At 68.9% G+C, this 85,121-nt stretch carries 80 protein-coding genes, 1 pseudogene and 1 riboswitch; of the genes and pseudogenes, 39 read left to right on the top strand and 42 right to left on the bottom strand.

Going from position 1 to position 85,121, the window contains the following annotated elements:
* The first annotated feature begins 75 nt into the window (after window positions 1-75).
* On the top strand, window positions 76-642 hold the full coding sequence (locus tag BMY69_RS03160) for an REP-associated tyrosine transposase (RefSeq protein ID WP_343124091.1): 567 nt from the start codon (window positions 76-78) through the stop codon (window positions 640-642).
* A 247-nt stretch (window positions 643-889) separates the two neighbouring features.
* On the opposite strand, the gene cyoE is transcribed toward BMY69_RS03160, so the two are convergent.
* The 4 genes from cyoE to BMY69_RS03140 are packed head-to-tail and all read right to left on the bottom strand — an operon-like array spanning window position 890 to window position 4,245.
* A complete protein-coding gene (gene cyoE / locus BMY69_RS03155; RefSeq protein WP_090175304.1) occupies window positions 890-1,807 on the bottom strand; it encodes a heme o synthase in 918 nt (305 codons plus the stop codon).
* Entirely contained in the window at window positions 1,804-2,952 is a 1,149-nt protein-coding gene (locus tag BMY69_RS03150) for a COX15/CtaA family protein (RefSeq protein ID WP_090175303.1), read from the bottom strand. The genes cyoE and BMY69_RS03150 overlap by 4 nt, the downstream gene beginning before the upstream one ends.
* Window positions 2,952-3,518: a hypothetical protein gene (locus BMY69_RS03145; RefSeq protein WP_090175302.1), complete on the bottom strand. Its 567-nt coding sequence runs from the start codon at window positions 3,516-3,518 to the stop codon at window positions 2,952-2,954. Before BMY69_RS03145 ends, BMY69_RS03150 begins: the two co-directional genes overlap by 1 nt.
* A gap of 16 nt (window positions 3,519-3,534) precedes the next feature.
* A complete protein-coding gene (locus BMY69_RS03140) occupies window positions 3,535-4,245 on the bottom strand; it encodes an SURF1 family protein (protein WP_090175301.1) in 711 nt (236 codons plus the stop codon).
* 41 nt (window positions 4,246-4,286) lie between these two features.
* Here BMY69_RS03140 and BMY69_RS03135 point away from each other — a divergent pair, with 41 nt between their 5' ends.
* On the top strand, window positions 4,287-4,523 hold the full coding sequence (locus BMY69_RS03135) for a twin transmembrane helix small protein (RefSeq protein ID WP_175472844.1): 237 nt from the start codon (window positions 4,287-4,289) through the stop codon (window positions 4,521-4,523).
* 94 nt (window positions 4,524-4,617) lie between these two features.
* On the opposite strand, the gene BMY69_RS03130 is transcribed toward BMY69_RS03135, so the two are convergent.
* The 4 genes from BMY69_RS03130 to BMY69_RS03115 all read right to left on the bottom strand — a co-directional run bounded on the left by BMY69_RS03130 (window position 4,618) and on the right by BMY69_RS03115 (window position 8,719).
* A complete protein-coding gene (locus tag BMY69_RS03130; protein ID WP_090056125.1) occupies window positions 4,618-5,508 on the bottom strand; it encodes a cytochrome c oxidase subunit 3 in 891 nt (296 codons plus the stop codon).
* Window positions 5,509-5,672: 164 nt separating this feature from the next.
* Entirely contained in the window at window positions 5,673-7,286 is a 1,614-nt protein-coding gene (ctaD, locus tag BMY69_RS03125; RefSeq protein ID WP_090056123.1) for a cytochrome c oxidase subunit I, read from the bottom strand.
* A gap of 31 nt (window positions 7,287-7,317) precedes the next feature.
* Window positions 7,318-8,217 carry a cytochrome c oxidase subunit II gene (coxB, locus tag BMY69_RS03120; RefSeq protein WP_090056121.1) on the bottom strand — a complete coding sequence of 300 codons (900 nt, stop codon included), beginning with the start codon at window positions 8,215-8,217 and terminating at the stop codon, window positions 7,318-7,320.
* Between the two features lie 22 nt (window positions 8,218-8,239).
* On the bottom strand, window positions 8,240-8,719 hold the full coding sequence (locus BMY69_RS03115) for a DUF2244 domain-containing protein (RefSeq protein ID WP_177191056.1): 480 nt from the start codon (window positions 8,717-8,719) through the stop codon (window positions 8,240-8,242).
* A 324-nt stretch (window positions 8,720-9,043) separates the two neighbouring features.
* On the opposite strand from BMY69_RS03115, the gene putA reads away from it, so the two are divergent.
* From putA to BMY69_RS03095, 4 genes are all read left to right on the top strand, one after another.
* On the top strand, window positions 9,044-12,196 hold the full coding sequence (gene putA, locus BMY69_RS03110) for a bifunctional proline dehydrogenase/L-glutamate gamma-semialdehyde dehydrogenase PutA (RefSeq protein WP_255364444.1): 3,153 nt from the start codon (window positions 9,044-9,046) through the stop codon (window positions 12,194-12,196).
* Window positions 12,197-12,276: 80 nt separating this feature from the next.
* Window positions 12,277-12,789 (top strand): hypothetical protein, encoded by a 513-nt coding sequence (locus BMY69_RS03105; protein WP_090175299.1) that lies wholly within the window; start codon window positions 12,277-12,279, stop codon window positions 12,787-12,789.
* 127 nt (window positions 12,790-12,916) lie between these two features.
* The gene (locus BMY69_RS03100; protein WP_090175298.1) at window positions 12,917-13,492 is read left to right on the top strand and encodes a hypothetical protein; all 576 of its coding nucleotides are present in this window, start codon (window positions 12,917-12,919) and stop codon (window positions 13,490-13,492) included.
* 132 nt (window positions 13,493-13,624) lie between these two features.
* The gene (locus BMY69_RS03095) at window positions 13,625-14,584 is read left to right on the top strand and encodes a hypothetical protein (RefSeq protein ID WP_090175297.1); all 960 of its coding nucleotides are present in this window, start codon (window positions 13,625-13,627) and stop codon (window positions 14,582-14,584) included.
* A 46-nt stretch (window positions 14,585-14,630) separates the two neighbouring features.
* Here the strand turns inward: BMY69_RS03095 and dcp are convergent, their stop codons facing one another.
* The 3 genes from dcp to bioD are packed head-to-tail and all read right to left on the bottom strand — an operon-like array spanning window position 14,631 to window position 17,900.
* Window positions 14,631-16,814, bottom strand: a complete 2,184-nt coding sequence (gene dcp, locus BMY69_RS03090; protein WP_090175296.1) for a peptidyl-dipeptidase Dcp — start codon at window positions 16,812-16,814, stop codon at window positions 14,631-14,633.
* Window positions 16,815-16,856: 42 nt separating this feature from the next.
* Window positions 16,857-17,192, bottom strand: a complete 336-nt coding sequence (locus BMY69_RS03085; protein WP_090175295.1) for a hypothetical protein — start codon at window positions 17,190-17,192, stop codon at window positions 16,857-16,859.
* Between the two features lie 36 nt (window positions 17,193-17,228).
* Window positions 17,229-17,900: a dethiobiotin synthase gene (bioD, locus tag BMY69_RS03080; protein WP_090175294.1), complete on the bottom strand. Its 672-nt coding sequence runs from the start codon at window positions 17,898-17,900 to the stop codon at window positions 17,229-17,231.
* 73 nt (window positions 17,901-17,973) lie between these two features.
* Here bioD and BMY69_RS03075 point away from each other — a divergent pair, with 73 nt between their 5' ends.
* Window positions 17,974-18,465, top strand: a complete 492-nt coding sequence (locus BMY69_RS03075) for a GAF domain-containing protein (protein WP_090056104.1) — start codon at window positions 17,974-17,976, stop codon at window positions 18,463-18,465.
* Between the two features lie 98 nt (window positions 18,466-18,563).
* Here BMY69_RS03075 and yihA read toward each other — a convergent pair whose 3' ends face one another.
* Window positions 18,564-19,208: a ribosome biogenesis GTP-binding protein YihA/YsxC gene (yihA, locus tag BMY69_RS03070; protein ID WP_090056102.1), complete on the bottom strand. Its 645-nt coding sequence runs from the start codon at window positions 19,206-19,208 to the stop codon at window positions 18,564-18,566.
* A gap of 174 nt (window positions 19,209-19,382) precedes the next feature.
* On the opposite strand from yihA, the gene BMY69_RS03065 reads away from it, so the two are divergent.
* The 5 genes from BMY69_RS03065 (at window position 19,383) to BMY69_RS03045 (ending at window position 23,120) form a co-directional block, all read left to right on the top strand.
* On the top strand, window positions 19,383-20,192 hold the full coding sequence (locus BMY69_RS03065) for a c-type cytochrome (protein WP_090175293.1): 810 nt from the start codon (window positions 19,383-19,385) through the stop codon (window positions 20,190-20,192).
* 79 nt (window positions 20,193-20,271) lie between these two features.
* Window positions 20,272-21,153, top strand: a complete 882-nt coding sequence (locus BMY69_RS03060; protein ID WP_255364443.1) for a thiol:disulfide interchange protein DsbA/DsbL — start codon at window positions 20,272-20,274, stop codon at window positions 21,151-21,153.
* A 29-nt stretch (window positions 21,154-21,182) separates the two neighbouring features.
* Window positions 21,183-21,836 carry a thiol:disulfide interchange protein DsbA/DsbL gene (locus tag BMY69_RS03055; RefSeq protein WP_090175291.1) on the top strand — a complete coding sequence of 218 codons (654 nt, stop codon included), beginning with the start codon at window positions 21,183-21,185 and terminating at the stop codon, window positions 21,834-21,836.
* Between the two features lie 82 nt (window positions 21,837-21,918).
* Entirely contained in the window at window positions 21,919-22,734 is an 816-nt protein-coding gene (locus BMY69_RS03050) for an endonuclease/exonuclease/phosphatase family protein (protein ID WP_090056092.1), read from the top strand.
* 8 nt (window positions 22,735-22,742) lie between these two features.
* Window positions 22,743-23,120 (top strand): hypothetical protein, encoded by a 378-nt coding sequence (locus tag BMY69_RS03045; protein ID WP_090175290.1) that lies wholly within the window; start codon window positions 22,743-22,745, stop codon window positions 23,118-23,120.
* Between the two features lie 45 nt (window positions 23,121-23,165).
* Here BMY69_RS03045 and BMY69_RS03040 read toward each other — a convergent pair whose 3' ends face one another.
* A complete protein-coding gene (locus BMY69_RS03040; RefSeq protein WP_090175289.1) occupies window positions 23,166-24,806 on the bottom strand; it encodes a glycoside hydrolase family 17 protein in 1,641 nt (546 codons plus the stop codon).
* Window positions 24,807-24,952: 146 nt separating this feature from the next.
* Between BMY69_RS03040 and BMY69_RS03035 the strand changes: the two genes are divergently transcribed.
* From BMY69_RS03035 to BMY69_RS03025, 3 genes are all read left to right on the top strand, one after another.
* Window positions 24,953-27,058 carry a transglycosylase SLT domain-containing protein gene (locus BMY69_RS03035; RefSeq protein ID WP_343124088.1) on the top strand — a complete coding sequence of 702 codons (2,106 nt, stop codon included), beginning with the start codon at window positions 24,953-24,955 and terminating at the stop codon, window positions 27,056-27,058.
* Window positions 27,059-27,122: 64 nt separating this feature from the next.
* Window positions 27,123-28,061 (top strand): complex I NDUFA9 subunit family protein, encoded by a 939-nt coding sequence (locus tag BMY69_RS03030; RefSeq protein WP_090175287.1) that lies wholly within the window; start codon window positions 27,123-27,125, stop codon window positions 28,059-28,061.
* 8 nt (window positions 28,062-28,069) lie between these two features.
* Complete coding sequence (locus BMY69_RS03025; RefSeq protein WP_090175286.1) at window positions 28,070-29,296, top strand: multifunctional CCA addition/repair protein; 1,227 nt, start codon at window positions 28,070-28,072, stop codon at window positions 29,294-29,296.
* Here the strand turns inward: BMY69_RS03025 and BMY69_RS03020 are convergent.
* Together BMY69_RS03020 and BMY69_RS03015 are read right to left on the bottom strand one after the other, a co-directional pair.
* A complete protein-coding gene (locus BMY69_RS03020; RefSeq protein WP_090175285.1) occupies window positions 29,293-30,486 on the bottom strand; it encodes a class I SAM-dependent methyltransferase in 1,194 nt (397 codons plus the stop codon). The genes BMY69_RS03025 and BMY69_RS03020 overlap by 4 nt on opposite strands.
* A 59-nt stretch (window positions 30,487-30,545) precedes the next feature.
* A complete protein-coding gene (locus tag BMY69_RS03015) occupies window positions 30,546-32,654 on the bottom strand; it encodes a TonB-dependent receptor (RefSeq protein ID WP_090175284.1) in 2,109 nt (702 codons plus the stop codon).
* Window positions 32,655-33,766: 1,112 nt separating this feature from the next.
* Here BMY69_RS03015 and BMY69_RS19810 point away from each other — a divergent pair.
* A complete protein-coding gene (locus BMY69_RS19810; RefSeq protein ID WP_255364442.1) occupies window positions 33,767-34,705 on the top strand; it encodes a hypothetical protein in 939 nt (312 codons plus the stop codon).
* 141 nt (window positions 34,706-34,846) lie between these two features.
* Complete coding sequence (locus BMY69_RS03005) at window positions 34,847-35,584, top strand: pteridine reductase (protein ID WP_090175283.1); 738 nt, start codon at window positions 34,847-34,849, stop codon at window positions 35,582-35,584.
* On the opposite strand, the gene BMY69_RS03000 is transcribed toward BMY69_RS03005, so the two are convergent.
* From BMY69_RS03000 to tsaD, 5 genes are all read right to left on the bottom strand, one after another.
* A complete protein-coding gene (locus BMY69_RS03000) occupies window positions 35,585-36,439 on the bottom strand; it encodes a DUF6159 family protein (protein WP_090175282.1) in 855 nt (284 codons plus the stop codon). It lies immediately after the preceding gene.
* A 60-nt stretch (window positions 36,440-36,499) separates the two neighbouring features.
* Window positions 36,500-36,991, bottom strand: coding sequence for a 2-amino-4-hydroxy-6-hydroxymethyldihydropteridine diphosphokinase (gene folK / locus BMY69_RS02995; RefSeq protein WP_090056073.1), 492 nt, complete (start codon window positions 36,989-36,991; stop codon window positions 36,500-36,502).
* A gap of 1 nt (window position 36,992) precedes the next feature.
* Window positions 36,993-38,261 (bottom strand): mechanosensitive ion channel family protein, encoded by a 1,269-nt coding sequence (locus BMY69_RS02990; RefSeq protein WP_255364441.1) that lies wholly within the window; start codon window positions 38,259-38,261, stop codon window positions 36,993-36,995.
* Window positions 38,258-38,617: a dihydroneopterin aldolase gene (folB, locus tag BMY69_RS02985; RefSeq protein WP_090056070.1), complete on the bottom strand. Its 360-nt coding sequence runs from the start codon at window positions 38,615-38,617 to the stop codon at window positions 38,258-38,260. Before folB ends, BMY69_RS02990 begins: the two co-directional genes overlap by 4 nt.
* A gap of 156 nt (window positions 38,618-38,773) precedes the next feature.
* Entirely contained in the window at window positions 38,774-39,814 is a 1,041-nt protein-coding gene (gene tsaD / locus BMY69_RS02980) for a tRNA (adenosine(37)-N6)-threonylcarbamoyltransferase complex transferase subunit TsaD (protein ID WP_090175596.1), read from the bottom strand.
* 65 nt (window positions 39,815-39,879) lie between these two features.
* Between tsaD and rpsU the strand changes: the two genes are divergently transcribed.
* The 5 genes from rpsU (at window position 39,880) to BMY69_RS02955 (ending at window position 43,582) form a co-directional block, all read left to right on the top strand.
* Window positions 39,880-40,095, top strand: a complete 216-nt coding sequence (gene rpsU / locus BMY69_RS02975; protein WP_029213735.1) for a 30S ribosomal protein S21 — start codon at window positions 39,880-39,882, stop codon at window positions 40,093-40,095.
* A gap of 132 nt (window positions 40,096-40,227) precedes the next feature.
* Window positions 40,228-40,671, top strand: coding sequence for a GatB/YqeY domain-containing protein (locus tag BMY69_RS02970; protein WP_090175281.1), 444 nt, complete (start codon window positions 40,228-40,230; stop codon window positions 40,669-40,671).
* A 230-nt stretch (window positions 40,672-40,901) separates the two neighbouring features.
* A complete protein-coding gene (locus BMY69_RS02965; protein WP_090056066.1) occupies window positions 40,902-41,075 on the top strand; it encodes a DUF1328 domain-containing protein in 174 nt (57 codons plus the stop codon).
* A 52-nt stretch (window positions 41,076-41,127) separates the two neighbouring features.
* Window positions 41,128-42,873 (top strand): DNA primase, encoded by a 1,746-nt coding sequence (gene dnaG, locus BMY69_RS02960; protein WP_090175280.1) that lies wholly within the window; start codon window positions 41,128-41,130, stop codon window positions 42,871-42,873.
* 91 nt (window positions 42,874-42,964) lie between these two features.
* On the top strand, window positions 42,965-43,582 hold the full coding sequence (locus BMY69_RS02955; protein ID WP_090175279.1) for a DedA family protein: 618 nt from the start codon (window positions 42,965-42,967) through the stop codon (window positions 43,580-43,582).
* A gap of 118 nt (window positions 43,583-43,700) precedes the next feature.
* On the opposite strand, the gene BMY69_RS02950 is transcribed toward BMY69_RS02955, so the two are convergent.
* Window positions 43,701-44,576, bottom strand: a complete 876-nt coding sequence (locus BMY69_RS02950) for a LysR substrate-binding domain-containing protein (RefSeq protein ID WP_090056059.1) — start codon at window positions 44,574-44,576, stop codon at window positions 43,701-43,703.
* 104 nt (window positions 44,577-44,680) lie between these two features.
* Between BMY69_RS02950 and BMY69_RS02945 the strand changes: the two genes are divergently transcribed.
* From BMY69_RS02945 to dgoD, 8 genes are read left to right on the top strand one after another with little or no spacing between them, the layout of a single operon-like run.
* Complete coding sequence (locus tag BMY69_RS02945) at window positions 44,681-45,679, top strand: 2-dehydro-3-deoxygalactonokinase (protein WP_090175278.1); 999 nt, start codon at window positions 44,681-44,683, stop codon at window positions 45,677-45,679.
* A gap of 23 nt (window positions 45,680-45,702) precedes the next feature.
* Entirely contained in the window at window positions 45,703-46,692 is a 990-nt protein-coding gene (locus tag BMY69_RS02940) for an arabinose ABC transporter substrate-binding protein (RefSeq protein WP_090056055.1), read from the top strand.
* Window positions 46,693-46,694: 2 nt separating this feature from the next.
* Entirely contained in the window at window positions 46,695-48,221 is a 1,527-nt protein-coding gene (gene araG / locus BMY69_RS02935; RefSeq protein ID WP_090175277.1) for an L-arabinose ABC transporter ATP-binding protein AraG, read from the top strand.
* Between the two features lie 8 nt (window positions 48,222-48,229).
* Entirely contained in the window at window positions 48,230-49,231 is a 1,002-nt protein-coding gene (gene araH / locus BMY69_RS02930; RefSeq protein WP_090056051.1) for an L-arabinose ABC transporter permease AraH, read from the top strand.
* Entirely contained in the window at window positions 49,231-50,133 is a 903-nt protein-coding gene (locus BMY69_RS02925) for an SMP-30/gluconolactonase/LRE family protein (protein WP_090175276.1), read from the top strand. The genes araH and BMY69_RS02925 overlap by 1 nt, the downstream gene beginning before the upstream one ends.
* Window positions 50,130-50,939 (top strand): SDR family oxidoreductase, encoded by an 810-nt coding sequence (locus BMY69_RS02920; protein ID WP_254779300.1) that lies wholly within the window; start codon window positions 50,130-50,132, stop codon window positions 50,937-50,939. Before BMY69_RS02925 ends, BMY69_RS02920 begins: the two co-directional genes overlap by 4 nt.
* A gap of 5 nt (window positions 50,940-50,944) precedes the next feature.
* Window positions 50,945-51,556 (top strand): 2-dehydro-3-deoxy-6-phosphogalactonate aldolase, encoded by a 612-nt coding sequence (locus BMY69_RS02915; RefSeq protein WP_090175275.1) that lies wholly within the window; start codon window positions 50,945-50,947, stop codon window positions 51,554-51,556.
* A gap of 2 nt (window positions 51,557-51,558) precedes the next feature.
* Entirely contained in the window at window positions 51,559-52,710 is a 1,152-nt protein-coding gene (dgoD, locus tag BMY69_RS02910) for a galactonate dehydratase (RefSeq protein ID WP_090056044.1), read from the top strand.
* Between the two features lie 112 nt (window positions 52,711-52,822).
* Here the strand turns inward: dgoD and BMY69_RS02905 are convergent, their stop codons facing one another.
* Together BMY69_RS02905 and BMY69_RS02900 are read right to left on the bottom strand one after the other, a co-directional pair.
* Window positions 52,823-53,356 carry a pseudouridine synthase gene (locus BMY69_RS02905; protein ID WP_090175274.1) on the bottom strand — a complete coding sequence of 178 codons (534 nt, stop codon included), beginning with the start codon at window positions 53,354-53,356 and terminating at the stop codon, window positions 52,823-52,825.
* Window positions 53,357-54,199 (bottom strand): class I SAM-dependent methyltransferase, encoded by an 843-nt coding sequence (locus BMY69_RS02900; RefSeq protein WP_090175273.1) that lies wholly within the window; start codon window positions 54,197-54,199, stop codon window positions 53,357-53,359.
* Between the two features lie 237 nt (window positions 54,200-54,436).
* On the opposite strand from BMY69_RS02900, the gene BMY69_RS02895 reads away from it, so the two are divergent.
* Window positions 54,437-56,545 carry a TonB-dependent receptor family protein gene (locus BMY69_RS02895; RefSeq protein ID WP_090175272.1) on the top strand — a complete coding sequence of 703 codons (2,109 nt, stop codon included), beginning with the start codon at window positions 54,437-54,439 and terminating at the stop codon, window positions 56,543-56,545.
* A gap of 136 nt (window positions 56,546-56,681) precedes the next feature.
* Here BMY69_RS02895 and BMY69_RS02890 read toward each other — a convergent pair whose 3' ends face one another.
* Genes BMY69_RS02890 through BMY69_RS02870 form a run of 5 tightly spaced genes read right to left on the bottom strand, consistent with a single transcriptional unit; the run spans window position 56,682 to window position 60,715 of the window.
* Window positions 56,682-57,857, bottom strand: coding sequence for an ABC transporter permease (locus BMY69_RS02890; protein ID WP_090056034.1), 1,176 nt, complete (start codon window positions 57,855-57,857; stop codon window positions 56,682-56,684).
* A complete protein-coding gene (locus tag BMY69_RS02885) occupies window positions 57,854-58,588 on the bottom strand; it encodes an ABC transporter ATP-binding protein (protein WP_090175271.1) in 735 nt (244 codons plus the stop codon). Before BMY69_RS02885 ends, BMY69_RS02890 begins: the two co-directional genes overlap by 4 nt.
* Window positions 58,585-60,141: an alpha/beta fold hydrolase gene (locus BMY69_RS02880; protein WP_090175594.1), complete on the bottom strand. Its 1,557-nt coding sequence runs from the start codon at window positions 60,139-60,141 to the stop codon at window positions 58,585-58,587. Before BMY69_RS02880 ends, BMY69_RS02885 begins: the two co-directional genes overlap by 4 nt.
* Window positions 60,142-60,146: 5 nt before the next feature.
* Window positions 60,147-60,341: a helix-turn-helix transcriptional regulator gene (locus tag BMY69_RS02875; protein WP_090056024.1), complete on the bottom strand. Its 195-nt coding sequence runs from the start codon at window positions 60,339-60,341 to the stop codon at window positions 60,147-60,149.
* On the bottom strand, window positions 60,338-60,715 hold the full coding sequence (locus BMY69_RS02870) for a hypothetical protein (protein ID WP_255364440.1): 378 nt from the start codon (window positions 60,713-60,715) through the stop codon (window positions 60,338-60,340). Before BMY69_RS02870 ends, BMY69_RS02875 begins: the two co-directional genes overlap by 4 nt.
* 261 nt (window positions 60,716-60,976) lie before the next feature.
* Here BMY69_RS02870 and BMY69_RS02865 point away from each other — a divergent pair, with 261 nt between their 5' ends.
* The 4 genes from BMY69_RS02865 to BMY69_RS02850 are packed head-to-tail and all read left to right on the top strand — an operon-like array spanning window position 60,977 to window position 65,556.
* The gene (locus BMY69_RS02865; protein ID WP_090056021.1) at window positions 60,977-61,486 is read left to right on the top strand and encodes a Csu type fimbrial protein; all 510 of its coding nucleotides are present in this window, start codon (window positions 60,977-60,979) and stop codon (window positions 61,484-61,486) included.
* Window positions 61,487-61,539: 53 nt separating this feature from the next.
* Window positions 61,540-62,238 carry a fimbrial biogenesis chaperone gene (locus BMY69_RS02860; RefSeq protein WP_143070372.1) on the top strand — a complete coding sequence of 233 codons (699 nt, stop codon included), beginning with the start codon at window positions 61,540-61,542 and terminating at the stop codon, window positions 62,236-62,238.
* A gap of 1 nt (window position 62,239) precedes the next feature.
* Window positions 62,240-64,543 carry a fimbria/pilus outer membrane usher protein gene (locus BMY69_RS02855; RefSeq protein ID WP_177191055.1) on the top strand — a complete coding sequence of 768 codons (2,304 nt, stop codon included), beginning with the start codon at window positions 62,240-62,242 and terminating at the stop codon, window positions 64,541-64,543.
* Window positions 64,540-65,556 (top strand): Csu type fimbrial protein, encoded by a 1,017-nt coding sequence (locus BMY69_RS02850; RefSeq protein WP_090175267.1) that lies wholly within the window; start codon window positions 64,540-64,542, stop codon window positions 65,554-65,556. The genes BMY69_RS02855 and BMY69_RS02850 overlap by 4 nt, the downstream gene beginning before the upstream one ends.
* A gap of 11 nt (window positions 65,557-65,567) precedes the next feature.
* On the opposite strand, the gene BMY69_RS02845 is transcribed toward BMY69_RS02850, so the two are convergent.
* Window positions 65,568-67,760, bottom strand: coding sequence for an autotransporter outer membrane beta-barrel domain-containing protein (locus BMY69_RS02845; RefSeq protein ID WP_090175266.1), 2,193 nt, complete (start codon window positions 67,758-67,760; stop codon window positions 65,568-65,570).
* A 99-nt stretch (window positions 67,761-67,859) separates the two neighbouring features.
* Entirely contained in the window at window positions 67,860-68,915 is a 1,056-nt protein-coding gene (rsgA, locus tag BMY69_RS02840) for a ribosome small subunit-dependent GTPase A (RefSeq protein ID WP_090175265.1), read from the bottom strand.
* Between the two features lie 118 nt (window positions 68,916-69,033).
* Between rsgA and BMY69_RS02835 the strand changes: the two genes are divergently transcribed.
* The 4 genes from BMY69_RS02835 to grxD all read left to right on the top strand — a co-directional run bounded on the left by BMY69_RS02835 (window position 69,034) and on the right by grxD (window position 72,814).
* Window positions 69,034-70,278: an aminotransferase class I/II-fold pyridoxal phosphate-dependent enzyme gene (locus tag BMY69_RS02835; RefSeq protein WP_090175264.1), complete on the top strand. Its 1,245-nt coding sequence runs from the start codon at window positions 69,034-69,036 to the stop codon at window positions 70,276-70,278.
* A complete protein-coding gene (locus BMY69_RS02830; protein ID WP_090175263.1) occupies window positions 70,278-70,895 on the top strand; it encodes an SGNH/GDSL hydrolase family protein in 618 nt (205 codons plus the stop codon). The genes BMY69_RS02835 and BMY69_RS02830 overlap by 1 nt, the downstream gene beginning before the upstream one ends.
* Window positions 70,896-70,968: 73 nt before the next feature.
* On the top strand, window positions 70,969-71,835 hold the full coding sequence (locus BMY69_RS02825) for a UDP-2,3-diacylglucosamine diphosphatase (RefSeq protein WP_090056001.1): 867 nt from the start codon (window positions 70,969-70,971) through the stop codon (window positions 71,833-71,835).
* Between the two features lie 70 nt (window positions 71,836-71,905).
* Complete coding sequence (gene grxD, locus BMY69_RS02820; protein WP_090055998.1) at window positions 71,906-72,814, top strand: Grx4 family monothiol glutaredoxin; 909 nt, start codon at window positions 71,906-71,908, stop codon at window positions 72,812-72,814.
* Between the two features lie 51 nt (window positions 72,815-72,865).
* Here the strand turns inward: grxD and BMY69_RS02815 are convergent, their stop codons facing one another.
* The 12 genes and pseudogenes from BMY69_RS02815 to BMY69_RS02760 form a co-directional block, all read right to left on the bottom strand.
* Window positions 72,866-73,585 (bottom strand): adenosylcobinamide-GDP ribazoletransferase, encoded by a 720-nt coding sequence (locus tag BMY69_RS02815; RefSeq protein ID WP_090175592.1) that lies wholly within the window; start codon window positions 73,583-73,585, stop codon window positions 72,866-72,868.
* Entirely contained in the window at window positions 73,582-74,121 is a 540-nt protein-coding gene (locus tag BMY69_RS02810) for a histidine phosphatase family protein (protein ID WP_090175262.1), read from the bottom strand. Before BMY69_RS02810 ends, BMY69_RS02815 begins: the two co-directional genes overlap by 4 nt.
* Complete coding sequence (cobT, locus tag BMY69_RS02805) at window positions 74,118-75,161, bottom strand: nicotinate-nucleotide--dimethylbenzimidazole phosphoribosyltransferase (protein WP_218143111.1); 1,044 nt, start codon at window positions 75,159-75,161, stop codon at window positions 74,118-74,120. The genes BMY69_RS02810 and cobT overlap by 4 nt, the downstream gene beginning before the upstream one ends.
* Complete coding sequence (cobU, locus tag BMY69_RS02800) at window positions 75,158-75,682, bottom strand: bifunctional adenosylcobinamide kinase/adenosylcobinamide-phosphate guanylyltransferase (protein ID WP_090175590.1); 525 nt, start codon at window positions 75,680-75,682, stop codon at window positions 75,158-75,160. The genes cobT and cobU overlap by 4 nt, the downstream gene beginning before the upstream one ends.
* Window positions 75,676-77,139, bottom strand: coding sequence for a cobyric acid synthase (locus BMY69_RS02795; RefSeq protein WP_090175260.1), 1,464 nt, complete (start codon window positions 77,137-77,139; stop codon window positions 75,676-75,678). Before BMY69_RS02795 ends, cobU begins: the two co-directional genes overlap by 7 nt.
* Window positions 77,136-78,161, bottom strand: coding sequence for a threonine-phosphate decarboxylase CobD (gene cobD, locus BMY69_RS02790; RefSeq protein ID WP_090175259.1), 1,026 nt, complete (start codon window positions 78,159-78,161; stop codon window positions 77,136-77,138). The genes BMY69_RS02795 and cobD overlap by 4 nt, the downstream gene beginning before the upstream one ends.
* On the bottom strand, window positions 78,154-79,044 hold the full coding sequence (gene cbiB / locus BMY69_RS02785) for an adenosylcobinamide-phosphate synthase CbiB (RefSeq protein WP_090175588.1): 891 nt from the start codon (window positions 79,042-79,044) through the stop codon (window positions 78,154-78,156). Before cbiB ends, cobD begins: the two co-directional genes overlap by 8 nt.
* A gap of 14 nt (window positions 79,045-79,058) precedes the next feature.
* A complete protein-coding gene (locus BMY69_RS02780) occupies window positions 79,059-80,348 on the bottom strand; it encodes a cobyrinate a,c-diamide synthase (protein ID WP_255364439.1) in 1,290 nt (429 codons plus the stop codon).
* Window positions 80,345-80,947, bottom strand: a complete 603-nt coding sequence (gene cobO, locus BMY69_RS02775) for a cob(I)yrinic acid a,c-diamide adenosyltransferase (RefSeq protein ID WP_090175587.1) — start codon at window positions 80,945-80,947, stop codon at window positions 80,345-80,347. Before cobO ends, BMY69_RS02780 begins: the two co-directional genes overlap by 4 nt.
* Window positions 80,948-80,970: 23 nt before the next feature.
* Window positions 80,971-81,552, bottom strand: a complete 582-nt coding sequence (locus BMY69_RS02770; protein WP_090175257.1) for a hypothetical protein — start codon at window positions 81,550-81,552, stop codon at window positions 80,971-80,973.
* Window positions 81,553-81,573: 21 nt separating this feature from the next.
* Window positions 81,574-83,451: a TonB-dependent vitamin B12 receptor gene (gene btuB, locus BMY69_RS02765; RefSeq protein WP_255364438.1), complete on the bottom strand. Its 1,878-nt coding sequence runs from the start codon at window positions 83,449-83,451 to the stop codon at window positions 81,574-81,576.
* A gap of 113 nt (window positions 83,452-83,564) precedes the next feature.
* Window positions 83,565-83,802, bottom strand: a riboswitch (cobalamin riboswitch).
* Between the two features lie 11 nt (window positions 83,803-83,813).
* Window positions 83,814-84,902, bottom strand: a pseudogene (locus tag BMY69_RS02760) (acyltransferase); the annotation flags it as partial.
* Window positions 84,903-85,121: the final 219 nt, after the last annotated feature.

The raw sequence follows: 85,121 nt of genomic DNA, 5'->3' as shown, positions 1-85,121 counted from the left end.
TGGCGGGCGGGTGTGGGAGCGGACCTGGCCGCGACAGCCCTTGAGGCCGAACCTGCGAGCTGGCGCGCAAGCCTGATGACCGGGGCGAAAGGCCGTCGCGGCCGGGGCCGCCCCCACATGATGTTCCGGGCGCAGCCCACATCACAGCATCGGGAGTGGCCTGCACTCGATGCGAAGCACATTCGACATCCTGTCCCGATGCCGATACGACCGGGTACAGCCGTCCTCCGGCGAGGACGATCATCGATTCCAGGACATGCCTACCTCCTGACGACAGCGACCCGGGACAGGACTCCCCTATTCCAAGATACCGAGGTTGCGCGCGCCGTAAGTCGCGTCGTCCACGATCCGACGACCTGGTCCGACGCGACACTTCTTGCGTGGGTGCTCATGCCGGATCACTGGCACGGTCTCCTCGAGTTGGGCTGCACTTCGCTGCCCGAATGCATGTCCCGATTCAAAGCGTGTTCCGCGCGCGCGACGGGGCGGGGATCCATTTGGCAGAGCGGATATCACGACAGCGCGGTTCGCTCGGGCGCGTCTTTGATCGAAGCGGCACGGTACATCGTTGCGAATCCCGTCAGAGCCGGGCTGGTTAGAAGAGCACTGGACTACCCTTACTGGAATGCCGTCTGGCTGTGAGTGTGGGAGCGGCCCTGGCCGCGACAGCCTTTGAGGCCGAACCTGCGAGCTGGCGCGCGAGCCTGACGACCGGGGCGAAAGGCTGTCGCGGCCGGGGCCGCTCCCACAGTGGCGGTCGGGTGTGGGAGCGGACCTGGCCGCGACCGCTCTTGAGGCCGAACCTGCAAGCTGGCGCGCGAGCCTGGTGACCGGGGCGAAAAGCCGTCGCGGCCGGGGCCGCTCCCACACACAGCTGGATACGGGGGGATCAGGCCACCGGGTCGAAATGCAGGCCCGTCTGGATGACCGGGTCGACGAGCCAGTGGTCGGCGAGCAGGAAGGCGAACAGCACCATCAGGTAGACGATCGAGTAGTTGAACGTCTTCATCGCGAAGAGTTCGTCGGGCGGATTGAGCAGGCGGATCGCGTACCAGAGGAAGCCCGCGCCGAGCACCACCGCGCCGAACAGGTAGATCAGGCCGCTCATGCCCGTGAAGAACGGCAGCAGCGTCACGACGAAGAGCAGGATCGTATAGAACAGGATGTGCCAGCGGGTGTAGGTCACGCCATGCGTCACCGGAAGCATCGGCACCTGCGCGCGGGAATAGTCGTCGACTCGGAAGATCGCCAACGCCCAGAAGTGCGGCGGGGTCCACACGAAGATGATCAGCAGCAGCTGCAACGCGTACGGATGCAGCGAGTCGGTGACCGCGGTCCAGCCGAGCATCGGCGGCGCGGCGCCGGCGATGCCGCCGATCACGATGTTCTGTGGCGTCGCGCGCTTCAGGTACGCCGTGTAGATCACCGCGTAGCCGATGAGCGAGCAGAACGTCAGCACCGCAGTGAGCATGTTCACGAGGAACACGAGCACGAGCATCGACACGATGCCCAGCGACAGCGCGAAGACGAACACCTGCAGCGACGTCAGCTGGCCGGTCGCGAGCGGCCGGTGCGAGGTGCGCGCCATGACCTTGTCGATGCGCTGGTCGATCAGGTGGTTGAACGCGGCGGCGGACGCGGACGCGAGCCAGATGCCCAGCGTGCCGAAGACGACGGCGTGCCACGTCGGCAGGACGCGCTGGCCGTTCGGATCCACGGCGAGGAACATGCCGATGACGGCGCAGAAGACGAGCAGCGCGACGACGCGCGGCTTCGTCAGTTCGAGGTATTGACCGAGGACGCTCACGGGGACTCCGACGCGGGCAGGCGCTGCGTGTTCGCCAGGGCCGCCAGCAAGGTGAAGAGCAGGAGCGCGGCGACGCCATTGTGCGCCGTCGCGACGGGCAGCGGCAGGCCGAGGTGGACGTTGCCGATGCCGAGCAGCACCTGCGCCACGAGGACGACGGCGACCGCGATGCCGACCTTGCGCAACCCATGACGGGCGACGCGGTGCGAAAGCCACGCGAGGTAGCAGAACGTGACGAGCGCGCCGATGCGATGCGCGATCTGGATGGCGCTGCGTGCGGCCATGTCGAGCACGCCACCTTCGTAGTTCACACCGATGCCTCGCCAGAGCACGAACGCCTGCGGGAAATCGGTCTGCGGCCACCACTGGCCCAGGCACTTCGGAAAATCGGTGCCGCAGGCCAGCGCGGCGTAGTTCGAGCTGGTCCAGCCACCGAGCGCGATCTGGCAGACGAGCACCACGATGCCGATCGCCACCGGCGCCCGGAGCGCGGCGTAGCGGTCGTCGGGCGATCCGACGCGCCACCAGCGCAGCCCGGCCCAGGCGAGCAGCGCGAAGGTGGCGAGGCCGCCGAGGAGGTGACCCATGACGACGATCGGCTTCAGCAGCAGCGTCACCGTCCACATGCCGAGCATCGCCTGGAAGATGATCACGGCGAGCGCCGCGACGCCGACCTTCCATGCCCCAGGCCGGTCGAGCGTGGCGGCGGCGACCAGCGGCAGCGCGATCGCAAGTGCGGACAGGAACGACGAAACGACGTGTTCGCCACGCATGTACATCACGACACCCACCGCCGCGAAGATGGCGGCCACCACGACCGCGACCGTCGCGAAGCGACGTCGCCACGCGGCGATCACGGCGATGGCCAGCACCATCACGCCGAGGCTACCGGCGAGGAAACGATGCACCTGCTCACGCCACGCCTTGTGCGTTTCGTACGGGCGATCGGGAAACGCCTCGTTCGCGCGCGCGATGTCCTGCGCATGTCCGGGCCACGTGGCCTTGCCGTAGCAGGTCGGCCAGTCGGGGCACGAAAGACCGGCGTTGGACAGGCGCACGAAGGCGCCGAACATCACGACGCAGAACGCGAACAGCGCGGCAAGCAGCGCGAGGGTGCGCAGCGTCTTCACGGCACGGGGCGACATCAGCGGATCACCTTCTGCAGGTCCTTGCGCAGGCCGTTCGGATCGAAACCGGCCGGATACCAGGCGAGCGCCGTGGCGTTGGATTCGACGAGGACGGCGGCGACGCTGTCCGGCTCCGTAGGCCGGAACGCATCGAACGCGTTCGACGGATCGGTGCCGACGGCGTAATCGCGCATCACCGACGCGGCATCGGCGCCTGCCGGCGCGGTGCCGATGTACAGCAGGCGCAGCCGGTCGGCGTTGCGGTTGAGAACGATGCGCGCGTTGCGCATGAGCGCGAGCGTCTGGAGGCACTGCGCCGCGCAGCCAGGCCCGGGCAGCGCGACGAGCGTGAGGCGCGGCTCGCTGTCACGCCATGCCCAGGGCGCACCGCCGACGTCGACACGCACGTCGGCGAGGCTGCGCTGCGGCACGATCGGCTGCCCGTTGCCCTTGCCCTGCGGCTGCCAGCCGGACAGCGTGAGCAGGCCGGCGGCGACGATCGGCGCGAGGAACACGAGCATGATCAGCACCAGCTTCAGGCGGCCGGCACGTGCTTTTTCGGGAGAGGCGATCGGATCGGTCATGAGTCGTGAACGCGGCCTAGCGACGCTTGCGATGCAGGAGGACGAAGATCACCACCGCGGCCAGCGCGAAGGTGAACCATTGGAAGGCATAGGCGCGATGTCGCGCCGGTGGCATGAAGCCCGGCGTCCAGTCGCGCGCGTACAGCGTCGCCGGATCGGGATCGAGCAGCAGCACGCGAGGATACAGCGAGTGCCCGAGGTCCGCCCCGATCTCGCCAAGATCGACGTAGACCATGGTCTTCTCCGCGCCCGTCTGACCCGGCAGCGGATTGCCGCCCATGCGCATGCCGACGCCCGGCGTGGGCGCGTAGAGCCCGTGGACGTGCGTCGGCCCGGCGGGCAACGGCGGCAATTTCGGGTTGGCGCCCTGCTCCTTCGGCAGGAAGCCGAGATCGACGAGGAGGTACGGATCGCGCCCCTCGGGCGAGAACGGCGCATAGACGTGCACGCCTACCTGTCCTGCATGCGTCTGGTCGTCGAGCACGTAGTAATGGCCCGGCACGAACCTGCCGCGCACGTCGAGCCGCGGATAACGATCCTCCGGCGGAGCGTCCGCGATCATGCCGAATTCCTCGACGCCCGCCGCGGCGGATGCGGCGAAGCGCCGCAGGAGCTCGTCCTTTTCGCCGGCCCGATCGAGCTGCCACACGCCCAGGCGCACGAAAACGAGCACACCGGCCACCGTGAGTGCGACAGCGAACCACGTCGGACGGCGCAGAAAGGTCATGCAAGACCCCGCGTCGCCACCGCTATACTCGGATTGTCGCAATGGGGCGGAAGGGTCACGTGGAAACCATCTATAAATACGCGCTGGTGATCCTGCTGCTGGTGGTGCTGTTCAACCTCGGCCAGGCCCTGTTCTTCATGATGACCGACAAGGGCCAGAGCAAGCGCACCGTCTGGGCGCTCACCCGTCGCATCGGCCTGTCGTTGCTGCTCATCGCCATGGTGGCGCTGGGCATCTTCATGGGTTGGCTGCACCCCCACGGGGTCGGCCAATTCTAGCGCGCCCGGCCGGGGGGCCAAGGCGCGGTGCGGCATTTGGTGCCGGTGGGGTGCGGGGAAAATGAAAAAGCCGCCTTTCGGCGGCTTTTTTGGATCAGAGCACGTAGACGAAGAGGAATAGCGCCAGCCAGACCACGTCGACGAAGTGCCAGTACCACGCGACGGCCTCGAAGCCGAAGTGGTCGTCCTTCGAGAAGTGGCCCTTCGCGCAGCGCACCCAGATGATCGCCAGCATGATCGTGCCGAGCGTCACGTGCATGCCGTGGAAGCCGGTGAGCATGAAGAACGTGGCGCCGTAGACGCCGCTGCCGAGCGTGAGGTTGAAGTGCTCGTACGCTTCGGCGTACTCGTGCGCCTGGAACCACAGGAACAGGCAGCCCAGCAGCACGGTGGCGCCGAGGCCGACGAGCAGCGTCGTGCGGTGGCCGGCCTTCAGCGCGTGGTGCGCGATGGTGATCGTGACGCCGGACGAGAGCAGGATCAGCGTGTTCAGCAGCGGCAGGCCCCACGCCGGGATCGTCTGGAACGCGCCGCCGATCTTCTCGGGACCGCCGCCACCGGAAGCGCCCCACGCGGCGTTGTAGCCTTCCCAGATGAACTGGTGGGTCAGCACGCCGTGGCCTTCGCCGCCGAGCCAGGGCACCGCGAACAGGCGGGCGTAGAACAGCGCGCCGAAGAACGCGCCGAAGAACATGACCTCGGAGAAGATGAACCACATCATCCCCATGCGGAACGAGCGGTCGACCTGGCCGTTGTAGTTGCCGGCCAGCGATTCGTTGATCACCGAGCGGAACCAGCCGAAGAACATGCCCAGGATCATGGCGATGCCGACCCAGAACAGCGGCTTGCCGAACCCGGTCTGGCCCGGCTCGGCGTTCAGCCAGTGCGCGGCACCGAAGACGGTGACGAACATGGAGACGGCGGCCACGATCGGCCAGTAGCTCTTGCTCGGTACGAAGTAGACGTCGTGTTGCTGGTGACCCATGGTGGTTTCCCGTGGATGTCGCTTGGTTTAGCCGGTCAGACCTTCAGCATCTGCAGGATCGAGATGACGAATACCGCGACCGCGAAACCGCCCGCGATCAGCGCGGTGCGGCGGGCGCGCCGGCGGCGCGCCTCGATGTCGGTATCCGTCATGCCGTGCATCGATCAGTGTTCCGTGTTGCCGTGGGCGAGCTCGTCGTCGTGGATGACCGGCGGCACGTCGAAGGTGTGGAACGGGGCCGGCGACGGCACGGTCCACTCGAGGCCCTTCGCCCCTTCCCACGAACGGTCCGCGGCCTTCTTCTTCGAGAAGAACACGCAGTGGATCACGACGCCGAGGAAGATCAGCTGCGAGGCGCCGAACCAGAAGCCGCCTATCGAGCTGATCATGTTGAAGTTGGCGAACGCGACGTTGTAGTCGGGGATGCGGCGCGGCATGCCCGCCAGGCCCAGGAAGTGCTGCGGGAAGAACAGCACGTTGACCGAGATGACGCTCGACCAGAAATGGATCTTGCCCCACGTCTCGCTGTACATGTTGCCCGACCACTTCGGCAGCCAATAGTACGCGGCGGCCATGATCGAGAACGCGGCGCCGGTCACCAGCACGTAGTGGAAATGCGCCACCACGAAGTACGTGTCGTGGTACTGGAAGTCGGCCGGCGCGAGCGCGAGCATCAGGCCCGAGAAGCCGCCGATGGTGAAGAGGATCACGAAGGCGATCGAGAACAGCATCGGCGTCTCGAAGGTCATCGAGCCGCCCCACATCGTCGACACCCAGTTGAACACCTTCACGCCCGTCGGCACGGCGATGAGCATCGTCGCGTACATGAAGAAGATCTCGGCGCCCATCGGCAGGCCCACGGCGAACATGTGGTGCGCCCAGACGATGAACGAGAGGAAGGCGATCGAGGCGATGGCGAACACCATCGCGCGGTAGCCGAAGATCGGCTTGCGCGAGAACGTCGGGATGATCTCCGAGATGATCCCGAACGCCGGCAGGATCATGATGTAGACCTCGGGATGCCCGAAGAACCAGAAGATGTGCTGGAACAGCACCGGGTCGCCGCCGCCGGCGGCATTGAAGAAGTTGGTGTGGAAGTACTTGTCGGTCAGCAGCATCGTGACCGCGCCGGCGAGCACCGGCATCACCGCGATCAGCAGGAACGCCGTGATCAGCCAGCTCCACACGAACACCGGCATCTTCAGCAGGTCCATGCCCGGCGCGCGCATGTTGAGGATGGTGGCGATGATGTTGATCGCGCCCATGATCGAGCTGATGCCCATCAGGTGGACGGCGAAGATCGTGTACGCGATCGACTCACCCTGCAGCGAGAGCGGCGGGTACATCGTCCAGCCGCCGGCGGGACCGCCGCCCGGCATGAACAGCGTCGAGAGCAGCAGGATGAACGCGAACGGCATGATCCAGAACGACAGGTTGTTCATGCGCGGCAGCGCCATGTCCGGCGCGCCGACCATGAGCGGGATCATCCAGTTCGCGAGGCCGACGAACGACGGCATGATCGCGCCGAAGATCATCACCAGCGCGTGCATCGTCGTCATTTCGTTGAAGAAATACGGCTGCACGAGCTGCATGCCCGGCTTGAAGAGCTCCGCGCGGATGACCATCGCGAAGGCGCCGCCGATGAAGAACATCGTCAGCGAGAAGATCAGGTACAGCGTGCCGATGTCCTTGTGGTTCGTGGACATCACCCATCGCTGGAAGAACCCTTTCGGGGCCCCGTGGTGATCGTGGTGGTCGTGGGTGGCTGCGTGCGCCATGGCCTTGCACCTCTACCTTAACTTGATCGGATTAGCCCTGGGGGGCCTGGGCGGGGACGGTCTGGGCGGTCTGCGCGGCCTTCTGCACCTTGGCCTCGTCTTCCTGCGTCGCCAGCCACTGTTCGAATTCGGCGCGGGGCACGGCCTTGACCACGATCGGCATGAAGCCGTGGTCCTGGCCGCAGAGCTCGGCGCACTGGCCGCGGTAGACGCCGGGCTCCTTGATGTTCGTCCAGGCCGCGTTGGCGATGCCCGGGATCGCGTCCATCTTCCAGCCCAGCGCGGGCACCCACCAGGAGTGGATGACGTCGCCGCCGACGATCACGAAGCGGATCTTGGTGTTCGTGGGCAGCACGAGCGGCTTGTCCACGTCCAGCAGGTAGGTGTTGTAACCGTCGACCTTGATCTTGTCCGGGTCGAGGTTGGACTTCAGCTGGCGGGTGCGGTCGGAGGTTTCTTCGAGCTTCGAGATGAAGCCGACCTGGTCGACGCCCTTGCCCTTGTAATCGACGTAGTCGTAGCGCCACTTCCACTGGTAGCCGGTGACCTTGATGGTCATCTCGGAATTCGTGGTATCGGCGAACGAGGTCAGGCCACCGGTAGCGAGGTGGGCCAGGAAGATGAGGATGATGACGGGGATGACCGTCCACACCACTTCGAGCTTGGTGCTGTGCGACCACTTCTCGGCGACGGCGCCGCGCGATTTGCGGAAGCGGAACATGGCGATGAACATCGCGCCGAACACGACGATGCCGATCACGACGCAGACCCACAGGGCCACCATGTGCATGGCGTACGGCGACCACTCGGCGGCGCCCTTGGTCATGTTCAGCTGGTTCGGTTCGGGATTGGCCCACGCCGCCCCTCCGAACAGCGCGAGGGCGCCCGCCGCCCACGCCGATATCGATCGTCCGATGCCGCCAGATGTCATGTGTCTTGCACCTTTATTGAACCTACCTGCGCGACTGGCCAGCCTCGGACAGCAGCACCATGAGTTTCCTTGACACCTCGGCCCGTTCCTCTTCCCCAAGGAAGGCGCCGATTTCGAGCTCGTTGCCGTGCGACGTGAGCAACAGGCGCTGGCGCCCATCCCCCTGTTTCAGCCCGACCCGTACCCAATACGTCTGGAAACGGACCGTCCGGTGTCCCGGTATGGCGCGTACCTCCAGCGTATCCGGCCCGATCGCGATGCGTTCACCCTTGCCGCCGGCCCGCCAGGCCGCGCCAAGCGCGAACCCCACGGCGAAGGCTTCGAGCAGTGCGAAGACGGGGGCGAATACGTTCCCCTGCCATGCGCCGAGCGCGGCCGTCGCCAGGGCTATCGCCGCAAGGCCGATGATCGTCCGACGCAGACCGCGCTTGTCCAGCGCACGGTTGGGCCGGAGCCACAACACGCGCGGGTGACCCGCGACGGTCGGTCGAAGCACGAACATGGGAGCCTAAGCGTGCCTGGAACCTTCGGGATGATAGGGCGCTGGTCAAGATGCAGCAAGGTTGGAAGGTGGCGCGTTGTCGCAGGGGAGCTGGAAGTTGGGGGATGGGGGATGGGAAGTGGGGGCGCGACCCCGGCGATGGCCCGAGGGACCGGAAGCGTTGTGCTTGCCTCGACGCCAGCGCGGTGTCCCGGCGCACCTCATACGCATGCCGGCTGTGCCGCCCCCACTTCCCATCCCCCATCCCCGCTCCCGAGGCGCTCCACACACACCCCCACAACCTACCCTACAATGGGCGGTCTCCCCCGCCCCCACACGCCCCCAGTGAACCCCACCATTCTTCGTCCCGAACTTCCGACCGGCGTCGAGCCGGCGCGTGCGCGCATCACGGCCGCCTGGCTGCGCGACGAAACCGAGGCCGTGAACGACCTGCTGGCGCAGGCGACGCTGCCGCCGACCGAGCGCGAGCACGTGATCGACGTGGCCGCCGGCCTGGTGACGCGCGTGCGCGCGCGGGCCAAGGACCAGAGCGCCGTCGAATCGTTCATGCGCCAGTACGACCTCTCCTCGGAGGAAGGCGTGCTGCTGATGTGCGTGGCGGAGGCCCTGCTGCGCATTCCGGACAAGGCCACGGCCGACAAGCTGATCCGCGACAAGCTGGGCGACGCCGACTGGAAGAAGCACCTGGGCCAGAGCGAGTCGCTGTTCGTCAACGCGTCGACCTGGGGCCTGATGCTCACGGGTCACCTCGTGAACCTCGCCGAGGAGACGCGCCACGACTTCAGCTCCGCGCTGCGCCGCCTCGTCGGCCGCGCCGGCGAGCCGGTGGTGCGCCTCGCGGTGCGCCAGGCGATGCGCATCATGGGCCACCAGTTCGTGATGGGTCGCACGATCAAGGAGGCGCTCGATCGCTCCGCCGAGAAGGAGCACGCGGTCTATCGCTATTCGTACGACATGCTCGGCGAGTCCGCGCTGACCCAGGCGACCGCCGAGCGTTACCAGCAGGATTACCGCGACGCGATCAACGCGCTGGGCGCGCGCGGTCCGTTCCCGAACAACCTCGAAGCCCCGTCGATCTCGGTCAAGCTCTCGGCGCTGCATCCGCGCTACGAAGTGGCCAACCGCGCCCGCGCGCGCGCCGAGCTGGGCGCCAAGCTGCTGGAGCTCTCGCAGCTGGCGTACAAGAACGGCATCGCGCTGTCCGTCGACGCGGAGGAAACCGATCGCCTCGAGCTCTCGCTCGACATCATCGGCGACGTCTTCGAGCACCCGTCGCTCGAGGGCTGGAACGGCCTCGGCATCGTGATCCAGGCGTACCAGAAGCGCGCGCCGTTCGTGATCGACTGGGTGACCGAGAAGGCCCGCGCCACCGGCCGCCGCTGGTTCGTGCGCCTGGTCAAGGGCGCCTACTGGGACGCCGAGATCAAGCGCTCGCAGGAAGGCGGCCTCGCCGGCTACCCGGTGTACACGCGCAAGCCGAACACCGACGTCTCGTACCTGGCATGCGCCCGCCGCCTGTTCGCCGCCGGCGGCGACGCCGTGTATCCGCAGTTCGCCACGCACAACGCGCACACGATCGCCGCGATCCACCACATCGCGCAGGGCCGCCCCTACGAGAACCAGCGCCTGCACGGCATGGGCGCCGACCTCTACGCGGAAGTGATTGGCAAGGACAAGCTCAACGTGCCCTGCCGCGTCTACGCGCCGGTCGGCAGCCACGAAGACCTCCTGCCGTACCTGGTCCGCCGCCTGCTCGAGAACGGCGCCAACACCAGCTTCGTGAACCGCGTGGTCGACGAGTCCGTGCCGGTGCGCGACCTGGTCGCAGATCCCTGCGAGATCGTGCGTTCCTTCGCTTCGATCCCCCACCCCCGTATCCCCCTGCCGGTCAATCTCTACGGCGAACTCCGGAAGAACTCCATGGGCATGAACTTCGCTAACGACAACGAGCTCAACGAGCTCGCCGACGCCGTCAACCGCCACAGCGGTCCGTGGAACGCCGTGCCGCTCGTCGCGGGCGCTACCGCCACCGGCGGCAAGACCGAGGTCACCGATCCGGCCGATCGCCGCCGCATCATCGGCACCGTGCAGAACGCCGACCAGGCGCTCGTCGAGACCGCGCTGGCCGCCGCCGTGAAGGCGCAGCCGGGCTGGGACCGCCTGCCGGCCGCCAGCCGTGCCGCGATCCTCGAGCACGCCGCCGAGCAGCTCGAGCACAACCGCGCCGAGTTCATCGCGCTGTGCGTGCGCGAAGCGGGCAAGAGCCTGCCGGATGCCATCGCCGAGATCCGCGAGGCGGCCGACTTCCTCCGCTACTACGCGACCATGGCGCGTCGCCTGTTCGGCCAGCCGGAACAGCTGCCCGGTCCCACCGGCGAGAGCAACCAGCTGTTCCTCAACGGCCGCGGCGTCTTCGTCTGCATCAGCCCGTGGAACTTCCCGCTCGCGATCTTCCTCGGCCAGGTCGCCGCCGCGCTCGCCGCGGGCAACTCGGTGATCGCCAAGCCCGCCGAGCAGACCTCGCTGGTCGGCTACGTCGCGGTGAAGCTGCTGCACGCCGCCGGCGTGCCGGTGGACGTGCTCCAGTACCTGCCGGGTGACGGCGCCACCGTCGGCGCCGCGCTGACGCGCGATCCGCGCGTCGCGGGCGTGGCCTTCACCGGCTCGACCGAGACCGCCTGGGCGATCAACCGCGCGCTCGCGGCGCGTAACGCGCCGATCGCGGCGCTGGTGGCCGAAACCGGCGGCCAGAACGCGATGATCGCCGACTCCTCGGCCCTGCCCGAGCAGATCGTCAAGGACGTCATCGCCTCGGCGTTCCAGTCGGCCGGCCAGCGCTGCTCCGCCGCGCGCGTCCTGTTCGTGCAGGAAGACATCGCCGACAAGGTGATCTCGATGCTCGCCGGCGCCATGGCCGAACTGAAGGTCGGCGATCCCGGCCTGCTCTCGACCGACGTGGGCCCGGTGATCGACGAAGACGCCCGCAAGATCCTCGTCGACCACGTCGCGCGCATGGACCGCGAGGCGAAGAAGATCGCCGAAGTGCCGGTGCCGGAAGCCGCCGCGCACGGGACGTTCTTCGCGCCGCGCGCCTACGAGATTCCTTCGCTCGAGACGCTGACGCGCGAGATCTTCGGCCCCGTGCTGCACGTGATCCGCTGGAAGGGTTCGGAGCTGGAGAAGGTCGTCGATCAGATCAACGGCACCGGCTTCGGCCTGACGCTCGGCATCCACAGCCGCATCGACGACACGATCGAGTTCATCCAGAGCCGCGCGCGCGTCGGCAACTGCTACGTCAACCGCAACCAGATCGGCGCGGTCGTCGGCGTGCAGCCCTTCGGCGGCGAAGGCCTCTCGGGCACCGGCCCGAAGGCCGGCGGTCCGCACTACCTGCTTCGCTTCGCCGGCGAGCGCACGCTCACGATCAACACCACCGCGGCGGGCGGCAACGCGTCGCTGCTGACCATCGGCGAGTAACGCCGTCGGCCGGGCCGGTTCCCGCTTCGGCGGGTGCCGGCCCGGCGTCCCATGCCCACGGCTTCCAGGGAGGAACCGCCATGTACCCCATCATTCTCGCCGCCGCGACCTTCACCGGCATCCCGCCCAGCGTCTCGCCCGCGGCCATCGAAGGCTTCGACAGCCTCACCGCGCAGACCATCGCCATCGGTGAACAGATCACGCTGCCGGACTTCCGCATCGAAACGCCGCTGGGCGGCAAGCCGGCCGCCATCGTCGCCGTCGCTGATGGCGACGACATCGCGTCGGGCATGGCGATCGGCATGCCCGAAGGCGCACCGATCGCCACCGTCGCCATCTATTTCCACTACCCGCAAACGTGGAAGCGCGTCGATCTTGGCATCGTCCTTCCTGGTTCCGCATCGTCGTCCGCCGAAACCGTCGTCATGGCGTATGGACGGGGCAACGAACACGCATGGACGGTCGGCCTGCGGCACGGTGCGAACGACATGCGCCAGCGCATCGGACTGAGCACCCCCGACGGCGCGCCGATCGAGAAAATGGTGATCCTCCTCCGCGATGGCGCCCAGATCGACAACATCGAGATGCGCTAGGCGCGCGCCCCACGCCTACAACTTAAGGCCTATTGCGTGACACGGCATGCGTTGGTTTGCTGTGGCGGCGCCGACGGACATGGCGCCCATCACCACGGAGGGATGACCAGTGAGGACGCCACTACCGGTGACGCGTGTGCCAGCGAAGGTGCCGCCGATCCTGCCGCGCCAGCGGCGCGCGACGATGCGGGACATGCAGCGCCGTAGCTGCGGCTGGGAACATCCGGAAATCCGCGAACTGCTGCACGGTCGCCGCGATCTCGGCCCCGAACCGGTCGAGCAGCTGTTCGGCGACGACCAGCTCGGCATCATCCCCGCGCGGACCATCCATCCGCTCGAACACCTCGTCATCGCGACGGGCGAGCGTGACGCCATCATCGAGCAGACCGACGAGGGCAACGTGCTCACGGGTTGCTACCGCAGCGAAAACGACTGCCGGCTGATCTTCCGGCATGCGTACGCCACGATCCGCTGCACGGTGCGAACGCTCTGCGATGCGACCGACGTGCATCTCGCGTTCCTCAACTGCCTGCTGCAGGAAATGCAGACCTTCAACATCCAGCGCCCGCGCTCGAGCCGCAACGACGCGTCGGGAAGCCTGTGCACCACGTTCGAATTCCACGCGGAGCCGCTCTACGAATTGCAGGGCATCGCCTGGCGGGGCGGCATGCTGCAGATATCGAAGATCTCGCTGATCCCGTGACCTGACGCCAACGCCGCTTCTGTGTTGGAATCGGACGCGATTCGCGCAACACCTCCCGGGAATGGCAGACCGCGCTGATATCATGCGCGCGGCCATTGAGGCCGAACTACCATTCCAGGGAGGAATGACCCCATGCGACATCCCCGCCCCCTCGCGATCCTGCCGTGCGCAGCGCTCGCACTCTTTCCCCTTCACAGCCTCGCGGCAGCCGCGACCCAGACTTTCGACGACGCCCGGCCCGGCCATGTCCTTCCGGGCGACGTGGTCAACGTCACCGGCATCACGCTGTCCACTCGCGACGGCACCACGGCCATCATCAAAGCGGTGCCGAACCCCGACGAATACGCCTCCGGACTCGCGGTCGGTGCGGCAGACGATGGCTCGTCGGTCTCGTTGAACCTGCACTTCGCGCGACCGCAGCCGATGGTTTCCTTCACCCTGGTGCTGCCGCCTGGCGCACCGACGGACGTCGCACTGGCGAGCGTGCTCGAGCGGGATGCGACGCGACGGGACGTCGTCGGTGTGGAGCATCGCGCGACCGAGCAGCGCGTGCGCATGCGCCTGCATGGCAACGACCACGGCACGGTCGACGACATTCTGCTGAACCTCAGGGACGGCGCCTATGTCGACAACGTGTCGATCCAGACGGCGGACGAGGGCGACGCGTGCGCCATCGTCGATCCCGCGCAGCTGCCTCTCGGTTCCATGGCTGGCCGTGGCGACATCGGCGACACGATCATCGCACCGAGCAGCCATCTGCTCGTCGGCATCGAACCGACCACTGGCTTCAAGATGCTGACCGGCGACCAGGCCGACGGCAACGACGCGCACTTCGTCTTCAGGTGCCGACGTGACACTGTCGAGGTCACGCTCGCGGCGCCCGCCGAAAGCGACGCCACACTGACGTTCCTGCAGACGAAGAACAGCGTCATGGAGCCCGTTCACACGACGCAGGTGAAGAAGGGCGACACCCGCGCGTGCTTCCGCGTCACGGGACCCGAACTTCAGGGTCTGCACTGGACGGGCGGCAATCTCAAGTTCGGCAGGATCGAACTGCGATCGCAGCCGACGGGCATCTGCGAGACCCGCTAAGCGGGCAGGCGGTGTGGAGCGTTGCGCTCCACACCGCACCGGCGGATCACTTCAGGCCGCGATCCTTGAGCATCGGCTCGATGCTCGGGTCCTTGCCGCGGAAATCGCGATAGAGCTTGCCGAGGTCTTCCGTGTTGCCGCGCGAGAGGATCTTGTCGCGGAAGATCTGACCGTTCTCGCGCGTCAGGCCGCCGTGTTCCTTGAACCACTGGAAGGCGTCCGAGTCGAGCATCTGCGTCCAAAGGTACGCGTAGTAACCAGCGGCGTAGCCGTTACCCCAGATGTGCTGGAAATAGCTCGAACGGTAACGGGGTGGCACCTGCGCGAGCGTGAAGCCGGCGTCCTTGAGCGCGGTGGCCTCGAACGCGTCGACATCCTGCTTCGCGCCGCCCGCCGGGAGCATGTGCCAGCGCATGTCGAGCAACGCGGCCGAGATGAGCTCGCTCATCGCGTAGCCCTGATTGAACGTACCGGCCTTCTTGATCTTCGCCACCAGCTCCGCGGGCATCGCCGCGCCCGTCTGATAGTGCTTGGCGTAGTTGGCGAACACCTTCGGGTCGGACGCCCACTGCTCGTTGAACTGCGACGGGAACTCGACGAAGTCGCGCGCCGTGTTCGCGCCCGACAGCGAGGGGTACTGGCTGTTCGCGAACATGCCGTGCAGCGCATGCCCGAACTCGTGGAACATGGTGGTCACGTCGTCGAACGAGAGCAGTGCCGGCTGGCCGGACGCGGGCTTCGTGAAGTTCGTGACGTTGTAGACCACGGGCTTGTTGCCGAGCAGCTTCGACTGGTCGACGAGGTTGCTCATCCAGGCGCCGCCGTTCTTGTTGTCGCGCTTGAAGAAGTCGGCGTAGAACAGCGCCATCGAGCTGCCGTCCTTGTCGAAGACCTCGAAGACGCGCACGTCGGGCTGCCAGACCGGGATGTCCTTGCGCTCCTTGAACGTGATGCCGTACAGCTGGTTGGCCGCGTAGAACACGCCGTTCTGCAGCACGTTGTCGAGCTCGAAGTACGGACGCACCTGCGCCTCGTCGAGATCGTACTTCGCCTTGCGGACCTTTTCGGCGTAGTGGTCCCAGTCCCACGCCTGTACTTCGAAGCCGCCCTTCTCTTGGTCGATCACCTTCTGGATATCGGCCGACTCGGCTTTCGCACGCGCGACGGCGGCGGGCACGAGGCGCTCCATGAACTTCTCGGCCGCCTCCGGCGTCTTCGCCATCTGGTCGTCGAGCTTCCAGGCCGCGTAGTTCGCGAAGCCGAGCAGCTTGGCGCGGTCGGCGCGCAGCTGGGCGATGCGCGACACGAGTTCGCGGGTGTCGTTGGCGTCGCCATGCTCCGCGCGCTCCCACGACGCCTTGAACAGCTTCTCGCGCGTGGCGCGGTCGTTCATCGACTGCAGCGACGGCTGCTGCGTGGTGTTCTGCAGCGGGATGACGAACTTGCCGTCGAGGCTGCGCTCCTTGGCCGCCGCGCTCGCGGCCTCGATATCGCTCTCCGAGAGACCATCGAGCGCCTTGCGATCGTCCACGACGAGCGCGCCGGCCTTGGTCGCGGCGAGCAGCTGCTGCGTGAACTTCGTGCTGAGCGTCGACTCTTCCTTGTTGAGGTCCTTCAGCTTCGCCTTGTCGGCCTCGGAGAGCCTGGCGCCGGCATGGACGAAGTTGTCGTAGGTCACCTGCAGGAGGCGAGCCGATTCCGGATCGAGGTTGAGGGAATCGCGCTTGTCGTGGATCGCCTCGACGCGCTTGAAGAGCTTGTCGTTGAGGGAAATCGCATCGCTGTGGGCGGCGAGCTGCGGCGAAACCGCCTCCTCGACCTTCTGCAGCGTGTCGTTCGTATACGCCCCGGAGAGGGTGTCGAACGCGGCGCGTGCGCGCCTGAGCAGGGCGCCCGACTTCTCCATCGCCACGATCGTGTTCTCGAACGTCGGCTCTTCGGACGAATTGGCGATGGCGTCGATCTCCGCCATCTCCTGCTTCATTCCCTCTTCGATCGCCGGCTGGTAGTCGGCGTCGGTGATCTTGTCGAACGGCGGCGCCTGGAAGGGCAGCGTGCTCGCCGTCAGCAACGGATTCTCGTGCGCGGCAGGTGCGGACGCGGCCGTCGCGGCGGCGGCAGGCGCGGTGCCGGCGGCGGCCGGGGCGGTCTTCTCGGCGTCGTTCGAGGACGAGCAGGCGGCGGTGAGGGCGATCGAAGTGGCGATCACGAGCGTGCGGACCTTCGGCATGGAGGGGGCGTTCCCTGGGTGAAAGGCCCCGACTCTAGCGTTTTATTTGGTGTCGCGCAGTTCCCAGCTGCTGCCGATGAGCAGGTTGAGGCGGTGCTTCACGATCCGCATCGGCAGGCTGGTCGTCAGCTGCACGTCGTTCCGGTCGTTCGACAGCTCGCCTCTGGCGCTCGCGCCGGGATCCGTCACGCCGAGGCTCGGATCGACCTCGTCGGGGTCGGGCTGTTTGGCGCGCCAGCGCTGGAACAGGCCGTCGCTTCGCATCGCCTCGGCGATGTCAGACGCGAGCTTTTCGGGGCCGATGCCTTCGAACGAGAGGTCCGGGTCCGGGCCCTTGGCCTTCGCCATGTCTTTTACGGAAAGGAAGTAGGTCGTCATGGTTTCCTAGTTATTCGCGCGGGCGTGAAGGGGCCGTCAGGCCAGCGCCTCGATGTTCAGCAGACGCGCGGCGTCGGCCGGAGCGAGCCCATGCGGCAGGACGCCGAGGCATGGCGCTGGCAGGCATTCGCGGAGCGTCGCGATGTTCTCATCGGCCAGCGGCATGTCGCGATCGACGCGGTTGGCGATCCAGCCGACGAGCCGACAGCCCTCCGCCTCGATCGCGCGGGCGGTGAGTCGCGCATGGCTGATGCAGCCGAGACGGATGCCGACGACCAGGACCACGGGCAGGTCCCAGCGCCGGGGCAGATCCTCCGCGGACATCCCCTCCGCCAGCGGCACCAGCCATCCACCCACCCCCTCGACGACGACGCGGTCGTAGTCCCGCCCGAGCCGGTGGAAGGCGTCGTCGAGCGGCGGCCAGCCGATCGCCACGCCCTCGCGGAGCGCGGCGAGGTGCGGGGCGACGGCTTCCTCCAGCGCGATGGGATTCACCAGCGCGTAGGGAGGAACGGGCGAACTGGCGGCCTGCAGGGCGAGCGCGTCCTCGTTGCGCAGCCCGTCGGGGGTACGGGCGGAGCCGCTGGCGACGGGCTTCATGCCCGCGACGCGCGCGCCGGACCGGCGCAGGGCGTGGATCAGCGCCTGCGCGCCGTGGGTCTTGCCGATGCCGGTATCGGTACCGGCGACGAAGAGGTGTCGCGACATCGGGGAGCGGCCTTGCGGGAACGGGGACGTGGCACCATACACGGCCCATCCCCATCGAAACACCGGAACCGTCATGTACGAAGCCAGGGCCATCGCCACCGACGACAAGGCCGCCCTCTACGCGGACCTCGTCCAGCAGGCCGAGGGCCTGATGCACGGCGAGACGAACGCGATCGCCAACGCCGCGAATTTCGCCGCGCTCGTCTACGACGTCGTGCCGGACCTGAACTGGGCGGGCTTCTACCTGTTCGACGGCACCGAGCTCGTCGTCGGCCCCTTCCAGGGCAAGCCGGCCTGCATCCGCATCGCCATCGGCCGCGGCGTGTGCGGTACGGCGGCACAGACGCGGCAGACGCAGCTCGTGCGCGACGTCCACGAATTCGCCGGACACATCGCCTGCGACGCCGCCTCGAACTCGGAGATCGTGGTGCCGCTGGTCAAGGCCGACGGCACGCTGTACGGCGTGTGGGATGTCGACAGCCCGTCGGTCGCGCGCTTCGACGACGAGGACCGCAAGGGCATGGAGGCGCTCTGCGCCGTGTTCATGCGCACGCTGGAAGCCTGACGACGCGCGCGCGCCATCGCCGATACGATCGGCTCCCACCCCTCCGGTAGCCACCTACCGAAGGGTGGGAGCCGATCGTATCGGCGATTCACGCCGCCTCAGAGCTCGTGCGGGCGCGGCGTCTGCAGCAGCTCGACGATGCGCGCCCTCGCCTCCTCCACACCGATCTTCGAGGGCGAGGAAAAGATCTGCGCGGTGCCGGGCACGCCGTTCTTGCGGAAATCCTTGCGGAGGGCCTCCAGCGCCGCCGAGGCCTGCCCACGCGAGACCTTGTCGGCCTTGGTCATCAGCACGTGGCAGGGGAGCTCCGTCGCCGCGCAGAACTCCAGCATCGTGCGGTCGAAGTCCTTCAGCTCATGGCGGATGTCCACGATGAGCACGATGCCGCGCAGGCTGCGGCGCATCTTCAGGTACGCGTCGATCTCGCCGCGCCAGTGCTTGCGCATGGCCTCGGGCACTTTCGCGTAGCCGTATCCCGGGAGGTCGACCAGGCGCGTGTCGATGGGCGCCGCGCCCTCGATCTTCAGCGGCGGCAGGTCGAACACCACCATCAGCTGGGTGCGCCCCGGCGTCTTCGACGTGCGCGCGAGCCCGTTGTGCCCCGTCAGCGCATTGAGCGCGCTCGACTTGCCCGCGTTGGAGCGGCCGGCGAAGGCCACCTCGGCGCCCTGGTCGTACGGGAGCTGGGTGATTTCGTTCGCGGCCAGCACGAAGCGGGCACCGTTCAGGGGATTCGAAGACATGGGAAAGGCCGTCGGCGCAGCGGAAACGTAAGGCCCGGCAGTGTATGCGATTCGGCCGCCCGCCCGGGCACCGGCACGGTTTGACCGGGCTCTCCAACGCCCCCCATAATCGATTGGATGCGGCGCGGCAGGGAGCGCGCCCGGTCTTGGAAGGTTCCCCTTTTGGAGAGACTCATGAAGTTTCGGCACGCCGTCGCTGCCATCACCGCGTTGCTCGTCATGCATGCAGCCGCGGCCCAGACCGCCGCTCCCGCCAAACCGGCCACCGCGCCGGCGCCGGCCGCCACCGCCGCGAAACCGGGCGCGAATCCCGCGACCGATCCCGCCACACCGGGCATGCCGACCGCCGATGCCGCCACGACGCCCGCGCCGGGTGGCGCCACCGCCGCGCTGAAGCCGGGCGACGCCACGGCCGGCCAGGGCAAGGCCGCGGCTTGCGGCGCCTGCCACGGGCCGGATGGCAATTCGACCGATGCCCAGTATCCGCGCCTCGCCGGCCAGAGCGAGCAGTACATCGCCGCGCAACTGGCCGATTTCAAATCGGGCAAGCGCAACAATCCGATCATGGCGGGGTTCGCCGCCCCGCTGTCCGAACAGGACATGCACGACATCGGCGCGTATTTCGCGAGCAAGACGTCGCTGCCGGGCGTCGCCGACCAGGCGCTGGTCAAGCAGGGCGAGAGCCTCTACCGCATGGGCGACGCGGCACGCGGCGTGCCCGCGTGCATGGCCTGCCACGGGCCCGATGGACGCGGCAACCCGGGCGCGCATTACCCGCAGGTCGCGAGCCAGCATGCCGCGTACGTCGAGGCGCGGCTGAAGGCGTTCCACGACGCCGACGAAGCGGCGGCGGGTCCCCACGCGAAGATCATGATCACGATCGCGCAGAAGCTCAGCGACAAGGACATGGCGGCCGTCGCCAGCTTCATCGAAGGGCTGCACACGAACGAGCCGGGCTCGTCCGCCGCACCCGCGACGCCCTGATGGCGTTAAAGTGTGAAGATCGAACGGGCCCTCGGGCCCGTTCTCGTTTCAGAAGGTAAGAAAAGGACCCCCCATGCGTATGCGCCTTCCCCTCCTCTGCGCGGCCCTGATCGGCCTCGCGGCCTGCGGTTCCGGCAACGGCGACACCGCCGCGCCAGCGGCCGGCTCCACCCCCGCGCCGGCCCAGACCGCGGCCGCGGCGCCCCCCGCCCCCGCGACGACACCGGCACCCGCCACGACCGCCGCTCCGGCGGCGACGGGCACGGCCGCGGCCGCGCCGACGCCCGCGGCATCCGCCGACGCCGACGACGCGAAGCGCCCGGACCCGAAGCCGTTCGTCGACGATGGCAAATGGGTGGAGGGGAAGAACTACTTCCGCATCGACCCGGCGCAGCCGACGAGCACCCCGGGCAAGATCGAAGTCACCGAGGTGTTCTCGTACGGCTGCCCCGCCTGCTTCCAGTACCACGGCGTGGTGGACGAACTGGCGAAGAGCCTGCCGAAGGGCACGGTGATGACCTATACGCCGGCCTCGTTCCGCCCGGACGAGAACTGGCCCCTGCTCCAGCGCGCCTACCTCACCGCGCAGGCGCTGGGCGTGGACAAGCAGACGCACGACGCGATGTTCGACGCCGTGTTCAAGAGCGGCGAGCTCGGCATCATGGACCAGAAGACGGGCAAGCCGAAGGCGCCGTCGGGCTGGCCGACGATCGACGACGTGGCGAAGTTCTACGCGAAGTCCGGCATCAAGGCGGAAGACTTCGTGGCCACGGCCAACTCGTTCACCATCAACACCAAGATGAAGCGGGCCGATGAACTGATCCGTGCGTACGAGGTCGATAGCACGCCGACGATCGTCGTGAACGGCAAGTACCGTCTCACGCCGGGCAGCGCCGGTGGTTATCCGCAGTCCGTCGAGCTGGTCCAGTGGCTCGTCAGCAAGGAAGCCGCGGGCAAGTGACCGCGCTTCGACCCTTACAGGAGATCCCGATGTTCAAGCGTCTTTCCATCCTCTTCGTCGGCCTCGCGCTGACTGCCGCGTGCAGCGCCCGCCCCGCCGAAGATGCAGCCGCCAAGCCGGCGTACACCGAAGGCACGGAATACGTCGCCACGACCACGCCGGGCCGCCTCGATCCGAAGGACGGCAAGGTCGAGGTCGTGGAAGTGTTCTCGTATGGCTGCGTGCATTGCGCGCACTACGAGGAGTACGCCGAGAAGCTGCAGAAGGAATTGCCGAAGGGCGTGGTGTTCCATGCCGTGCCGGCCGCGTTCAACGACGCCTGGCTGCCGTACGCACAGGCGTACTACGCGGCGAAGGAACTGAAGGTGGCTCCGGCGGCGCACGCGGCGCTGTTCAAGGCCATCCACATGGACCACTACCCGCTGCGCACGATCGAGGAGCTGGCCGGCTGGTACAAGCAGAACTATGGCGTCGACGAAGCGAAGTTCCTCGCCGCGGCGAAGAGCGACGCCGTGAAGAACCGCATCCTCGCGGACTCGAAGCTGATCCAGGGCTGGGGCATCGACGGCACGCCCACGATCGTCGTCGACGGCAAGTACCGCAGCAATTCGATCAAGAGCTTCGACGAACTCGACGGCGTCGCGAAGTACCTGGTCGACAAGGAACTGAAGGGCGGCAAGTAAGCCCTCGCCCACCGATGCCCTCCGTTCACACGGCGGAGGGCATCCTCTGGCCCTCAAGCCAGTCTAGAACGATGCGACACCCATGACCCGCGCCTCGCCGAAACTCCAGCCCGCCTCGCCGCAGTGCACGTTGCGGCTGCTGAGCTGCAACATCCTCGCCGGTGCGAGCGTGCAGCGTTACAGCGACTACGTCACGCGGAGCGTCAACGCGGTGCTGCCCGGCCGGGCCAAACTCGCCAACCTCGATTCGCTCGCCGAACTGCTTCACGAGTTCGACGTGGTCGGCCTGCAGGAGGCCGACGCGGGAAGCCTGCGCTCCGGCTTCCTCAACCAGACCCGCTACATCGCCGAAGCCGCCGGCATGCCGTACTGGAGCCATCAGCCGAACCGGCCGATGGCACGCGTGGCGCATTCGGCCAACGGCCTGCTCAGCCGCCTGGAACCGTCGGAAGTCATCGATTACCCGCTGCCGGGCCGGATCAAGGGCCGCGGTGCCCTTTTCGTGCGCTTCGGCCAGGGCGACGACGCGCTGGTGGTGGTCATCGCCCACCTGTCGCTCGGCGCGGCGGCCCGGATGGGACAGCTCGCCTTCATCGCCGAACTGCTCGCGCCGTATCCGCACGCCGTGCTGATGGGCGACCTCAACACCGAGCCGACCAGCGCGGAGATGCGCCACCTCTTCGCGAAGACGGCACTCCAGCCGCCCGCGACGCCGACGCCCACGTTCCCCAGCTGGAAACCGCGGCGCGCGCTCGACCATATCCTCACGTCCACCGACATCGCACTCGAGCGGACGTGGACATTGCCCCGCGCGTTCTCCGATCATCTGCCCATCGCCGCCGAAATCCGCCTGCCCATCGCTCTCGCGCAGGCCGCGGGCGCGGCCACATCGGACTGAACCCACGCATGCCTTCCCGTCTTCGCGCCGCCCTGCCCTGGGTCGTCATCGTCATCGCGGCGATCGTCGCCACGTGGGTACGTTACGGTTTCATCGAGCCGCCGCACATCGCTTACGCATGCGAAGCCGGCCACGGCCCCTGGTGGTGCGGCACGCGCAACCTGATCGTCCTGGGCTTCCTGAGCTACGGTTACGGCTATGCCGCCGCCGTCGCCGCGTTGGTGTCGCTTTTCCTGCGCAGCACGGTGGCCGCGGTCGTCGCCACATCGCTGGGCGTCATCGCCCTGCAGCTGTATTGCTACGAAGCCGGCGCGTTCGCGCTGCTGATCGGCGCGCTTCGGCTGGTGCGCGTGCAGGTCGACCGCGCACGTCCCGCGGTCGCCTGACGCATCGATCGCCGATACGATCGGCTCCTACACTCCGCCGGGTTGCTACGGCGCCCGGGCGGCCGCCCGGCGCCACTCGACCAGCACCGGCACGGCGAGCAGCAGGTTGAGCAGCAGCCAGCCCCACGACACGACGTTGATGCCCCGCTCCTGCACCACGACAGCGGCACCGAGGATCACGAGCCAGACCGCGAGCAGGCGTTCTTCGACCAGCGGCTTCGCGATCGCGTCGCGCGTGCGCAGTAGCGCCAGCACGAAGAAGCCCACGCAGGGCAGCGCGAACAGACCGACGGGGAAGTCGCGGTAGCGACCGTTGAACACCATCAGGACGCCGTACAGCGTCAGCACGAACATCCAGAAGAAGCGCTGCGGCGTGAACGTGTCCGCCCACTGGATGCCCCAGCGACGACGCTCGGCGGGACGCGGCGCGACGGCCGCCGGGCTCACCGGCGCGGCGAGGCGTGCGGCGATGGCCCGTGCCAGCAGGAAGGCGGTGACGCCACCGGCCACGCCGATGACGGCGCCGACGATCCATTCGGTCGTGTCGCGGCAGGCGAACAGGAGCAGGCGCGCATGCGCCGCGAGCGCCGTGCCCGAAGCGAAGCCGGCGAGCGCGAGCGCGCTCCAGCCCGCCGCGCCCCGCCAACGCCGGCGCACCGCGCCGCCGACGATGAAAACCAGCGCGCCGAGACCACCCGCGGCGATGGCCCACGTCCAGCGCGGCTCCTCCACCACGGGTCCCACCATCGCGAACTTCGGCTCGGCATGGACGTCGAAGATGCCCCAGAAGCCGCCGACCGTGCCTTCGAGATCGCGCTTCCACGGCTGGTCGAACGCCTCGATGACGTTGTACGGCATGTCGACGGTCGCGGCGTAGTTGAGGAACTCGCGCACGTAGCGCGCCTCGTTGACGAGGCTGGCGCTCGCCTCGCGCCGCGTGCGCCCCTGACTCGGCCAACCCGTCTCGCCGATCATGACCTGGCGTCCGGCGAATTCCGCCTTCATGCGCTGGTAGACGTCCGCCACGTGGCGCACGGCCTTCTCCGGCGCGACGGGTTCGTCCTCCCAGTAGGGCAGGATGTGGATCGTCACGTAGTCGACCGCTTTGGCCAGACCGGGATGTTTCTGCCAGAACTCCCAGACGTCGGCATAGGTCACCGGAACGTCGGTGGCCGCGTTGACGCGCTCGATGTACGCCGCCAGCGCCTTCTCCGAAAGCTCGCCACGCAGCAGCACCTCGTTGCCCACGACGATGCCGCGCAGGCTCGCGTGGTCGCGCTTCGCCGCCTCGAGGCCGAGCTTGATCTCGCGCTCGTTGGCGATCGTGTCGCGCCCGAGCCAGATGCCCATCAGCACCTTCATGCCGTAGCGACCGGCGATGTCGGGCACCGCGCCCAGGCCCTGTCCCATCGAATACGTGCGGACGCAATCGAATCGCGTCGACAGCGCCTTCAGGTCGGCGTCGATGCGTTCGGGTGAGATGAAGGCATTCGGATCGAAGGGGGTCTCGCCGTCGAGGCGATAGGGCGCATAGGAGACGCAGGCGATCTTCGCCGTGGGCGAATCCGGCAGATCGACGGGGCGACCCAGCAGCCACCAGTACGCCACGCCGAACACGGCGGCGATGACGAGGACGATCCATGCGAGCGGTCGCGCAAGCCGCGCGAGGGAGGATGGGGGCGACATGCCGTTCCGAGTCGTGTCCAGGGGTGAACGGTACAAGCTTAGCGGGCCGCGTGGATAAGGGCGATGTTCGCCATCGCGTCCGTTCATCCGGCCTGCGCGCACGGTTACCTTACAATCCGGTCGGTATGCACTCGTGAAGGAACCCGATGATGACGAACGCCTCGGCCGCGCGCCGTGCCGCCCGCCCCTTGCGCATCCTGGCCCACCTCGCGCTCGTCGCCATGGGCGTCGGCACGGTGGTCGCCGCGCAGGCCGAAGGCTCGGCGGCCGAGCGCCTCCGTTTCCGCCAGGCCTATGCCAGCGCGCAGCAGGGTGGCGACGCATGGCGCGCGCAGGCGGCCGGACTCGAGAACTACGTGCTGTTCCCCTATCTGGAGGCGGCGGCGCTGAGCCACGACCTGCGCACGCTCGACCGTGCGCGCGTCGACGCCTATCTGTCGCGCTATCCGGGGATGATTCCCGCCGCCGACCTCCGCCGCGACTTCCTGGGCGAACTGGCGCGACGCAAGGACTGGGCGACGTTTACCGCCATGTACCAGCCCGGCCTCGGCGACAGCCTGAGTTGTTTCGCATTGCAGGCGCGCCTGTCGCGCGGCGAGCCCCTGGTCTTCGAGCGCGACCTCGCCGACCTGTGGAAGAAGGCGAGCCTGCCGAACGCCTGCGATCCCGTCATCGCGGCGGCGCACGACCAGGGCTTGCTGACGCCGGAGCGCCTCTGGTCCCGGATCCAGATCGCGGCCGACGCGGGCAAGGGCGGCACCGTCGCGTCGCTCGCGCCGTGGCTGCCGCCCGAGGACGCGATCGCAGCCCAACGCATCGCCCAGGCGCTCAACGATCCCGCCACCGCGCTGTCCGGCGCGGCGAACTGGCCGGACACGCCACGCCATCGACAGGCGGTCACCCTCGCGCTGCAGCGCATGGCGCGCAAGCAGTCGACCGCGGCCGATACCGCCTGGACGACGCTGCGCCCGCGTTTCACCCTGAGCGAGCAGCAGACCGGCGCGATCGAGAATGCGCTCGCGCTGTTCCATGCCACCGACTTCGACGCCTCCGCGCTCGACCGGCTGGCCGCGCTGCCCGCCGGCGCGCAGACCGATGCCACACGCGAATGGCGCGTCCGCGTCGCGCTCGCACGCCAGGACTGGCCCGCGGCGCTTAGCGCGCTCGACGCGCTTGGCGCGTCGCAGAAGGACGATGGCGAGTGGCGTTATTTCCGTGCGTTCGTGCTGGCGAAGCTCGGTCGCCAGGGCGAAGCGAAGGCGATCTACCAGTCCGTCGCGCAGGAGGCGACCTATTTCGGGTTCCTCGCCGCCGACCGCGTGGATGCCGCGTATGCGATCTGCCCCGCCCGCATGGCGACGGACGAAACCCGCGAGGCCGCGCTGCTCGGCGATCCCGGGCTGGATCGGGCCTTCGAACTCTATGCCGTGGGGCTGCAGAAGCTGGCACGGCGCGAATGGACCGCCGCGCTGGCCGGTCGCGACGCCGACACGCAGCGCCTGGCCGCCGATCTCGCCTTCCGCAAGGGCTGGTACGACCGCGCGGTCTTCGGGCTCTCGTCGGGCGACGCGCTGCGGCTGTACGAGCAGCGCTTCCCGCTCGCGCGGCAGGACGGCGTCGTGGAGCAGTCGAGCCAGGCGGGCATCGAAGCGCCGTGGGCCTACGCGATCATTCGCGCGGAAAGCGCATGGATGAGCGACGCGCGCTCCGGCGCGGACGCGCGCGGCCTCATGCAGCTGCTGCCGTCGACGGCCGCGCTCGTCGCACAACGCAACGGCCTCTCGTGGGCCGGAGGCGAAAGCCTCTACGAGCCCACCACCAACATCGTGCTCGGCACGCGCTACCTCGCGCAGATGGCCGCCCGCTTCAACGGTGCGCCGTGGCTCGCCAGCGCGGCGTACAACGCGGGCCCGAACAAGGTCGACCAGTGGGTCGCGGCGCGCGGGAACCTCGAGCCCGACCTCTTCGTGGTCAGCATTCCCTATAAGGAGACGCGCGAGTACGTGGCGCGCGTGATGGCCTTCGCCGTGATCTACGACTGGCGCCTCAATGGCAATGCCCTGCCGATCGCCACGCGCATGACCCCGTTCGGCAGCACGTACACGCTGCCGACCAGCGGCGCGGTGCGCAAGCCGGTGAGCTGTCCCGCGCCGGCGGTCGCCACGCCGGCGCCGGCGTCGACGCCCGCCGCCATGGAGCCCGCGCCCGCCAGCGCCACGTCGGCGCCGACCCCACAGGATCCGCAGCAGTGAACCGGTTGGCGGCGGCACGCCAGCGGCCTACGCTGCCCGGGTCGTCGCCTTCCGGGAGCTCTCCATGAAACGCCAGCGCATCGTCATCCTCGGTGGTACCGGGTTCCTGGGCGGCCATGTCGTGCCGCGACTGGCCGCCGACGGGCATGAACTGCTCCTGCTGTCCCGCAACCGCGAAGCCCATCGCCAACGCGCGGTGGGCCGCGGCGTCACCGTGGTCAGCGCCGATGTCTACGACCCGGCCGTCCTGCGCCGGCACATCGCGGGCGCGGACGCCGTGATCCAGATGGTGGGCATCCTCAACGAAAGCGGACGCCAGACGTTCGAACGCGTGCACGTCGGCCTGATGCGCCTGGTGGTCGACGCGTGCCGCGACGTGGGCGTGCATCGCCTGCACATGATGAGCTCGCTCAACGCGGGACGCGGGTCGTCCGGGTACCTGCGCTCGCGCGGCGAAGCGGAAGCGCTGGTGAAGGCCTCCACGCTCGACTGGACGATCTACGAACCCAGCACGCTGTTCGGCCCCGGCGATGGCCTCGTCACACGTTTCGACGGCCTCCTGCGCATCGAGCCGGTGGTGCCGCTGCCACGACCGGAAGCGAAGATGGCGCCCGCGTACGCGGGAGACGTCGCCGAGGCCGTGGCGCGCTGCGTCGCCGACGATGCCTCGGTGCTGCGCACCTACGAACTCTACGGTCCCGAAGTGTGGACGCTGCTCGACCTCGTCAGGGCCATTCGCGACGCACGCGGACGGCGGCGCCTGGTGCTGCCACTGCCGGACGCGCTCGGACGGCTGCAGGCGCAGCTCGCGCAGTTCGCGCCGGGCAAGCCGTTCACGCCCGACAATTTCCGCTCGTTGCTCACGGATTCGGTCGGCCACACCGACGGTTTCGCGCAACTCGGCATCCACCCGCAACGCCTGAGCGCATGGCTGCCCCGCCTGCTCGGGCCGTCCGCGCGCCAGCGTCGCCTCGACGAGGCACGCGGTCGCCACCGTCACTGAACGGACCCATGGACATCTACCTCGTCGGCGGCGCCGTCCGCGACAAACTGCTCGGACGCACCGTCGTCGATCGCGACTGGGTCGTGGTCGGGGCCACGCCGGACGAGATGCTCGCCGCGGGCTACCGCGCCGTCGGCAAGGATTTTCCAGTGTTCCTCCACGGCGACACGAAGGAGGAATACGCGCTGGCGCGTACGGAGCGCAAGACCGGCCGCGGTTATCACGGCTTCGCGTTCCATGCCGATCCGTCCGTCACGGTCGAACAGGACCTCGAGCGGCGCGACCTCACCATCAATGCGATGGCGGAGCGCGACGACGGCACGCTGGTCGATCCCTTCGGGGGCGTGGGCGACATCGAGGCTCGTGTCCTGCGGCACGTCTCCGATGCCTTCGCCGAAGATCCGGTACGCCTGCTTCGCGTGGCGCGCTTCGCCGCGCGCTACGCGCCATTGGGCTTCCGCGTGGCCGAGGAAACGATGGCGCTGATGCGGCGCATGGTGGAGGACGGCGAGGTCGACCATCTCGTGCCCGAGCGCGTCTGGGCGGAAACCCGCAAGGCCCTCGCGGAACCGATGCCGTCTGCATTCCTGCGCGTGCTTCGCGAAAGCGGCGCGCTGCGCGTGCTGTTTCCGGAAGTCGACGCGCTCTACGGCGTGCCGCAACGGCCGGAATACCATCCCGAGGTCGACACCGGCGTGCACGTGGAGATGGTGCTCGACGCCGCGGCGAGGCTCGCCCCGGGCGACGCGCTGGTCGGCTGGTGCGCGCTCACGCACGATCTCGGCAAGGCGCTGACGCCGGCGGATGTCCTGCCACGCCACATCATGCACGAGCAGCGCGGCATCGAGCCGGTTCGCGCGATGTCGGCGCGGCTGAGGGTGCCGGTCGAGTACGCGTTCATGGCGGAGATGGTGTGCAGACACCACCTCAACGCGCACATGGCGCTGGAGCTGAAGCCGACGACGATCCTGCGCCTGCTGGAAGCGCTTGGCGCGCTACGCCGTCCGCAGCGCCTCGAGACGTTCCTGCTCGCGTGCGAGGCCGACAAGCGAGGCCGCCTCGGCAGCGAAGATGCCGCGTATCCGCAGGCGGATTACCTGCGCGCGTGCCGCGACGCGGCCGCCGCGGTCACGTCGCAGCCATTCGTGGAGAAAGGTCTGCAGGGTCCCGCGATCGGCGAGGCGATGAAGAAGGCGCAGGCGCAGGCCATCGCCGCCGTCGTGAAGTCGGCCTAGAGCCGCGATCCCTGGTCCGCCGCCATCACGCCCTCCGGCAGCGCCGCGGCGTCGATACCCTTGGCGAACAGCATCACCTGGAAGCGCTCGCCCATCTGGTCGGGCAGCGTGAGCTTCTTCACTTCCTGCGACAGGCGATACCGCGCCGCCTCGTCGGTGAGCGCGAGGTAATCGTCCTCGAAGAGTTCCTGCAACCCGCTGGCGATGAGGAACTGCGCCTGCGGCATGTACGCGGCGACACCGAAGCCGGCGCTGTTGCCGGCCTCCGCGAGCGCGGTGAAATCGACCGAGGCCGTGAGGTCCTGCAGGCCGGGCAGATGGAACGCGTCGCCATGCGCGCGATGGCGATAGAACGCGCGCAATGTGCCGTCGTCGCGTTCGGGCAGGTAGAACTCGCCTCGGGTGTATCCGTAGTCGGCGAAAAGCATCGCGCCGCTGCGCAGGCTGCCGGCGACCGCCTGGATCCAGTACGGAAGCTGCGGAAGGATCTCGCTGCGGTAGCCGGTCGCGAAATCGCGACCGAGGTCGCGTTCGACGTGACGCACGGCGCCACCCACGAGCGCGTCGGCGGGGCGGTCGCTGCGCACGAAGCGGCGGTCGCCGTCGAGCACGACGTGCTCCTCGTAGACCTCGCCGTCGCGCATCGCGAAGCGGGTGGTCGGCAGCGCGTCGATCACCTCGTTCGCGAAGAGCATGCCGTCCCAGTCCTCTTCCGGCGGGCCATCGAGCCAGACCGCGCGTGCGAAGAGCGCGGCGGGAAGATTGGCATGCAGGCGCTCGCGCTGGCGCTCGCGCAGATCGGCGCTCGGCTCGAGGATCATGAAACGGCGAGGCACCTGGCCGGCGGCGTCCAGCGCCAGCAGGGCGGCTTCGGCGAACGCGCCGCTGCCGCCGCCGATCTCCATGAAATCGGCCTGGGGCCCCAGCGACGCCAGGACCGGCACGAACGCCCGGACGACGCACCGAGCGAACAGGCTGCCAAGTTCGGGCGCGGTGATGAAATCGCCCTCTTCGCCGAACTTCGCCTTGCCCGCGCTGTAGTAGCCCAGGCCCGGCGTGTACAGGCAGCGCTCCATGAACCGCGAGAACGGCATGGGCCCGTGCGAGGCGATCTCCTCACGCAGGAGATCGGCAAGGTGATCGGAGTGCGCGCGCTCGTCGGCGCCGGGTTCGGGCAGTCTGGAAGTCATGCGTCGGGCAGTTCGTGAAGCGAACCGACAGGATAGCGGATGGGGCCGCCCCGGACACCTCAGAAATCCTGCTGGATCGACAGGAAGACGCCGCGGCGCGGACCGAATTGCGGCGCGCCGACGCCGATGCCCGAACCGTCGCGGATCTCGTACGTGCGATCCAGTGCGTTCACCAGCGCCAGCTGCGCATGGGTCGTGCCCGCCGACGTGAGGTTGAAGTCGTGCGCGACGCTGAGGTTCAGCTGGAAGTACGACGGCAGCGTCGCGCCGTTCGGAACGATGCCGTCGCGTCGCAGGCCGGAGCCGAACAGGTAATCGGCGCCGATGCGCGTGGTGTCCGCGAACGCATAGCTGATGCCGCCCGACGAGGTGTATTTCTGGTCGTGGTCGAGATGGATGAAGTGGTCGGCGATGTAGGCGAGGTCGTCCGGGTCGAAGTTGTACTGGCCGGTGATGATGCGCTTGCCCACGGCGCGGTTGTACGCGAAGTTGAAGTACGCGGTGAGCGCACCGCCGTCGTAGTTCACGGTCAGTTCGTCGCCCTTGACCTTGCCCTGGTCGTAGTTGAACGTCGAATACACCAGCGCCGCGCCAAACTGGCCTTCGTCCTGCAGGCGCGACACGCGCCGGTAGTAGCTGTCGAGGCCGACCGTCCAGGCGTCGCCGAACTTCTGCGAGATGCCGACGTCGTAGTAGCTCGAGCGCTCGGCGAGCGGCGTGTCGTTGCCGTCGCCCGGCAGGGCGTTGGTCGTTCCCGCGAACTTCGCGATCGACGTCGGGCTGATCGACTCCGAGGCGGGCGGCGTGAAGTAACGCGAATACCCCGCGTGGATCGTCGTGCTGTCGGTCGGCTGGTAGACGAGGCCCACGCGCGGGCTGAGCTGGCTCTCGGGGCGGAACGCGTCGTAGCGGTCGGCGCGCACGCCGTAGTTCACCGTCCACTTCTCGCCGATGCTCCATTCGTCCTGCAGGTACAGGGCGTAGGTACGGGCGATGACGCGGCTTGCATCCACGATGTTCAGCGGTGTCGTGGAGGTCTGGTTACCGGCGGCGTCCGCGGGAAACACGAGCGCGTCGTTCGTGGAGGTGGCGCGCTCGAACGACGCGTACATGCCGTAGCGCAGCGTGTGATCGTCTCCGAGTGGCGTGGAGAAGTCGGCCTGCAGCGTGCTCGCGCGGTTGGCGCGACGCACGTCGGACGCGACGCCGTTGAACATGAGGTCGCCGATGTCGTCGGGCGTGAAATCGAGGCCGCTGTAACGCTGGCCGGCGGAGATCTGGTAAGCCGTCGTGCCGAGCTTGCCCTGCAGGCTGAGCACGCCGAACCGCGTCGTCTCGCGCTGGCGCTCGTCGAGCCGCGCCGAGTCGAAGTTGGTCACGTCGAGGTAACCGAACTGCGGCGTCTGGCCGGGGTTGTTCGGAATCTCGAAACGGTTGTTGGTGGCGCCGAAGAGGAAGCTCAGGCGCGTGTCGTTGTCGATCAGGTACGACACGTCGCCGAAGGCCTTCACCTGGTTCGTGTGGTCGTGGACCGGCTTCCGGCTGGAGGTGGGATTCTCGATACCGACATCGTTCTCGAGGTAGTTGGCGGTGAGGAACCAGCTCCACCGGCCGCTGCGCCCGAACAGCGAGGCGTTCGGGTTGACGGTGCCGAACTGGCCGCCCGTGATGCCGACGCTGCCACCGATGCCATCCTTCGCCGCCGTGCGCGTCGTGATGTCGACCACCGCGGCGGTGCGGTCGCCGTACTGGGCGGGCAACGCACCGGTGAGCAGCTTCACGCTCTGGATGGTGCGGGCGTCGAGCGTCTGCCCGAAGCCGCCGATGCTTTCGGGGATGATCACGCCATCCACCCGGTACTGGAGGTTGGCGTGGTCGCCACGGACATGCAGCTGCCCGTACGAATCCTGCACGACGCCCGGCGCCTGCAGCAGCACCTGGTTCAGTGGCGTCGAATCGCCCAGCGGCAGGGCCTGGATGGTCTGCCGATCGATCACGTACTGACTGCTGCCGGTATCGGGCGAGAGGCTGTTTCGGGCCTCGTCGAGGCGGGCAGACACGTCCACCTCGCCGAGCGTGGTGGCTTTCTGAGGCGCCGCGTCGTCCGCGAAGGCGGGGACGGCGGACAGGGCGAGGGCGATGCTGAAAGCGAGGCGTGCAGGCGTCATGGGGGCGTGTCCGGGGAACGTTATATTGTTTCAACACAGTGTGTACCCCGGACCTTTCCGGTCACTTTCCTCGGATGACGACAACCGCCTTTGTGGGAGCGGATCTGGCCGCGACAGCTCCTGAGGCGGTGCCCTGAAGCTGGCGCGCCACCTTGGGGACCGGGGCGAAGAGCCGTCGCGGCCAGGTCCGCTCCCACAAAGGCCTCGGAGCCCGCACCTGTGGGACATCTTTGAGGCCGTAACCCCGCGCTGCCGCGCCACCTTGGGGACCGGGGCGAAAAGCTGTCGCGGCCAGGTCCGCTCCTACAACGGCTTCGGAGCCCGCACCTGTGGGAGCGCACCTGGGCGCGACATCTTCTGAGGCCGTGCCCTGAAGCTGGCGCGCCACCTTGGGGACCGCAGCGAAGAGCTGTCGCGGCCAGGTCCGCTCCCACAACGGCTTCGGAGCCCGCACCTGTGGGAGCGCACCTGGGCGCGACATCTTCTGAGGCCGTGCCCTGGAGCTGGCGCGCCACCTTGGGGACCGGGGCGAAGAGCCGTCGCGGCCAGGTCCGCTCCCACAACGGCCTCGGAGCCCGCACCTGTGGGACATCTTTGAGGCCGTGACCCGGCGCTGGCGCGCCACCTTGGGGACCGGGGCGAAAAGCTGTCGCGGCCAGGTCCGCTCCTACAACGGCTTCGGCGCCTCCACCTGTGGGAGCGCACCTGGGCGCGACATCTTTTGAGGCCGCGCCCTGGAGCTGGCGCGCCATCTTGGGGACCGGGGCGAAGAGCTGTCGCGGCCAGGTCCGCTCCTACAACGGCTTCGGAGCCCGCACCTGTGGGAGCGCACCTGGGCGCGACATCTTTTGAGGCCGTGCCCTGGAGCTGGCGCGCCACCTTAGTGACCGGGGCGAAGAGCCGTCGCGGCCAGGTCCGCTCCCACAACGGCCGGAGGCCCTGTCTGTGGGACCTGCTGGCGCGCCAGCTTGGGGGCCACGGCGAAAAGCTGTCGCGGCCACGGCCGCTCCTGCAGACACGGTTCGTTTACGCCGCCGACGCGACGATGCGCCATCGCATACGTGGAGACGACGATGGCGAGCCGTGAGCCTTCATCGACATCGAAAGAAATCGTGCCCGCCTCGGGCGCCGACCGGGGTGACAGCCCCGTCGCCCGGGCCATCCTCGAATTCGTCAGCCGCATCCCCGACAGCGAGGTCCCCCGCGCCAGCAAGGGCACGGCGGAAGAAGAATGCCGCCGGCTGGCGAGCGCGGCCGCGAACAAGGCGGCCCTTACCGCCGGCTCGCTGGCGTTGCCGCCCGGGCCGCTCGGCTGGTTGACCGTGCTGCCCGAGCTGGTCGCGATCTGGCGCATCCAGGGCCAGCTCGTCAGCGACATCGCGGCCGCCTACGGCAAGACGGCGAAGCTCGGCCGCGAGCAGATGCTCTGGTGCCTGTTCCGCCATACCGCCGCGCAGGCGTTTCGCGATGTCGCGATTCGCGTCGGCGATCGACTCGTGTTCCGCACCGCCGCCACGAGCGTTCTCCAGCGCGTGGCGAGTCGCATCGGCGTCAGCGTCTCGAAACGCGCCGTCGGCAAGGGCATCTCCCGCTGGCTGCCGATCGTCGGTGCGCTGGGTGTCGGCGCGTACGCGTACTACGACACCGGCCAGGTCGCGAAAACGGCCATCGATCTTTTCAGCGGGGAGGTGCACATCGACGACGAGCCGCCGGGCGGCAAGGCGACGAAGCGCAAGGTGGCGACCGTGGATCATCGGGACGAGAGCACCACCGATCTCGCCGGCGCAGAGGATACGAAGGAAACCGGTGGAGCACGCGCCGCACGCGGCTCGGCACCCCCGACGAAGACGCGCGTGCGATCGCGTTCGAAGGCCTCGATCGACGGGTCGGCTGCCAAGGCCGCCTCGCAGCGGACAACGAAGGCTCCTGCCGGAAAGGCGGTGAAAAAGGCGGCCGTGCGCAAGCGCGCGACGACGAAGAAGGTCGCGGCGGCGAACACGGCGAAAGCTCCGAAGAAGACCGCGTCCCGTTCGAAGTCGGCGACCCGCTAGAAACCGCCGCGAAGGCGCTGCCTGGCGCGAGCGCCCATCGCGCCCAGGTGCGCTCCAACGGGGTCTTCCGCGACAGCGCGCTTCCCACGGCCAGGCGATTGCGGCACGCTACCCGCGCCACGGAAAGCGAGGGATGTCACGATGAGCAAACCACCGGTCGTTCTCGTCACCGGCGCCGCGCGCCGTGTCGGTGCGGTCATCGTGCGTCGCCTGCATGAAGCAGGCTGCGACGTCGCCATCCACTATCACCGCTCGGCCGACGAGGCGCGCGCGCTCGCGGACGAGCTCGACGGCATTCGCGCGGGCAGCGCCGCGACGTTCGCCGGCGCCCTGGGCGAGGCGGACGTCCCGGCCCGGCTCGTCGCCGACGTGACGGCGCGATTCGGCCGCCTCGATGGCCTCGTCAACAATGCATCGTCGTTCTATCCCACGCCCATCGGCAGCGCGACGCCGGCGCAGTGGGACGATCTCTTCGCCGCGAACGCGCGCGCACCGTTCTTCCTCTCGCAGGCGGCTGCCCCGGCACTACGCGCCAGCGGCGGAAGCATCGTCAACATCGTCGACATCTACGCCGAGCGCCCTCTCGCGCAACACCCCATCTACTCGATGGCGAAAGCCGCGCTGGGAATGCTCACGCTCTCGCTGGCGAAGGATCTCGCGCCCGAGGTCCGCGTGAACGCCGTCGCACCCGGCGCGATCCTCTGGCCTGCCTCAGGCAAACCGGAAGAAGCGGCCGAAGCGCTCATCGCCAAAACGCCGCTGGCTCGCAAGGGCGAGCCAGCGGATGTCGCGGAAGCCGTGCGCTGGCTGCTGCTCGACGCGCACTACACGACGGGTCAGGTCATCCGCGTCGACGGCGGACGCGCCCTGAACATCTGATCAGTTCTTCGGGCGGAACGCCGATTCGATCAGCGCGACGTCGAAGCCCTGGCCCGGATCGCCTTCTTCCGTGTAGCGATAGAGCGCGGCGGAATACACGCCGTGCATCGCCGTCTGGAACAGGCTGAGCGCGACGAGGCCGATCACGGCGGCGACGCCCACGGCGATCATCAGTGCGAACGACTGCGTGCTCGCGGCGAGGAAGAACAGGATCGCGCTGACGAAGATCAGGCAGAAGGTGAGGATGCCGCCGGCGAGGCCGATGCCCGCGTTGCCGATGAGGTTCTCACCCCACGTGCGCTTGAGCAGCGAGGCGCTGCGCTTCACCGCGTCGACCGGGCCGATGTCCTGCGCCGCGAGCACCGGAACCACGAGGAAGGTCGCGACCGTCCAGCCGAAGCCCAGCATGCCGACGACGATGCGGCCGATGAGGCCGAAACGTTCCTGCAACGCGCGCAGGATCATGCCGACCGTCGCCGCGATCAGCGCGTAACCGATGATGTTCGGCAGCTTGCTCGTGGCGGCGCGCATGCCGTCGCCCAGCGTGGGGTTGCCGCCGCCGAGACGGATCAGCGCCGCCGCGGCGAGGGCGACGTTGAAGAAGATCACGACGCCGTACTGCACGACATAGAACGCGAAGCTGACAAGGAGGAACAGCGTGGAAGGACTCTGCCGCTGCCCCTCGAACCCCGCCTGGCCGTGCGAGGCCAGCGAGAAGATCGGCCATGCGAAGCTCGCGATGACGATGAGCGACGCCACGCCCGCGAGCAGCGGGAAGAGCATGAGCTCCTTGTCCTGGCGAAGGATGTTGGCGCTGGCTTTCATGAGCGCCCAACTGCGTGCGAACTTACCCATTCCCCTGCTCCCCTGGCGGTCCGATGTGGAGCGCGTTGTAGCATCTTGGTGGGGGCGTCGCTAGGGGAAGAAGTTGGCCACCGGCGAGAGCGGCTCGCTTTCCCAGGGAAAAGCCGCCCACAGCTCGGCCATGCTGCGCCCGTCGACGGGGTGGCGGACGTCCGGCGCGATGTCGGCCATCGGCTTGAGGACGAACGCGTGGCGGAGCTCGCCGCGGGGCAGTTCGAGGTGCCCTTCCCCGCTGAGCACGAGGTCGTCGTACAGCACGATGTCGACGTCCAGCGTGCGGCTGGCGTAACGGTCGCCGCCGCGGACGCGGCCGTGGCGGTCTTCCAGCGCGTGCAGCCAGTCGTTGAGGTCTTCCGGACCGAGGTCGCTGTCGAGGCCGACCGCGAGGTTCAGGAAATCCGGGCCGTCGAAGCCCACCGCCTTGCTCCGGTAGACCGGGGACACGTCGAGCGCGCCGAACCGCTCGCGCAGCTCCGCGACCGCCACGGCCAGCCAGTGCTCGGCATCGACGTTGGAACCGAGGCTGAGCCAGGCGCGACCCATGTCAGGCCACCTCCGCGATCGACTGTCGCAGCGCGCCGACGCCGTCGCGGACGTCGCCGCCCGACGGCTGCTGGAACGGTCGCAGCCCGAAAGCCGGCAGGATCGCGATGAGGTGATCGAAGATGTCGGCCTGGATACGCTCGTAATCGAGCCACACGACGGTGTTGGTGAAGCAGTAGATCTCCAGCGGCACGCCCTGGGGGCCCGGGTCGCGCATGCGCACCATGCGGGTCATCGCGTCGTGCACATCGGGGTGCGCGGCGAGGTACGCCTCGGCATAGGCACGAAACGCGCCGATGTTCGTCTGCCGCCGACGATTGACGGGCAGTTTGCCCGCCTCGCCGAGCGCCTCGTTCCAGCGACGGATGTCGTCGCGCTTGCGTGCGAGATAGGCCTTGAGCAGGTGCACGTTGCCGAAGGCCTCGATCTCGTCGTCTTCGAGGAAACGGATGCAGGCGGCGTCGATGTAGAGCTCGCGCTTGATGCGCCGGCCGCCCGACTCGGACATGCCACGCCAGTTCTGGAACGATTCGGAGATCAGTTTCCAGGTGGGCACGGTGACGATGGTGCGATCGAAATTGCGCACCTTCACCGTATGCAGCGTGATGTCGATGACGTCGCCGTCGACGCCCGCCGAGGCCATCGTGATCCAGTCTCCCACGCGCAGCATGTCGTTCGTGCTCAGCTGGATGCCGGCGACGAAGCCGAGGATGGTGTCCTTGAACACGAGCAGGAGAACGGCCGACATCGCGCCGATGCCGGAAAGCAGCAGGCCGATGCTCTGGTGCGTGAGCTTGGTGATCACGAGCACCAGCGCGACGATCCACAGCGCCAGCTGGAGCAGCTGCACCACGCCCTTGATCGAGCGTTTTCCGGCCGGCGTCGCGCTGTACAGCGATTCGAACGCCAGCAGCGCGCGGCCCATCGCCGCGATCACGCACACGATGATCCAGCAGACGGCGAGGTTGCGCACGAAGGTGGCGATGCCGTCGTCGTCGCGATGCAGGAGGACCCCGATGCCGTAGTAGACGACGATGGCCGGCAGCATGCGCGCCATCCAGCGGAACGCGCCGAACTCGTAGAGGGCGTCGTCCCAGCGCCAGGCCGTGTGCCGGGTCGCGGCGCGCACGACGCGATGCAGGAACAACCGGCCGAGCAGACCCACGAGCCACGCCGCGACGAACAGGCCGCCCACGAGGACCACGCGGCGCAGTTCCGGCGACGCGATCGTCTCTTCGAGCATGCCCAGCATGGCGCCGAGATCGATCATGCCGGACGCGTGCCGCGCTCGATCCGCACGCCCACCGCGCGCGCGCCGCGCACGGCGCCGGGCTTGGAAAGCTTCAGGCGCACCCAGCTCACGCCGAACTCCTCGCGGACGATCTCCGCGCAGCGCTCGGCGAGCGTCTCGACGAGGCCGAAGCTCGTCGATTCCACGTACGCCTGCAGCCGCTTCGACACCGCCTTGTAGTTCAGCGTGTGCTCGATGTCGTCGCTCGCGGCCGGACGACGGTTGTCGAAGGCCATCTCGAGATCGAACGACAGCGTCTGCCGGATCCGGCGCTCCCAGTCGTAGATGCCGATGACCGCGTCGATGCGCAGGTCCTCGATGAAGACGATGTCCATGGAATCAGGGCGTGGAGGGGGTCGTACAGGGTCGGCGAGGTGCGGCGATTTCGCAAGTCGGCCTTGGCCGCTCCCACAGCACCCCGAATGTCGTGGGAGCGCACCCGGGCGCGACCGCTTTTCGCGAGGAGCCGCAGGGCCGCGGCCCCGGCGCGGTCACGCTGCCGGCAGGCTCTCGAGATTCCAGCGCGGATGAACCTGGATGGTTTCGTCCTGATGCTGACCCGACGCGAGGCGGATGGCGCCGGCGAGCGCGATCATCGCGCCGTTGTCGGTGCAGAACGCGAGACGCGGGAAGTACACGCGGAACCCGTCCGCCTGCCCGGCCTGCGCCAGCTGCTCGCGCAGCCGCTTGTTCGCACCCACGCCACCGGCGATCACGAGGCGCTTCGCGCCCGTGGCCTCCAGCGCCCGGCGGCACTTGATGGCCAGCGTATCGACGATGGCCTCCTCGAAGCCGCGCGCGATGTCGGCCCGGGTCTGCTCGCTCTTGTCCGACGCCTGCCAGGCCAGCAGCACCTGGGTCTTCAGGCCCGAGAAGCTGAAATCCAGCCCCGGGCGATCGACCATGGGCCGGGAGAAGCGAAACTTGCCCAGCGTGCCCTGCTCCGCCAGCTTCGCCAGCGCGGGACCGCCCGGGTATGGCAGGCCCATGAGCTTGGCCGTCTTGTCGAACGCCTCGCCCGCGGCGTCATCCAGGGTGTCGCCGAGGATCCGGTATTCGCCGATGGCCTTGACCTCGACCAGCATCGAATGACCGCCGCTGACCAGGAGCGCCACAAACGGCGGTTCCGGGGGATCGTCCTCGAGCAGCGGGGCCAGCAGGTGTCCTTCCATGTGGTGGACGCCGATCGCCGGCACGCCGAGGGCCCAGGCCATGGCGCGGGCGGCGGAGGCCCCGACCAGCAGGGCGCCGACCAGACCCGGACCGGCCGTGTAGGCCACGCCGCCAAGGTCGGCGGGGGTGAGCCCGGCGCTCTTAAGGGCCTCGCGGACCAGCGGGAGCAGCTTGCGGACGTGGTCGCGGCTGGCCAGTTCCGGCACGACGCCGCCGTACTCGGCATGGAGGGCGATCTGGCTGAAAAGGGCATGGGAGAGCAGCCCGCGGCCCGGGTTTTCGGGGTCCCAGCGCAGCAGCGCGACGCCCGTCTCGTCACAGGACGTTTCCACCCCTAGCACGGGCTTTGAATTTTTCATTTCGATCACGTTATAATCCACGGCTCACCCGGTCTCACGGGTCAGTTTAAACAAGTGGAGTTTCCATGCCGAGCGTTAAAGTCCGCGAGAACGAGCCGTTTGAGCTTGCCCTTCGCCGCTTCAAGCGTACGTGCGAGAAGGCTGGCGTGCTGGCCGAAACGCGCAAGCGCGAATTTTACGAAAAGCCGACCCAGGAGCGTAAGCGCAAGCGCGCTGCTGCTGTGAAGCGCCACCTGCGCCGTCTGTCCCGCGACACGACGCGCCGGACCCGCATGTACTGATGCACCCGCCGGCCCCGTGGCCGGACTGGTGTCGCGGTTGGCGCGTTTATGCCGCTGCCGCATTCAGGCGGAAATCCCGAGCCGGCTTTGCCGAAAGGTGAAGCCGGCTTTTCGTCGTCCCGGAGAAAAGAAATGAGCCTCAAGGCAAAGATCACCGAAGACATGAAGGCCGCCATGAAGGGCGGGGAAAAGGATCGCCTGGCCGTGATCCGCCTGGTCCAGGCCCAGATCAAGCAGCGTGAAGTCGACGAACGGATCGAACTGGACGACACCCAGGTGCTCGCCGTGCTCGAAAAGATGCAGAAACAGCGCCGCGACTCGATCGAGCAGTACGACAAGGCCGGCCGCGACGACCTGGCATCGATCGAACGCTACGAGATGGGCATCATCGACGGCTACCTTCCCGCCAAGCTGTCGGAGGCGGAGCTCGACGCCATCATCGCCGCCGCCATCGCCGAATCGGGCGCCACCTCGGCCCGCGACATGGGCAAGGTCGTGGCCCTGATCAAGGAAAAGGCCGTCGGCCGCGCCGACATGGCCGCCGTGGCGGGCAAGGTGAAGGCGAAGCTGGCCTGATCCGCCCGTAGGAGCGCGCCCTGCGCGCGACATGTTTTGGAGCCGTGCCCGCGAACTGGCGCGCCAGCTTCGACGCAGCGGCGAAAAGCCGTCGCGCGCAGGGCGCGCTCCTACCAACGGCTCGCCGTGGTGGGGGCAACCTGCCCCTTTCACGACACCCCCACGTTCACGTCCGCATCCTCCCCCACGCGACTGGCGGGTGTTCCTCCGGCGCCCGACGGAGGTCTCCCATGCTCAAGTACGCCATCATCTTCGGCCTCATCGCCCTGGTCACCGGCGCGCTCGGCTTCAGCCGGGTCTCGGGGATCGCCGCGACGATCGCCAAGGTCTGCTTCGCCATCTTCCTGATCCTCTTCGTGCTCGCGATCCTCGCCGTCATCGGCGTGTTCCACATGGCGTTCTGACGAGTCCGCCAGACTCCATACGGAAGCGGATGCGTGGCATCCTAGGGGGCTCATGCGTGGCCGTATCCCCGACAATTTCATCGATGAGCTCCTGACCCGCGTCGACATCGTCGACGTGATCGAACGGCGCGTCCCGCTGAAGAAGGCGGGGCGCGAGTGGACGGCCTGCTGCCCGTTCCACAACGAGCGCTCGCCCTCGTTCTATGTCAGCCCCCAGAAGCAGTTCTTCCATTGCTTCGGCTGCGGCGCCCACGGCAGCGCGATCAAGTTCATCATGGATTACGACCGCCTCGAATTCCCCGACGCCATCGAGGAACTCGCCCAGTCGGTCGGCCTGAAGGTGCCCTACGAGGGTGCTCGCGACGACAAGCCACGCGAGGACCGCAGCGACCTCTACACGCTGCTCGACGAGGCGGCCAGCTTCTACCAGCGCGAGCTCGGCAACAGCGCCGAGGCCCGGTCGTACGTCGACCGGCGCGGCCTCGACGACGAGATCGTGAAGCGCTTCCGCATCGGCTGGGCGCCGGCGGGTTTCGACGGCGTGCTCAAGGCCCTCGGCAGCACCGACCGGCGACGCCAGCTGCTCAACGAGGCCGGCATGGTCGCCAGCAACGAGCGCGGCAACCGCTACGACCGCTTCCGCGAGCGCGTCATGTTCCCGATCCTCGATCGCCGCGGCCGCGTGATCGCCTTCGGCGGCCGCGTGCTGTCGTCCGAGCAGAGCCCGAAATACCTCAATTCGCCGGAAACCCCGCTGTTCCACAAGGGTCGCGAGCTGTTCGCCCTGTGGCAGGTGAAGCAGGCGAACCAGACCCTCACCCGGATCATGGTGGTCGAGGGCTACATGGACGTCATCGCCCTGCACCAGGCCGGCCTGCCGATCGCCGTCGCCACCCTCGGCACCGCGACCACGCCGGAGCATGCCGAAGTCCTCTTCCGCGCCGCTCCCGACGTCTACTTCTGCTTCGACGGCGACCGCGCTGGCCGGCAGGCCGCGTGGCGTGCGCTGGAGTCGATCCTCCCGCGCATGCGCGACGGCCGCCAGGCGCACTTCCTCTTCCTGCCCGATGGCGAGGATCCGGACACACTGGTCCGCAAGGAAGGCAAGGAGGGTTTCGAGAAGCGCATGACCGACGCGATGCCGATGTCGGAGTACTTCTTCGAGGAACTGGCCCGCGATGTGGACACCTCGAAGATCGATGGCCGGGCCCGCCTGGCCGAGCGGGCGCGCCCGCTTATCGCGCGCCTGCCGGACGGCGCGTTCCGCGACCTGATGGGCCAGGAACTGCAGCGGCGCACCGGCGCCCGCGCCGTGCTTGAGGCCGAGCCGGAGGCGAATGCCCGTCTTGCCCAGGCCCGTCCGGCCAACGTGCAGCGCAGCCTCGTCCGCAGCGCCATCACGCTGCTGCTCGCGCAGCCGGCGCTGGCCGAGGAGGTCGAGCCGCCCTACGCCTTCCTGCGCCTGGATCGACCGGGGGTCGGCCTGCTCGCCGAACTCGTCGACGTGGCCCGTGCCCGCCCCGGCATCAACCCGGCCGTGCTCGTCGAGCACTTCATGGATCGGCCCGAGTACGCGTCGCTACAGAAGCTCATGGCCGCCGAGGTGATCGGCGAGGCGGACATGCAGCGCGTCGAATTCCTCGACGCGCTGGCCCAGATGCAGCGCCAGGCCACGACACAACGTCGCGAGTACCTGATCGCCCGCGCGCGCGAAGGCGTGCTTGACGACACCGAAAAAGCCGAACTTCGCGTGCTCCTGGCGGCCCGCGCGACCCCCGCACCCATGGATGGCGAATGATGCATCGCACCGCAGCCGTAACGCGATCCGTGGGATCATCCCGACTTCGTACCTCCAGGGGACCGGCCCCAGCCGGCTTCGCGCACCACTGATGGACCTGCTCAACGACCTCGTCGATTTCTTCGGAAGGAACGGCTACCTCGCCGTCTTCTTCGCGCTGATGCTCTGCGGGGCGGGCCTGCCCCTGCCCGAGGACATCACGCTCGTGGCCGGCGGCATCATCACGGGCCTGGGCTACGGCGACGTCCACACCATGGTCGGCGTCGGCATGGCGGGCGTGCTGGTGGGCGATTCCACGATGTTCCTGCTCGGTCGTCATTTCGGCGGCCGGATCATGAGCTGGCGGTTGGTGGCGCGCCTGCTGACGCCCGAGCGCTATGCGAAGGTGCAGGAGAAGTTCGAGCGCTACGGCAATCGCATGATGTTCGTCGCGAGGTTCCTGCCCGGCATGCGCACCGCGGTATTCATCACCGCCGGCGCCACGCATCGTGTCGGCTTCTTCCGCTTCCTCCTCCTCGATGGACTCGCCGCCGCCATCAGCGTGCCGATCTGGGTGTACCTCGGGTATTTCGGCGCGCACAACCACGAGTGGCTGGCGATGTGGATTCACCGCGGCCAGACAGGCGTATGGCTGGCCATCGCCGGCGCGCTGCTTGCACTTGGCGTGATCTGGTGGCGGCGCAAGCGCGCGGCCCGCGACTGCGGCTGAGGCGCCTCGCCCCCCATCCGAGAGTGGGAGCCGATCGTATCGGCGATCCCGCGATAGCGGGCCCGTCGCGAGCACCCTTCGCCGATACGATCGGCTCCCACCCTTCGGTAGGCAATCGTCACGCCGCGGGCGCGAGCTCCGAGGTGAGCCATGCGCGGAACGTCGCCAGCTCCTCGCGATCGGCCGCGTCGCGCGACACCGCGAGGTAATACGTGTGCTGGAGCGGTAGCGGAAGGCGGAACGGCTCCACCAGGCGTCCGGCCGCGAGGTCGTAGGCCACCAGCAGTTCCTGCGCCAGCGCCACGCCCTGCCCCTCGATGGCGGCCTGCAGCATCATCGTGCCGTCGCCGAACCCCATCTCGCGCGATACCGGCCCCGGCTCCACGCCAGCTCGCTCGAACCACTGGTCCCAGCTGACCGCCGCGGCCGCGCGACGCCCCGGGCGTTCGTGGAGGAGCATCTGCGCGGCGAGATCCTCGGGTCCGCGCAGCGCGCCCGCGAGCGACGGCGCGCACACCGGCGTGTAGCCGCTCACCACGAGGATGGACTGCTCCACACCTTCGACGACGCGATCGTCGACGGAGAGGTCCCACGTGCCCTCGTCGCCACCGTCGGTCACGACCTCGACGGCGATCGCCGGGTGCCGCGCGAAGAACCGGAAGAGCCGTGGCACGAGCCACTTCGTACCGAACGTCGGGGGAACGGCGACCCGCAACGAGGCATCGCGCTGCCCCATCAGCTGGTCCGTGGCATGTTGCAGTGCACGAAACGCGTCGCGAATACGAGGAAAATAGTTCTCGCCGGCCGCCGTCAGCGAGAGTCGATTGTTGCTACGCACAAACAACGGCGTGCCGAGATACGACTCCAGCAATTTGACTTGCGCACTGACCGCCGCGGCCGTCAGCGAGAGCTCCTCGCCGGCCTTCGTGAAGCTCATATGCTGCGCTGCAAGCTCGAACACGCGCACGGCATGGAGGGGTAGCGAGCGCTTCATTGCGGACTCATTCAAAAAAACTTGGGGAAACCCCGAAGAAATTCTAGTTTGCCTGCCTTGTCAGGCAACGCCAAGAATCCGGGGCGATTTCGAGCGGACCATCGATGAACATCCTCACGATCGACACCGGCACCACCAACACGCGGGTCACCGTCTGGAAGGACGGCGATGTCGCCGGTCAGGCCGCCCGCCAGGTCGGCGTGCGCGACACCGCGATCACCGGCAGCAAGACGAAGCTCGAAGAAGGCGTGCGCGAGACGATCGGCGAGGCGCTGGCGACGGCGTCGCTCGGCGAAGCCGACATCGGCCGCGTGATCGCCTCGGGCATGATCACGTCGAACGTGGGCCTTTGCGAGATTCCGCACGTGCCCGCCGCCGCCGGCATCGGCGACCTCGCCGGCGCGATGCGCGAAAGCCTCGTGCCCAACGTGTGGCGCGATCCGATCTGGTTCGTGCCTGGCGTGCGCAACGCCGTCGATCACATCGGCCTGCACAACTGCGAGGCGATGGACATGATGCGCGGCGAGGAGGTCGAATCCTTCGCGCTGGTGGAGCGCCTCGGCATCGACGAACCCACCGTCATCGTGCTGCCAGGCTCGCATTCCAAGTTCGTCAGCATCGACGGCAAGCGGCGCATCGAGGGCTGCGTCACCACGCTCGCCGGCGAACTGCTGCACGTGATCTCGCACGACACGATCCTCGCGGGCTCGCTGAAGGAAGGTTTCGCGAAGCAGGTCGACACGGACATGCTGCTGGCGGGCGCGAACTCGGCGAAGAAGATCGGTCTCGGCCGCGCGTGCTTCAGCGTGCGCATCCTCGACCAGTTCGCCGTGTACGACGCCAACGCGCGCGCCAACTTCCTGCTCGGTGCCGTCCTCGGCTCCGATCTGCTGACGCTGAAGAATTCCAGCGCCATCCGCATGAGCCCGGGCACCCGCTTCGTCATCAGCGGCAAGCCGATCCTGCGTGAAGCCATCGCCCGCCTGGTCGAAGGCGACGACTTCTTCTCCGGCACCGTCACGGTGCTGGACGACGACGACCAACGCGACCTCGCGGGCTACGGCGCCATCGCCGTCGCCCGCGAACGCGGCCTGGTCGACTGACTGAATCCAAGAGGAGGGACCGCATGAAGAACAAGATCGCCACTGGCCTCAAAGTGCTCGCACTGGCCCTGACGCTTTCCGCCTGCTCGTCGGGCGGCAACGACCAGGTCAAGATCGGCTTCGTCGTGAAGCAGCCCGAGGAACCGTGGTTCCAGGACGAATGGAAGTACGCCGAACAGGCGGCGAAGGAAAAAGGCTTCACGCTGGTGAAGATCGGCGCGCCGGACGGCGGCCAGGTGCTCACCGCCATCGACAATCTCAAGTCGCAGCATGCGCAGGGTTTCATCATCTGCACGCCCGACGTGAAGCTGGGCCCCTCCATCGTCGCCAAGGCGAAAGCGGACGGCCTGAAGCTCATGACGGTCGACGATCGCCTCGTCGACGGCTCGGGCAACGCGATCGACACGGTCCCGCACATGGGCATCTCGGCCTCGAAGATCGGCGAGCAGGTCGGCCAGGCGATCGCGGACGAAATGAAGAAGCGCGGCTGGAATCCGGAAGAGACCGGCGCCCTGCGCATCTCCTACGACCAGCTGCCCACCGCGAAGGAGCGTACCGACGGCGCCATCGCGGCGCTGACCGCCGCGGGCTTCCCGACCGCCAACATCGTCAACGCCCCGGAAGCCAAGACGGACACGGAGAACGCGTTCAACGCCGCGAACATCGCCATCACGCAGAACCCGAAGTACAAGCACTGGGTCGCGTTCGGTCTCAACGACGAGGCCGTGCTGGGTGCGGTGCGCGCCGCCGAGGGTCGCGGTTTCCGTGCCGACAACATGATCGGCGTGGGCATCGGCGGCAGCAACTCGGCGCTCAACGAGTTCGCCAAGGGCGAGCCGACCGGCTTCTTCGGCAGCGTGCTGATCAGCCCGAAGCGCCACGGCTATGAGACGTCGGTGAACATGTACGAGTGGATCAAGAACGACAAGGCGCCGCCGCAGCTGACGCTGACCACCGGCCAGCTGATCACCAAGGCCAACTCGGCCGAGGTGCGCAAGGAAATGGGGCTCTGACGATGACGGATGCTCCGCGCCTCGAGTTCCGCCACATCGGGAAGAGTTTCCCGGGCGTGCGCGCGCTCTCCGACGTCGGCTTCAGCGTGCGCGCCGGCAGCGTGCACGGCCTGCTCGGCGAGAACGGCGCGGGCAAGTCGACGATGATGAAGATCCTCGGCGGGGAGTACATCCCCGACGAGGGCGAGGTGGCGATCGACGGCCGTGCGATGGACTTCCGCAAGGCCGCCGACGCGATCGACGCGGGCGTCGCGGTCATCCACCAGGAACTTCAGTACGTACCCGAACTTTCGGTGATGGAGAACCTGTTGCTCGGCCGCCTGCCGACGCGCTTCGGCCTCGTCGACCGGCGCCGCGCGCTGGCGTGGACGCGCGAACGCCTGGACGCGCTCGGCGTCGACCTCGATCCGCGCGCGAAGCTCAAGGCGCTCTCGATCGGCCAGCGGCAGATGGTCGAGATCGTGAAGGCGATCCTCCGCGACGCGAAGATCCTCGCGCTCGACGAACCCACCAGCTCGCTGTCGCATCGCGAGACCGAGGTGCTGTTCCGCCTCGTGCGCGACCTCCGCGCGCAGGGCAAGGCGATGATCTACATCTCGCATCGCCTCGACGAGATCTTCGAGCTGTGCGACGCCGCGACGATCTTCCGCGACGGCCGCAAGGTCGCCGACTTCGACACCCTCGAAGGCGTGACGCGCGAGACCCTCGTGCAGCGCATGGTCGGCCGCGACATCGGCGACATCTGGGGCTATCGGCCCCGCGAGCATGGCGACATCCGCCTCTCCGTGAAGAACGTCTCGGGCCGCGCCGTGCAGCAACCGGTGAGTTTCGAGGTGAAGGCGGGCGAGATCGTCGGCTTCTTCGGCCTCGTCGGCGCGGGCCGTTCCGAGATCATGCGCGTCATCTACGGCGCCGACCGCCGCCTCACCGGCGACGTCGCCGTGGACGGCCAGCCGGTGAAGCCGTCGCAGATCCGCGACGCCATCCGCCACGGCCTGGTGCTGTGCCCGGAGGATCGCAAGGAGGACGGCATCATCGGCGTCCGCTCCGTCTCCGAGAACATCAACATCAGCGCGCGGCGCAACCATCTCGTCGCCGGACTCTTCGTCAACGACCGCGTCGAGGCGAAGACCGCCGACGGTTACATCGACCGCCTGCGCATCCGCACGCCGCACCGCCGGCAGGAAATCCGCCTGCTCTCGGGCGGCAACCAGCAGAAGGCCGTGCTGTCGCGCTGGCTGGCGGAGCGCGACCTCCGCGTGCTGATCGTCGACGAACCCACGCGCGGCATCGACGTCGGCGCCAAGAACGAAATCTACAACGTGCTCTACGAGCTGGCCGGGCGCGGCGTGGCGGTGGTGATGATCTCGAGCGAACTGCCGGAAGTGCTCGGCGTGTCCGATCGCGTGATCGCCATGTGCCGCGGGCGTATCGTCGCCCAGTTCAGCCGAGACGAGGCGAACGAGGCCAACGTCCTCGCCGCCGCCCTCCCCGAAGGCGCCAGCGCCACCCCCACGCCTGCCAGGTAAGACAGCCCATGACCGAGTCCTCCGCCGCCGCCATCGGCGCCACCCGCGACACCCCGGCCACGCGCCGCCGCGCCCTGTTCTGGCAGGTCGTCGACGACTACAGCCTGATCCTGATCTTCATCGCGCTGTTCGCGGTGCTCAGCGCCTCGGTGCAGTACTTCTTCTCGTGGGACAACATGGTCGGCCTGCTGCTGTCCGTGTCGCAGATCGGCATGGTGTCGTGCACCATGATGTTCTGCCTCGCGTCGCGCGATTTCGACCTCTCCGTCGGCTCGACCGTCGCTTTCGCGGGCGTGTTCTGCGCCATCGTCGCCAATGCCACCGGCAGCGTCGCGATCGGCGTCGCGGCGAGCCTCGCCGCGGGTGCGCTGGTCGGCTTCGTCAACGGCGCGGTGATCGCCAAGCTCAAGATCAACGCCCTGATCACCACGCTGGCGACGATGGAAATCGTGCGCGGCCTCGCCTTCATCAGCTCGCACGGCCAGGCCGTGGGCGTCAGCAACGAAGCCTTCTTCACGCTCGGCAGCGCCTCGGTGCTCGGCCTGCCGGTGCCGGTCTGGGTCACGCTGGCCTGCTTCGTCGTCTTCGGCGTGCTGCTCAACAAGACCATCTACGGCCGCAATACGCTGGCGATCGGCGGCAACCCGGATGCCTCGCGCCTCGCCGGCGTCGCGGTGGACCGCGTGCGCATCGCCATCTTCCTCATCCAGGGCGTGATCGCCGCGCTCGCGGGCATCATCCTCGCCTCGCGCATGACCAGCGGCCAGCCCAACGCGGGCGAAGGCTTCGAACTCAACGTGATTTCCGCCTGCGTGCTGGGCGGCGTGTCGCTCATGGGCGGCCGGGCGAGCATCAGCGGCGTGATCGTTGGCGTTCTCATCATGGGCACCGTGCAGAATGCGATGAGCCTCATGAACATCGACGCCTTCTACCAGTACCTCGTCCGTGGCACGATCCTGCTGATCGCGGTGCTGGTGGACCAGCTCAAGAACCGCAGACAGGCCCGCTGATGACCGATACCTTCAAACCGCTGTCCGGGCACCGCCAGGCCCATGCCGAGGGCGTGATCTGGGACGACCTCACCCAACGGGTCCGCTGGACCGACATCGCCACGTCGACGCTGTACGCCTACGACCCGGAAACGGGTCAGATCGACGAACACACGTTGCCCGCCCGCATCTGCTGCTTCGCGCTTACGCACGAAGCGGGCGTGCTGCTGCTGGCCATGGAGAAGCAGGTCGCGCGCTTCTATACGCAGGACGGCAGGCTGCAGGTGCTGGCGGACATCGAGCCCGACCTGACCGGCATGCGCGCCAACGACGGGCGCTGCGACCGCGCCGGCAACTTCGTCTTCGGCACGCTCAACGAATCCGGCCCGCGCAACGACGACGGAAGCCCCGCGAAGATCGCCTCGTTCTGGCGTTTCACGCACGACGGCCGGCTCCATCGCCTGGCGCTGCCGAAGGCCGCCATCACCAACAGCATCTGCTTCAGCCCCGACGGCGGCACGATGTACTTCACCGATTCGCCCACCGCGCAGATCATGGCGTGCGACTACGATGCCGCCACGGGCGATGTCGCCAACATCCGCGTGTTCGCCGAACTGCGCGCGGGAATGGAGCCGGACGGCTCCACGGTCGACGCCGAGGGCTACGTCTGGAACGCGGAATGGGGCGCGTCGCGCGTCGTGCGCTATGCGCCGGACGGCCGCATCGACGCCACCATCGATCTTCCGGCGCGGCAGCCCAGCTGCGTCAGCTTCGCAGGAAAGGATCTCGACCGCATGGTCATCACGTCAGCCAACAAATACCTCGCCGAAGTGGAGCCGTTCGACGGCGCCATCTTCATCGGCACGCCACCGCGTGGCCGCGGCCTTCCCGAAGCCCGCTACGGCCACGAGGTGCGCGCATGAACGCCGGCATGCAGCCCGACCCGCGCACGACGCCCCTGCCCCGCCTCGCGGGCAAGGTCGCCATCGTCACCGGTGCCACGCAGGGCATCGGCGCGGCCACCGCGAAGCTCTTCGCCGCGCATGGGGCGTCGGTCGTCCTGAACGTGCTCGAGGACAACGCGCAGGCACGCGAGACGCTCGCGGGACTGAACACCGACAAGGCCATGCTCTTCGAGGCCGACGTCACGCATCCCGACGCGATCCAGCGGATGGTCGACGCCGCGACCGAGCGTTTCGGCGCGCCCGACGTGCTGGTGAACAACGCGGGCATCAACGTCTTCAACGATCCCCTGTCCCTGAGCGACGACGAATGGACGCGCTGCTTCGAGGTCGACCTCAAGGGCGCCTGGAACTGCGCGAAGGCCGTGCTGCCGGGCATGCTCGGCCTCGGTCGCGGCAGCATTGTCAACATCGCCTCGGTGCACGGCCACAAGATCATTCCGCACTGCTTCCCCTACCCGGTGGCGAAGCACGGACTGATCGGCCTGACCAAGGCGCTGGGCATCGAATACGCCGCGCGCGGCATCCGGGTGAATTCGATTTCGCCGGGGCTCGTGCTCACCGCCATCGCCGAGGCCGGCTTCGCCGCGGCGCCGGATCCGGAGGCCGAGCGCCGCAAGCAGACCGAGATCCTGCCCAACAAGCGCATCGGCACGCCGGAAGAAATCGCGTACACCGCGCTCTTCCTCGCCTCCGACGAAGCCCGTTACATCAATGCCGCCGACATCCGCATCGACGGTGGCCGTTCCCAGCTCTATCACGAGTGATCCCCATGGCCTGGCCCACCGCCCTCCCCCTCGTCGCGATCCTGCGCGGCATCACGCCCGACGAAGCCGTCGACCACGTCGAGGCGCTGATCGCCGAGGGCTTCGACGCCATCGAGATCCCCCTGAACTCCCCGGACTGGCGGCGCAGCATCCCGCTGGCCGTGCAGGCGGCGGGTAACCGCGCGCTGGTAGGCGCGGGCACGGTGCTCACCCCGGAACTCGTCGACGAGGTCGCCGACCTGGGCGGCCATCTGCTGGTGACCCCGAACACGGACGCGGCGGTCGTACGCCAGGGCATCAAACGCGGCATGTACGCGTCCATCGGCTTCGCGACGCCCAGCGAGGCCTTCGTGGCCCTGGCCGCGGGAGCCCAGTCGCTGAAGCTGTTCCCGGCGTCCAACCTGGGCCCGGGGTACATCCGCTCGATCCGCGCGGTGCTGCCGCCGGACGTGCCCCTGCTGGCGGTCGGCGGCGTCACGCCCGACAATCTGGGCCAGTACCTCGACGCCGGCTGCATCGGCGCGGGACTCGGCAGCGATCTGTACAAACCCGGACAGCCGGTCTCGCGCACGCGCGAGCGCGCCGCCGCCTTCGTCAAAGCCTACCGCTCGGTCTGAACATGAAAGTCACCCGGATCACCACGTACCGCGTTCCTCCCCGCTGGATGTTCCTCAAGATGGAGACCGACGAGGGCATCGTCGGCTGGGGCGAGCCGGTGGTCGAAGGCCGGGCGCGCACCGTCGAGGCCGCCGTCCAGGAACTGTCCGAGTTTGTGATCGGCAAGGACCCGGCGCGCATCAACGACATCTGGCAGACGATGTACCGCGGCGGTTTCTATCGCGGCGGCGCGGTCTTCATGAGCGCGATGGCCGGCATCGACCAGGCGCTGTGGGACATCAAGGGCAAGGCGCTCGGCGCGCCCGTCTACGAGCTGCTCGGCGGCCGCGTGCGCGACCGCATGAAGACGTACTGCTGGGTGGGCGGCGACCGGCCCGCCGACGTCATCGCGCAGATCCGCGAACGCCTCGCGCACGGCTTCGACACGTTCAAGATGAACGGCTGCGAGGAGATGGGCATCATCGGATCGAGCAAGGCCGTGGACGCGGCGGTGGCCCGTGTCGCGGAGATCCGCGAAGCTTTCGGCAACACCATCGAGTTCGGCCTGGACTTCCATGGCCGCGTGTCAGCGCCCATGGCCAAGGTGCTGGTCAAGGAACTGGAGCCCTTCCGCCCGCTCTTCATCGAAGAACCGGTGCTCGCGGAACAGGCCGAGTACTACCCACGCATCGCCGCGCAGACGTCGATTCCGATCGCCGCCGGCGAGCGCATGTATTCGCGCTTCGAGTTCAAGCACGTGCTCGAGCGTGGCGGCATCTCCATCATCCAGCCCGACCTCTCGCACGCCGGCGGCATCACCGAATGCGTGAAGCTCGCCGCCATGGCCGAAGCCTACGACGTGGCCTTCGCGCCGCATTGCCCGCTCGGCCCCATCGCGCTCGCGTCGTGCCTCCACGTCGACTTCGTCGCCTGGAACGCCACGCTGCAGGAGCAGAGCATCGGGATCCACTACAACCGCGGCGGCGAAGTGCTCGACTACGTCGTGAACAAGGACGCCCTGAAGCTCGACGAGGGCGGCTACGCGCACCCGTTCACGGCACCCGGCCTCGGTATCGAGGTCGACGAGGCATTGGTGATCGAACGCAACCGCGACGTCGCCGACTGGCGCAATCCGCTGTGGCGGCACCCGGATGGGTCGGTCGCGGAGTGGTGAACCGCTCGTCCAAGCGGAATCGCCGATGCGATCGGCTCCCACCCCTCCGGTAGCCAGGTTGCGAAAGAACCACCTACCGGAGGGTGGGAGCCGATCGTATCGGCGATCCGCGCTAGCGAATGAGCCGGGTCTCGCCCAGGCCCAGCCCGTCCAGCCGATACTCACCGATCGATTCACGGATCAGCCGCAACGTCGGCAATCCCACCGCCGCCGTCATGCGGCGCACCTGCCGGTTGCGCCCCTCCCGAAGCACGATGCGCAGCCACGCATCCGGCACCGTCTTGCGGAAACGCACGGGCGGATCGCGGGGCCATAGCCAGTCGGGTTCGTCGATGGCCTCGACACCCGCGGGGAGCGTCGGCCCGTCGTTGAGGGTGACGCCGCGACGGAGGCGTTCGAGTGCTTCCTCCGTCGGCGTCCCCTCGACCTGCACCACGTAGGTCTTCGGTTGCTTGTGCTTCGGGTCCGCCAGGCGGTGCTGCAGCTTGCCGTCGTCGGTCAGCAGCAGAAGGCCTTCGCTGTCGTGGTCCAGCCGTCCGGCGGCGTACACACCCTTCTGCGTCACGAAGTCGGCCAGCGTGCGCCGGCCGCCTTCGTCGGTGAACTGGCAGAGCACCCCGAAGGGCTTGTTCAACGCGAGCAGCACTTATTTCGCGGAAGCAGGCTTCACGAAGCGCAGGGTCATGCGGTCGGACTCGCCGATCGCCTGGTACTTCGCCTTGTCCGTCTCGCCCAGTTCGAGCACGGGCGGGAGCGTCCACACGCCCTTCGGATGATCGTGGTTGTCCTTCGGATTGGCGTTGACCTCGCTCTGGCCGTCCAGCCGGAAGCCGGCGTCGGTCGCGAGCTTGATCACGTAGTCGGTCGGCAGGTAACCCGAGTTCACCACGTCGTCGACCTTCTTGCCCTTGTCGGCGCGATGGTCTTCGACACCGAGGACGCCGCCGGGCTTGAGCACCGCGAAGAACGCCTTGAACATCGCCTCGGCCGTGCCGTCCGCGGCCCAGTTGTGCACGTTGCGGAAGGTCAGCACCATGTCCGCCGAGCCGGGCTTGCCGAGGTCCGGCGCCTTGTGATCGAACTCGCGGATCTCGGCCAGCTTGTACTGGGCCGGCTTGTCCGCGAACTTGTTCTTCATCGCCGTCACGCCCTTCGAGCCCTTCTCGATGGCGGCGACGTAATGGCCGTTGGGGTTGAGGTACGGCGCGAGGATCTCGGTGTACCAGCCGCCCGACGGATAGATCTCGATCACCGTCATGTCCGGACGGACGCCGAAGAACTTCAGGGTCTCCGCCGGATGGCGGTACTTGTCGCGCGCCACGAACGCGGGCGTGCGCCAGGTGCCGGCGACGGCCTTGTCGATCAGGGCGGCGCTGGCGGTGCCCGCGCTGGCCGGGGCCGTGGGCGCGGCGGGCTGGTCGGCCTGGAAGGCCTGCGCGCCGACAGACACGGCGAGACCGATCACACTGGCGATGACGAACTTCTTCATGGCGCGTACCGATGCGTTGGGATGGTGGGCGGGAAGGCTAGCATGCCCCCGCGATGGTAGGAGCGGACCTGGCCGCGACGGCTACGTGCCGGGCGCAACAGGGACTGAGCGTGTCGCGAAAAGCTGTCGCGGCCAGGTCCGCTCCCACGAAAGAGAGTATTCGCGGTTCGTGCGTGCATTCCCACGGAATCGCGACGCGGGATCGTGGATGATGCGCGTTCCCCCGAAGGACTCCCCATGCGGCCCCATCTTCGTCCCCTCGCCAGCGGCATCCTGCTCGCGCTCTGCACGGCCGCGGCTGCGCAGGAGGCTCGTCTCGCTCCCGTCGTGGTCACGGCGACCCGCAGCGAGCAGTCGCCTTACGACATCCCGGCCGCCATCGATGTCGCGGCGACGCCGCCCGATGGCTCGCTCGATGTGAACCTCTCGGAACGCGTCCAGGCGATCCCCGGCATCGTGGCGCGCGACCGGCAGAACTACGCGCAGGACGCCCAGGTGTCGATCCGCGGGTTCGGCGCGCGCTCGACCTTCGGCATCAGGGGCGTGCGGCTCTACACGGACGGCATCCCTGCCACGATGCCCGACGGCCAGGGGCAGGTGTCGCATTTCAATCTCGATTCCGCCGATCGCGTCGAAGTGCTGCGCGGCCCGTTCTCGGCGCTCTACGGCAACGCGTCGGGCGGCGTGGTGCAGCTGTTCACCGCCGACGGCACGCAGCCGCCGGAGCTGCGCTTCGGCGTCGCGGGCGGGAGCAACGGGAACTTCCGTTCGTCGGTCGATGCGCGGGGCGTCGAAGGCCCCGTCGACTACAACGTCGACGTCACCCACTTCCGCACCAGCGGCTATCGCGACCACAGCGCCGCGCGACGCGAATCGGGCAATGCGAAGATCGGCTGGAAGATCGACGAGGACGCGAAGCTCACCCTCGTCCTCAACGCCCTCGACGTGCCGGACGCGCAGGATCCGCTGGGCCTGACGCGCGCGCAGTACAAGGCCGCCCCCCGCCAGGTGGCCGCCGTGGCGAACACGTTCGACACGCGCAAGTCGGTGGACCAGCAACAGGCCGGTCTCATCTACGACCAGCGCCTCGACGACGCGAACAGCCTTCGCGTGATGGGCTATTACGGCAGGCGCAGCGTGTTGCAGTACCTGTCGATCCCGGTGGCGACGCAGTCATCGCAGCCGGGCAATTCGGGCGGCGTGGTGGACCTGGGCAACGAATATGGCAGCGGCGACGCGCGCTGGACGTGGCGCGACACGCTCGCCGGCCGGCCGTTCGAGATCGCCGCCGGCCTGGCCTACGACAACCAGACGCAGCATCGGCAGGGTTACGAGAATTTCGTGGGCCGCTCGCTCGGCGTGCGTGGCGCGAAGCGGCGCGACGAGATCGACCGCGTGTTCGACTTCGACCAGTACGCCCAGGTCACCTGGCGGGTCGCCGACGACTGGACGCTGATGGGCGGCGCGCGCCACAGCGAGGTCCGCTTCCGTTCGACGGACCGCTACGTCGCCGCCGGCAACCCGGACGACAGCGGCAGCGTGACGTACTCGGCGACCACGCCGGTGTTCGGCGTGCTCTGGCGCGCGGCGCCCTGGCTGCACGCCTACGCGAACTGGGGACGCGGCTTCGAAACGCCAACGTTCTCGGAACTCGGCTACCGCGCGGATCGTGGCGCGGGCCTGGCGTTCGACCTGAAACCCTCGCATTCGCGGAACGAGGAGATCGGCATCAAGCTGCGGCCCACCGACCGCGTCCAGGCGGGCCTCGCGGTCTATCGCGCGGACAGCGACGACGAACTCGCCGTCGCGACCAACCTGGGCGGCCGCACGACCTACCAGAACATCGCCAGCTCGCGCCGGCAGGGCGTGGAGTTCTCGTTCGATGGCGAGCTCGTGCGCGACCTCCACCTGGTCGCGGCCTATACGCGGATCCAGGCCAGCTTCCGCTCGCCGTTCCTCACCTGCGTGTCGGCCGGCTGCGCCGCGCCCGACACGCCGGTCGCCGCCGGTACGCGCATTCCCGGCGTGCCGCGCTCGACCGGCTACGCCGCGCTGAAGTACGGCGCCGATCGCGGCTGGCATGCCGGCGTCGACATGAGCGCGATGGGTTCGACGTCCGTCAACGATCTCGGCACGGAGTCGGCGCCAGGCTACGCGCTCTTCGGCGTGTCGGGTGGCTACGTCTTCGACGACGGACCCTGGCGCGTGAACACGTTCGCGCGCGTGGACAACGTCGCTGACCGGCATGTCGTCGGTTCCGTGATCGTCAACGACGGCAACGGGCGTTACTACGAGCCGGCGCCGGGACGGACGCTGCTGGTGGGCGTGGACGTGCGCTGGCGGTAACAACCGCCCTGCCCGCCTGCCGTAGGAGCGCGCCCTGCGCGCGACAGCGTTTCGCGAGGAGCTACAGGCGCTCTGGCTCAAGGCCTTAAAACATGTCGCGCGCAGGGCGCGCTCCTACGGCATCGGGCGGCAAGCGTCACCCCGAGATCGCGAGGCGTTCGGAGCGGTACATCGTCGCCGTGGCCCAGATGGCCAGGATCGCCGCGGTGAAGCCACCGGCCATGCACAGGCCGATCTCCCACGCCGTCATGCCGTCGCCGCGCAGGAGCTGCACGATGCCGAGGTTCTGTCCGAGCAGCGGCACCGCGTACATCCAGGGCTCGGCGCGGATGGCGACGACCGACAGCAGCAGGCTCGGCAGCACGGGGATGATCATCAGCACCGAGAGGTAGGTCTGCGCTTCGCGGTAGCTCCTGGCGAACGCGGAGACCAGCGACTGCAACGCGGCGAGCAGCAGGATCATGGGAAGCATGAGCAACACGACCTGCGAGCCGAAGCGCCAGCCCAGATCCAGCGCGATGCCGATCTTCTCCGTCGGGATGAACCAGGGCGCGGTCGCGAAGGCCGCGACGCTGAGCAACAGGCTGACCAGGGCGAACGTGCAGATCGCGCCGAGCTTCCCGGCCAGGATCTGCCAGCGCGGTACCGGATTGACGAACAGCGGCTCGAGCGACTGCCGTTCGCGTTCGCCGGCGGTGAGGTCGATCGCGAGATACATGCCGCCCAGGAACACGGTGAGCACGAAGAAGTACGGCAGGAAGGAGAACATGAGCGCGGAACGCGACTGCGACGTCGCCTGGTCGCGGTCCGCGACCTGCACGGGCCACGCCGTGTTCGGCGACATGCCGCGTGCGATCAGCCGCATCGCGCCTTCGCGCCGGCCGTAGCTCTCGACGAGGCCGCGCACGCGCATGATCGGCGCCGACGCGTCGCGCCGCGACGAATCGTAGATGAGCTCCACCTGCACGGGCTGTCCCTTCGCCCAGGCTTCGGGATAACGCGGCGAGATCCGGACCACGACGTCGGTGCGCTGCTCGCGTACCGCGTTCTCGGGGTCGGGTATCGCCGGGCCGGCATCGATGCTCGCGCTCCTGAGCGCGGCGACGAGGTTTGGCGCGAGTTCGGCGCCGATGACCGGCACGGTCAGTGGCCGGTCCGTCTTCGCCAGTTCGCGGGTGACCATCACGTTCATCAGCATGATGAACATCACGGGGCCGAGCAGCGGACCGGTGACGAGCGCGCTGATCAACGTGCGGCGGTCGCGCAGGTTCTCCCGCACTTCCTTCCAGTAGACCGTGGAGAAAGCCGTCATGCCGCGAGCCCCTCGTCCGTGCCGATGATCTTCACGAAGGCGTCCTCGAGCGTCGCCTCGCCCGTCTGTTCGAGCAGCATCGCCGGCGCCTCGTCGGCGACCACGCGCCCGTGCGCGATCACGACGATGCGATCGCAGAGCGCCGCGACCTCCTGCATGATGTGGCTGGAGAAGAGCACGCAGCGCCCCTCGTCCTTCAGTTGCCGCATGAAGCGGCGCATCGCGCGCGTCGCCATGACGTCCAGCCCGTTGGTCGGCTCGTCCAGCAGCACGTTGCGCGGATCGTGGACGAGCGCGCGTGCGATGGCGGTCTTCACGCGCTGCCCCTGCGAGAAGCCCTCCGTCCGGCGCGTCGCGATGTCGCGCATCTCCAGCGCGTCGATCAGCGCCTCGCGACGGTCGCGCAGCAGGGCCGGCGGCAGCCCGTGGAGCCGGCCGAAGTAATCGATGTTCTCGGAAGCCGTCAGGCGCTTGTACAGGCCGCGCGCGTCGGGAAGGACACCCAGCTGGCGGCGCACGGCATCCGCATCCACCGCCGCGTCCACGCCGTCGACGAGCACCTGGCCGGCGTCCGGCTTCATCAGCGTGTAGAGCATGCGCAGCGTCGTGGTCTTGCCTGCGCCGTTGGGACCGAGCAGGCCGGTGATCTCTCCGTCGCGGGCGACGAAACTCACGCCGTTGACCGCGCGCACCTCGCCGAACGACTTGTGCAGATCCCTCACCTCGATCATGGCGTGGCTCCGTTGAATCCGACGAATACGGGCAAGGGCCTCAGGCGGTCCAGACAGCTCACGTCCAGCCCCTTCGCGTCGGCCTTGTCGATGAATCGCTCGAGCACGCGCGGCATGCAGCCTCGCGCCACGACGTTGTGGCCCTGCCCTTTCAGCACGAGGTGGCGGCCGTTCGGCAGTCCCTTCACCACGTCGTCCCCGTAGCGGGGCGGGGTCACCGGATCGAACTCGCCGGACATCAGCAGGGCCGGCACGTCGCTCTTCAGCGGCGCGTGGAAGTTCGCCGGGCGCTCGCCGTGCGGCCATACCGAGCAGGCCGCGCGGAAGGCCTCGATGAGCGTGTCGCCAAGAATCGTGTCCTTGTCCTGCGGCCGCGGCTGGAGAAGGTCGGCGTCCTCCGTGCAGATGACCGAGTACTGCATGCCGCCGTCCATCGTGTCGCCGAGATCGCCGGTGAGCAGCTTCGCCTGCCCGAGCAGCGGACCGACGTCGCCGTGCGCCGCCGCGTCGATCGACAACGGGAGCAGCGCGGCGGTTTCCGGCGAATAGGCGAACATGCGCACCACCGTCGCGAGCGAGAACTCGCTGAGCACGCGCTGCACCGAGGAATAGTCCTGCGGATCGCGGAACGTCACCTTGTGGGGGTTCGCGCGCAGCGCGTCGCGTAGCTGGTAGAGCGTCTGGTAAGGATCGTTGAAGCGCTTGCGGCAGGCTTCGTCGGCGTGGCAACGCGCGAACTGCGCCTTCAGCGCCGCGTCGAGGTTCACCGCGAAATCCTCGCCCAGCACCAGGCCGTTCGGCGCGATGCCGTCGAGGACCAGCGTGCGCAGCCCGTCCGGATGACGCATCGCGTATTGCTGCGCCACGCGCGTCCCGTACGAGACCCCGAGCAGATCCAGCTTCGGCGAGCCCAGCGCGCGGCGCACATCTTCCAGGTCGGCGACGGCGTCGGTCGTCGTGTAGAAACGGACATCGGCGTCCTTCGACAGCTGACCGAGGCAGGCCCGCGTTTCCTTCCGCACCGCTTCCGCGTCGAAGCCATGCGCCTCGTCCCCCCCGGCCGGCGCGCCCGGCCCGGCGTCCCGGCAGCTGAGCGGGTGCGAGCCACCGGTGCCGCGCTGGTCGAGCAGCAGCACGTTGCGATGCTGCAGCAGGGGCGCCATCGCGGCGGCGATCGCGGGATAGCTTTCCGCGGCCGACTGCCCGGGGCCGCCCGCGATGAATGCCACGATGTCGCTCGCCGGCACCTGCGCGCTGCTGCGCACGAGCGCGAGCTGCAAGGCGATGTGGCGTCCCTTCGGGTTCGCACGGTCCTCGGGCACGTCGAACGGTGCGCACCACGCGGCGGTCGACAGCCCCGAATGCGCCTGCGGCAACTCGCACGGCTTCAGCTCGACCGACCCGACGCGCCACACGCGCGGTGGCGCGGGGCGCGTGACGGCGGGCGGGGACGGGCTCGCGGACGGCTCGCCATGCGCTTTCGTCCACTGGCGTCCCGAGAGGACGGCCGCCAGGATGGCGACGACGATGGCGATCCGTGGTGGTCGCTTCATGGCGGTCATTCCCCGGGAGTGAAGATCGATTCGATGGGAAGGCCGAACAGCCGCGCGATGCGGAACGCCAGCGGCAGGCTCGGATCGTACTTGCCCGTCTCGATCGCGTTGACGGTCTGACGCGAGACGTCGAGGTGCTCGGCGAGGTCCGCCTGCGACCAGCCGAGCTCGCCGCGGAGTTCGCGAACGCGGTTGATCATTGGTCGCGGTAGTGCCGCAGGACGGCGCACTTCGCCACGCCGAAGCAGAACAGCAGCGTCGGCAGTACCCAGATGGCGACGGTCTCGGCCGCCGGTGACGGAAGCACTCCCGCGCTGAGCAGCATGCCGTAGGTGAAGAAGCCGAAGGTGCCGACGCTCCCGCCGATGGCGATGGATACGAGATCGACCCGTCGTTCGAACTCGTCCTGGTCACGAATGACGCGCACCATCGCCCGGATGAGGAAGCCGACGGGAACGACCGGAAGCAGCGTCACCACGGCGCGCGGCAGTGTGCCGTCGAGGGTCTTCAGCCACATCGTCGAAGCGAGGATCAGCACCGTGTAACCCAGCATCGCCGGGACGAACTCCCGCATGTACCGCTTGTGCACCGCTCGCATCGTCCCGCCCCCTTGGTGTCAGGCATGTCAAGCACGCTTGACATCATCCTGCGCGCTCTCGCGGGGCGTGTCAAGCAGCCTTGACACGGCCTTGTGCACTTTCGGCATCGCTAGGCCGATCCGGCAGCGTGGCCGGAATTTCACATGCGCCGACCGCCCGCGCACCGATTCTTGCAGCCGAAGGAACCACGTCTCGCAACGCCGGTGTTCCGGCGTGCGCCACCTTCGGAGATCGCCATGCGCCACCTCGTTCGTCCCCTCGTCTTCGCCGCGCTCGGCTCGGCCGCCGTGGCCACGCCACAGCTGCGGGCCGCCACCGCCACGACCACGTTCAACGTGCGGATCACGATCACGGCGGCGTGCGACATCAGCACGACCGCACCGACCGACGTGAACTTCGGCACCCAGCCCTCCACGGCGACGAACGTCGACAACCAGGGCGCGCTCAACGTGAACTGCACTCCCAGCGCGCCGTACACGATCGCGCTCGACAACGGACAGAACGGGACGAGCGCGACGACGCGCGCGATGACCAACGGCACCGCGCTCGTGCCCTACCAGCTCTACCGCAATCCGTCGCGCGGCGCGGCCGACATCTGGGGCAGCACGACGGGGACGGGCGGCAACGTGTTCGCCGGTAGCGGTACGGGTACCGTGCAGAACATTCCCGTCTACGGACGCGTGCCGAGCACGAACTTCCCGGCCGGCGCGTATACCGACGTCATCACCGCCACCATCACGTACTGACGGTGCGTCGATGCTCGCCCCCCGTTGCGAGAGCCATCGCGGTGGCCCTCGCGATGGCCACCGCCGCGGGGTCGCCGCCCCCCACCCGTGCGAGCGGTCTCCAGGTGTCGCCGATCGGCATGCGCTTCGCCGCCGTCACCCGCGCCGACGCGCTGTGGCTGACGAACACGGGCAACGACGCGATCCACGCGCAGGTTCGCGTGTTCCGCTGGACGCAGGCGGACGGCAAGGATTACCTGGAAGCGTCGCGCGATCTGGTCGTCAGCCCGCCGATGGTGACGATCGCGCCCGGCGACCGCCAGATGGTGCGTGTCATCCGTCAGATCGACCCGCCGGGCGACGGGAACGAAGGGGCCTATCGCGTGCTGGTCGACGAATTGCCGGTCGACGGAAAGGACACGGAGGGACTGAAGTTCGTGCTGCGGTATTCGGTGCCGGTGTTCCTCGCGCCACGCGGCGATCCGACCGTCAAGGCGACGCTGCAGGCGAGCTGGGATGCCACGCCCGGCGGTTCGGTACTGCGCGTGCGCAACACCGGCACCGGCCACGCGCAGATCGCGGACGTGGTCCGGCAGGATGCGAAGGGGGACCGGATGTCGCTGCTGCCGGGTCTTGTCGGCTACGCGCTGCCAGGCGCCACGATGGAGTGGCGCGTGCCAGGTGCGACGCCACCGGGCGGCGGTGCCCTGCGCGCGAGGATCAACGGTGAGACGGCGGAGTCGACCCTGGTCGTGGACCCGGGCCGCCGCTAGCGTGCTGGCGTTCGAAGCGGGCGCCGCGCACGCCACGACGACCGAGGCACTCGCCGTGCCGCCGCCCCCGACGGTGGATCCGCGCGTGCGCACGGTCGGCGAGGACCTGTACCTGGAGGTCGTGCTCAACGGAAGCGCCACGGGCAGGCTCGTCCATTTCGTCCGCCGCGACGGCACGCTCTGCGCGACGCCGGCGGACCTGCGCGGCCTGGGCTTCGCCAGCGGCGCCGACGAGCGCGAGCAGTGCCTCGCGTCGATCCCGGACCTCCGTTACAGCTACGACGTGGCACGGCAGCAGGTGACGATCGACGTGCCGCCCGAGAGGCTGTCGCTGCCCACCACCGTGCTGAACCGCCCGGAGCGCAGCGCCATGAAGGCGGTCAGCGGCACCGGCCTGCTGCTCAACTACGACGTGTACGCCGCGCACGGCGACGGCCTCGGCAACGTGAGCGGCTATGCCGAACTGCGCGGCTTCAGCGACGGCCTCGGCGTGCTCAGCAACACGTCGCTGACCCGTCGCTATCAAACGCGCGAGGACGGATGGCGTGGCGGTACCGTGCGCCTGGACACGCAGTGGCGCCTCGCGTTCCCCGACCGCGCGCAGGCGTTGACGGTCGGCGACACGTTCACCGGCTACCTTTCCTGGACACGCGCGACGCGCATCGGCGGCATCGCGTACGGCAGCGATTTCGCCCTGCAGCCCTACACGGTCACGACACCGCTGCCGCAGTTCTTCGGACAGGCGACGGCGCCGTCTGCCGTGGAGCTGTACGTCGACGGCGTGCGGCAATACAGCGGCCGGGTGCCTGCGGGCCCCTTCCAGCTCACCGCCGTGCCCGGGGTCGACCAGGCGGGCCAGGCGCAGGTCGTCCTCACCGACGCGCTCGGGCGCAGCAGCACGGTGACCTTTCCGTTCTATTCGGCGCGCCAGCTGCTGCGGGCGGGGCTGAACGACTGGTCGGTGGAACTCGGCAAGGTTCGCCAGGGCTACGGCATCGACTCGTTCGATTACGCCAGCGCGCCCGTCGTCAGCGGCACATGGCGCCGTGGCGTCGACGACCGCCTGACACTCGAATCGCACGTCGAGGCCGGCGACGGGCGCGGCACCGCCGGCGCCGGCGCGATCTGGAATCCCGGCGGCGCGCACCTGGTCAATGGGTCGTACGCCGTCTCGCGCGGTGGCGGCGCGCAGTACGGACTGGGCTACGCCTGGAACGGCCGCTACGTGAACGCGTCGTTCGACACCGTGCGCGGCGACGCACGCTATCGCGACGTGGCGGCCGGATACGGATCGCCGCCACCACGAGTGAGCGATCGCGCGTTGATCGGTTTCAACGTCCGCGACACGAGCTTCGGCGCCAACCTCGTGCGCCTGCGTTACGCCGGCCAGGAGGCGTCGCGTTACGCGGGCCTCTTCCTGCTGCGCACGCTCGGCGGCGGCATCTCGTTCAACGCGAGTTACAACCAGAACCTCGACGACGCGGCGGACCGCAGCATCTTCGTCGGCGTCACCGTGGCACTCGACCAGCGCACGACGTGGAGCACGTCCGTGCAGCGCGACCGCGGGCACACGGCGGGGATCGTCGACGCCAGCCGCCCCATCGACGGCGACGGCGGCTTCGGCTGGCACGTGCAGGGCCGCGGCGGCGCCGACGGTGGCGGGCTCGGCGAAGTGGGCTGGCTGGGCAATCGCGGGCAGCTCACGATCGGCGCGAGCGCGATGGGTGCGTCGACCTACGGCTACGCGGACGCGAACGGCGCGGTCGTGCTGATGGGTGGGCATGCGTTCGCCGCCCGCCGGATCGACGACGCGTTCGCGCTGGTCACCACGGAAGGCGCCGCGGACATTCCCGTGCTGCTGGAGAACCGCCGCACCGGCGTCACGGATGCGCGTGGCCTGTTGCTCGTGTCGCGCCTCAACGCCTATCAGGACAATCGCCTCGGCATCGACCCGCTGGACCTGCCCGCCGACGACCGCGTCTCGCGCGTGGAAACCATCGTCGCGCCCGCCGATCGCTCGGGCGTCGTCGTGCGCTTCCCGATCCGGCGCGTGCGCGCCGCGTCGGTCATTCTCGTCGACGGTCGCGGGCAGCCGCTCCCCGTCGGCGCGCGTGTCGTCACACCAGCCGGCGAGGAGGCGTTCGTCGGCTACGACGGCCTCGTCTACCTCGACGACCTGCCGGGAGACACATCGCTCGAGGCCGAGTTGCCCGACCACACGCGTTGCCGGGCGCAGCTGACGTATCCGAAGGGCGCGCGAGGCCTGCCCGAGATCGGCCCACTCACCTGTCGGAGCGAGCCATGAAGTGGCTCGCGATCGTGCTGATCTGCGTCGCCTCCCTGTTCGTGGCGGGGCGTGCGCAGGCGGTCACCACGTGCAGCGTCACGAGCATCACCACGCTCGCCTTCCCGGCCGTCCAGCCGACAGGCTCCGCCGTCGACACGGTGGCGACGATCAACTATAGCTGCACGTATACCGGCGGGTTGCTCGGCGGCCTTTACGGCGTGTACCTCACCGGATGTCTCGGCATGGCACCGGACGACCAGGGTGCCGTGTCGCCGAGAACGATGATCAACGCCAGCAACGACCGCATGCGCTACGACATCTACAAGGACTCGCAGCGAACCAGCGTGCTCGGCCCCGTCGGCAACGCGACCTATGCACCGCTGCCCTTCCAGTTGCAGTTCACCATCCTGTCGAATCCGCAGACGCAGACCGGATCGGCGACGGTGTACGGGCGGATCCCGACGCCACAGCCGTCGCTCTCACCCGGCAATTACAGCGCCACGCTCGCGGGCGGCGCCACGGCCAACGGTATCGCGTGGCGGTACAACGAGGCGCTGCTCAGCCTCGGCACGTTTCCCGCCGGGTGTCAGACCGGCGGCGGCGGCGGTGGCACGGCCGCGGGGCCATCGTCGACCGTGACGTCCTCCGTGGCGAAGGCGTGCACCATCACGACCGCCACGGCACTCGACTTCGGCAACGTGCCCGGCTTCCTTCGCACGCCATCCGATCAGACGTCGTTGCTGAGGATGACCTGCACGAACCGCTCACCGTTCCAGGTCGGGCTCGACAACGGCCAGAACGCCTCGGGATCGACGCGACGCATGGCCTCCGGATCGGGCTTCGTCGCCTACGAGCTGTACCGCGACAGCCAACGCACGCAGCGCTGGGGCAACACGATCAACAGTGACACCGCGACAGGTACCGGCTCGGGGTCGGAGCAGACCCTCACCGTCTACGGCCGCGTCCCCGTGCAGCCGGCCGCCGCGGCGGGCGGATACAGCGATACGGTCACCGTCACGGTGACGTACTGACCGTCGAGCTGTCAGAACACCACCGAGACACCGGCGGCCGCGCGCAGGCCCGCCTCGCCGGCACGGCCGGATCGCGTGCGACGGGATGCCTCCAGCCACACGCTCGTGCGCGACCACAGCTCGGCGCGCAGACCGAGCGACGCCACGGTGGCAGCGCCGGCGCGGCCCGTGGCGAAGCGCTCACCGGAGAGCGTCGCGCTCTCGCCCCGATCGGACGTCGCCTCGTAACGCACGTCCAGATATGTTTCCCATGCGTAGAGCGTCCGCCCCTCGGGGGCGAACGGCATCGACGCGCGTGCGCCGATGCGCGATACCGCGCGGCGCCCGGACGTCGGCGCGACGACGATGCCGTCGCGATCGGTGGCGCCGTGCGTCGAAAGCCACTGCGAAAGCCATGCGGCACCCGGTTCCAGCACCGCGTGCGTCCCCAGCTGCCAACGCCAGGCGAGCGACAGCGAGGTGTCCAGCCCGTGCGCGCGTCGCGCAGGCAGCGTTTCGCCCCTCCCCGGCGCCGAGACCGTCGTGACGTATCGCGTCGCCACGAGTCCGCCGGCCAGGCGCCAGCCGCCGTCGGTGGACAGGCGCGTGAGCAGGGCGAGTCCCGCGGCCGAGGTGATTGCCGACGCGCGCCCTTCGGCCGTATCCGTCCGCACGGACGACTTTCCGGCGAGGAGCCCGCCCCCCAGCCGTAGAAGGGTGCCTTCCGTACTGGTGACAGGCGTGTCCATCAGGAGCTGCAACCCACGATCGGTTCTTACGTAGTCGACGCCGTAGTCGACGAATCCGAGGCTGCTCCGGTAGTGGCTGTCGCCGCCGAACGCCCGGGCGCGCAGCGCCGGCTCGCGCGCCTCGTCGGTATCGTCCGCCTGCAACGCGTCCATCGCCGCGCGGCCGAAGCCCATCAGCGCGTGATCGTGCACGAGGTAGGCCGGCACCTGGGCCATCAGAGCCGCGCGATCGGGAGCGCCGCCGCGCAATGCGTCCTGTCCCGGCATCCTCCCGTGGCGATCGACGCGGGTGCTTTGCAGCCGGAAATCCCAGAACCCGCCTTCGCCGGCCACGAGGCGTTGCGATGGATCGGATACGTCGGGAGCGTATGCGTGCAGATGGTATCGCCACGGGCCGACGGCGACGTGATCGCCCGCGAGCCGGAACGCATCGGCCGTGGCATGCCCGCCGACCTGCACGATGCTGATGCCGTCACTCGCGCCGTTGGGCCTCCGTGGATTGGCCGTGTTCGCGCCAGCTCCACCCGTGTGCGCGACCTCGACCGCGGTCGTGCCATCCACGTCGCCCGCGACGAGCAGGCGGTCGGTACCCTGGCGTGCCAGCGTGCCGCCGGCATCGAGACGTGTACGCAGGACGAGCGCAGCGCCGGGTTCCGCATGCCAGGTGCCCGCGCGCAGCGTGCCGAAGGTGCCCGTGCGTGCGAGCGCGACGCGCCCATCGCGGCCCACGCGGATGTCGCCGATGCCGCTGTCCGCAGTCATCGTCCATGTGCCTCGCTCGAGCGCGAACGAGGTGGGACCGTGCGCCGCGCCGCGCCAGGTGCTTCCGCTCAGCGACACGTCGAGCATGCCCGCGCCGCTCCGGATCATGTCGCCGACCAGCGTGCTGTCGACGGCGCGAAGCACGAGTCCCACGTCGCCGGTCTCGATGTGTCCGTGCGCGGCGCTGTCGCGCATCGTCACGGTGGCGGTGCCACCGTTCGGGAACCGGGTGTCGATCGCGTGGCCGCGCCCGGCATCGAGCACGCTACGATCCAGGCGCGCGGATCCACCGCTGAGCGCGAGCGCGGTGCCGTGATCCGCGCCGATATCGATGCGCACGGTGTCGAGCCACGCGCTCGCATCGCGTTGCACCTGCAGGCCGGTCGACCATGGCGCCCGCATCGAGACGCTGCTGTTGCTTAGCGCGAGCTCGGCACCGTCGAGGGCGACGATGCCGTGGGAGCGACGCGTCGCGTCACCGGTCCCGCCGTGGCGGATCGAAAGGCCCTCGCCGTCTACGGTGGCGCGTGCTCCGATGCGCAACGCGATGCTCCCCGGATCGGCGACCGCGATCAGGTCGCCGGGCAGGAACTGCTCCGCGTGCCCGCGTTCGACCACGACGCCGCGCGTGAACTGCGCCGCTTGCGCGGGCGGCGCGATGCCACACAGGATGGCGAGCGCGAGTAGGTTGCGTCCGCGCGAACGAATGGCCATGAACGACTCCCTGCTTCGCGATAGAAGCGGAGCACGTTAGTCGTGGGACTTCGTGGCGTATGTCGGCCACCGGCGCGATGCGCGTAGGTGGCGCTCGCGTCAGTCGGGATCGCGCGACCAATCGCCACGGCGCGGTTTCGCGCCATGCTTCGGTCCCGCCTTGCGCTTGAGCCGCGCTTCGAGCGTGGCCGCCTGCTCTTCGCGCTCGTCGTGCAGCTTCAGGAAATTGCGCCAGCGCTGCGGCGACAGCTCGCCCGACGAGAGCGCGGCCTGGATCGCGCAGCCCGGTTCGTTGCCGTGGCTGCAGTCCGCGAACCGGCATTGCGCGGCGAGCGCTTCGATGTCCGCGAAGAGGTCGAGGTTCTCCTCCCCCGTGAGCTTCAGCTCGCGCATGCCGGGCGTGTCGATCAGGCAGCCACCGGTCGGCAGACTGAGCAGCGCGCGGTGCGTCGTGGTGTGCCGGCCCCGGCTGTCGTGGGAACGGACGGCGCCGGTCGCCATGCGTTCTTCGCCGAGCAGCGTGTTCGTGAGCGTGGACTTGCCCGCGCCGGACGAGCCCACCAGCACGGCGCTCATGCCCGGGCCGAGGTAAGGCGCGAGCAGCGCGACGGTGGACGAATCCTTCGCGTTGATCGCGTGCACCGCGGCGTCGGCGGGCAGGCGCGCCACCAGCGCGTCGAGCGCCGCCTGCACGTCGACGCCGGTATCGGCCTTGCCGAGCAGCACGACGGGATGGGCGCCGGAGCCTTCCACCAGCGTGAGGTAGCGCTCGATGCGCGAGGGATTGAAATCGCCGTCCAGACCGGTGAGCACCAGTACATGGTCGATGTTCGTGGCGATGATCTGCCGCTCGTAGCGCTCGCCGGCCGCCGCGCGGGTGAGCACGGAGCGGCGCGGCAGGATCGCCTCGATGACCGGATGGCTCGCGTGGTCGAGCAGCACGAAGTCGCCGACGGCCGGCCGTAGCGAAGGATCGAGGCCGCGCTTGAGGAAGACGCCGGCGGGCTGCGCGTTGAACGCGACCGAGCCGTCGTGCACCTCGTAACCGGCACGATGCTGCGCCACCACGCGCGCGAGGCGGCGTGGATCGTCCGGCAGCGCGGGGTCGCGCCAGCCGATACGGCGCAGGCGCGCCAGGTCCGGGGTGTCGGTCATGGGCGCGATTATGCCCGCTCCGCGGCCGTTTTCCGCCTCGCGGGCCCATCGGGACGCTGTTACGATCGGATGACGACCGCCGGGAAAGGGCCCGGCGGCGAGTTATGGAAGGCCCGACGTGTCCTCGATCAAGCCCAGCGCGCACCTGGCGGAAGTGCGCTACGAAATCCGCGGCGCCCTCACCCGGCGCGCCCGCGACATGGAAGCGGCCGGCCAGCCGATCATCAAGCTGAACATCGGCAACCCCGGCCGCTATGGGTTCACCACCCCGCCTCACCTGCGCGAAGCCATCGGCGCCCACCTCGTCGACAGCGAAGCCTACGGCCATGAGCAGGGCCTGGAAGAGGCCCGCGAAGCCATCGTCGGCCAGCAGCGCGCCCGTGGCGCCACGGGTGTCGACATCGAGCGCGTGTTCATCGGCAACGGCGTGAGCGAACTCATCGACATCTCGCTGCGCGCGCTGCTCCAGCCCGGCGACGAGGTGCTGCTGCCGAGTCCCGACTACCCGCTGTGGAGCGCCGCGACGATCCTCAACGACGGCAGCCCGCGGTATTACCGCTGCCTCGCCGAGAACGGCCACCTGCCCGACCCCGACGAAATCGACGCGCTGGTCGGACCGCGCACGCGCGCGCTCGTGCTGATCAACCCGAACAACCCCACGGGCGCGGTCTACCCGAAGGCGCTGCTCGAGCGCATCGTCGAGGTGGCCCGCCGGCACGGCCTGCTGCTGCTCTGCGACGAGATCTACGACGAGATCCTCTACGACGGCACGCCTTTCCAGCCGCTCGCGGCCGTCGCCGGGGACCATCCCTGCGTGAGCTTCGGCGGCCTGTCTAAGGTGCACCGGGCCTGCGGCTATCGCGTGGGCTGGATGAGTCTTTCCGGCGCACCGGCGCGAACCGCCGAGTACCGCGACGCGTTGCAGCTGCTCGCCGCGCTGCGTCTTTGCGCGAACGTCACCGCGCAGTGGGCGGTGCGTCCCGCGCTGCTCGACAAGCCGACCATCGGCGCGCTCACCGCCGCCGGCGGACGCCTGCACGAGGCGCGCCGCGTCGTTCTGGAGCACGTGGCCGCCAGCCCGTTCCTCGACGTCGTGGCGCCGGGCGGCGCGATCTACGCGTTCCCGCAGATCCGCGCCGACGCGATGCCCCACTTCGACGACACGGCCTTCGCGCTGCGCCTGCTCGAAGAGGAGAGCGTGCTCGTGGTGCCGGGCACCAGCTTCAATCTCTCCGCCAGCCGGCATCTGCGCCTGACGCTTCTGCCGGAGCCCGCGCAGCTGGCCGAGGTGTTCACGCGCGTCGACCGCGTGCTGACCCGCATGGCCGACGAAGCGATCCCCTCGGCGAGCGCCGTCGCCTGATGGCGCGGCCGACGTTCCTCGCCCTCGGCGACTCGTACACCATCGGCGAGGGCGTGCCTGAGGCTGGACGCTGGCCGGAGCAGCTCGCCGTCCGGCTGCGCGCGGACGGGATCGACGTCGACCCGCCGCGCATCATCGCCACGACCGGTTGGACCACGGACGAACTGTCCGCGGCGATCGATGCCGCCGCGCCGCAGGGGCGCTGGGGCCTCGTGACGCTGCTGATCGGCGTGAACAACCAGTACCGCGGCCGTGCCGCGAGCGAATACCGCGAGCAGTTCCGCCTGCTGCTGGAGCGCGCGGCGACGTTCGCCGGCGACGCGCGCCGCGTCGTCGTGGTGTCGATTCCCGATTGGGGCGTGACGGCCTTCGCGGAAGGGCGCGACCGCGCGGCGATCGCGCGCGACATCGACACCTTCAACGCCATCGCCCGCGACGAAACGCTGCGCCTGCACGCGCGCTGGGTGGACGTGACGCCCGCCTCGCGCAAGGCCGGGGCGGCGCCGGGGATGCTGGTTGCCGACGGGCTCCACCCGTCGGCCGCGCAGTACGCGCTCTGGGTGGACGCGGTCCTCCCCGAGGCCAGGGCCGCGCTGCGCGAGCTGCCACGGCGCTGAAACACGGCCGCCATGCCGCGGTTACCTCTCGGCCCGAGACTGGGCACCCGGGACAACCCCGGGAACCGATGCCATGGCGAAGCTCACCTGCCGCAGCGCCTTCATCTCCGACGTGCACCTCGGCACGCCCGACTGCAAGGCGGCGTACCTCCTCGATTTCCTCCGCCAGGTCGATTGCGAGCGGCTCTACCTCGTCGGCGACATCGTCGACCTGGAGGCGCTCGGCAAGCGCCACTGGTGGCATTCCGACCACACGGCCGTGATCGCCGAACTCGTCGCGCTCGCCGCGCGCGGGGTCGAGGTGATCTACATACCGGGCAACCACGACTTCCAGATGCGCGGGCTCGCCGGCAGCACCCTCGCGGGCATCCGGGTGGAGCTCGACGCCATCCACGAAGGTGCCGACGGTCGCCGCTACCGCGTCAGCCACGGCGACGAGTTCGACCCGGAACACGTGGGGCGCCGCTGGATCAACGCGCTCGGCGACACCCTGCACCGCTTCATCTGCTGGGCGAACCGGCGCGTGCATGCCGTGCGCCTGCGCCTCGAGCTGCCCTACCTGCCGCTTTCGATCATTCTGAAGTCGCACGTGGGCGCGGCGCTCGAGTACATCCGCGGCTACGAAAAGCGCGTCGCGGACGACGCCCGCGAGCGCGGCCTCGACGGCCACATCTGCGGTCACATCCACTTCGGCCACGTACGCCCCATGGACGGCGTGCTCTACCTGAACGACGGCGACTGGGTGGAGCACTGCACCGCCCTGATCGAGGATTTCACAGGCGCGATGGAACTGATCCACTGGACCGAGCGGGTGACGCCCCTGGGTCGCGCCAGTCGTGAGACGGTGCTCCCCTCGCCCGAGGCGGTGCGCGGATTCGCGCCCCTGGCGGACTGCCGGGCGGACCTTTCCGCCCTCCGTGGGGTGTCGATAGCGGGTTGAAACGGACCGGATCGGGCCCATGTGCGATGGATGCCGGTAAAATGGCCCCTTTCCTTCCCGCGGTGACCCCATGGCCCTCGATACACCCACGCGCGAGCGCATCGAATCCCTGCTCGGCCAGCACGACGTCGTGCTGTTCATGAAGGGGACGCGCCAGCAGCCGATGTGCGGATTCTCCGCCGCGGCGATCAACACCCTCAACGACGTGATCCCGGCCTACCACACGGTCAACGTGCTGGAAGATCCGGAGATCCGCGAGGGCATCAAGGAATTCGGCCAGTGGCCCACGATTCCGCAGCTCTACGTGAAGGGCGAGCTCGTCGGCGGCTCGGACATCATCCGCCAGCTGTACACCAGCGGTGAGCTGCACACGCTGTTCGGTGCCACCCCGCCGGATCGCACGCCGCCGGAAATCACCATCACCGACAAGGCCGCCGAGGCCATCCGCGGCGGCATGGCCAACGCGCAGGGCCAGGCGCTGCACCTGGAAATCGGTCCCGACCACAGCGCCGGCTTCCAGCTCGCTCCCGCCGGCGACCATGACATCGTCGTCGTCGCGAACGGCATCGAGGTGCACTTCGATCCGGGCAGCGCCGCGCGCGCGAAGGGCATCGTAATCGACTGGGTGTCGACCGTGCAGGGCGAAGGCCTGAGCCTCAAGTTCCCGGGCGCCGTCGAGATCGCCTCGATGTCCGTGCAGGAACTGAAGGCGCGCGTCGACGCCGGCGACATCGTCCTCGTCGACAACCGCCCCGCGGTCTACCGTGCGCAGATCGCGCCGATCGCCTCGGCCCGCATCCTGGAGAACGAAGGCTACGAAGCCCTCGCCCAGCTGCCGAAGGACACGCCGATCGCCTTCATCTGCAACTCCGGCGTCTCCAGCGTCGACTCGGCCAAGCGCCTCGCCGCGCACGGCTTCACGCAGGTCTACAGCGTCGACGGCGGCATGCAGGCCTGGATCCGCGAGATCGGCGAGTAAGGCTGTCTCCTGGCGACACGCGAACGGCGCCTTCGGGCGCCGTTCTTCGTTTCAGGCCATGGCGACCAGTGCGATCGACGTCGCAGCCTCGACCAGTTCGACAAGCGCGCCCGCCGTGTCACCGGTGAAACCGTCCAGCCTCCGCACCACGGCGCGACGCCATAGCCACGCCACGGCCGCGGCGGTGGTCAGCGCGACGACGCCTGCGTGGCCGAACGCGATGCAGGCCGCCACGGCGATGCCGAGCCCGATGTGGCAGCCTTTCACCGGCGCGCCCCGCAGTGGATCGCCGAGGCCCGCCGCGCGCACGTAGGGCGTGGTGAGGAACCATGCGACGATGGCGGCGCGGCCCAGCAGGGGTGGCAGCATGAGCCACCAGACGTTCGATAGCGTCGCGAGCGCCGCGAACTTCAGCAGCAGCACGAGTACGAGCGCGACGACACCCGCGGGTCCGCTGCGTGGGTCCTTCATGATCGACAACGTGCGCTCGCGGTCGCCCATGCCGCCGATCCATGCGTCGGCACTGTCGGCGAGGCCGTCGAGGTGCAACGCGCCGGTCAGCGCGACCCACGCGACGAGGAGCAGCGCGGCGGCGGGCAACGCGGGCATGCCATGCAGCAACGCCGCCGCGCCGACGAGGAGGACGCCGAGCACGGCGCCCACGAGTGGATACCATTTCAGGGACGCGGCCTGCGCGGAGCGGTCGACATGCGCGACGCGCACGGGCAAGCGCGTGAGGAATCCGAACGCGAGCGCGAGACCGCGCATCAACGCGACCACGCCAGCGGATGCAGCGACGCGTGAGGGACATCGATGCCGGCCATGTCGCCGAAGGGCCGCGCCTCGGCGACGCAACGCAGGAGCCGGATCGCCCCGCCATGCGTCACGACGAGCACGTTCGACGTCGCCGCCTCGACGGCGACGTCGTCCAGCGCGAGCGAGAGCCGCTCGCGAAAGGCCTCGAACGTCTCGGCGCCGGGCGGCGGATGCGCCACGGGATCGGCCCAGAAGCGGCCGAGCGCGTCGGCGTCGCGTTCCGCGAGCGTTTCGACGGGCACGCCCTGCCACTCGCCGAAGTGGTATTCCATGAGGCGCGGATCGATGCGCAGCGGCGTGTCCGTGGCCGCGGCGAGTTCCTCCGCGAAGCGCGCACAGCGCGCCAGTGAGGACGATACGATCCGGTTCCATCGCCGGCCGCGTACCGCGTCGCGCAGCTGCGTCCAGCCCAGGGCCGAAAGCGGATCGTCGAGCTGGCCGCGGTAGCTGCGCTGAGCGGTGTCGCCGTGGCGGAGAAGATCGATGCTCATGCTTCCGACACCCCGGCTTCGGCGAAGGTTGCCATCGAGCCGTGCAGCGCGCAGGCGAGGCGGAGCAGCGGTACCGCGATCGCCGCGCCGCTCGCCTCGCCGAGGCGCAGGCTCAGGTCGAGCAGCGGCTCGGCATCCAGCGCCGCGAGCACGCGCGCGTGACCACGCTCGTGCGACCGGTGCGCGAAGAGGAGCCACGGCCGCGCGTCGGGACGCAATGCGACGGCCGCGAGTGCCGCCACGCTCGCGATATGACCATCCACGAGCACCGGCACGCCGTGCTGCGCGGCGGCGACGAAGGCGCCGGTCAGCGCCGCGATCTCGAAACCGCCGAGGCGGCGCAGCCATTCGAGGGGCGTGTCGGCGTCGGAATGGCGATGCAGCGCGCGAGCGATCACGTCGGTCTTGCGCGCGATGCCGACGGCGTCGAGTCCGGTGCCGGCGCCCGCCAGCGTGTCCGGCGCGGCGCCCAGCAGCGCGCATGCCAGCGCGCTCGCCGAGGTCGTGTTGCCGATGCCCATGTCGCCGCCGATGAAGATGTCGGTACCCGCGGCGAGCGACCGCCGCACGCTCGCCTCGCCCTCGGCGAGCGCGGCGTCGAGCTGCTCCGTGGTCATGGCGTCGTGCGTGACGATGTTGGCCGTGGACGGCGCGATCACCCGGCGGAGCACGCCGGGCACGTCGCCGGGATCGTTCACCGTGCCGAGGTTCACCACGTCGAGCGTCGCGTCGAGTTCGCGCGCGAGCACGGCGATCGCGGCGCCGCCGCTAGCGAAGTTGCGCAGCATCTCGCCCGTCACGGCCTGCGGGTACGCCGAGATGCCCTCGACGGCGACACCGTGGTCGGCCGTGAAGACGGCGATCCACACACGCCCGGCGGTGGGACGTTCGCGTCCTTGCAGGCCGGCCAGCTGGACGGCGAGGTCTTCCATCCGCCCGAGGGAACCGGCGGGCTTGGTCAGCCGCGCCTGGCGTCGTGTCGCGGCGGCGGCGACGTCGTCGTCGGGAACGCGACAGGGCGTCGCGAGCCAGTCGTTCATGGCGGTGTTCCTTTCAATGTCATGGGCAGGCCGGCGGCCACGAACACCACGCGATCGCATCGCGCGGCCAGCGCCTGGTGCAGGCGGCCGGCTTCGTCGACGAAGCGCCGTGTGAGCTCACCGAGCGGCGTGATGCCGAGACCGACCTCGTTGCTGACGAAGACGACGTCGCCCGGTATGTCCGGAAGCACGTCGAACAGCGCGGCGCGCTCCGCGACGAGGCGCTCGCCGGTATCGTCGGCGCCGAGGAGGTTGGAGAGCCAGAGCGTGAGGCAGTCCACGAGCAGCAGACGATCCGTCGCGGCACGCGCGCGCAGGGTCGCCGCGAGCGCGAGGGGTTCTTCGACCGATCGCCATGACGCCGGTCGTCGCGCCCGATGGTGTGCGATGCGCAAGGCCATCTCCTCGTCGAACGCCTGCGCCGTCGCGACGTACACGACTTCCTGCGCGCTGTTCGATGCGATGCGTTCGGCCAGGGCGCTCTTGCCCGAGCGCGCGCCCCCGAGGATCAGCGTCAGCACGGTGCACCTCCCAGAAGTCGAGTCAGCGCCGCGACGTCCATGTGCGCGTCGACGGTGTCGGCCAGACGATCGAGCGTCGCCTCGCGCAAGGCCCGGATGTCGAACGCGGGTGCGCTCGTCCCACTATCGCCGAGCAAGAACGCGAGCGCGTCGGGATGATCGAACAGGCCGTGCAGGTACGAGCCCATGACGCGCCCGTCGTCGGACCGCGCGCCGTCCTTGCGCCCGTCGTCCAGCGAGACGGCATGGCGCGCCATCCCCGGGCCTTCGCTGATGCCGCAATGGATCTCGTAGCCGCTCACCGCGGCACCACCGAGGGCCAGCGTGCCGCGCACGTTGCGCAGCTGCTTCTCCGGCGCCAGCACGGTTTCCAGGTCGAGCAGGCCGAGGCCGTCGGCCGATCCCGGCGGTCCTTCGACGCCGCGTGGATCGTGGACCGCACGGCCGAGCATCTGCAGGCCGCCGCAGATCCCGATCACGCGGCCGCCATAACGGACGTGGCGCAGGATGGCCGTGTCCCAGCCCTGCGCGCGCAGCCATGCGAGATCGGCGCGCGTCGACTTCGAGCCCGGCAGCACGACGAGATCGCACGCGGGGAACGTCTCCCCCGGCCCGACGAACACGCAGTCGACATCGGGATGAAGGCGCAGCGCATCGAGGTCGGTGTGGTTGCTGATGCGTGGCAGCGCGGGCACGGCGACGCGGAGGCGTGCGGCGGATCGCGATACGCGCTCCCGCGGCAGCGCGTCCTCGGCCTCCAGCACGAGTCCATGCAGGTAGGGCAGCACGCCGAGGACGGGCTTGCCGGTCTCGCGCTCGAGCCAGTCCAGTCCCGGTTTCAGCAGCGCCATGTCGCCGCGGAACCGGTTGATCACGAACCCCTCGACACGCGCGCGCTCGCCCGGACTCAGCAGCGCGAGCGTGCCGACGAGGTGCGCGAAGACGCCGCCCCGGTCGATGTCCGCGACGAGGATCACCGGGCAATCGACCGCCTCGGCGTAACCCATGTTCGCGATATCGCGCTCGCGCAGGTTGATCTCCGCGGGACTTCCCGCCCCCTCGACCACCACGGCGTCATACGCCGCCACCAGCCGCGCGTGCGAGGCGAGCACCGCCTCCATCGCCACGCGCTTGTACGCGTGGTAGCCGACGGCGTCCATGTTGCCGACCGGGTGGCCATGGACGATGACCTGGGCCCCGGTGTCGCTGTTGGGCTTGAGCAGCACGGGATTGAAATCGGTATGCGGCGCGACGCCGGCCGCTTGCGCCTGCACGGCCTGCGCGCGGCCGATCTCGCCGCCGTCGATGGTGACCGCCGAGTTGAGCGCCATGTTCTGCGGCTTGAACGGCGCGACCGCCACGCCGCGTCGTCTCAGCCAGCGACAGAGCGCGGCGACCACCGTGCTCTTGCCCGCGTCGGACGTACAGCCCTGCACCATCAGCACGCGCGCGCTCATCGCGTCACCTCGGCCAGCGCGCGATCCAGTCGAGCGAACGCCGCGTCGTCGCCGGGAAGTCCGAAGCGCAGCGCGGACGGGTCGTCGAACACGCGCACGAGAATCGCATGGCGTGTGAGGCGGTCGGCGATCACCGCGGCATCGTGGCGCCGCACGTACTGGAAGAAGTCGCTGCCGCCGTCGGGGTTCAGTCCATGCCGGCCGAGCAGCGTCGCGAGCCGGGCCGCCGCGTGGCGCAGGCACTCGCGCGCGGAGGCTTGCCACACCCGGTCGTTGAGCGCGCGCGTCACGACGTGGCGCGTCGGCCCGCTCAGCGTCCACGGACCGAGCATTTCCGCGAGCGCATCGAGAATCGCCGGCGCCGCGGCGACGAAGCCCGCGCGGGCGCCGGCGAGCCCGAAGAACTTGCCCACGGAGCGGAGCACGATCAGCCCATCGCGGGCATGGGGCGTGACGCTGTCGTCGGGCCGCGTGTCGATGAAGGCCTCGTCGACGATGAGCCAGGGGATTTCCTGTTCCCTAGGAAGCGTGGCGCGAGCACCCGTCGCGCCCAGGTGCGCTCCAACAATGTCATGGCATGCGAGGATGTCGCTGGTGCCGAGCCACTCGCCGGTCGGATTGTTCGGGCGGATCAGGACGACGACATCGAACTCGCCCGCGCGTTCGCGCAGGTCGGCCCATGGCAAGGTCGTCACCGCGTGTCCGGCCTGCCGCCACGCGTGCGCATGTTCCGCGTAGCCCGGCGCGATCACCGCCACGCGCGACGGTGCGCGCAGTCGCGGCAGCGCGGCGATCGCGGCCTGCGAACCGGCGACGGGCAGCAGGTGCGCGGTGCCGTAGTACGCGCGCGCGGCATCGGCAAGACCGTCATCCTCTTCAGGCAGCCGATGCCACGCCGCCGCCGGCATCGACGTGACGGGCCAGGCGAACGGGCTGATGCCGGTCGAGAGATCGAGCCAGGCCTCCACGGGCACGCCATAACGACGGGCCGCACGGGCGAGACGACCACCGTGCTCAAGCATGCGAGGCGACTCCCACCACCAACGCCGCGACAAGCCACGCGACGACGCCGCGGTCGACGAGCCGTAGCGCGCGGTCGATCGTCGTCGCGTCGGGCGGCGATCCTTCGCCGAGCTCGGGCCGCGGTTCCCAGCGGCCGTGGTAGGGCGCGGCGCCGCCGAGACGAACGCGGAGCGCGCCCGCGCCCGCCGCCATGACGGGGCCGGCGTTCGGGCTGTCCCACGCCGGGGCCTGGGTGCGCCAGCCGCGTAGCGCGGCGGATGTATCGCCCGTGGCGGCGTACGTCAGCGCCGTGAGCCGCGCCGGGACGAATCCGAGGACGTCGTCGATACGCGCGGCCGCCCAGCCGAAGCGTTCGTAACGCGGCGTGCGGTATCCCCACATCGCGTCGAGGGTGTTCGCGAGCCGGAAGAGCAACGCGCCCGGCGCGCCCAGCAGGACGAACCAGAAGAGCGCGCCGAACACGGCGTCGTGGCCGTTCTCGAGGACGGACTCCGTGCCAGCCGCGGCGACGCGCGTGGCATCCAGCGCGTCGACATCGCGACTCACCATGCGCCCGACGGCCACGCGCGCCGCCGCGAGATCGTTCGCGCGCAGCGCCTCCGCGATGGGTCGCGCGTGATCGCCCAGGCTTCGCCGGCCGATGGCGAGATACAGGACCAGCACGTCGATCGCGAACGCGAGCGGCGCTCCGACGTTCGCACGAAACGCGACCAGCGCCACGACCGGTATCGCCACCGTGACGCCCCAGGCGACGACGCCCGCGCCACGGTCGTCGCGGTACAGACGCCGCTCCACATCGTTCGCGATCCGGCCGAAGCCGACCAGTGGATGGAAACGCCTGGCTTCACCCAGCAGCGCATCCAGTGCCAGCGCCAGCATCATCGCCACCGCCATGTTCACGGGAGGAACAGCCGCGCCGTCGCATCGGCGTTCGACGGGAAGTAGAAGTGCACGAAGCTCGCCGTCATGCGTGCGCGGCGGTAGACCTTCTCCGTCGTCGGGCCGCCGTTGGGGTTGATCGCGTCGGCGATCGGCGTTGCGTCGATCGACGCGCGCGCGTAGTGGAACGAGTGCCCGCGCAGCGTGCCCTCCGGCAACGCCGCGGCCTGCATGCCCAGCGCCGCGAGTCGCGGCTGCAGCGCGGCGTCGCCGGCGAGAAGGCCAGCCATGGGCGCGGCACGGCCCTCGCGATCGGCAAGGCGGTCCAGCGCATAGAGCAGGCCGCCGCATTCGGCCAGCAACGGGCGCCCCGCGTCGACGTGCGCGTGCAGGGCCTGGCGCAGGGCGTCGTTGCGGGCGAGCGCGTCCAGATGCAGCTCGGGGTAGCCGCCGGGCAGCCACACCGCGTCGCAGAGCGGCAGCGTCTCGCCCGCGACCGGCGAGAAGAACACCAGAGACGCGCCTGCGGCTCGCAGCACGTCCAGATTGGCGGCATAGAGAAAGGCGAACGCCGCGTCGCGCGCGATCGCGATGCGCACGCCGTCTAGCCGCACCGATGTCTGGATCGGTGCGGGTGGCGCGAACGGCACGGACGGAGGCAGGTCGGCAGGTCCCTGCGCCAGCCACGCGTCGGCGAGCGCATCGAGACGCGCGTCCAGGTCGGCGAGCTCCTCCGCCGCGACGAGCCCGAGATGGCGCTCGGGCAGGGTCATCGCCGCGTCGCGTGGCAGCGTGCCGTACCAGTCGATGCCGGGACGCAGGCTCTCGCGGAGCAGCTGCGCGTGGTACGCGCTGCCGACGCGATTGGCCAGCACGCCACGCAGGAAAAGGTCGTCGCGGTAAGTGGCCAGGCCATGGGCCAGCGCGCCGAACGTCTGCGCCATCGCGCTGCCGTCGATCACCGCGAGCACCGGAAGGCCGAACAAGACGGCGAGGTCGGCGCTCGATGGCGAACCGTCGAACAGTCCCATCACGCCTTCGACGAGGATGAGGTCGGCCTCGCCAGCCGCGTCGTACAGGCGACGACGGACGTCCTGCTCGCCGCCCATCCAGGCGTCCAGCTGATACACCGGCGCGCCGCTCGCGCGCTCGAGGATCATCGGATCGAGGAAGTCGGGCCCCGTCTTGAAGACCCGCACGCGGCGACCGAGGCGCGCATGCGCACGCGCCATCGCCGCCGTGACGCTCGTCTTGCCCTGTCCCGACGCGGGCGCGGAAACCAGCAACGCGGGGCAATGGCGTGTCAAAGCTCGATACCTTTCTGCGCGCGGATGCCCGCCTGGTAGGCGTGCTTGACCACCCGCATCTCGGTGACGGTGTCCGCGGCCTCCACCAGGGCGTCCGGCGCGCCGCGCCCCGTGACGACCACGTGTTGCGAGGCCGGCCTCGCCTTCAGGGCATCGAGCACGCGTTCCAGCGGAATGTAATGCTTGACCAGCGCGATGTTGAGTTCGTCCAGCAACACGAAGTCGAAGGACGGGTCGCCAAGCATGCCCTCCGCGACCTCCCACGCGGCCATCGCCGCGGCGACGTCGCGCGCCTTGTCCTGCGTCTCCCACGTATATCCCTCGCCCATCACGTGGTACTCGAGCGGACCGTCCTCGAACATGCGGAAGAACGCCTCTTCGCCGGTGGAGAAACTACCCTTGATGAACTGCACGACGCCACAGCGGAATCCATGGCCAAGCGACCGCGCCAGCATACCGAAGCCCGACGAGCTCTTCCCCTTGCCGTTGCCGGTGTTCACCACCAGCACGCCGCGGTCGATCGTCGCCTTCGCGATGCGACGATCGATCAGTTCCTTCTTCCGCCGCATGCGGTCGCGGTGACGCGCCTCGTCGTCCATGTCGCGCCATGGCGTCGCATCGTTCATGCGCGGGCGGCCCTGCCATCACGTGCACCCGGGGCGAAGCGGAACAGCAGCGCCTGCACGACCTGCGCCGCGAGGACGTACGCGGCCGCCGCGCGCACGAAGAGCGGCGCCCACTGCAGGAAGCGCTGGACGTACTGCGTCGCGTTGGGCTCCGTGTAACGCCCGCCGAGCCAGTAGAACGCGCCGTTGGAGATGGCGTACGACAGCGTCGCGCTGACGAGCAACCCGCCGAAGACGATCAGGTGCGACTTCAGCGAGCCGTCGTAGCGCGGCGCGAGCAGGCGGCCGGCGTACCAGAGCACGGCGTAAGCCAGCGGCATGAACGAGTACGCGACGGTGATGCAGAAGTCGCTCACGCCCGCGTAACTCACCGAGTACCAATCGACGAGCACCGACAGGACGACGAAGCCGACGAAGGCCAGGTGCTTGCGCAGGTAGATGCCGCCGAGGAAGAACAGCGCCATCGACGCGTCGGGCAGGTGCAGGACATCGCCGAAATGGTGGAAGCGCGTGCCGATCATGATTAGCGCGAACAGCGCGGCGACGGCGGCGAACAGCGGGCGTGACAACGGTTTCATCGCATGACCTCGGTAGGTGGTTTACGAACGCGGCTGGTAACGCAGCGTGAGCATCCAGTTGCGGCCGGGCTGGTTGAACCAGCGCGCGGTCTCGTAGTGCCGGTCGAACACGTTCTTCGCGGCCAGCTCGACCTTCCACGCGGCGTCGATCGCATAGGCCATGCGCAGGTCGGTCAATGCATAGCCGCCCAGGCGATGCAGGTTGGCCGTGTCGTCGTAGCGATACCCGGAGCCGAACACGCTGGCGCCGACGCTGAGGGCGCCGAAGCTGCGATCGACGTCGATGTTCGCCGTACGGCGCGCGCGGCGCGGCAAGAGGTTGCCGCGCGAGGCGTCGTCGCCGCGATCTTCCGGCTGCAGCCACGTGGCGTTGCCGGCGAGACGCCAGTCGCCGAGGGTGGTGTCGCCGGACAGTTCGACACCACGGATGCGCGACTTGTCGATGTTGTTGGCGCCGCCGAACGGGAACAGCGGGCCGGTCAGGCTCGAGTCGAACACGATGAGGTGATCGATGCGGTTCTGGAACGCGCTGAACGACCAGTTGCCCCAGCCCGGCGTGCCGCGCAGCCCCAGCTCCCAGTTCCGCGAGGTTTCCGGCTGCAGGTCCGGATTGCCGTAGTCCGGGTAGTACAGGTCGTTGAACGTGGGTGCCTTGAACGCCGTGCCGTAGCTGCCGGTAACGCGCAGCGACTTCGTGAGCGCGTAGCCGTATTGCAGGCTGCCCGTCGTCTTTCCGCCGAACTGGCTGTTCTCGTCCCGGCGCAGGCTCGCCTGCAGCGAGTTGTCACCGAACTCCTGCTGCCACTGCGCGAACAGGGCATGGTTGCGCCGGGCGTTCACGAAGTAATCGGTGCTGCCCACGACGCGGTCGCGCTGCCAGTCGAAGCCGAGGGTCGTGAGGCCCGTCGCGCCACCCACACGGCCGATGTCGGCCTGCAACGAGGCGAGGTCGCGATGCGTGTTGAACGTGTCGGCGTAGTCGCCATACAGATAGTCGGTGGACAGGTCTTCGCTGCGACCGACGTTCGCCGTCACCAGCACGTCCTTCGCGGGCTTGTACCTCACGCGACCGCCAAGCACCTGCGTCGCCGACTCCGCGAAGTTGCTGCTGGTGCCGTCGTAGTGGTTGCGACCCTCGGTGCGCGTCGCGGTCGCGTCGGCGTCCCACTGTTCGTCGAAGCGCCAGCCGCCCTTCAGCGACAGCGCGTTGTTGCGGTAGCCGTCACGATCCGGTTCGTACGTGTAGCAACCCGCGCCGCGCGGACTGGGCTTGCCGCGGCACGCGTTGATGCCGTCGGTCTTTTCATGGCTTGCCTCCACCGAATACCAGCCCTGCGTGCCGCGGCCGGCGAAGCCCACCGCGCCACGCAGCGTGTCGTAGCTGCCGACGCCGACGGAAACATTGGGTACGAAAGCGCCCTGCGGATGGCGGGTGAAGATCTGGATGACGCCGCCGAGCGCGTCGGAGCCGTACAGGCTCGAATAGGGACCGCGCACGATCTCGATGCGCTCGATCTGGTCGACGGGAATGTCCTGGAACGCCGCGGTGCCGGAGGTCGCGGAGCCGATCTTCACGCCGTCGACGAGCACGAGCACGTGATCCGACTCCGTGCCGCGGAGGAACACGGACGTCGACTTCCCTGGGCCGCCGTTGTTCGCGATGGAGATGCCCGGCGTGGCGCGGAGGAGGTCGGCGAGCGAACGCGGCTGCAGGCGTTCGATCTCCGCGCGATCGATCACGGTGGACGCGGCGAGCACCTGGTTCTGCGTCTGCTCGGTGCGGCTGGCCGTGACCACGACACCGTCGAGGTCGGAAGAGGCGTCGGCGGCGAACGCCGCGACGGGAACGACGAGACCCGACGCGATGGCGACCGCGAGGGTGGAAGAACGAAACGACACTGGGTGACTCCCTGCGAACCGCACCGACCCGTGCGGCATGAATGGCGAGGGACGGACGCAGGAAGACGCGGGACTGCCGGCCGACGGCCAGCCACCCACGACATGGCCCTCCGCCTGTCCGGTGAACCCATGGCCGGTCTCCGGGCTCGCGAGCGCAGGGATGGAACCCTGCCGGACGGCGCCTTCCCATGTCTCGCGGACACAGTGGCTTCGATGCCGACCTCGTTGCTCGCCTACCGTTGCGGGGGCAGCTCCGGAATGGCGCGAGGCCTCAAGGCCACGCGCGTCACCGGATTCCCGTTTCAATCCGTGGCGCTGGCGCCGTGGATCACCTTGGGAGGCGGCATTGTAGCGGAAGCGTGACGACGGCGGTCACGCCAGCGCAGCACGGGGCGTTCCACCGCGTAGTGCAGCACCGCGCCGCCGGCGAGCGTCGCGACGGCATAGAGGGCGAAACGCGCGAAGCGATGGCCGTCCAGATGGCCGTCCAGAACGGAGTCCACGAGCGTGAAGACGCCCTTGTGGCTCAGGTAGAGGCTATACGACGCCGCCGCGAGCCACGCCGTGCCAGGCACCCGCAGTCGCGCCAGCCGGGTGTCGCCACTGGCCGCCGCGACGAACAGCGCAATGGCGAGCGCCAGCAGCGGATAGCCCACGACGCAGGGCCAGAAGTCGGTCCGCGCGCCATCGAAGAGGATGAGCGCCAGCGCCAGGAGCGCCACGGCGGCGAGCAGCACCGTGCCCGCCCGTGCGTGCAGAAAGGCCATGGTCGCCGGCCGATAGACGCGGCACGCCGCCAGCACCACGCCCGCGAGCAGGCCGTCGAGGCGCGACCAGGTCGGATAGTAGAGGTAGCGCAGGTACGCCAGGCCGACGTTCGCACCGGTCGCGCGCAGCGGCGCGATCTCGTGCTGCCATAGCCATGCCCGCAGGCACATGCCGCCCACGATCACCACCGTGCACATGACGACGAAACGCGCGGGTGACGATCCGCGGCTGCCCAGGATGGCGAGAAAAGGGAACAGGAGGTAGAAGTGCTCCTCCACGCAAAGCGACCAGACATGCGAGAAGGCGTAGTTGTCGCCGTTGTCGAAGACCAGGTTGAAAGTGAAGGTCGGGAACTGCCACAACGGCTGCATGCCCGGCGTCTCCCGCCAGGCGGGCCAGCATGCGTAGAGCGCGAGCACGACGACGAACGCCGGAAGGATGCGCGTCGCCCGACGCATGTAGAACGCGGTGAGGTCGATCGTCCCCCGGTCGCGCAGCGCCACGAACACCTGCGAGCCGATCAGATAACCGCTCAGCGCGAAGAACAGGTCGACGCCCATCCATCCGGAACGCTCCAGGAACCCGAAACCATCGCCTAGTCCGCCGACCAGGTAGCTGTGGAACAGCATCACCCAGACGATCGCGATCGCGCGCAGCGTGTCGAGTCCCGGCGTGCGTGGCATGGCGTGTGATCCCCCTGGCGATCGGACCATGATCGCGGCGGCGAAGGCGTATTCCCTGCTCCGGCTGTGGCATTTCGCAGGCACGCCCACCGACTCGGCCCTCGCGGCAACCCGTTGGAGCGGACCCGGCCGCGATCGGCGTCGCGACCACCTCCCACGAAAAGCATCGCGCCCAGGTGCGCTCCAACCCGCCTCCGTTGGAGCGGACCTGGCCGCGAT

Source organism: Luteibacter sp. UNC138MFCol5.1 (assembly GCF_900110505.1).
Taxonomy (GTDB): domain Bacteria; phylum Pseudomonadota; class Gammaproteobacteria; order Xanthomonadales; family Rhodanobacteraceae; genus Luteibacter.
This window is presented reverse-complemented; position numbering and strand designations above follow the sequence as displayed.

Bases quoted from the DNA above. Each gene is read 5' to 3' on its own strand.
- ctaD (WP_090056123.1), bottom strand. From the start codon at position 7,286: ATGGCGCACGCAGCCACCCACGACCACCACGATCACCACGGGGCCCCG.
- BMY69_RS02830 (WP_090175263.1), top strand. From the start codon at position 70,278: ATGGCGCGGCCGACGTTCCTCGCCCTCGGCGACTCGTACACCATCGGC.
- BMY69_RS02880 (WP_090175594.1), bottom strand. From the start codon at position 60,141: ATGAAGCGACCACCACGGATCGCCATCGTCGTCGCCATCCTGGCGGCC.
- BMY69_RS03095 (WP_090175297.1), top strand. From the start codon at position 13,625: ATGCGACATCCCCGCCCCCTCGCGATCCTGCCGTGCGCAGCGCTCGCA.
- BMY69_RS03160 (WP_343124091.1), top strand. From the start codon at position 76: ATGACCGGGGCGAAAGGCCGTCGCGGCCGGGGCCGCCCCCACATGATG.
- BMY69_RS03040 (WP_090175289.1), bottom strand. From the start codon at position 24,806: ATGTCGCCCCCATCCTCCCTCGCGCGGCTTGCGCGACCGCTCGCATGG.
- BMY69_RS02845 (WP_090175266.1), bottom strand. From the start codon at position 67,760: ATGGCCATTCGTTCGCGCGGACGCAACCTACTCGCGCTCGCCATCCTG.
- tsaD (WP_090175596.1), bottom strand. From the start codon at position 39,814: ATGAAAAATTCAAAGCCCGTGCTAGGGGTGGAAACGTCCTGTGACGAG.
- BMY69_RS02850 (WP_090175267.1), top strand. From the start codon at position 64,540: ATGAAGTGGCTCGCGATCGTGCTGATCTGCGTCGCCTCCCTGTTCGTG.
- folK (WP_090056073.1), bottom strand. From the start codon at position 36,991: ATGGGTCGCGCCTGGCTCAGCCTCGGTTCCAACGTCGATGCCGAGCAC.
- BMY69_RS02810 (WP_090175262.1), bottom strand. From the start codon at position 74,121: ATGAGCATCGATCTTCTCCGCCACGGCGACACCGCTCAGCGCAGCTAC.
- dgoD (WP_090056044.1), top strand. From the start codon at position 51,559: ATGAAAGTCACCCGGATCACCACGTACCGCGTTCCTCCCCGCTGGATG.
- BMY69_RS03030 (WP_090175287.1), top strand. From the start codon at position 27,123: ATGAAACGCCAGCGCATCGTCATCCTCGGTGGTACCGGGTTCCTGGGC.
- BMY69_RS03065 (WP_090175293.1), top strand. From the start codon at position 19,383: ATGAAGTTTCGGCACGCCGTCGCTGCCATCACCGCGTTGCTCGTCATG.
- BMY69_RS03150 (WP_090175303.1), bottom strand. From the start codon at position 2,952: ATGTCGCCCCGTGCCGTGAAGACGCTGCGCACCCTCGCGCTGCTTGCC.
- BMY69_RS03055 (WP_090175291.1), top strand. From the start codon at position 21,183: ATGTTCAAGCGTCTTTCCATCCTCTTCGTCGGCCTCGCGCTGACTGCC.
- BMY69_RS02945 (WP_090175278.1), top strand. From the start codon at position 44,681: ATGAACATCCTCACGATCGACACCGGCACCACCAACACGCGGGTCACC.
- BMY69_RS02885 (WP_090175271.1), bottom strand. From the start codon at position 58,588: ATGATCGAGGTGAGGGATCTGCACAAGTCGTTCGGCGAGGTGCGCGCG.
- cobD (WP_090175259.1), bottom strand. From the start codon at position 78,161: ATGCTTGAGCACGGTGGTCGTCTCGCCCGTGCGGCCCGTCGTTATGGC.
- BMY69_RS03130 (WP_090056125.1), bottom strand. From the start codon at position 5,508: ATGGGTCACCAGCAACACGACGTCTACTTCGTACCGAGCAAGAGCTAC.
- BMY69_RS02990 (WP_255364441.1), bottom strand. From the start codon at position 38,261: ATGATCGATCTCGGCGCCATGCTGGGCATGCTCGAAGAGACGATCGCG.
- BMY69_RS03020 (WP_090175285.1), bottom strand. From the start codon at position 30,486: ATGACTTCCAGACTGCCCGAACCCGGCGCCGACGAGCGCGCGCACTCC.
- BMY69_RS02890 (WP_090056034.1), bottom strand. From the start codon at position 57,857: ATGACGGCTTTCTCCACGGTCTACTGGAAGGAAGTGCGGGAGAACCTG.
- dnaG (WP_090175280.1), top strand. From the start codon at position 41,128: ATGCGTGGCCGTATCCCCGACAATTTCATCGATGAGCTCCTGACCCGC.
- BMY69_RS03045 (WP_090175290.1), top strand. From the start codon at position 22,743: ATGCCTTCCCGTCTTCGCGCCGCCCTGCCCTGGGTCGTCATCGTCATC.
- cbiB (WP_090175588.1), bottom strand. From the start codon at position 79,044: ATGATGCTGGCGCTGGCACTGGATGCGCTGCTGGGTGAAGCCAGGCGT.
- BMY69_RS03140 (WP_090175301.1), bottom strand. From the start codon at position 4,245: ATGACCTTTCTGCGCCGTCCGACGTGGTTCGCTGTCGCACTCACGGTG.
- araG (WP_090175277.1), top strand. From the start codon at position 46,695: ATGACGGATGCTCCGCGCCTCGAGTTCCGCCACATCGGGAAGAGTTTC.
- BMY69_RS02940 (WP_090056055.1), top strand. From the start codon at position 45,703: ATGAAGAACAAGATCGCCACTGGCCTCAAAGTGCTCGCACTGGCCCTG.
- dcp (WP_090175296.1), bottom strand. From the start codon at position 16,814: ATGCCGAAGGTCCGCACGCTCGTGATCGCCACTTCGATCGCCCTCACC.
- BMY69_RS03005 (WP_090175283.1), top strand. From the start codon at position 34,847: ATGAGCAAACCACCGGTCGTTCTCGTCACCGGCGCCGCGCGCCGTGTC.
- rpsU (WP_029213735.1), top strand. From the start codon at position 39,880: ATGCCGAGCGTTAAAGTCCGCGAGAACGAGCCGTTTGAGCTTGCCCTT.
- BMY69_RS03015 (WP_090175284.1), bottom strand. From the start codon at position 32,654: ATGACGCCTGCACGCCTCGCTTTCAGCATCGCCCTCGCCCTGTCCGCC.
- BMY69_RS02875 (WP_090056024.1), bottom strand. From the start codon at position 60,341: ATGATCAACCGCGTTCGCGAACTCCGCGGCGAGCTCGGCTGGTCGCAG.
- grxD (WP_090055998.1), top strand. From the start codon at position 71,906: ATGGCCCTCGATACACCCACGCGCGAGCGCATCGAATCCCTGCTCGGC.
- BMY69_RS03075 (WP_090056104.1), top strand. From the start codon at position 17,974: ATGTACGAAGCCAGGGCCATCGCCACCGACGACAAGGCCGCCCTCTAC.
- BMY69_RS02965 (WP_090056066.1), top strand. From the start codon at position 40,902: ATGCTCAAGTACGCCATCATCTTCGGCCTCATCGCCCTGGTCACCGGC.
- BMY69_RS02950 (WP_090056059.1), bottom strand. From the start codon at position 44,576: ATGAAGCGCTCGCTACCCCTCCATGCCGTGCGCGTGTTCGAGCTTGCA.
- BMY69_RS02870 (WP_255364440.1), bottom strand. From the start codon at position 60,715: ATGCGGGAGTTCGTCCCGGCGATGCTGGGTTACACGGTGCTGATCCTC.
- BMY69_RS02915 (WP_090175275.1), top strand. From the start codon at position 50,945: ATGGCCTGGCCCACCGCCCTCCCCCTCGTCGCGATCCTGCGCGGCATC.
- cobT (WP_218143111.1), bottom strand. From the start codon at position 75,161: ATGAACGACTGGCTCGCGACGCCCTGTCGCGTTCCCGACGACGACGTC.
- coxB (WP_090056121.1), bottom strand. From the start codon at position 8,217: ATGACATCTGGCGGCATCGGACGATCGATATCGGCGTGGGCGGCGGGC.
- BMY69_RS02970 (WP_090175281.1), top strand. From the start codon at position 40,228: ATGAGCCTCAAGGCAAAGATCACCGAAGACATGAAGGCCGCCATGAAG.
- BMY69_RS02920 (WP_254779300.1), top strand. From the start codon at position 50,130: ATGAACGCCGGCATGCAGCCCGACCCGCGCACGACGCCCCTGCCCCGC.
- folB (WP_090056070.1), bottom strand. From the start codon at position 38,617: ATGGACATCGTCTTCATCGAGGACCTGCGCATCGACGCGGTCATCGGC.
- BMY69_RS03000 (WP_090175282.1), bottom strand. From the start codon at position 36,439: ATGGGTAAGTTCGCACGCAGTTGGGCGCTCATGAAAGCCAGCGCCAAC.
- BMY69_RS02770 (WP_090175257.1), bottom strand. From the start codon at position 81,552: ATGAAACCGTTGTCACGCCCGCTGTTCGCCGCCGTCGCCGCGCTGTTC.
- BMY69_RS03105 (WP_090175299.1), top strand. From the start codon at position 12,277: ATGTACCCCATCATTCTCGCCGCCGCGACCTTCACCGGCATCCCGCCC.
- BMY69_RS02925 (WP_090175276.1), top strand. From the start codon at position 49,231: ATGACCGATACCTTCAAACCGCTGTCCGGGCACCGCCAGGCCCATGCC.
- BMY69_RS02955 (WP_090175279.1), top strand. From the start codon at position 42,965: ATGGACCTGCTCAACGACCTCGTCGATTTCTTCGGAAGGAACGGCTAC.
- BMY69_RS03035 (WP_343124088.1), top strand. From the start codon at position 24,953: ATGATGACGAACGCCTCGGCCGCGCGCCGTGCCGCCCGCCCCTTGCGC.
- BMY69_RS02900 (WP_090175273.1), bottom strand. From the start codon at position 54,199: ATGAAGAAGTTCGTCATCGCCAGTGTGATCGGTCTCGCCGTGTCTGTC.
- BMY69_RS02895 (WP_090175272.1), top strand. From the start codon at position 54,437: ATGCGGCCCCATCTTCGTCCCCTCGCCAGCGGCATCCTGCTCGCGCTC.
- araH (WP_090056051.1), top strand. From the start codon at position 48,230: ATGACCGAGTCCTCCGCCGCCGCCATCGGCGCCACCCGCGACACCCCG.
- BMY69_RS03115 (WP_177191056.1), bottom strand. From the start codon at position 8,719: ATGTTCGTGCTTCGACCGACCGTCGCGGGTCACCCGCGCGTGTTGTGG.
- BMY69_RS03050 (WP_090056092.1), top strand. From the start codon at position 21,919: ATGACCCGCGCCTCGCCGAAACTCCAGCCCGCCTCGCCGCAGTGCACG.
- BMY69_RS02860 (WP_143070372.1), top strand. From the start codon at position 61,540: ATGGCCACCGCCGCGGGGTCGCCGCCCCCCACCCGTGCGAGCGGTCTC.
- bioD (WP_090175294.1), bottom strand. From the start codon at position 17,900: ATGTCGCGACACCTCTTCGTCGCCGGTACCGATACCGGCATCGGCAAG.
- BMY69_RS02795 (WP_090175260.1), bottom strand. From the start codon at position 77,139: ATGAGCGCGCGCGTGCTGATGGTGCAGGGCTGTACGTCCGACGCGGGC.
- BMY69_RS02825 (WP_090056001.1), top strand. From the start codon at position 70,969: ATGGCGAAGCTCACCTGCCGCAGCGCCTTCATCTCCGACGTGCACCTC.
- BMY69_RS03145 (WP_090175302.1), bottom strand. From the start codon at position 3,518: ATGACCGATCCGATCGCCTCTCCCGAAAAAGCACGTGCCGGCCGCCTG.
- BMY69_RS03025 (WP_090175286.1), top strand. From the start codon at position 28,070: ATGGACATCTACCTCGTCGGCGGCGCCGTCCGCGACAAACTGCTCGGA.
- BMY69_RS03085 (WP_090175295.1), bottom strand. From the start codon at position 17,192: ATGACGACCTACTTCCTTTCCGTAAAAGACATGGCGAAGGCCAAGGGC.
- cobO (WP_090175587.1), bottom strand. From the start codon at position 80,947: ATGGACGACGAGGCGCGTCACCGCGACCGCATGCGGCGGAAGAAGGAA.
- BMY69_RS03135 (WP_175472844.1), top strand. From the start codon at position 4,287: ATGGGGCGGAAGGGTCACGTGGAAACCATCTATAAATACGCGCTGGTG.
- BMY69_RS02865 (WP_090056021.1), top strand. From the start codon at position 60,977: ATGCGCCACCTCGTTCGTCCCCTCGTCTTCGCCGCGCTCGGCTCGGCC.
- rsgA (WP_090175265.1), bottom strand. From the start codon at position 68,915: ATGACCGACACCCCGGACCTGGCGCGCCTGCGCCGTATCGGCTGGCGC.
- BMY69_RS03060 (WP_255364443.1), top strand. From the start codon at position 20,272: ATGCGCCTTCCCCTCCTCTGCGCGGCCCTGATCGGCCTCGCGGCCTGC.
- yihA (WP_090056102.1), bottom strand. From the start codon at position 19,208: ATGTCTTCGAATCCCCTGAACGGTGCCCGCTTCGTGCTGGCCGCGAAC.